Origin of the sequence: Methylobacterium sp. WCS2018Hpa-22, from assembly GCF_031843785.1 — a bacterium.
GTDB lineage: Bacteria > Pseudomonadota > Alphaproteobacteria > Rhizobiales > Beijerinckiaceae > Methylobacterium.
The window spans coordinates 1-82996 of record NZ_JAVTJA010000019.1; the positions used below are offsets into that span (position 1 = coordinate 1).

Here is an 82996-nt window from a genome sequence, read left to right on the forward strand (position 1 = left end):
CCTCTCCCGACCCTCGCTCACGCGAGGGCCACCCTCCCCCGCAGAGGGGGGAGGGTTTTGAGACGGCCAGATCAGCGCCGTGGTCTCGGCGAGATCACCCACATAATTGTGCGAGAGCGCGAACAGCACCGGGTCGACCCGCGCCTCCACCAATCCGCGGATCATCGCCGGCTTGGCCTCGCGGAAGCTGAGGTTGCCGGTCATGGCGGCCAGCGCCCAGCCCCGCTCCGGGTCCGGCGCATGGGCGAAATAATCCTGCAGCAGGCGCAGCTTGGCGTTGCGGCGCGGCTCGTAGGCGAGGCGGTCGAGGAGATGGGCGAAGTCGTTCACGCGGCAGCCTCCTCGGCCGGCGCGGCGGTTTCGCCCTCGCCGTCATCGCCATAGCCCAGCATGTGAAGCGGCTTGGCCGCGATCCCTTGCGTCCCGCACCAATGCACCAGGGCGTCCTCCTGCCCGTGGGTCACCCAGACCTCGCCCGCCCCGGTCTCGCGGATCGTGCGGCACAGGTCCGGCCAGTCGGAATGGTCGGAGATGACGAGGGGGAGTTCGGCGCCCTTCTGCCGGGCGCGGGCGCGCACCCGCATCCAGCCCGAGGCGAAGGAGGTGACCGGATCGGGGAATTTGCGCGACCACACGTCCTGGATCGCCGAGGGCGGGCAGAGCACGATGGCGCCGTGGAGTTTTCCGCGCTCCGTCGCGACGACCTTCGGCGTCTCCCCGAGCGGGATGCCCTCGCGCTTGTAGAGCTCGGTCAATTTCTCCATGGCGCCGTGGAGATAGATCGGCTGGTCGTAGCCGGCCTCCCGCAACAGGGCCATGACCCGCTGCGCCTTGCCGAGCGCGTAGGCGCCGACGATATGGGCGCGCTCGGGGAACAGCGCGACGGAATCGAGGAGCTTACGCACCTCGCCCGCCGTGTCCGGCATCCGGAAGACCGGCAGGCCGAAGGTCGCCTCGGTGATGAAGACATCGCAGGGCACCACCTCGAAGGGCAGGCAGGTCGGGTCGTAGGCGCGCTTGTAATCGCCCGAGACCACCACCCGCACGCCCTGCGCTTGGATGGAGATCTGGGCCGAGCCGAGGACATGGCCGGCAGGCGCGAAACGCACCGTCACGTCGCCGATGCGGATGTCCTCGCCGAGCACCGCCTCCTGGCGCGCCTCGCAGAAATCCTCGCCGTAGCGCACGGCCATGATCCGCAGGGTCTGGCCCGTGGCCAGCACCTTGCCGTGGCCGGACCGGGCATGGTCGGCATGGCCGTGGGTGATGAGAGCGCGCGGCACCGGCCAGGTCGGGTCCACGTGGAACCCGCCCAGCGGACAATACAGCCCCTCGCGGGTCAGGGTCAGGAGGTCGCTCGCACTCAGGCTCATGCGGGATGCCGAACTGCGAAGGGCCGAACATGGGGATGGCGGATCATGCGACGTGATATAGGGCGCTCGCATGAACCCGCGAGCGCAGACGTCACTTCAGAACAGTTCGGGCGATCTCCTCGCCGACCGGCGCTACGCCTATGCGGAGGCCTGTCTCTCCGAGGGCGATGCGGAGGGCGCGGCCGAGATGGCCGAGCAGGCCCTGGAGATCGCGCCGCGTTACGCGGCGGCGTGGTTCCTGCTCGGACGGGCGCGAGAGGCCCGCCACCTCGCCACGGCGGATGTCGCCCACCACCATGCCGCGCTCAGGGCCTATGGCAACGCCCTCGATCTCGACCCGCATGACGAACTCGGGGCCCGCCTGCGCCTCGTCCAGATCGGCGAGGGCGCGGCTTTGGGGGCGATCTCGCCGGCCTATATCCGCGCCCTGTTCGACGGCTACGCCCCGCGATTCGAGCGTCACCTCGTGGGCGAGTTGCAATATCGCGGGCCGGAACTGCTGGTGAGGGCCCTCGACGGGCTGGACAGCGCGCGGGCGGATTTCGGCGACGTGATCGACCTCGGCTGCGGCACCGGCCTGGTGGGCGAGGCTTTGAATGGGCGCACGCGAACCCTGATGGGAATCGACATCTCCCCCGGCATGCTCACCGAAGCCGCCCGGCGGCGGCGCTACGACAGGCTCATCGAGGGCGATCTCGTCCCCATTCTCCGAGGCGGGACGCGGGACAGCGCCGATCTCGTCATCGCGGCGGACGTCTTCATCTATGTCGGCGGCCTTTCCCCGGTCATGGCCGAGACCGCCCGCATTCTCAGGCCCACGGGCCTCGTGGCCTTCACGGTGCAGTGGAACCCCGATGGCGGCCTCGTTCTCGGTGCCGATGCGCGCTACGCCCATGGCGAGCGCTACCTGCGCCGGCTGGCCGACGAAGCCGGTCTGGACATGCTCGGTCTCGAACCCGCCGTGATCCGCCGCGAGCGCGGGAGCGAGGTGCCGGCGCGCATCGTCCTGTTGCGCAAACCCGGCCCTCCGGCGCCTTAATCCCAATTGTGCGCGATTGAGTTGAACCGAAGCGGGCCGGCATGTGTTGCACGGCACGACACTCCCCCATTCATCCGCACCAACGCGGCGCAGGCGGTTTATCCGTCGCGTCCGATCGATAAGGTCCGGCCTTCTCCCGACGCTTACCGTTCTCTTCCAGGAGCCTGTTCAGACGCATGGCCGATAAGACCGACAAGTCGTTTCCCGCGAGCCCGAGCACGCGCATTCCCTTCGCACTCGCCCTCTCGGCACTGGCCGGATGCGCCGATTCCATCGGCTTCCTCGAATTTTCACAGCTCTTCATGTCGTTCATGAGCGGCAACACCACCCGCTTCGGCGTCTCGGTGAGCAAGTTCGATTGGGAGAGCACGGCCCGCGTCAGCTCGGTCATCGTCATGTTCTGCTTCGGCGCCTTCATCGGCACGCTGATCGCGGCTTGGGTCGGGCGCTGGCGGCTCTCGGTGATGCTGCTGCTCCAGGCGGTGCTCCTCGCCATCGGCCTCGTCATGCCCTACGGCACCTTCTCCTGGCCGCTGCACGTCTATCCCATCGTGATCGCGCTCGGCCTCCAGAACGCCACGCTGCAGGACGAGGCCGGGCGCAGCCTCGCCCTCACCTATGTCACGGGCGCGGTGGTCCGCTTCGGGACCGGGCTCGCCAACCTGCTGATGGGCAAGGTCGCACCGTCGTTCTGGATCCAGGCGCCGCTCTGGGGAGCCCTGAGCACCGGGGCGGTGATCGGCGGCTTCCTCCAGACCCGTTTCGGCGAGGACGCCTTCCTGTTCCCGGCGGCCCTCGCGGCGCTCCTCGCCCTGATCGCCATCGCCCTCACCGTCCTGAAGCCCGGCAGCGCCTATGTCACGGGCGCGGAAGAATACCATCCGCCGGATGCAAGGGGACCGGTGAAGTAAGCGCGTGTTTCATCGGATCTCCGGGCGGATCTTCATGCCGGGGCCGATCGTCTGCCGAAGTCGATCACCCCAGCAGACCACCGCAGGGTGAGGTAAAGCCTTGGAGAAACACCTCAAATAGGCCCTGCGACCGGCGGATGATGAATGGAGCTCGTCCCCGTCCGCCGAACGCGTCGAGAACGACCATCGGTCGGGATCGGCGCCATTTGGCGATGAGTTCAATCGCCTCCGCCGTCGCTGCGCAGGCGCTTGGTAGCGCCGCGCCGGGACTTCTCGTCGAGGCGGCGCTTCTTCGAGGCGAGGGTCGGGCGTGTCGCCCGGCGCGGCGTCGGCGGCACCGCCGCCTCGGCGACGAGGGCGGCGAGGCGCTCGCGCGCATCGGCCCGGTTGCGGTCCTGCGTCCGGAACTGCTGGGCCATGATGACGATGACCCCGTCCTGGGTCAGCCGCCGCCCGGCGAGGCGCATCAGGCGCACCGCCACGGCGTCGGGCAGGGAGTGCGAGCGCCGCGCATCGAAGCGGAGCTGCACCGCCGTGGAGAGCTTGTTGACGTTCTGCCCGCCCGGCCCCGAGGCGCGCACGAAAGTCTCTTCGAGTTCGGCCTCGTCGATGGCGAGATGCGGGGTGCATTGCAGGGCCATCGCCACCATATTCCTCGTATGCCGGAGCCGCTCAGGCGGCCTCGGACGGCGCCTTCGCCTTCACCGCGAGGGCGTGGAGCCCGCGCTTGAACGCCTCGTCGAGAACACCGTTCACGATCCGGTGGCGCTCGACCCGGCTCTTCCCCTCGAATGCGGCGGAGACGATCTCGACACGGAAATGCGTCTCGCCCTCGGGCCGTGCGCCCGAATGGCCCGCATGCAGATGGGATTCGTCCACGACCACCAGGGTTTGCGGCGCCAGTTGCGCGTCGAGCGCTCCGGTGATCCAATCCTTGAGCGTGCCGGCCATCGTGTCCTCGTCTTTCCGTCGCTTCGTTCCTAGCCTGTAGGCGCCCGGAGGCTTCGGGGTCGTCAACCCCCGATCTCCGCATGCGTCATCAGGCCCGCCGCCCTTGTGTCTCGGACCCGCCCTCTCATAATCGCCCCACCATGGATCTCAACTCGCGTCTGTTCGACAGCATCCGCATCAAGCGCAAACCCTCCTGCGACGAGCCCAAGGCTGCGTCCCAGACGGGCTGCGAGACCCCCGGCTGCACCAATGCCGGGCTCTACCGCGCTCCCAAGGGTCGCAAGGCGGAAGGCCAGTACTGGCGCTTCTGCATCGACCACGTGCGCGCCTACAACGCCACCTACAACTACTTCGACGGCATGAACGACGCCGCCGTCCAGGCCTACCAGAAGGACGCCGTGATCGGGCACCGCCCGACCTGGGCGATGGGCGTGAACCCGGCGACGCGGGCGGCCGGGGCGAAACCGGGCGACCCGAAGCGCGACTGGGCCTATGTCGACCCGCTCGACATCCTGCGCAGCGAAGGTGTCGGCGAGACCTCGCGCCGGGCCAAGCCCGAGCCGAGCCGGCCGCGCCTCACGGTGGCCGCCCTGAAGGCCCTCGACGTGCTCGGCCTCGACGAGAACGCCGACACGGCCGCCATCAAGGCGCAGTACAAGGTGCTGGTGAAGCGCTTCCACCCCGACGCCAATGGCGGCGACCGCTCGTTCGAGGAGCGGCTGCGCGACATCATCCGCGCCCACGACACCCTGCGTGCCGCCGGCCTGTGCTGAGCCGGGTGCCGCGAACCGGCACGAACGATGCACGTTTTTGCAAATGACGTGCGGTGGGAGGCGGCAAACCGCGCGGGAGGCCCTATATCGAGTTCTCGCACCCCTTGGCGTCCGCCGACGCAGCCCCTTAAAGGTGGTATTCCACGTCTCGCCCCGTGCGGGACCCGGCAATGCCCACCGAGATAGATCCGCGAGCCCGGCCCATGCCGGCGCCCGCCCCGACGAGGTCCCGTATGCTTTCTGACGACACCCCCGCCTCGCTGCCCGACCGGATGGTCTCCGTCCGCGAGGCTTTCGGCATCGATCTCGACCTCAAGGTGCCGGCCTTCTCGCAGAGCGAGGAGCACGTTCCCGATCTCGACCCGGATTACATCTTCGATCGCGAGACCACCCTGGCGATCCTGGCGGGCTTCGCCCGCAACCGGCGCGTGATGGTCACCGGCTATCACGGCACCGGCAAGTCGACCCATATCGAGCAGGTCGCCGCCCGCCTGAACTGGCCCTGCATCCGGATCAACCTCGACAGCCACGTCTCCCGCATCGATCTCGTCGGCAAGGACGCGATCGTGCTGAAGGACGGCAAGCAGATCACCGCCTTCCAGGACGGGATCCTGCCCTGGGCGCTGCAGAACAACGTCGCCCTCGTCTTCGACGAATACGATGCCGGCCGCCCGGACGTGATGTTCGTGATCCAGCGCGTGCTCGAAGTCTCGGGCCGCCTGACGCTGCTCGACCAGAAGCGGGTGATCCGCCCCCACCCGGCCTTCCGGCTGTTCGCCACCGCCAACACGGTGGGGCTGGGCGACACGTCCGGCCTCTATCACGGCACCCAGCAGATCAACCAGGGCCAGATGGACCGCTGGTCGATCGTGACGACGCTGAACTACCTCGCCCATGACCGCGAGGTGGACATCGTCCTGTCGAAGGCGCTGCATTACCAGCGCGACGGCGGCCGCGACATCGTCAGCCGCATGGTCCGCGTCGCCGACCTGACCCGCAACGCCTTCATGAACGGCGATCTCTCCACCGTCATGAGCCCGCGCACGGTGATCACCTGGGCCGAGAACGCCGACATCTTCCAGGATATCGGCTTCGCCTTCCGGGTGACCTTCCTCAACAAGTGCGACGAGCTCGAACGCACCCTGGTGGCGGAATTCTACCAGCGCGCCTTCGGCAAGGAGCTGCCCGAGAGCGCGATGAACGTGGCGCTGAGCTGAGGATCGACGCGGAGGACGCGATGGCCGAACCGGCCTTGAAGGGTGAGACACGGGAATCGTCACCGTCCGAGCGCGCACCGAATCGTGCGCGCTACGAGGATGATTTCTATTCGTGGCTGATCCAGCAAGCCGATCTCCTGCGCGCCCGTCGCTTCGAGGAGCTCGATCTCGAGCACATGGCCGAGGAACTCGAGGATTTGTCGAAGAGCGAGTTCGCCAAGCTTCAGAGCACTCTGCGCGTCCTCGTCATGCACATGCTGAAATGGGACCAGCAGCCGGAGCACCGCACGCCGAGCTGGATCTTCTCGATCCGTGAGCAACGGCGGCGCTATGGGCGGATCTTGTCCAGCAATCCCGGGCTGAAGCCTCGCATCGACGAGGCGCTGAGCGACGCCTACCCGGACGCACGCGATTGGGCCGCCGACGAGACCCATCTGCCGCCGGATGAGTTTCCCGCGGAATGCCCCTACGGCTGGGACGACATCCTGGACCGCCCCTTCGATTTCGACTCGGTGAAGAAGTAGCGATCGTGGCCATCTCGAACCGCAAAGCCGGCGAACGCCGGGAGCCCATCGCCGAACCGCTGAAGCGTTCGGTGGCCGGATGCCTGCGCGCCATCGCCAAGCGCTCCGAGATCGAGGTGGTCTATGCCAGCGACCGGCCGGCGCTCACCGGCGACAAGGCGCGCCTGCCCGAGCCGCCGCGCAAGCTGACGCCGGAGGATGTGGCGATCCTGCGCGGCAACGCCGATTCCATGGCGCTGCGCCTCGGCTGCCACGATGTGGCGGTCCATCGCCGCCTCGCCCCCGAGAATGCCGGTGCGCGCGCCGTGTTCGATGCCGTCGAGCAGGCCCGCGTGGAGGCCATCGGCTCGCGCCGGATGGCAGGCGTGGCCTCGAACCTCACGGCCATGCTGGAGGACCGCTACCATCGCGGCGGCAAGTACGAGGACATCACCGACCGGGCCGATGCCCCGATGGAGGATGCCGTCGCCCTGATGGTGCGCGAACGCCTGACCGGGGAAGCCCCGCCCAAGGCCGCGCGCAAGATCGTCGACCTCTGGCGCTCCCATATCGAGGAGAAGGCCGGCCCTAGCCTCGACGGCCTCATCGGCAATCTCGAGAACCAGCGCTCCTTCGCCCGCTCGGTGCGCGAGTTGTTGTCCTCCCTCGACATGGCGGACGAGACGCCGCTCGACCCGGAGGACGACGACAGCGAGGACGACAACGAAGGGCAGGACGACGAGCAGACCCCGAGCGAGGGCGAAGCCGAGGAGCAGTCCCAGGGCGACAAGTCCGAGATGGAGACCTCCGAGGAAGCCTCGGACGAGCTGCAGGACGGCGCCACGGAAGCCGCCGACGCTCCGTCTGGCGAATTGCCGGACGAGTCCGAGAACGCCGAATCTGAGGAGGCCTCCGAGGCCAAGCGTCCGCCTAACAACCGGCCCGTCGAGCCGCGCGGCCCCGAATACAAGGTGTTCAACCCGCGCTTCGACGAGATGATCGACGCCGAGGATCTGTGCGACGCCGAAGAGCTCGCGCGCCTGCGCACCTATCTCGACAAGCAGCTCGCCCATCTCCAGGGCGTGGTCGGGCGCCTCGCCAACCGGCTGCAGCGCCGGCTTCTGGCCCAGCAGAACCGGGCCTGGGAATTCGACCTCGAAGAAGGCCAGCTCGATCCGGCCCGCCTCGTGCGGGTGATGACGGACCCGTTCCAGCCGCTCTCGTTCAAGCGCGAGAAGGACACGAATTTTCGCGATACCGTCGTCACGCTGCTGCTCGACAATTCGGGCTCCATGCGCGGCCGGCCGATCACGGTGGCGGCCACCTGCGCCGACATCCTGGCACGGACCCTGGAGCGCTGCGGCGTCAAGGTCGAGATCCTCGGCTTCACCACCCGCGCCTGGAAGGGCGGCCAATCTCGCGAGGCGTGGCTGGCGGCGGGCAAGCCCAACGGTCCCGGCCGTCTGAACGACCTGCGCCACATCATCTACAAGAGCGCCGACGCTCCCTGGCGCCGGGCGCGCAAGAACCTCGGGCTGATGATGCGCGAGGGTCTGCTGAAGGAGAATATCGACGGCGAGGCCCTGGATTGGGCGCACAAGCGCCTGCTCGCCCGGCCCGAACAGCGCAAGATCCTGATGGTGATCTCGGACGGCGCGCCGGTCGACGATTCCACCCTCTCGGTCAATCCGGGCAATTATCTCGAGCGCCACTTGCGCTGGATGATCGAGGATATCGAGACCCGCTCACCGGTCGAACTCCTCGCCATCGGCATCGGCCACGACGTGACCCGCTACTACCGCCGCGCCGTCACCATCATCGACGCCGAGGAGCTCGGCGGCGCGATGACGGAGAAGCTGGCGGAGCTGTTCGAGGAAGATGCGGGTGGTGCCGTGCCCGTGCGCAGGGCTGCGGGCGGGCGGCGTTAGGCGTCAGGCTTTGGTGGATGAAGCGCATGGCATGGGCTTGGTTCTAGACCCAACTTGGTCGCTTAGACTGCTACTCGCACCGCTCAAAATCAGACGTAGCTTCTGTTTAGCAAACGGCAGGAACGGCCGATAGCTGAGCGAGAGCAGAAATCAGGCTTGAATGTCTCGTAGTAGGCGCATTATGCTATTTTTCTGACTTCACAGAGATAATGTCAGCCTGGGTAAGTGCCAGAACCGACAAGTCGTTTCCCGATGCGACAGCAGCGGCGTGACAAAGACCAGTCATCTCTCTGTAATGACGCAGAATCACATTTTGTACATCTGCTTCCACGCTCTTAAGGACAATCGGCCTGACGTAACGGTACAAGCCAGCATCACTGTCAACGGGTCGGACAAACCCCATGCGCTCGATGAAGCGATCACCATAAGGTCGCCGGTGCATGAATTCGTTCCGCAAGTCTGTGACCTCAGCCATCCAGCCTGCCGCTTCAAATTTAAGAGAACTATTCAGTTTTTGTCGAAAGTACCCTTTCGCTTGAAACAGTTGGAGAATGTTGTCGCCGGCAAAATCCTCCGGCCGTACTGCTTCTATAAGCCGTGCGAAGGAATCGACTTTATGCGGATCCTTACTGATTCTGAGCGCGCAAAACGCCGCAAGATAGTCCCGGGCTGCACCAAGGTGCATAAAGAAGGAATGGACGTGGGCGAACAGCGTCTGATCCAAGGTAGATGACGAGCGCTTTCCGTCTAGGCTGTCAGACGCCATGTGATTTACCAACTGCTCGTGATAAAACTCGGCAATCTGCTCCACGCTAATGTCCATGCTGCGAAGGCTCAAGCTAATGGAGCGTGCAAGGCGTTCAGCCTCAGTGCGGTTATCGAAGTGAGCAGCGATCTGTTCAGTGGTCGGTTGAACCATCTCTGCAAGGCCTGCTGCCCTCGGAGCCCGTGAGAGGTTGCCCGCCAAATTACTCCAGAGATTGGCCGGACCCTGCAGATGGTTTGTCTGGCCGGGGATGTAGGGGCACCAACTGGAATGGTAATTTCCCTTCAACCAACCAATTCGATTAAATGCGACAAACGTGAAGTCGTACTGGTTAGAAAACGCCTGCAACTGCGTATTTTGCATGAAGCCCTTTGCGCATGGATGTCCGTTGTCCAAGACCGGCTCGATGAGCCATGCATTATCGCTAGATTCAGCAGCGCGCATGCCGCCCGAGTAAATTTGGAAGAAAGCTTCGCCATCGGACTGGCGCAGCAATCGTCTCGTCTGGTGCTGGCACACAAGAACTTTTGATCGGCCGACAGCTTCGGTGCTCATTATTCCGCCCGCTCCACACGCTATCACTATTAATGTCACTCGCGATGAACGCAAATTGCTAAAAAATCTACGACGACCTAAATCTAGGGGTAAATCTGTATGACGACAGTATGCTTCATGTAGCAAAGACATCAAATGTCTGAGGCAGATCGCCCACTACCACACCAACCGCCCCTCCAACCGCCCCAGCATCCGGCCGAACACGGCCGGATCGTCGAGGGCACGGGCGAGGACGAGGCCGCCCTGGATCGTCAGGACGGCGTCCTCGGCGAGGGAGTCCGCCTCGGCACCCGGGCGCCCGGCGCGGATCAGCGCCTGCGCCAGAGCCTCGCGCCAATCCCGGAAGTAGCCGGCGATCCGGTCCGCGAATCCGTCGCGTCTCTCGGTGAGGGCGAAGGCGCCCACGAGGCAAGCCCTTCGGCCGGAGCGGAAATAGGCGTCCGTCTCCGACAGCATGAGCCGGATCGCCGCCCGTGGATCGGGATCGTCGCGCAGGGGCGCGTAGACCTTCTCCTCGAACCAGGCGCCGATGGCGTCGAGGACGGCTTCAGCCATCTCGGCCTTGCCGCCGGGAAAGGCGTGATAGAGGCTGCCCTTGCCGAGCCCGGTTCGCGCTCCGATGAGGGCGAGGCTCGCACCCTCGTAGCCGTATTCGCGAAAGACCTCGGCGATGGCGGGCAGCGCGTCCTCCCGCGCCCCCGGCTTCTTCGTCATGGTCCGGTCAGAGCCCGAGATCGGTGAGTCCGGGATGGTCGTCGGGGCGCGGCGCGGCGCGGTCCCAGTGGAACTTGCGCTCCGATTCGGAGATCGCGAGGTCGTTGATGCTGGCATGGCGCAGCCGCATCAGGCCGTTGGCGTCGAACTCCCAGTTCTCGTTGCCATAGGCGCGGAACCAGTCGCCGGCCACATCGTGAAACTCGTAGGCGAAGCGCACGGCGATCCGGTCCTCGGTGAAGGCCCAGATTTCCTTGATGAGACGGTATTCGTGCTCCTTCGCCCATTTGCGGGTGAGGAACTCGACGATGGCCGCACGGCCTGAGAAGAATTCCGAGCGGTTCCGCCAGCGGCTGTCCGCCGTGTAGGCCAGCGAGACTTTTTCAGGGTTGCAGCCGTTCCAGCCGTTCTCGGCGGCGCGGACCTTCTGGATCGCGGTCTCGCGGGTGAAGGGGGGCAGCGGTGGGCGGGATTCGGACATCGGCTCGGGCTCCTGCGCTTGTCTGTACCGATCGGTACAAACAGCGGGCGTGCCGGTCAAGGCGTCGAACCGTTCAGGTGTGACCGAGGATCGCGAGCCACGCCACGGTGGTCGCGACCGCGAGCAGGGTCGAGAGCATGACGGCAGCGGCGATCAACCCGGTCTCGGCCTTGTAGCGGACGGCCAGCAGGTAGGAGTTGATGCCCACGGGCATCGCCGCGAACAGGGTGGCGACCCCGGCATAGGCGGGCGGCATGGTGAAGACGTGGAAGGCCAGCACCCAGACCGCCAGCGGATGCAGGACGAGCTTCAGGGTCGTCACCACCATGGCGCCGGGCAGGTCGTGCAGCACCCGGTAGCGCACGAGGCCGGCGCCGAGCGCGATCAGCGCGCAGGTGGAGGCAGTGCCGGCCAGCGCATCCACCAGCGACTTGACCATGCCGCCGGGGGCGAGGCCGAACGACTTGAGGCCCAAGCCGATCATCAACGACAGGAAGATCGGGTTGCGGAACAGGACGAGGACGAGCCCCTTCAGCCGCTTGAGGATCGATTGCTGTCCGTCCGATTCGATGAGGAAGGTGGCGCAGCCCATCATCAGAGGCAGGTGGACGGCGAGCAGCATGAAGAGCGGAAACGCGCCCTCATCGCCATAGGCTTGCAGGATCATCGGCACGCCGATGAAGATCGTGTTCGATTGGCTGGCCGCGAATCCGTGCAGGATCGCGCCCGTCCGGCCGACGCCTTCTCGCCGCAGGCCGATCAGCGAGCCGACGAGCCAGGACAGGCCGGCGCCGCCGAAATAGCTGAACCAGTACGCCCAGGTGACCTCGCCGGTGAGACCCGGCCGCGTCAGCGTCGCGATGATGAGCGCCGGCACCGCGATGGCGAAGACGTATTCGGATAGCCCATCGCTGACCTTCTCCGACAGGAACCCGGCGAGCGCCGCGACCCAGCCGATGAGGATCAGCCCGAAGATCGGGGCGATGAGCGACAGCACGGTCATCGGGAAGAGCCGGATAGTGGGTCAGTCGGAATCAACGCGAACGGCCGCCGCATGCACAAAGCATGCGGCGGCCGTTCGAGATTAAAATGAGACGTCGAGCGTGATCGAAGCGGGCTCTCGCCGACGCTTCGATATCGCAGCCTCAGGCGGCGGCCGGGGTCTCGACTTCGGCGAGCTTCTTGTGCAGCTCGCGCTTGATCAGACGGGCCGTCTGCGACAGCTCGATCTCGCGAGCCTTGATGAGGAAGGCATCGAGGCCACCGCGATGCTCGACCGAGCGCAGGGCGTGAGCCGTGACGCGCAGGCGAACCCGACGCTTCAGGGCGTCGGACTGCAGGGTGACCTGGCACAGGTTCGGCAGGAACCGGCACTTGGTCTTACGGTTCGAGTGGCTCACGAGGTGGCCGGTCTGCACGGCTTTGCCCGTGAGTTCGCAACGGCGCGACATTGTTCTAAATCCCGTCTCGTTCCGCGTCTGATCGGGCGATGGCGGAAGACCGGTCGCAACGCGCCACGGGCCTCACGCACGCCAAACTCCGATCGAGCGGCGTCTCATTGAAGGCGCGAGCCTATAGGTGACGGGCGGGGCATCCGTCAAGGGCGGCGCTGCGTTTTGCCCATCGGAATAACCACGCTCCGGGGCCGGTGCAGCGCCATCCAGGCGCCCCGCGCCGCGGCATCCATACGATGTATTAACCACGAACGGGGACGATGACGGAACGATGCCGCCCGGTCTCTCCTGCCGCGCGGCTCCAAGCCTTGGAACATCAGAGCCTCACGCCATGTGCGCCATGCGCCTCCTCCGCGCCAGCCTCCTCGCCGCCCTCGGCGTGATTCCCGCCTCCGAGGGATTCGCGCGGCCGAAGGCCACCTCTGCCAAAACTGCGGCACCGGCGACGGTGACGGTGGATTACGGCATCGCGCTGGCCGGCATCCCCATCGGCACCGCGCAGGTCTCGGGCCTGTTCGAGACCACGCGCTACCGCATGGACGTGTCGGCCCGCCTCACCGGCCTCGTCGGCGCGGTGACCGGCGGCATGGGCTCGGCCCGGGCCAACGGCCTCATCGCCGAGGGGCCGCAGCCGAACACCTTCGCCATCTCCACCAAGACCTCGAATTCCGGCATCGCCGTTAGGATGGCGCTGGCGCGCGGCAACGTCACCCAATCCGAGGTGACGCCGCCCCTGATCGACATGGGCGACCGCGTACCGGTGACCCCGGCCAACAAGCGCGGCATCGTCGATCCGGCCAGCGCCCTGATGATGCCGGCGGTGAGCCGCGGCGAGCTCACCGACCAGGCCAATTGCAACCGCACCATCCCGATCTTCGACGGCGCCACGCGCTTCAACGTGGTGCTGAGCTACGGCGAGACGCGCAACGTCGAGAAGCCCGGCTATTCCGGGCCGGTCCTCGTCTGCAACGCCCGCTATCAGGCCATTGCCGGGCATCGCCCCGACCGGCCGGGCGTGAAGTTCATGGAGGACAACCGCGACATGTCGGTATGGCTGGCGCCGGTCGAGGGCACCCGCGTGCTGCTGCCGGTGCGCATCGCCGTGCGGACGACGCTCGGCACCAACATCATCGAGGCGACCCGGTGGAGCCGTGGCGGGGCGCCGAGCCAGGTGGCGCAGGCGGCTTCGGTCGATCCATGACGGCGAATCGGGCCTGAACCATGGACCAGGCCATCGACATTCCGGTCTCGCGCCCTCGCTCGGTGGGCATGTTCGTCATCGCCCTGTGTTTCACGGTCGGCTGTGCCTCGATCCTCTACGCCCGGCCCGGAATCCATGGGCACGCTTTCGAGCCCGGCAGCTTTCACACATTCCTGATCTGGTTCGGATTGTTCTTCTTCGGCGTCGCCAGCGTCGTCAGCGCCCCCCGGATGTTCCGTTCGGGCACGCTGGTTTCCGTCGGGCGGCAGGGGATCTTCGACCGCCGCCTGTCGAGCGGCTGGATTCCCTGGGACGCGGTCGAGGACCTCAAACCGATCATGCGGGGACGCCAGCGCTATTTCGTGCTTCGCGTCGATCCCGAACGCTCGGGCGAATTGCCGATCTTCAAAGGGCGGCGCAGGATGGCCCCCTTCACCGGGCTCGGCGCCTATGGCTATGCCATCGGCGGCGCCGATCTCCAGGGCGGGTTCGCGGCCCTTGGCGACGCCCTGTCCGGCACTGCCCTCTGGCGGGCCCCCTCGGGTACCGGGACTCGCTGATGTCGCCTCTGCCCCGCTCTCTTCGCTTCCTCGCCCTCGCGGGCTGCCTCGTCGCGGGGGCGGGCCATGCCGGTCCCGGCCCTGCGGGCGAGCTCAGCTCGGATATCTCGCCCTGCGGGGGCGACGCCTATTCCTCGGCGGAGGTGATCGAGGGCCGCTCGCCACGGCGCGGCCCCCTCGTGGCGATGCCGGACACGCTCTGCGCCGATCTCGCGCCGCAGCAGCCGGCGAACCCGGTGGAGATCTATGTCGATCCTTATGGGTACCGGGGCGGTGGCTATCGCGGGGGTGACGCCCCATATGGCGGTGAGACGCAGCGTGGGGTCCGACCGTCCGGACGGCCCCTGCGCAGCGGCGACTGACCCGAGGCGGCCATCTCGACGGGCCGTCATGAGACCCTGCCGCCGGCCGATTTCGCCGAAGGGACCCGTCCCGCACACATGACGCGCCGCTCCCTCCCCCCGCAGGCCCGCTCACGCGGCGTCACGGCGGTGCTCGGGCCGACCAATACCGGCAAGACCCATCTCGCCATCGAGCGGATGCTCGCGCATCCGACGGGGATGATCGGGCTGCCCCTGCGCCTGCTGGCGCGGGAGGTCTACCTGCGCGTCGTCGCGCGGGTGGGGGTCGAGCAGGTCGCCCTCGTCACCGGCGAGGAGAAGATCAAGCCGGACCGGCCGCGCTACTGGATCTCGACCATCGAGGCGATGCCGCGCGACCTCGACGTCGCCTTCGTGGCCATCGACGAGATCCAGCTCGCCGCCGACATGGACCGCGGCTACGTCTTCACCGACCGCCTGCTGCACCAGCGCGGGCGCGAGGAGACGCTGCTGATCGGCTCCTCCACCATGCTGCCCCTGGTGCAGTCGCTGATTCCCGGTGTGCACACCACCACCCGCCCGCGCCTGTCGAAGCTCACCTTCGCGGGCGAGAAGAAGCTCGGGCGCCTGCCCCGGCGCACGGCCATCGTCGCCTTCTCGGCGGAGGAGGTCTACGCCATCGCCGAGCTGATCCGGCGCCAGCGCGGCGGGGCCGCCGTGGTGCTCGGTGCGCTGTCTCCGCGCACCCGCAACGCACAGGTGGAGCTCTACCAATCGGGCGACGTCGACTACCTCATCGCCACCGACGCGGTGGGGATGGGCCTCAACCTCGATGTGGACCACGTCGCCTTCGCGGCGAACTGGAAATACGACGGCACGCGCTTCCGCAGGCTGACGCCCCCGGAGATGGGGCAGATCGCGGGGCGGGCCGGACGCCACCTCTCGGACGGCACCTTCGGCTCCACGGGGCGCTGCGCCCCGTTCGAGCCCGAGATGATCGAGGCCCTGGAGAACCACGATTTCGAGCCGGTGCGCGTGCTGCAATGGCGCAACCCCGATCTCGACTTCTCCTCGCTGAAGGCCCTTCAGGAGAGCCTGGACGAGCATCCGAACGAGAAGGGACTGACCCGCGCGCCCATGGGCGAGGACCAGTCCGCCCTCGAAATCCTGATGCGCGAGGACGACATCCGCGACATCGCCACCAATCCGACGGTGGTGCGACGCCTGTGGGACACCTGCGGCGTGCCCGATTACCGCAAGGTCCACCCCCAGACCCATGCGGATCTCGTCGCCCAGCTGTTCCGATTCCTCATGCGGGGCATGGCCGGGCGCATCCCCAACGACTGGTTCGCCAAGCACGTGGCGATGATCGACCGCACCGACGGCGACATCGACGCCCTGTCCCAGCGCATCGCCCAAGGGCGAACCTGGACCTTCGTCGCGAACCGTCCTGACTGGCTGATTGATCCGGTGCATTGGCAGGGCGAGACGCGTCGGGTAGAGGACAGGCTGTCTGACGCCCTGCACGAGCGCCTTGCGAGCCGTTTCGTCGATCGGCGCACTAGCGTCCTGATGCGGCGCCTGAGAGAGAATACGATGTTGGAAGCTGAGATCACCGCCGGCGGGGACGTTACCGTCGAGGGCCAGCATGTCGGCCATCTGCACGGGTTTCAGTTCGTTGCCGACCCGGGCGCGGAAGGCCACGAGGCCAAGACCCTGCGCAGCGCCGCCGAAAAGGCGCTGGGCGGCGAGATCGAGGCGCGCGCCGAGCGCTTCTCGGCCGCGGCGGATTCGTCCCTGGTCCTGTCCCATGACGGCATCATCCGCTGGACCGGAGACCCGGTCGCCAAGCTGACGCCGGGCGACAAGCTGTTCGAGCCGCATGTGCGGCTGCTCGCCGACGAGCAGCTGACCGGCCCGGCCCGCGACAAGGTCGAGACCCGGCTGGTCGCCTGGCTGAAGGCCTATGTGGTCCGGCTCCTCGGTCCGCTGATCGAGATCGAGACCGCCGCCGACCTCGTCGGCCTGTCGAAGGGCATCGGCTATCAGGTCGTGGAATCCCTCGGCGTGCTGGAGCGCGCCAAGGTGATGCACGAGATGCGCACCCTTGATCAGGAAGGGCGCGGGGCGCTGCGCCGTCACGGGGTCCGCTTCGGCGCCTATCACATCTTCCTGCCGGCCCTGCTGAAGCCGGCACCCCGGACCCTCGCCGCCCAGCTCTGGGCGCTGAAGAACGGCGGCCTCGACCAGCGCGGCCTCGACGAGATCGCGCATCTGGCCGGCTCCGGCCGGACCTCGATCAAGGTCGATCCCGAGATCGCCAAGGGTCTCTACCGCGCCGCCGGCTTCCGGGTCTGTGGCGAGCGCGCCGTGCGCGTCGACATCCTGGAGCGTCTGGCCGACCTGATCCGCCCGGCCGTCACCTACCGCCCCGGCACCACGCCGGGCGAGGCGCCCGCCGGCACCGCCGATGGCGACGCCTTCGTCGCCACCGTGGGCATGACCTCGCTGGTCGGCTGTTCGGGCGAGGATTTCGGCTCGATCCTGAAATCCCTCGGCTATGCACCTGAAACCCGCCCCGGCCCGGCGATCACCGTGCCGCTTCTTCCGGCCGCGTCGACCCGCCCCATCGCACCCGCAGCCGCATCGACCGACGACGCGGTGACGGCGTCCGAGGAGGCCGGACCCGCGACCGAAGACGAGGCCAAGCCGGACGCCGAGACGCCTTCGGAAGGCGAGACGGCTTCTCAAGACGGGACGACCACCGAAGACGAGACCTCGCCCGACACGGCCGAGCCCGTGGCGGAAGGCGTGCCCGACCCCGAGACGGTGTCCTCCGAGGCCGCACCCGCGGAGGACGAGCCGGCACCGGCAGCCGAAGCTCCGGTCGATGCCGCAGAGGAACCCGAGGCGGCCCCCGTCCCCGCGGCGGAATCCGCAGCCCTCGCCGGCATCGAGCCGGAAACGGCCGAGACGGCCTCTCCTGATGCGGCCGAGGGCGAAACGCCCGTGGAATCCGCCCCGGCCGAGCCGGTGATGGTCGAGGTCTGGCGCCTGCAGCGGCATCAGCGCAGCTCCGCTCCGCGGCAGAACCGCCCGCGCGGCGGTCGCGATAACGCTCAGGCGGGCGATCGTGGTCCCGGCGAAGGCCGCCAGGACCGTCGCCCCGCTCATGCCGGCGGCCCGGACGGCGCCCAGCGCAACCGTGGCGGCCAGGGCGAGCGTAGCGGGCAAGGCGAGAGGCAGGATGGTGGGCGTCGCGATGGCGGCCGGCCGGATGGCGGGCGTCCGCCGCGTCGCGAGCGTTTCGAGCCCGGCCGGGTCCGGCCCGAGCGTCGGGACGAGGGTCGTTCCGCCGCACCGCAGGAACAGCGTCCGCAGCGGCGCGAACGGGCTCCGGATCCGGATTCGCCCTTCGCCAAGCTGGCTGCCCTTAAGGCCCAGCTCGAAGCCGGCGACGGCGGCAAGCGCTGAACCGGGGATCTGAAGAGGGCGGATGAAGCCGGGGCGTCAGCGTCTCGACAAATGGCTCTGGTTCACCCGCTTCGCGCGGAGCCGCTCTCTTGCCGCCGCCTTGGTGGAGGACGGCTTCGTGCGGGTGAACGGGACGCGCATCGACAACCCGGCCAAGGGGATCGCCATCGGTGACGTGGTGACGGTCGCCGCCGCCCATGGGACTGCGGCGGTGAGGGTGATCGATCTCGGAGAGCGGCGCGGTCCCGCGCCGGAGGCGCAACGGCTCTATGCCGACCTGTCGGCGGGCCGGAACGCAGTGCCCGACGATCAGGACTGATCGTTGCCGCGAAGACCGAGTGGCGGGAGTGTGTCCCGGTAACATCGCCCGAGCGGCCATGATGCGGCCACTGCTTGTCAGCCCCGGTGGCAGGGGCTAGAGCCGTGCGGAAATAGTGAGGCCTCGCGCGACCCACTGGCGCGTTAACGAGGCCGTGCAAGGGCCGGGTCTAGGATCGCGCCCGAACGGGCCGAGGTGGTTGACCCGCCCGACCATGGATTGAGGCTGAAGGGCACATGACCTACGTCGTCACCGACAATTGCATCAAGTGCAAGTACATGGACTGCGTGGAAGTCTGCCCCGTGGATTGCTTCTACGAGGGCGAGAACATGCTCGTCATCCATCCCGACGAGTGCATCGATTGCGGCGTTTGCGAGCCGGAATGCCCCGCCGAGGCGATCAAGCCCGACACAGAGCCGAGCCTGGAGACCTGGCTGAAGCTCAATGCCGATTACGCGCGGAGCTGGCCCAACATCACGCAGAAGAAGGACGCGCCTTCGGATGCGAAGGACTGGGACGGCGTCAGCGGCAAGTTCGAGGCTCATTTCTCCGCCTCGCCGGGCAAGGGCGACTAGGCCGGCTCCCGGGCAGGTGATATCGAGCGAAGGCTCCACCCGGATGGTGTCTCGCAGGTTTTGGTCCGCGCGTTAGTGAATCGAACGCCTGCCCGTGATGATGCGTCCGGCCATGTCGGATTTCGGCGGATCGCATGCGCCTCATGACGTCGCAGGCGGTCGTGCAACCCACCGCCTGAGGCCGTTGCGATCGCGCTCTCCGCACGGGACCGGCTCCCTGAGGATATCCCTCCGGCAGATCGCGCACGCATGCCCTGCGTCGGCAATCCTTTGATTCGTTGCCCGGTTTGTGGTACATCAAGGGTCTGCCGTCGTTCGTGCCTGACGTGCTGCCTTTGGCCACCCAAGCGGTGGTTTCCAAACCTTTCGACAGAGTCGGCATCCCATTCCATTGGGACGCTACCTTTCCGAGACGAGGCGGCATGTGATCGACCGCTGGAGGCGTATGCGCTTCCCGCGGCACCGGTCGCATGGTGTGGATGATCGGCTAGCCTGGGACCCGCCCGGCCGATGCATGCTGCATCGATGGCCGGCGGACAAGAGGCTCAAGCCGGGTCACCCACCCCGGGAATGAAGGTTCGGCGCGATTCGACCCGCGCGATGTTCTGGAGGCGCTTCTCGCATGACCACAGCCAAGAAGACGACGGCAGGCCGCCAAGGCTTCAAGACCGGCGAAGCGGTGGTGTACCCAGCTCATGGCGTCGGCCGCATCACTGCGATCGAAGAGCAGGAAATCGCCGGCTACAAGCTCGAGCTTTTCGTCGTCTCTTTCGAGAAGGACAAGATGGTCCTGCGCGTTCCGACCGCGAAGGCCAACAGCGTCGGCATGCGTAAGCTCGCTGAGCCCGAGCTTGTCAAGAAGGCTCTCGACGTTCTGACCGGCCGCGCCCGGATCAAGCGCACCATGTGGTCGCGCCGCGCCCAGGAATACGAGGCCAAGATCAATTCCGGCGACCTGCTGTCGGTGACCGAAGTGGTCCGCGACCTCTACCGGTCGGAGGCTCAGCCGGAACAATCCTACAGCGAGCGCCAGCTCTACGAGGCCGCCCTCGACCGCGTGTTGCGCGAGATCTCGTCGGTGAACCGCATCACCGAGACCGAGGCACTCAAGCTGATCGAGCAGAGCCTCGCCAAGTCGCCCCGCCGCGCCAAGGGCGAGGCGGAAGCCGAGGGCGATGCCGAGACGGATGGCGACAGCGACGAGATCCGGGAAGAGGCCGCCTGAGCGGCCCGCCGATCCCAGACGGATCCGTTCGACGATCGGGCCCGGCGCACCAGCGCCGGGCCTTTTTCTTTATCGGCACTGCGTCGGCCGGCTGCTCCGATGCGCCGCAGGGGCACGCCCCCCCTGTCAGCCCCGGCCTGCGGAACTATCCACGCAACGGCTCCGTTGTTCGGTGCCTGGGCGATGCCCCCGGGCTGGTGCCCTCGCTTTCTGGACCATTGGGGTCGATCGACCCCGAACGTCCGTCGCGGCGCGCACACGCAACGGACGAAAGGCGGAGGCGGGAATGGCGGATATCGCGGGGATACGGCGACAGTTCATTCGTACGGCCATGGAGGCGCCCTTCCTGGCGCGGGACGAGGAACGCGGTCTCGCCGTCCGCTGGAAGGATGAGCGCGACGAACACGCTCTCCATCGCCTGATTTCGGCGCATATGCGTCTCGTCATCGCGATCGCGGGGCGGTTCCGGCATTACGGTCTACCCATGGCTGACCTCGTCCAGGAAGGGCATGTCGGCCTCATGGAAGCGGCGGCCCGGTTCGAGCCGGAGCGCGAGGTCCGTTTCTCCACCTATGCGACTTGGTGGATCAGAGCCTCGATCCAGGATTACATCCTTCGCAACTGGTCCATCGTCCGTGGCGGCACGAGTTCCGCCCAGAAGGCGCTATTCTTCAATTTGCGCCGCCTGCGCGCCCGGTTGATGCAATCCACCGAGGAGCATGTTGGCGACGAGATCCATCGCCGCATCGCCACGGCCATCGGCGTCTCCCGCGAGGACGTGGCGCTGATGGACGCGCGACTGTCCGGGCCGGACATGTCCCTGAACGCTCCGGTGGGCGAGGAAAGCGAAGCCTCATCCGAACGGATGGACTTTCTGGTGGACGGTTCCGACCTTCCCGACGAGACGGTCTCCGCCTCGGTGGATGGCGAGCGCAGGCTCACCTGGCTCAACGAGGCGCTCACCGTCCTGTCCGAGCGCGAGTTGCGGATCCTCCGCGAGCGCCGGCTGACGGAAGACCAGGCCACCCTGGAGGCCCTCGGCCGCCGGCTCGGGATTTCGAAGGAGCGCGTGCGCCAGATCGAGAACCGCGCCCTGGAGAAGCTGCGCCGTGCCCTGGCGGAGCGTTTTCCACAGAGTGCCGGTAACGTGTATGTCTGACCGGATGTCGCTTGCCGCCTGACCCAGTGCGCTGCACATTAACGCTTCGGCATCCCGTCTGTGGGAAGCCGGAGCGTGATGGCATGTGGACGGGCAGGTCGGCAGAGATGGACGTCGCGACACAGAGGCCTCTCCTCACCCTCGCGATGATTCTCGCCTTGAGCGTCGCGCTCGTCGGAATCATCGCCGTCAGGCACAGCCTGTCCTGGCTGGCCGCCGCCGGGACATTCTACGGCATCGTCGCTCTCTGTCAGATCGCCTATCTCACCCTCGTCGTCGCCTTCACGCGGGATGGAGCGTCCGAACGACCTATGCCGGGCGCGTCCAGGCCGCCCTCGATCCGATAGCCCCACGATGGCATCGGGAACGATGACATCGGGCGGCACGGCATCGAGCCGCTAAAGTGGCCGTCAACTTTCACCACACGCGTTCGGGGAACCGGGCATCGGATCGAGCCCGCTCCGACGAGTCTGTCACGGTCTGGGATGTCGATCTGACCCTCTCGGACGAGCATCGCGCGCGCTGCCGGGATCTCCTCTCCGATGACGAGAAGGCTCGCGCGGACCGATTCGTGCGCGATGTGGATCGATGGCGCTTCGAGGCCAGCCATGCGGCCCTGCGCCTCACCCTCGGCCATCGTCTCGGAGCGGACCCGCGCGGCATCGTCTTCAGCGTGGAGCCGTCGGGAAAGCCGTATCTGGCGGGGGCGGCAGCCGGAGCATGCCGTTTCAGCCTGTCGCATTCCGGCAGCCGCGCCCTGATCGGCCTTTCCTCCTCCGCCGAGATCGGCGTCGACGTGGAAGAGGTGCGCCCGATGCCCGATCTCCTTCGCATTGCCCGCGCCCATTTCGCCGGATGCGAGATCGCAGCCCTGGAAGCGCTGGAGCCGGTCGAGCTGACGGCGGCGTTCTTCGCCTGCTGGACGCGCAAGGAGGCCGTGGCGAAAGCGACCGGCCAGGGCCTCTCTCTGCGCCTCGACAGCTTCGCCGTCTCCGTCACGCCGGACGCGGCGGAGCTGCTGGCCATGCCGGGCGGGACGAAGGAGTGGAGCCTGCACGCACTCCCCGCCGCGCTGGGCTATTCCGCGGCCCTCGCCATCCGGGCGGCGGATATCGGTTGCCTGTACCAGGCCCTCCCGCCCGACTGGCCCACCGGGCGGGCAGCCATATGGCAACAAGGTCGATGATGACGCTTGCGGCTCCGCGTCGGCCTCGCTATACGTCCGCTCGCCGGTGGTGACGCCGGCCGTCGGAGTGTAGCGCAGTCTGGTAGCGCACCACGTTCGGGACGTGGGGGTCGCAGGTTCAAATCCTGCCACTCCGACCAAATTTCCCGAGAGCTTGCAGTCTCTTACTGCTCCCCCAAAATCCAAGCCTTACATGGACCGCTTCGCGGACCGAATGATCCGCGTCGGGTTCCGCGTGACGTTGTCCGCCTTCGGATGCCGCGTGCCCGCGAGCCTGCTCGATGGTCGGAGACGCCTCTTGGAAACCCGTATTCGGTGACTGGCCCAGATCGCCCCGGTGATTCAGGTATGGGGCGAGGCGTGGCGGGCGGGATCTCACCAGCCATAACGTGCTTTCCACCCTCGAGTCGTCGTCGATCGTCTGGGCCATTCGGGGGCGAGCGACGCGCCGGGATGAGCCTCGCTTCCAACGCTAGGCAAAGAGACCCGTCGACGGCGGCCCCGCCCTCGACGCCTTCGCCGGCTGCGCCCTCCACCCTGATCCTGAACATGTCCACGTGGAGAAGGACGAGATCGAGCGCGAGCTTCGACCGTTGCTGCATCGCTCCATGGTCAGGAAACAGCAGCCAGGACCGATACTTGGATAGCCCAACAAGGGACTCTCGGGCCTGAGTCTAGAGGAGCTTCAGGACAAGCAGAGGCAACTCAATGTTAAGGGCATCTGCGCTATGTCCCAGACGAGACACAGACCGGTCGAGACGTGTCTGTCGTTCGTATAAGCGAGATAGCGCCTTGAAACGTCGGGATTTCCTCATCGGGGCGTCCGCCCTTGGCTTGGCCTCCTCGTCTGTCGCGAAGGCCGCCGTATCGCCGCTTCAGGCGCCAGTGGCGGCGCCCGCGGGAGCCCGGATCGCGCGGGTCGCCATACATCCGGCGATCGGCTTTTCCCGGGTCGGCAATTCCGACGCCTGGTTTCCCGCACCCGAGGTGCCGGGCCTCCTCGACGAGCCGGAGGGCGGCTTCAAGGATTCCGAAGGCCGCATCAAGAAGCAGGTTCAGCGGTTCCGCCTCTATGGCTACGACGAGGAAGGCCACGTGGTGCGCGAACTCGACGCGTCGAAGGGCGTCCGCTGGAGCGTCCACGTGGCCAACACCAAGGCGGCCTGGTACGGGTTCATCAACGCGCTCGATCAGGGGCCGGCGGCGCCCGGCATTCCCGGCACCCAGCGCAACCCCCTGGTCCTGGCCGACCGGCGCGACGATCTCCTGGTGATCGACCCCGGCATCGTCGAGATCGGCGGCATCTCCGCCAATGCGGCGGGCAAGGATCCGGCCTGCCGCATGCAGGGTCGGTTCTGGAACACCCTCGATGTCGATCTCGGCCACCTGCGCACCGACGACAACGGCCGCCTGCTGGTCTTTGCCGCCAACGGCATCTCGCGCACGGCCCTGCCGCAGAACCCGGTGCGCGACTTCACCAACAACGACGGCTGGCACGACGATTGGTGCGACGGCTGGGTACAGGCCAGGGTCGAAATCGACGGCGCCTCCGTGCCATGCGAACCGGCCTGGATCGTCTGCTGCGGTCCGAAATTCGCGCCCCAGCTCGAACCCATCGTCACGCTCTATGACGCCGCCCGCGAAGCGATGGTCGAGCTCGGCCATCTGAAGGCCCCCTCCGATACCGTCTCGTTCCGGCGCGACGTGCTGCCGATCCTGCGCCGGGCCGGCACCATGCAATGGGTGGCCACCTCCTCGTTCCTCGGCGCGGCCTGGAACCAGATCGGCGATCTCTCCAGTCCGGCGCTCATCGCCAAGCTGGCGCGTCCCCATGAAGAGGGCCGCGCGATGCGGCAGAACGTTCTCCAGGCCTTCCGCCGTCCGGGCGGCGAGGACCAGCGGGCCGCCGCCATGCCGATCATGCTGGGCGACGGGGTGAATTATCCGGAGAGCCAGCGCACCTGGCTCACCCTCACGCCGACCCAGTACCGTCAGCTCGAACTCTGGGCGGATGGACAATTCGCCGACGATTACGAAGACGCCGCCGCCGATTCCGTCACGCGCCTCGACGACCTGCCGCTCGCCCTCCGGCCTGAGGCCCTCACCCGCGCCGCGCTCGATGCCTGCTCGGGCGGAGCCTTCCACCCCGGGGTCGAGATCACGTGGCCGATCCGTCATGCCGCCCTCTATCGCGGCCGTGACGAGACGAAGCTGCCCTTCCGCATCAAGATCTCGGATCGACCGGGCCTGATCCAGGATCTCGGCCTGCAGCTCAATGCCACCAACGTGTTCGCGGGCAATCCCGCCAAGCCGCGCGAAGGGGCTCCCATCGGCCCGCAGGCCCCCGGCGACCTGACCCGCTGGATGGGTGTGCCGTGGCAGGGCGACGCTTTCAGCTGTCAGGCGGTCCTGACAGCCTCGGGCTTCCCCACCCCGGTCTGGTGGCCCGCGCTGCTGCCCGTGGATGTCCTGCCGGAGACTTTCTACGAGCACGTCATGCGCACCGATCTCAGCGACGAGGAGCGTTTGCGCTTCTACCATGCGCGGGTGCCTTGGGCGCGGGGCGCGGCCGGTATCGGCCTTCACGTGGAGGCGGGCTACACCGATGGCCTGCGCCGCATGATCGAGCTGTGGACCCGCATGGGTGTCCTCGTCCGCCGCCCCGGCCCCAAGGGCCTGACCGGCGTGCCGGAGGTGATCTACGTGGAGACCCAGCGCGGCTCCATGGACATCGCAGCCCCGTTCCCCCGCCGCTGAGCGCGAGGCGCGTGGACCGTATCGTGGTCGTCGGGGCGGGAGTCGCCGGCCTGTCCGCAGTCCGGCGTCTCGTCCTCGCCGGACATTCTCCCGTCCTCGTCGCGCCGGATCGCGTCGTGCCCAGCCGGGGGGAAACGCTCTCCGCCACGGCAGCTTCGTTTCTGGACGGGCTCGGCTGGTCCGCCCTGATCGACGGCGACACCGCCATGGCCAGTCAAGGGCGCTTCTCGATTTGGGGTGACAGCGCCCTGCGCAGGGCGGCCGGGCACGAGCACGGCGCCCATATCGACCGCTCCCTGCTCGAAGGACGGATGGCGGCGTCTCTGGCTGAGCGCGGGATCGAGCGCCTGGCGGACGCCGTGGTCGGCCTGGAGCATCTTCCGCACAGCGTCCGCATCGGCTTGGCCGACGGGCGATGGCTGGATGCGGCGGCGATGATCGATGCGAGCGGCCGGGCCGCGCTCTCGGGTGGACCTACCGCCCACCGGCGGCGCCTGGACCGGCTCGTCTGCGCCTATCAGGTGCACGACGTGCCCGATGATGCCGAGCTTGCCGCCGCGACCCTGGTGGAGGCGGTGGAGCTCGGCTGGTGGTACATGGCACCGATGCCGGGCCGGCGCATGATGATCGGCCTGTTCACCGATTCCGATCTTTTGCCCGCGGGGGCGGCGAAGGATGGCAAGCTCTGGGCGGATGCGGCCAGGGAAACCATCGCCATCGCCGCCCGTCTGGAGAGCCTGGACCTCGACACCGCCTGTGCCTCGCTGTCTCCCCAAGTTGCACCGGCAGCCTCAATCGTGTCGACCCACCTGGTCGAGGGGCGTGTCCTGCGCTCGGGCGATGCGGCGGCCTCCCTCGATCCGCTCGGGGCGAACGGTCTCGCGACGGCGCTCTGGAGCGGCATCCAGGCCGCGGACGCCGCGCTGGCCCTCATCGCCGACGATCCGGCTCCGGCACTCGCCTACGAGCGCGCCTTTCTCGAAGGCATCGCGCATCACCTCTCCGGGCAGCGGACCCTCTACGCCGCCGAGCGACGCTTTACCGACGCTCCCTTCTGGTCCCGCCGGCATGCTTTCCCCTGAATCCGAGGATGATTCCATGAGACCCGGTTTTCGCTCCCTGCTCACCGCGCTTCTCGCGGTGCTCGTCCCTGTCGCGGCTTGCGCCGACGAGACACGCCGCGTCGAGATCCTCGCTCCGAACGCAGAGACGATCACCCCCAGCGGCACCTGGAGCATCGGCGCACGGGCGGGAGATTTCGTGTTCATCGGCGGGATGCGCGGTGTCGACCGGACCACCGGCGAACTCATCGAGGGCGAGGAGGCCCGCATCCGCCGCATGTTCGACAACATGCTCGCCGCCGCCGCGGTGGCGGGTGCAACGAAGTCCGATGCCGTTCGCCTGACGGTGTTCGTCACCGACGTCGCCCGGCTGCGTCCGATCGTCAACAAAGTACAGAAAGACATCTGGGGCGACGGCCCATATCCACCCCGCACCGTGCTCGAGGTTCCCCGCCTCGACCAGAACGACATCGCCGAGATCGACGGCACCTTCTACCGACCCATCGTCAAATGAGGACATTCCGGCGGTGGCCGTAAGGCGCGGCCGACCCTTTCGATCAAGCTCATGAGAACGCTGGAGCTGCGCCCGATCTCATCGACATCGTCATCGATGCCGGCGGCACCCAGACGGGCGGCGACGGCAATGACACGCTGCGAGGCGGCATCGGTGGGGATACCCTCAATGGGGGGGCCAGAAACGACACCATGATCGCTGGCCGCGGCGTGGTCCAAGACTTTGATATTGCCGAAGGCGATAGACTTGACTTCAGTGTGATAGATGCGGAGCTCAATGTTGTAGGCAACCAGAGCTTTGAATTTATTGGAACCAACACCTTCTCGGGCGAGGCCGGCGAACTGCGCTTCAGGTTCGGCGGCGGAAACACTTTGGTCCAGGGTGACACCAACGGCGATGGAGGGGCGGACTTCGCCGTCCTCCTCAAGGGCCATCATGTCCTCGACAGCGGATCCTTCATCGTCTGACGGTCCGAGCCTCCGAGAATGACCAGGGAAGGGCGAGGGGCCGGTGGCTCCCCGTCCTTTTTCAACGATCTCGGAGCGTCATCACGCTCCAGAGAACAGGTGTACGATTACAATCGTCGCCGGCATCGATGTCGATCATGAGATGTTCCTGCTTCATGCTCCCGAGACACAGCGATGTCGGATCCCGGTAATCTTTGGCATTCTGCGCTTGACGCTGGTATACCAGAGGGCACATGGTGTGAGTGCTCCTCGTGAGGAGCCTTCCTATGAGCAAAACTTTACCCGCCCGGCGTGAGCCGAGGCGGGTTTTTTCGTCGCTCCGCAACCCGCGACGCGCTCGGCCGTTGGCGAACCGGGAAAGGGCGCTGCCTGCGCACGGTGCCGTCGTCACCGGCGAGGAGGCGGGAAACCGGCCTCCGCGCCCCCTCCTCTCTCCCTGGAAGCGAGGCGTGCCGTGAACGACAACGAACATGCCGTCTACGCCATCGCCCCTGAACTCGGCGGCTGGACGGTCTACGACACGAAGACCCTGGAGCCCGCCATGGTGGACGGCATTCGACAGGTCGGATTGTGCCGTGATGCCGCTCACGCCCTCGCCGGCAGCCTGAACGCCATGGAACGGACGGTGCCCGGATCGTCGATCCCCCTTCCCGATGAAGAACCATAGGGTTTCCGAACCCGGGCTCTCGAGGGCATGGCCCACACGTGGCTTGCCGTTTTGGAACCCGAGGCGATCACGGGCCCAAACAAGCTTCGACCATGTGCAGGCCGAGCGCCATGCGGCTTTTCTTGTCTCCGTTTCCGTCATGAAGCGTCATCGAGGCGGCGATCCCGACAAGTCGACGCAGTCTATTCCACCCGAATTCCTAGGGCCGCGTCACAGAGACAGAGCGAGCATTGCCGAACCCGGAGGATATCGCGGACGTTAGGCAACGACATCGGAATAGGATCCGCGAATGGGACAATGCTGGCCGAACCGTATCTGGATCGTTCGCCACGGTGAGAGCGCCGGCAACGTCGCGAGCGAGGCCGCGCATGGGGCCAATCGTGCGCGGATCGATATCGCCGAGCGCGACGTCGACGTCCCCTTGAGCCAACGGGGCGAGGAACAGGCCGACGCGCTGGGCCGATGGTTCGCGACGTTCCCCCCAGATGAGCGGCCGGAGACGGTGCTGACCTCGCCCTATAGGCGGGCGCGGCAGACCGCTTCCCGCATCCGCGCCGCAAGCGGCTTGGCGCATGAGACGCCGGAGGATCTCGTCGATGAGCGGCTCCGCGAGAAGGAGCTCGGCATCCTCGACCGCCTGACCCGCTCGGGCGTCGAACAGCTGCATCCCGAACAGGCCGAGATGCGCCGGCGCCTGGGTAAATTCTATCACCGGCCACCGTCCGGCGAGAGCTGGTGCGACGTCATCCTGCGCCTCAGGAGCGCGCTCGACACGGTGTCCCTGCATCACGGCGAGAAGCGCGTCCTCATCGTCGCGCATCAGGTCGTGGTTCTATGCCTGCGCTATCTGCTGGAGGAGATGACCGAGGCGGAGATCCTTGCCATCGATGCCGCTGGCGACGTCGTGAACTGCTCCGTCACGGAATACAGCTTCCAGCCTGAGGAGAAGACGACGGGTAAGCTGAGGCTGGAACGCTACAATTTCGTGGCGCCCCTGTTCGAGGCGGGCGCACCCGTCACCTCCGAACCCGACGCGAACGTGGCGGCCCGGTGATGGAAACGCAGAGCCTCACCCTCGCCCGGCTCCGGACGCTTCGGCTTCCCATCCCCCATGAGGGCAGCAAGGACGAACGCGGCAGCGCCTTCGTCCTCGGCGGATCCACGGAAGTGCCCGGGGCCGCCCTCCTGGCAGGGGTCGCGGCTCTCAGGGCCGGCGCGGGCAAGCTGAAGATCGCCACCGTCCGCAGCGTGGCCATCCCCCTGGCCCTCGCGATTCCCGAAGCCATGGTCGTCGGCCTGCCGGAAACGCCATCGGGCGGCGTCGAGGCCCAGGGCGCCCTCGATCGGCTGCTGGCGGTGACGAAGGGCTGCGATGCCATCCTGATCGGACCCGGCATGGTCGAGGATGAGGCAACGACCGCTCTGACGATGGCTTTGCTTAAGCAGCACTCGTCCGCCGCCTTCATCCTCGATGCCGCTGCCCTCTGTGGGCTCGGTGCCCACGCGGCCGACATCCGCGCTTTCGGAAGCCGGGCCGTCATCACGCCCCATGCCGGTGAGATGGCTCAGTTGCTGGATCGCAGCCGTGAAGAGATCGAGGCCGATCCGTTGCGGGCGGCCATCGACGCAGCGGCTTCGCTGCAGGTCGTCGTGGTGATGAAGGGCGCCAAGACCTGGATCGTGGATCCGCAGGGCGCGCACTGGTTCTACGAGGGCGGCGGCATCGGCTTGGCGACGTCCGGTTCCGGCGATGCCCTGGCGGGCCTCGTGGTCGGGCTCCTCGCCCGAGGGGCCGCTCCCCTCACCGCGGCCCTCTGGGGGGTGTATCTGCATGGCGAAGCGGGACATCGCCTCGCCGCCGATATCGGCCCGCTGGGTTTCCTCGCGCGGGAGATCTCCGGCCTCGCCCCCGGACTGCTTCAGGAGGCAACGGCCGATTCTGCCACGGCGCCTTGAAGCCAACCACCGGCGTGGCTCGACCGGGCGTCGGCGGGGGAGCCAGGCTGGCGGCGAAAGGTTCCCCGCACGGCAGCGCTCTTCATAGTTTTCCCCGAAATCCCGACGTTTCTTTTTTGGGACCCGCAAGGCAACGCGAGCGTTCATAGGAGACGGACAGCGCTGCGACGCGTCGGTATCAAATAAGACATTCGACAAAGTGGGATAGTATCTATGGCTGCCAAGCAGAAAACCTTGCACGATGCGTTCCATGAGACTCTCAAGGACGTCTATTACGCTGAGAGACAATCCGTTCGCGCTCTGAAGAAGTCGGCCAAGGCCGCCGAGCACGACGAGTTGCGTCAGGCGTTCGAGACCCATGCCGAGGAAAGCGCCGTGCAGGTCGAGCGCCTCCAGCAGGTGTTCGAGATCATCGGCAAGTCCGCGCGCTCGAAGACCTGCGAGGCGATGCAGGGCCTGACCGCCGAGATGGAAGAGGATCTCGAGGATTTCGGCGGCAGCCCGGCGGCCGATGCGGTCCTGATCGGCTGCGCCCAGGCCGTCGAGCACTACGAGATCGCGCGCTACGGCACCCTGAAGACCTGGGCGAGCCAGCTCGGCTACGAGGATGCCGCCAAGCTCCTCGACGAGACCCTTCAGGAAGAGAAGAAGACCGACGAGCTCCTGACGCAGATCGCACAGAGCATCAATGTCGAAGGGTCGGAGGAAGCGCCGGCCGAGGACGAGGCGGCCCCCCGGAAGAAGAGCGCCAAGGCCAAGGCCGAATAAGGAGTTCCGATCATGGTCGATCCCAGCAAGATCCAGGACCATATGCCGGTCATCGGTTCGGATGGCGGGCATGTGGGCACGGTGGATCATCTCGATGGGCAGCGCATCAAGCTCACCCGGACCGATCCCGAGGCCAAGGGTCAGCACCACTTCATCCATGTCGACTCCATCGACACGGTGGAGGACGGCACGGTGAAGCTGAATAGAACCACCGCCCAAGCCAAGGACGAATGGGGCACGGCGGAATAAGGCCGGGTCTCCGACAGACGTTCGAAGGGGTTGCCATCACGGCAGCCCCTTTTCGTTACAGGCGGGGAAAACGCCGCACCGGCCGGTAGCACTCATCCTCCACCGAGGATCGCGACTGCCGCTCCGGGCGGCGACCGGCTCTCGCAACGGGACGCCGGCGGCAGCGAAGCATCGGTGACGGAGCGAACGAAACGGCACCGATCGCCGGATCGATCTTACGGCTCTCCGGCGGTCCGTACGAACCACGCAGCGAGGGGGATGTGGCGTCGGAGCAGAGGAAAGGCCGGCGCGCGCCTCCTGTACGGCCCGACTGAACAAGCAAGGTCAGCCTGCCGATCCCCCCTCCCTGATCGAGACTCCACGATGAGGGGAAAAGTCGATCCATGCCGTGCAATGGCGAGTTCACGGCATCACTCCCCGGATGGGGCGCGCAACCGGACTGGATGTTTTTGGTAGGAACGCTCCTCGAGCATTGTACCACCCTACTGCAAAGGTCGGGATGGTGGAAAAATATTCTCTCGCCCCGAGCAGTTCGGTGGGCCGTGGGCTGTTGAGCTATAGATTTATTTGCCAAATTTAGAACATACTTGTCCTAACATCAGGTTACAGCAAATGCGTTCGCCCTTCGCAAACTTTGCTGAGCGATATCCAAGATATCACATTACGCCGAAACGCTCCCCGTCGACGAAGGCGGATCTCGGCAAACAAAGACCTTCGCTATGACGACGATTCAGATCCGCGCCCGCCCTAACGGGGCTGAGAGCAGCTCAAATGGATAGGACTCGACAAGACCCAGCACGTGAGCCAAAACGATGATGCAAATGATGCTTCAAAGGTTATTATTCTAATGGTGAAAATAGTTGCTGAAACCAACCGACACGTGGGGCTTGAAATCGGTGCCAATTTAACATCAATATTAGAAGAATTAAGGCTTTACCAGAACAGATATAATGCAAATAAGTCAAGCGCATCATCGAAATACTCGACGCGCTGGAAAAAATGGCAGCGCGATCTACATAGATAGAAATGCATTTACGGAGCCATACTCCACAATTGGAGATGGCAACAGAATTTTTAGCGTTGGCTCTTTTTCTTCGATCATGTCTCCATTCGAGCATGGATCCAAATTTGGTCGATACTGCTCCGTTGCAAAAGGGGTTACGACAGGAGGATTTCGACATCCTATCGATGCCGTTTCAATGTCTTCTGCTGTATTTAATGCCAATCGGGAATTTGTCTCAGCTTACGTCAAGGACAGTGAGCAAGAAAGCAGCGGGAAAAAACCTTTCGCATTCAATGCCGTCCCATTCCCCCAAAAGAAACCGGGAGTAGATGTTGGGCACGATGTTTGGATTGGGTCAGGAGTTTCGATAAACCGGGGCATCAAAATTGGTGATGGTGCAGTCGTTGCAGCCAATTCAGTGGTTACAAAAGATGTTGCCCCATACAGCATTGTTGGCGGCAATCCTGCGAAGCACATTAAATTTCGCTTCGAACAAGAAATATGCGAAGGCCTGCAGAGAATTCGCTGGTGGGAGTTTGAATTGAGCGACTTGCATGAACTCCCCTTGTCAGATCCCTATAAATTTATCGAGCAATTTGAAAAGAATAAAAACAATATTAGCCCATACAAACCACTGAAATCGAAATTCTGGGATCTAATAAAACAACACTCCGATCGGTCCTAGCAGGGCTGTAAAACCCTTGAAACATATCGGGAAAGCGATGGGACCCGATGCCGGCAGGTGCCGCCCTTCTGTGGCGGCACCAAGTTTGGATACAGAAAGTGTCGATGCAGCCGCTACCGGCATGAGCTCCTTCGACATCCTGTCCGAGCCATAGCCGGATCAGGGTATCGCGCCAACGAAGACATGCCGGTGCGTCATCCCGCCTTGAACCTCGACGACGCTGGCCAGGGCGTAGGGCCCGCGTCCGCCCGCACATGGCATATGGTTCGAGCAGACTGCGGAAACGTATCCAGCCTTCCGGCTGGGCCATCGGCCAGGGCGGAGATCCGCGCGTCCCGGCTCTCGTCAACGTGTCGGCGTCGAACGCCATTTCTCGCCGCACGGTTACAGATCACCGATCGATGGTCCGCCCGTCTACTTTCCCGCCACTCGCGGCCATCGAAAGGCCGACGAGCGCTTCGTCCACCAGGCTCGGTTCTGGCACCAGATCGCGACGCCGCCGCATTGAGTGCGCCGATGCCCCGCATGCTGGTGGGAGGCCAGGCGATCCTACGGCTTGACCGCAGCCTTCTTCGACGGCTCCGCCGGTTTGATGCTGCCTGTCTCCGATACCCGATCCCGAGCCTGCTCGACGCGCTTCCTGGAAGCGGCAGCTGCGCGCTGAGAGCTGGCAAGCTGGCCTTTGGCTGCGTCGCGAGCCGACACAGCTTGGCTGAGTTCCTCTCGAGCAGAGGCGAGCTTACCTTGCCATTCACGCAAGAGTTCGCCGTTTGCCTGCTCCAGCTCTTTTTGCCGGTCGACCAACCCGTTTCGTTCTGTCTGCAAGAGGCTGACCTGATTCGTCAGATCGCGGTTGAGCGAAGCTTTGTTCGCGAATGCACCCCATCCTGCCAGAGCGTAAACTCCCAGGATCAGATTGAGCGCGACAGTACGTGTCGGCGTCCAAGCAAAAAGCAGCTGGAGTTTCCAGCGTAGCAGATCGAGCAGTCGAGGCATGTGCCGTCTGTCTCCCATCTCAACTGGGCGGACCCCAATGGTCCGAACGGCTGATCGATTGAGTAAGAGAGAATGCCCGCTCAGCGTTAATGCTTGCTTACGAAGGGCACCGGTCAGTCGCTCGTGGATCTACGACGAGGTCGCCGTCGATGAACGCCACGCTGAAAGCGGTTGAAGGTCCCGATTGGCCGAATCGGGTTGGGGCGAAATCACTCACGCTTGCCGTCATGGTATCGGCGGGGCAGGCGAGTGCCGTTCCGCTGCTGTCGTGGAGCTTGGTCCGGATCAAATACGCCTGGCCGCCGTTTGATGGAGAGAGGAGCCGTGCCATGACCCTTTCCCCATTCAGAAAACTCGACCTCGTCCGACTGCCTGACGGCCGGGTCGGAGCCATCGTTGGCGTCTGGAACCTCGGCGAAGCCTACGAGGTCGATGTGGGCGGAGTTTGCGAGACGTGGTCGACCGACGACCTTACGCCGACGGCCTGACCCTCGACGGCTGGCACATCCGCAAACGCGGTGCCTCCGTACCGAGGCACAGGTGGATTTTTCGTGCCGAGACGCCAGCGTCGGCGCCGATCATACTGTCCGAGAATCATTCCGCCGTTGAAGCTCTTCCGGGACAGCGTGAGCATGATTCTGGCGGGTTATGAGTTCGTCGACACCGACGGGTCGGTAGCCCCATGCATCGACGCCGACATCGCATGAGAAGCGGGTGTCGGGCAGTGAACCATGTGTGTGGCCATACAGGTGCCGCGTCCCGCGCCACAGGCCGGGCCAGGCGCGATGCGCGTAATGTGCGAGAAACAGCCGCCATTCAGTGCCATCGGCATCGCTTACAGTGATCCGCGCAGTTTCCTGCGGCGGTTTCACCCACGGCAATTCAAGAACCCGATTGGTGTCGTGATTGCCGCGGATCAGCCGCTTTCGGCCTCTCAGGGCCTCGAAGATCTCCGCGCAGCGCCCCCGGCTCGCTCCGGCAGCGAAATCGCCGAGATGCCAGACGTCGTCGTCCGCGCCGACAACGTCGTTCCAACCCTCGATCAGAGCCGCATCGTGATCATCGAGTGATCCGAACGCCCCTCCACGCTGACGCAGGATGTGAGCATCCCCGAAATGGGTGTCTGAGGTGAAGAAGGTAGCCATACGGATCCGACGGCGCCGCATGCTTCAGGCAGCGACCTGCCATTCAAACTCATCCGACTCAGCTTGGATCGACCCGACTCGAAAAATTGTAGGGTGGTGCGAACTCCCGCGCTCACGCGTTCCCGTTCGCTCAACACCAGCTTCGAGACATAAGGAGGGTCGCTGCAACGAACCGGTAGCCATGTGGTTGCCAGGGCTTTTCAGGAAACCAGCAACCAGCAGCTACGTCATTGAAATATTTGGTGGGTGCACAAGGGTTCGAACCTTGGACCCGCTGATTAAGAGTCAGCTGCTCTACCAACTGAGCTATGCACCCATTGCCTTGCGGCAATCGCGGCGGCCACCAAAACCCGCTGCGACGAGGGGGCTGATAGCAAAGGCCCCGGAGGGTGTCCACCCCCGGGGCTTCATTTTCCCGGCTAAACCGATGCGGCGTGCTGGGCGTGGAGGCGGACCGCCGTCGCCGAGAGCTTGTTCAAGGCCGAGAGATAGGCGCGGGCCGAAGCCACGAGCGTATCGGGATCGGCGCCCCGCGCCGTCACGCTGCGGTCGCCGGCCTTGAGGCGGACGGAGACCTCGGCCTGGGCGTCGGTGCCCTCGGTCACGGCGTCGACCTTGTAGAGTTCGAGCTGCGCCTCATGCGGGACCAGGGCCTGGATCGCGTTGAACACCGCGTCCACAGGGCCATTGCCGTCGGCCTCCTCGGTGACGATGCGGTCGTCGATGGCGAGCTTCATCGTCGCGCGCTGGGGGCCTCGCGTCCCGGCGATGACCGAGAGCGAGACCAGGCGGATGCGGTCATGGGCCGTGGCGAGGTTCTGATCGACCAGGGCCTCGATATCCTCGTCGTAGACGTGCTTCTTGCGGTCGGCGAGCGCCTTGAACCGGTCGAACACGTCCTGCAGCTGATTGTCGGCGAGATGCAGGCCGAGCTCCTCGAGCTTCGAGCGGAAGGCCGCGCGGCCCGAATGCTTGCCCATCACCAGCGACGTCTTGGCGACGCCGACGGAGGCCGGGGTCATGATCTCGTAGGTCTCGGTATGCTTGAGCATGCCATCCTGGTGGATGCCGCTTTCATGCGCGAAGGCGTTCCGGCCGACGATGGCCTTGTTGTACTGCACGGGGAAGTTCGTCGCGTGGGAGACGAGCTTCGAGGCGCGGGTGAGCATCGTGGTCTCGATGCCGGTCTCGTAGGGCATCACGTCGCCACGGGTGCGGATCGCCATGACGATCTCCTCGAGCGCGGCGTTGCCCGCGCGCTCGCCGATCCCGTTCACCGTGCACTCCACCTGCCGGGCGCCGCCCTCGACACCGGCCAGCGAATTGGCGATGGCCAGACCGAGATCGTCGTGGCAATGGACCGAGAAGATCGCCTTGTCGGCATTCGGCACCCGCTCGCGCACCTGGCGGAACATGCTGCGGTACTCGTCCGGCGTCGCGTAGCCCACGGTGTCGGGCAGGTTGATCGTGGTCGCGCCCGAGCGGATCGCCGCCTCGACGCAGCGGCACAGGTAGTCGATCGGCGTACGCGTCGCGTCCATGGCCGACCATTCCACGTCCTCGACGAGGTCGCGGGCCTGCGCCACGGTCTTGAGGATGATCTCGATCACCTCGTCCTGGGATTTGCGCATCTGGTGGGCGAGGTGGATCGGCGAGGTCGAGACGAAGGTATGGATGCGGCCGCGCCGGGCGAGGCGGACGGCTTCGCCGGCCCGCGCGATATCGGCGGGAATGGCGCGGGCGAGGCCGGCGATGGTGGCGCGCTTCGCGCGGCGGGCGATCTCGGAGACGGCCTCGAAATCGCCGATCGAGGCGATGGGGAAGCCGGCCTCGATGATGTCGACCCCCATCGCGTCGAGGAGTTCGGCGACGGCGAGCTTCTCGTCCAGGGTCATGGTGGCGCCGGGGCATTGCTCGCCGTCGCGCAGGGTGGTGTCGAAGATGAGGACCCTGTCCTTCGGAGAGGCCGCGGGTGGGGCGATGATGTCGGTCATGGCGTGTCGTCCTGTCGGAGGCGCGGTCGCTTCGGGACGCGGCGCCTTTTAAACCCATCGATCGGCTCGACCGGACTTTTCGGAGTCACGGCCGCGAAACGATCCCCTGAGTGCCCAGGCGCAGGCGCCCGGCCGGCCCTCAGGGGCGGATAAGGAGGAGAAGGCCGGTGGAAAGAGCACCAGGGCGCGCAGAACCGCGCGCGGCCGTGAAGGCAGCGTCGGCGATGTCCTGCGTGGAGCCGGCGGTGGCCAAGGCTCGTCTCTCCCGAATGGCGTGACAGGCGCGCGAAGCACGCGGTCAGGCGGCTACGTAAACCCCAGCGCTTCCGTTGACAAGGATCGCACTGCGAGAGACCCGGTTGATATCAAATCTTCGTGGGCGTCACCCCGGGCCATTGCCCCGGTCCGGTTCGCGACCAGCCTTACCCCAATCCGCTCGCTGCTCTTTGCACGGCGGCAAGGCACGGACCCATCCGTGCTTATAAATCAACCGGAAGGAAACCCCTCTCTCATGTCGCGCACCTTCATGCGTCGCCTCGCTCTGCCGGGCCTGGTCCTCATCGCCGGCACCGCTCCGGGCTTCGCCATCGACCTCACCAAGAGCATCGACATCGCGGCTCCGCCGGCCAAGGTCTGGTCGACGATCGGCGATTTCTGCGGCATCGGCACCTGGCACCCGGCCATCGCCAAATGCGAGCCCTCCTCCAAGGGAAGCACGATGCTGCGCACCCTCAGCCTCAAGGGTGGCGGCGCCATCGTCGAATCGCAGACGGCACGCGACGACACGGCGATGCGCTACACCTACGCCATCGTCGAGAGCCCGCTGCCGGTCTCCGATTACTCCTCCACCCTCGCGGTGAGCCCGAAAGGGTCCGGCTCGACGGTGACGTGGACGGGAACCTTCAAGGCGAAGGGCGTCCCGGATACGGTCGCGGCCGATGCCATCACGGGAATCTACGAATCCGGTCTCGCGGCGATCGCCGAGAAGGCAAAATGACCCGCCGACACAAGATTGGAATATGACGACATGGGATCGTCGCCGGAGCCCAGGCCCGGCGATTGACCAGCGGGTTGCGTGAGGGCAAGAACTTGCCCGAAGAGCGAGATTCCGGCGCAGCTGCCACGCTGCGCCGGCCCGTCGCGCCGGAACGTGAAGGAATAGCTCCGTGACCGAGAACCTGGTGCTACCACGACGCGCCGGCCTGACGCTGGTCACCTGCCTTGCCGCTGCGCTCGGCGCCTGCAGTGCATCCGGTCCTTCCCCCAAAGCGGCGGTGGCGCCCATTGCCGCCACGGTCGCTACCGCCCCCGCCCTGGCCCCCTCGCCGACGGGCTCGGGCTGCGGTCCCAGCATCGCCCGCACCCAGGCCGTGGTCGACAGCGATGTCGCGACCGGCAACCTCAACCCGCCGGTGGGCGCGCGCTTCTCGGCCGACCTCGCGCGCGCTTCCGAGGCCTGCAATGCCGGGCGGGACCGTGAGGCCATCGGACTGCTTGCCGCCGCCAAGGCGCGTTACGGCTACCCGTAGACCGAAGCGGGTCGTCGTTCGTTGCGCTTCGCCCTTCGGATGCGCATGTCCTGATCTGACGTCACCGCTGGCCGCGGGGCGCCCGGACCTCATCACGAAGGCGTGACGGCGCCCCACCGGAAAATGGCGCGGCGCGATGGGAGACGTGCTCAGGACATGCGCCGGAGCCGCTCTATCCAGCAGAATACTGCTGGAAATACCTGCCTTTCCCGGCGATCACTTGCAAGCTCTCGTCCGGCGACTTGAAAGCAACACGGGCCACATCCCTGCTGCGCCGCCATAAAAGGGCCGGGAAATGACCTACTGTCAGGGACGACGAATTTTGGTGACAGGCCCCGCGACGCATGAGCTCAGCGCCCAACAACATCACGCGCTTGCCGACCGCGAACGTGACCGCGATCGAGACTAGAGACGCGCTGGCCAAGGAGGAGCGGGCCCGGGCCAACGAACTGGCGGTGAACGACGACCGCGAGATGCTCCCCCAGCGGGACGACGAAGCGCGGCGGGAACTGGCGCTCGAGGGCGCGGATGACGAGACGTTTTCCCTCGTTCCCATGCCACAGCCCGATCACAACTGGAGCTATATGCTGATCAGCTTCGGCATCGTCGTGCTCCTGCCCCTATGCCTGCTCGGAATGTATTTCCTGTTCCTCGCCACGCCGCAATACTTTGCCGAGTTCCGGTTTTCGGTGACCGAGGTGACCCCCTCGGCCGGCCCTCTCGGCGGAGGGGCGAGCGGGGGTACGACTGCATCGGCAGTCGCCAGCGCCATGGGAGGTCACGGCGCTGCAGTCGGCGGCGGCAGCGCGCAGAACTTCGTCGTGATCGACTATCTCAAGAGCCGTCAGGTCGTCGACGAACTGTCACAGACCGTCGATGTCCGCGAGATCTACAGCCGCCCCGAGATCGATTGGCCGAATCGGTTCGACAGAAGCCGGTCGACAGAGCACTTGGTGCGATACTGGAACAAGATGGTCTGGGCGAATTACGATCCGCTCACCGGGCTCGCCTCCGTCGAGATCAAGGCGTTCCGTCCCGACGATGCCCTGACCATCGCCAATCAGCTCGTCACCTTGTCTGAGACCCTCGTCAACAAGATCGCCAAGCGCGCCGAGGAAGATGCCGTCAAGTTCGCCGAGCAGGAGGTCGTCCGTGCCAAGGCCAGCCTCGACAAGGCCCGTGCCGCCATGGCCGAGTTCCGCGAGAAGGAGGGTGTGATCGATCCGATACCCAGCGTCGTCTCGGGCAACACCCAGCTCATCGGCACCCTGCGCGGATCGGTGTCACAGCTCGAGGCGGATTACGACACGATCCGCAGACAGAATCTCAGCGAGACGGCCCCCTCGGTCCTGGCTCTCAAGTCCCGCGTCCAGGCGGCGCGCGAGCAGCTGGCCTCCGTCGAGCGCGAAGTCTCCGGCAGCCGCTCCGGCCGCAATGTCCTGGCGGGCGTCGTCGCCCGGTTCGAGTCACTCGATATGGATCGGCAATATGCGCAGGCGATCCTGCTCACGTCGTTGCAATCCCTCGACCGTGCACGGGCCAACGCGGCGGCCCAGCATCTTTATCTCACGCCTTACGTTCGCCCAGCACTACCCGAAAGTGCAGGCGGCCCGCGCGTCCTCCTGTCGATGATGCTCGGAGGCTTCGTGCTCGCATCGATCTGGTTCATCGGCCTGCTCAGCGTGCGCTCGCTCTTGAACAGTCGCGCCTGAGCGAATCCAACCTTCGGCATCGGACAAGATTTCTGGCTCATGACGAGGCGACACCTGGCACGAGGCAACACTTGGCACGAGGCGCGTGAGGGGCGGTCTCACGACCGGCCCTCGCCTAATCTGGCATCCTTGGACCTCGACTAAAACGATGGCAAATTCTTCGATCGCGCTTCCGACCGCCTCTTCGAAGCCAAGAGTACGACCATGGCTGACGATCGTGGTCGCGTTGATTGTCCGTGATTTCGGACTCCGCTTCCGCAATTACCACCCAGCCATCGGCATCCTGCTCTTCATCGAACCGATCATCGTCATCGCGACCATGTCTGGATTGAAGATCTTTCTCTTTGGAAAGGAGCCGCCTTTCGGACCGTCAGTTCTTCTCTTTATGGGAACCGGCATACTTCCATTCTATATCTTTCGGCGTTGTGCCACCGGTGTTCGCGGCCTCAAGTCGCGAGCATTAGAGTATTACTTGGTTAAACCATTTGATTTTCTTTTGTCTCGCTTCTTAATTAGCATTATACAAAATATAATTCTCATGATCATCTTTTTTTCTGCGCTTTATATCTACGGAATCCGGGAGGCTGCGCCCGTGTTACCTGATATGTGCCTCATCAGCCTCTTTGCTATTGCTTGTTTCTCTATAGGAATATCACTCATCAATACGAGCATCCAGTCGTACTTCCCTGGATGGGCGCAAGTTTACGGATTCTTGAGCAGACCAGTCATGATGTTCAGTGGGGCGTTCAGGACCGTTGATCTATCCCCTGAACCTCTTCGAACGGTTTATTCATGGAATCCGCTCTCGCACATGATTGAGCTGTTCCGGCTGGGATTCTATCCGAATTATCCTCACGCGAGCTTCGATGGAATTTATCTGACCAAATGGTGCGCAGGCGTCATTTTCGTCGGGATCCTGTTCTACAACAATAAAGCCAAAGACTGATTCGATTGGTCTTTGTCTACGGCATATCGAGCGCTAGGCTCACCTTCATCACAGTGCCGTCATCCTTGTCCGGATGGACCGAGAAGCCGAGGTTGCGGCATACGGCCAGCATGGGGCGGTTCTCCCGAAGGACCGTACCCTCGATGCGCTTCAGACCCTCCGCCCTCGCCCAGTCGATCATCAACTGCATCAGCGCGAAGCCGAGGCCGGTGCCCTTGCGATCGCTGCGGACCAGGATGGCGTACTCGCCGCTCTCATGGTTCGCATCCGCATGGAGACGGACCGCGCCGAGCATCGACGCGGTCTCCGCGTCGATGGCGACGAAGGCGATGGCGCGGGCATAGTCGAGCTGTGTCAGCCGGGCCAGGAAGGCATGGTTGAAGTCGCGCACGGGCATGAAGAAGCGCAGGCGCAGGTCCTCGGCGCTGACCTGCTCGAAGAAGCTCTTGAACAGCCCCTCATCTTCTGGCCGCACCGGGCGCACGGTGACCCGCTCGCCCTTCAACACGAGATTGCGCTCCCATTCCACCGGATAGGGGCGGATGGCAAAGCGTGGGTTCCGGGTTCCGCCGCGCCGCTCCGGGGCGGGGCCGATCATCACGCGGGCATCCAGGGCCAGCACGCCGTTGGCATCGGCGAGCAGAGGATTGATGTCGAGCTCGCGCACCTCCGGCAGGTCGGCCGAGAGTTGGGCGAGCTTGACCAGGACGAGGCCGAGCGCCCTCCGGTCCACTGCGGGCACGTCGCGATAGGCGGCAAGCCGCCGCGCCACCCGCGTACGGTCGATGAGTTCGCTGGCGAGCCGGAGATCGAGGGGAGGCAGGCTGAGCGCCCGGTCGTCGATGACCTCCACGGCAACGCCGCCCCGCCCGAACACCACGACGGGGCCGAAGACGGGATCCTCGGCGAGGCCGGCGATGAGCTCGCGGCGCTTACCCTTGCGCACCATGGGCTGGACCGCGAACCCCATGATCCGCGCATCCGGCCGCTGCCGCCGGGCCCGGGTGAGGATGTCGGCGGCGGCGGTGCGCACATCCGCCTCGCTGGTGAGGTCCAGGCGCACCCCGCCGACATCGGATTTGTGGACGATGTCCGGTGAGACCACCTTCAGCGCCACCGCGCCGCCCTCGGCGATGATGGGCCAGGCAGCCGCCGCGGCGGCATCGACATCGGGAGCGAGCGTGAGCGGCACGCTGTCGATCCGGTAGGCGGCCAGGAGGCCCGCCACGGCGAGGGGATCGAGCCAGATCTCCCCCGCTTCGAGGGCGGTCGCCACGATGGCGCGGGCGGCCTCGACATCGGGCGAGAATTCCCGCGGCAGAGAATCCGGCGTGCGCATCAGGTCGTCCTGCGCCTCGCGGTAGCGGACCAGATGCATGAAGCCTTCCACGGCATCGGCATCGGTGGCGAAACGCGGGATGCCGGCGGCGGCGAGCACGGCCCCGGCCTCCCCATCGTCGCCCACCGTCACAGCGAAGACAGGCTTGCGCCGCCCGCCCTTGCGCCGGGCGGCACTGACCGTGTCGGCGATGGCCGAGGCGACACCGGCGCTGTCGGAGCGGGCCGTCGGCACGTGGATCGCCAGCACGGCGTCGTTGGCCGGGTCGGCGAGAAGGGGCCCAAGGGCGTCGGCATAGGCCTGCGCATCCGCCTCGACGCCGAGATCGGCGGGATTGCCGCCGAGCCCCGCCGCGGCCAGGGTGCCGCCCCGGTCCGCGAGCCTGTCGGCGGCGAGCGCGCCGATGCCCTCGCCATTCCCCAGGATGGCGAGGCGCTGGCCGGGGAAGGGGCGCTGCCGGCCCAGCGTCTCCACCGCCGAGAACATGGCGTCGAGCCCGTCGACGCTGAGCAGCCCCGCCCGCCGGAACGCCGCCTCGTAGACGGCATCCGGCCGGGCGAGGGCGCCGGTATGGGTCACCGTGTGGCGCAGGGGCGCCTCGTGGCGCCCCGTGCGCAGCACCAGGACGGGTTTGGCGCGCGCCGCCGCGCGGGCGGCCGACATGAACTTGCGCGCATTGGGAATCACGTTCAGCGACAGCAGGATCGCGCGGGTATGGATGTCCGCGGCGAAATGGTCGAGGCAATCGGCGATGTCGATGTCGCAGGCGGCGCCGAGGGACAGGATAGCCGAGAACCCGACATCACGATGCGCGGCCCAGGCCACGATGCCGGCGGCCACCGTGCCCGATTGCGAGATGAGGGCGAGATCGCCGGCTTTCGGCGCCGCCGCGAACAGACTGGCATCCAGTTGGGCACGCGGCACGATCAGCCCCATGCTGTTGGGGCCGAGGAGGCGCATGCCCCATTGCCTTGCACGGTTGCGCACCGCCTCGCAGAGGTCCTGCGACAGGCCGGACGTGAGAATGGCGGCCACGGCGACACCCCGCAGGCCCGCCTTCTCGACCCAGCCTTCCACCGACGCGGCCTCCGCGACGATCACGACGAGATCCGGCGTGTCATCCAGGTCGTCGAGGGTGGGAAGGCCCGCTTCGCCGACGAGATGAACCGGGCCGGCGAACCCGGCCTTCTCCAGATTGCCGACCACGGCTTGGCCGAGCGCGCCACGGCCGAGGCCGACGACCGCGATCGCCCGTGGCGCCAGCAACGCCTCGAAGCGATAGGTGCTCATGAACTGGCGTGACCTTCGATCAGGCCGGCGCGGCGGAATGCGACATCACGCCGACCGGCACGGTATAGGGCATGGGTCTCTCGCGACTCGGGGAACCACATGTCAGAACCAGAAGCTTACGAGATTTCCTGCGCCATCGTCGAGGCGATGCGGTCCCTGATCTCACTGGGACTGAGCCAGGGCACCGCCGGAAACGTCTCCGTACGCTATCGCGACGGCTTTCTCATGACGCCCTCCGGCATCCCGGCCGACGACCTGCGGCCGGAGGACATCGTGCCGATGACCATGGCGGGCGGTCATGACCATGCCCTCGCCCCCTCCTCCGAATGGCGCTTTCATCGCGATATCCTGCAGCGGCGACCCGAGATCGGCGCCGTCGTGCATGCCCATCCGACCTATTGCACCGCCTTTGCCATCTGCGGACAAGAGATTCCCGCCGTCCATTACATGATCGCGGCGGCGGGCGGCCCGACTATACGCTGCGCACCCTACGCGCCCTACGGTACGGAAGAGCTCTCTGTCGCGGCCGTCGCGGCCCTCGACAATCGCCTTGGTTGCCTGCTGGCCAACCATGGCATGATCGCCATCGGCAGCAACCTCACGAAAGCATTGTGGCTGGCGGTAGAGATGGAAGCACTATGCCGACAATATGCAGCCGCGCTGCAGGTGGGCAAACCAATCATACTGTCGGATGCCGAGATCGCCCGAACCGTCAGGCGGTTCGAAAGCTATGGGCCGCGAAGCCGGGACGTAGCGCCGTGAGAACATCCGACTCTGTCGGACGGAACGGGGTGCGATGATTACGTAGAACCGACTGCATCGCCCCTCATCTACGGCTTGAACGGTCTTTCGGCAGCAGATTCCCAGAAAAACTTTTCTTCTCCTGCGCAACGGGAGGCTGTTTCGACGGACGCTTAGACATTCTTACAAAGCGTGTAGTTTATTTCGGAAGCCTACATTCAAAGTTGCGAAACTGACCTAAAATAGCTCAGACCTGGGCAGCAAGGTTCCAATTCAACAATTAAATTGCCGCTTCCATGGTCGCCTGCAATTTTTTTCAGAGCTGAGGGGATAAAAAAAATCCTCCCCTTCCCGGTAACATCAGCCAATTCTGCGGTGCTTGAAGCTCCCCCAGCAGACCCGAAGCTTCATTCCAGTTTTCGTTAAGGACGTGGTCTTGCCGTAGCCTCTTGCGCTTTGTTAATGGCTGCCCTACGAACTGCCTAGTCAACTCATGTTGATGACAAGACCCTTCCGCCCGCATCGATCGGTGCCTTGGGCCGGTCTAAAACTGTCTTACTTCCGGGGGTGAGCGTGGAACTCGAGAACGACGTTGTAACGGATTACATTGAGCTTACCGCCGACATCGTCTCGGCATTCGTAAGCAACAATTCCGTGCCTGTTTCGGATATCGCAGCGCTGATCGCATCGATCCATGCGACCTTGAGCAACCTGACGACGGCCGCTTCGCCGGAGAAATTCGAGCCGCTGACGCCGGCCGTATCCATCAAGCGTTCGATCACGCCGGACTTCGTCATTTGCCTCGAAGACGGCAAGAAGTTCAAATCGCTGAAGCGTCACCTTCGGACCCGCTATTCCATGACGCCTGACGAGTATCGGGCGAAATGGAGCCTTCCGAGCGACTATCCGATGGTTGCCCCGAACTACGCAGCCGCACGGTCGGAACTGGCGAAGAACATGGGTCTGGGCCAGCAGCGCCGGAAGACCCGCGTAAAGCCCCCCGCCGCCGAAGCCCCGACCTCTCCCGCACCGCGCGGCCGTCGCCCCCGCGCGGCTCTGGCCTCCTAAAGCCTCTCCGCCGAAGCGGATGCCGCTTTGGCTAGAAAGAGCGTGACACAACGAAGGCCTGGAGCTGAAGCAGGATGAGACGACGCGGACAATCGCCTCGTCTAAAGCATGCACGGTCGGACGAACACGGAGAGCTGCATTCGATTTGACGCAGTCATGTCGGATGCAGCTCTACGCGTTTTTGATCTACCGTTTCAGGCGTGCGAACGCTTCATCGAGCTTCGTCGCGGAATCGGAGGCTCTCTCGTTTGAGAAGGCGAGTGGTACCCCGCTCTCTCACGCGCGGACGATAGGTGTGCCGCATCGATGGGGCCGCCGTGAGCGGATTACTCGTTCGGGACGCCAAACGGATGTGCTCGGCGCGGTCGGGGCCGGCACACGGCCCAATGGCATCCTCATCCACAAGAAAACTACACAGATATCATCGGTCGCGATCACGGAGCGACCGAGCATATCTCCGATGGAACGCGTGCGCTTTCCTGTCCCGAGACTCTTTGGGGCCAATCTGCATGCAAAATAATAAATAATCCCCCAGTTCTAACGGCAACATCATCCACCTTGTGCGTTTCCTCTGCAAATACGCTTCAACGTGAATGAATTCGAACCAATCCAGGGGGATGAATCCAATCATTTTTGCCTGATGTCGATTGACGACATCCGATTTCGTCTCGCGCCGCACGGCACTATCGGAGCAGGCGGTTTTTCTGGAGCGAGCCGGCGTTAGGCCCGTCGCAAGACCCTCCCGGCATTCTGCGAAAGAAGGCGCGGCCGATGGGGGCGCGTTGGCAGCGGGAAAGGGTGCGCATGTCCGGTCGATCGAGCCTTGTCGCGCGCCTGTTCTGGACCACCCTCCTGGGTGGGGGCCTAGCCTTCTGGTTCGGACTCCCCGCCCTGGCGGCGACCGGCCTCTGTCTCTGCCTGATCCTGCTGCATCGCCTCGACAGGCCCCGGCGCTTCAGGCGGACGGTGCGCCGGCTCGCGCGCGCCCATGCCGAGACCCTCGCCCTGCGCCGCCGCCAGGAATGTTTCGAGGACGCCTACGGCAACCGGATCGACGATGGCTGGCTGCGCGAGCGGGATTACTTCGCCGAGCGGACGATCCTGCCGCATCTCGATGCCAAGGGCTTCACCGACCTCGCCGATACCCGCTGGCCGATCGTCCTCGACATCATCGACGACGTTGCCCTGTCCGTCGCTCTGCCGGACGAGGACGAGGCCCCGGAAGACGGCATCGCCTACGAGCGCTTCTGCGCCGAGGCGCTGCGCGAGGCGGGATGGTCGGCGCGCCCGACGAAGGCCAGCGGCGACCAGGGAGCCGACGTGGTCGCCGAGCGCTCAGGCATCCGCCTCGTCCTCCAGTGCAAGCGCTACACCAAGCCCGTGGGCAACGCGGCGGTGCAGGAGGCCTCGGCGGCCGCACGCTACTGGCAGGCGGATATGGCGGCCGTCGTCTCCAATGCCGGCTTCACCCCCGCCGCGCGCAGGCTGTCGGGCGCCACCGGCGTTCTCCTCCTCCATCATGATGCCCTGCGCACGCTCGCGCCCATCCGCAGATCCCGGCGGCTCGACGCCGAGCCGGCCTGACGCACAAGTCTCACCCCTCTGCGCTACGATATTCCTACATGTCGCGGGCACCACGGGTCCCCTCTCCAGGAAAGAGAGGGCCATCGCATATGGTACCACGCCGTCATTCCGGGTCGCCAGAGGCGAGCCCGGACCCGGAGGGCCGCGCCAGAGGCGTGCAATCCAGATCCGCCGACGGTGCAACGTCCTGCACCACCTATGCTTCTGGATCCCGGGCTCCGCTGCGCGGCCCCGGGATGACGGGGGGCTGCGATTCGATTCTCAACGAGCAAATCGGCATATGCGATAGCCCTGCCTTTCAGGAGAGGGAGTTCCGCTGCGCCTCATGTCGAAGCCGCCTGTATAAAGGGAACAGCCGTCTAGCGGATGGGTGAATCCACGATCCCCTCCGCGAGAGGCAGCCAGGCCCGCCCGTCGCGGGCGAGCAGAGCATCCGCCCCCGCCGGTCCATCGCTGCCCGCCGCATAGGTCTCCACCGGGGCATCCCTCCAGGCCTGGATGAGGGGGTCGACGGCGGCCCAGCCCGCTTCGATGGCGTCGGCCCGCTGGAACAGGGTCGGGTCGCCGATCATGCAATCGTAGATCAGGGTCTCGTAGCCGACGCTCGGCGCTTCGGTGAAGAAATCGCCGAACCGCACGGAGGAGGTGACCGCGCCGAGATGCATGTCCGGCCCCGGCCGCTTGGTGTTCCACCGGGTGCTCAAGCCCTGGTCCGGGTCGATATGCACGCGCATGACGTTCGGTGCGAGATCGGTGCCGGCGAACAGGCCATGACTTGGCGGCTTGAAATGCACGGCGATCTCGGTGAGGCGCCCGGCCAGACGCTTGCCCGTGCGCAGGTAGAACGGCACGCCGGACCAGCGTGGGTTATCGATGGAGAGCTTCAGGGCCGCGTAGGTCTCGGTGCGGGAATCGGCTGAGACATCGGCCTCCTCGCGGTAGCCCCGCACGGCATGACCGTGCTCTTCGCCGGGCGCATACTGGCCGCGCACCGCCTGATCCGGCGTCACCGGCCGCACGGCTTCCTCGATCCGCGCCTTCTCGTTGCGGATCTCCTCAGCATCGAAACTGGCGGGCGGCTCCATCGCCACCATGGACAGAAGCTGGAAGAGGTGGTTCGGCACCATGTCGCGCAGCGCGCCGGTCGGCTCGTAGAAGCCGCCGCGCTGCTCGACGCCGATGGTCTCGGCGGCGGTGATCTGCACATGGTCGATGTGGTGGGCGTTCCAGATCGGCTCCAGCATGGCATTGGCGAAGCGCAGCGCCAGGATGCTCTGCACCGTCTCCTTGCCGAGGAAGTGATCGATGCGGAACACCTGACTCTCGTCGGCCTGGTTCAGGATGCGGGCGTTGAGGGCGCGCGCCGAGGCGAGATCGGTGCCGAAGGGCTTCTCGATCACCACGCGCCGGAAGGCGCCCTCCCCCTCCTTCAGCAGGCCCGCGGCACCGAGATGGTCCACCACCGGGCCGAAGAAGCGCGCGGACACGGCCAAGTAGAAGATCGCGTTGCCGCCGATGTCCTGGGCGAGCCGCCGATAGGTCTCCGCCGCCTCGAAATCCCCTTTCGTGAAGGTCAGGCGCTCCCGGATGAAGCCCCAATGGGCGGGATCGATGGAGTCCGGGTGGAATTCGGAGGTTCGGTCCTGGGTGAAGGACTGCATCGTCTGCGAGAGGTCGTCGCGCCAACCCTCGCTCGTCCGGTCGTTATGGTCGATACCGACGATCTTCAGCCCCTCGGAGAGCAGCCCGCCGGCGGCGAGATTGTAGAGGGCCGGCATCAGCAGGCGCTTCGTCAGGTCGCCGGCCGCCCCGAAGATCACCAGGGTGCAGGGCGGGGCGGTCTCGACCTCGGAACTGGCGAGCTTCTGCTTGCCGTCGCTCGCTGGGACGTCGGATCGGCTCATGGGACGGATACTCCGGGATGGATCGGCGACGCGGGTCAAACCGGATTTGCGCCGTGCCGTTCCGATCCATGGTGCATAGCAGCGATCACGCTGCCGTGGTGGCGGAACATGGCCCGCGCCCGGCGGCCGACATCGGACGCATCGCTTGCATCGAAAACGCCGGACCGATCGAAGCCTCCGTTAAGGGCTTGCGACCCCATAGAGAGGCCGAACGCCCGCCATGCCCGGCGGGACGCTCGCCGCGACGAAGCCGGATGCGAGGACCGATCGACCCATGGCCACCTTCAGGACCTCCACCGGGACCGTCGCGGTCGAGACCTGGGGATACGAACTGCAAGGACGCGATGGCGCGCCCCTCGACCGGGACCTGCTCGCCTCGGCGACCCATGACCTCCTCGTCATCGATTCCTCCCGCGACGGCACCAACGCCCTCCGGTTCTCGGCCGATGACATCACGCGCATGAAGGACGGGATGGGCGGACGTTCCGTGGTCGTCTCGTACATCTCCATCGGCGAGGCGTCCGACTTTCGCGATTACTGGCAGCCCGGCTGGACAGAGACGGGACTCGCGGAGGGCGGCCTCGGCGCGCGGGCGCCCGATTGGCTCGGGCCGCTCAATCCCGACTGGCCGGAATCGCGCAAGGTGCGCTTCTGGGACGAGGAGTAGCAGGACATCCTCTTCAACGACGCGCGGACGGGCGATGTCGACGCCATCGTCGCGGCGGGTTTCGACGCCGCCTATCTCGACATCGTCGACGGCTATTATTTCTGGGGCACGGAAGTCGCCGCCAAGGACCGGCAGGCCGGCGACCCCGTCTCGGTGAAGCAGGCCGCGCAGCGCATGGTCGATTTCGTCGTCGCGCTCACGGAACATGCCCGCGAGACCAACCCCGACTTCTTCGTCATCCCGCAGAACGGCGCCTGGATCCTCAACGATCTCGGCAACGACACCGCGCGCAGGGAAGCCTATCTCGACGTCATCGGCGGGATCGCGGTGGAAGACCTCTATTATCGCGGCGCCCGCGACGAGAACAATCCGCTCAGGCCCGATGCCGAGACGATCGAGATCCTGAAGCAGGATTTCCTCGGCAACGGAAAGCCGGTCTTCTCCGTCGATTACGTCAACGGCGCCGAGCGCGTGGCGGAGTTCGACGCCCTAGCCCTCGCCGACGGTTTCATCCCCTTCGCTGCGCCGACGCGCGGCCTCGACCGACTGGTCGGCACCCATGACGGCGACCCGGCCTACATCCTGCCGACGGGCAAGGCCGATATCCTGCGGGGCACCGTCCTCGCCGACCGGATCGACGGGAGGGCCGGCAACGACAGGATCGACGGGAGGGCGGGCGCCGACCGGCTCCTCGGCGGGGCGGGAAACGACACGCTGTTCGGGGGCGACGGCAACGACACGCTTTTCGGTGGCGCCGGGAAGGATCGCCTGAAGGGCGGGGCGGGCGACGACGTCTTCGTGTTCGCCACCGCCCTCGATGCCCGGAGGAACGTCGACCGGATCACCGACTTTTCGCGGGCCGACGACACCGTCAAGCTGGACGACGACGTCTTCCTCGGGCTTGCCACCGGGCGGCTCGCCAAGGGCGCCTTCGCCATCGGCACCCGAGCCTCGGATGCGGATGACCGCATCCTCTACGACACGGCGACGGGCGATCTCTTCTTCGACCGGGACGGTTCGGGGGCGACCTACAAACCCGTCCTGTTCGCGCATCTCACCAAGGAGACGGCCCTCGCCGCCTCCGATTTCCTCATCATCGGCTGATCCGCGCGGCGCCGCGCACCGTCACCGCCCGTGCAATCCCTCGCCATCCACCCGCAGCGGACGGCTTACTCGTCCGTGCGGACGGCTTGGCCCCGGTCGATCGGCAGGCGGTCGCCCTTGAGTTCGTCGGGCGTCGGAAGGCTGCGGACGTCCCAGCCGCCGCCCAGCGCCCGGATGAGGCTCACCGCCGTGGTGAAGCGGTTGAGCCGCACCTGCAGGGCGGTCACTTCGTTGTTCAGTTCCAACGCCTGGGCGGTGATGACCGTGGTGAAGTTCTGCGTGCCGGCGCGATACTCGTTGAGGGTGATCTCCACCGCCCGGCGGGCGGAGGCCACGGCCTCCTCCTGCGCCGCCTGCTGGCGGGCGAGGATGCGCACGCCGGCCAAGCCGTTCTCCACCTCGGCGAAGGCGGTGAGCACGGTCTGGCGGTAGGTCGCCACCGTGGCGTCGTAGGCGGCTCTCGCGATCTGCACGGCGGCGGTGCGGGCGCCGCCATCGAGCAAGGTTTCGCTGCCGGCCGCGGCCACCGACCAGACCTGGTTGGCCGCCGAGAAGACGCCGTTGCTGGTCAGCCCCGAGACGCCGCCCGAGCCCGAGAGGACCAGGGTCGGGTAGAAGGCCGCCACGGCGACGCCGATCTGCTCGCTCTGGGACTGCACGCTGCGCTCGGCCTGCGCGATGTCCGGGCGCCGCTCCAGCAGGGCGGAGGGAATGCCCACCGGAACCGCGGGCGGCGTCTTCGGCAGGCTCCCCTTCGGCAGGGACAATTCGGAGGGCGGCCGCCCGATCAGCGTCGCGATGGCGTGTTCGAAGGTCGCGCGCTGCAGGCCCACCGCGATGGCCTGGGCCTGGGTCGATTGCACCTGCGTCTGCGCCGTAATCACGTCGGAGCGGGCCGCCACGCCGGCATTGTACTGGTTCTCGGTGATGGCGAGGCTTTTCTTATAGGCCTCCACCGTCTCGTTCAGCAGGCGCTGCAGCGAATCCTGGTAGCGCAGGCTGAAATAGTTGGTGGCGACCTCGGACTGGATCGCCAGGCGCACCGCCGCCAGATCCGCCGCGCTCGCCTGGGCATTGGCGACCTCGCTCTCGATGTTGCGCCGGATGCGGCCGAACAGGTCGAGCTCCCACGAGGCCTGGGCCTGGAGCGAGACCGAGGTGCGCTCGGTGCCGAGCGTGCGCGAGCGCGTGATCGTCGGCGCGCCGATGACCGTGGGGTAGAGCGCCGAGCGCGCCTGGGCGACGAGGCCGCGCGCCTGGTCGTAGGAGGCCAGGGAGACGCGCAGGTTCTGGTTGTCCACGTCGACGAGGCGGATCAGCCGGTCGAGGGCGGGGTCGCGGAACACGCGCCACCAATCGCCGCGCTCGGCCCCGTCATTGGGCTGCACCGCGCGCCAGCCCTTCCGCGTGGCGACATGGGCCACGCTGTCCTCGCGCATTCCGCCCTGCTTGAACGCGAGAGGAGTCTCCACGGAGGGCCGGGAGTAATCGGGCCCGACCATACAGCCGGAAAGGGTTGCAGAGAGAGAGAGAAGGGCGAGGGGCAAGCACAACGTGCTCCCTCTCCTGGAAGGAGAGGGTTGGGGTGAGGTGTGTGACACCTCCGAAAAGGTCGCGCACCTCACCCTGTCCCTCTCCTTCCAGGAGAGGGAACCTGCGCCGTCGTCTGGAAGCGGTGCGCTTCCCCTCGAAAGGGAAGCCACGAGCCCGCGCAGGCGACCGTCCGTCAAACCGCCCACGCTCATTCGGCCGCGCCCGGAACCACGCCCAAGGCCGGGCGACGCCGGCGGAGGCGGTCGAGATAGAGGTAGACGACGGGTGTGGTGTAGAGGGTCAGGAGCTGGCTCACGATCAGGCCGCCGGCGATGGCGATGCCCAGGGGGCGGCGCATCTCCGACCCCTCGCCCCCGGCGAGGATGAGAGGCAGGGCGCCGAGCAGGGCCGCCAGCGTTGTCATCATGATCGGCCGGAAGCGCAAGAGGCAGGCCTCGAAGATCGCATCCTTCGGTGTGGCCCCGCGCGTGCGCTCGGCATCGAGCGCCACGTCGATCATCATGATCGCGTTCTTCTTCACGATCCCGATGAGCAGGAACACCGCGATGAGCGCGATGATGGTGAATTCCGTGCCGGAGACGAGGAGCGCCAGCAGCGCGCCGATGCCGGCCGAGGGCAGCGTCGAGAGGATCGTCACTGGATGGACGAAGCTCTCGTAGAGGATTCCCAGGATGGTGTAGACGGCCAGCAAAGCCGCCAGGATCAGCAGCGGCTGGCGCGAGGACGAGGCCTGGAAGGTCTTGGCCGCGCCCGCGAATTCTCCGTGGATCGTCGCCGGCAGGCGCAATTGCGCCTCGGCCTTCTCGATGGCGGCGGTGGCGTCCGACAGGCTCTTGCCCGGCGCCAGGTTGAACGAGAGCGTGGTCGCCACGAACAGGCCCTGGTGGCTCACCTGCACGGGCGCGTTCGCGGTCTCGACCCGGGCGAAGGCCGAGAGCGGGATCATCGTCTCCTTGGCGCTCGAAACGGGTGCGCTGGACGAGGCCCCCGCCCCGCCCGCGATGGCGTTGGAGGCGGCGTTGCGGGCGGAATCGGCGGCGATGGTGGAGGCCGTCGTCCCCGTCGTCGCGGCCCCCGCCACCGTCCCGGCCACCGCGTTGGTGATGGCCGAGCCGCGCGCCTTGCCGCCCGATGTCGAGACGAAGACGGTCTTCAGGGTCTCCGGGCTCTGCAGGTAGCGCGGCGCGATCTCCATGACGACATGGTACTGGTTGAGCGGATTGTAGATCGTCGAGACCTGCCGCTGGCCGAAGGCGTCGTAGAGCGTGTTGTCGATCTTGTCGGGCGTGATGCCGTAGCGGTAGGCCGTGGCCCGGTCGATGACGAGGCGGCTTTCCAGCCCGCCCTCCTGCTGGTCCGAGGTGACATCGGCGAAGACCGGGTTCTTCTGCAGCGCCTCCACGAGCCGGGGCGCCGCCGCATAGAGCTCGTCGGCCGTGTCACCCTGGAGGGTGTATTGGTACTGCGCGAAGCTCTGGCGCCCGCCCATGCGCAAGTCCTGGCGCGGGAACAGGAACAGCCGGGCACCGGCCACCTGGGCCAGCTTCGGGCGTAGGCGGGTCATCACCTCGGTGATCGAGGCGCGCTCGCCCCGCGGCTTGAGGCCGACGAAGACATTGGCCGAGTTGGTGGCGCGCCCGCCGGTGAAGCCGACGACGCTGTCCACCGCCGGGTCGGCCTGCACGATGGCGGTGGCCTGTTCCAGCTTCTGCTTCATCGCCTGGAACGAGATGCGCTGGTCGGCCTGGATGCCGCCCATCATCTGACCCGTATCCTGCTCGGGGAAGAATCCCTTGGGGACGATGATGTAGAGATAGACGTTGAGCCCGATCGTCGCGAACAGCGTGAGCAGCACCAGGCGGCGATGAGCGAGGGCGATCCGCAGGGTCCGCTCATAAGCGCGCAGCGTTCCCTCGAAGGCGCCTTCCAGCCCCCTGATCAGGAAGTTGGGGCGGCGCGGCGCCTCTCCCTCCGGCACGCTTTCGCGCTTGAGCAGCAGCGCGCACATCATCGGCGTGGTGGTGAGCGAGAGGACCAGCGAGATCAGGATCGCCAGGGACAGGGTGACGGCGAATTCCTCGAACAGCCGCCCGACGATGCCGCCCATCAGCAGGATCGGGATGAACACCGCGATCAACGACAGGGTCATGGAGATGACGGTGAAGCCGACCTCCTTCGACCCGGTGAGGGCGGCCTCCACCCTCGGCTTGCCGAGCTCGATATGGCGCTGGATGTTCTCCAGGACGACGATGGCGTCGTCCACCACGAAGCCCGTCGCGATGATGAGGGCCATCAGCGACAGGATGTCGAGGCTGTAATCCAGCAGGTACATGGCCGAGAAGGTGCCGATGATCGAGATCGGCACGGCCACGGCCGGGATCAGGGTCGCCCGGCCGGAGCGCAGGAAGGCGAAGACCACGCCGATGACGAGGACGACCGCGATGATCAGGGTCTCCTCGGTCTCGGCGAGGGAGGCGCGGATCGTGGCGCTGCGGTCGCCCGTGACGGTGAGGTCGATGTCTCCCGGCAGCGCGGCCTGGACCTGCGGCAGCGCCGCCTTCACCGCCTTGATGGTGTCGACCACGTTGGAGCCGGGCTGCTTGTAGATGAACAGGATCACGCCCGGCCGGCCGTTGACGAGGCCGAGGTTGCGCTTGTCCTCCACCGAATCCTCGACCTTGCCCACATCGGTGAGGCGCACGCCCGCCCCGTTGCGGTAGGCCACGACGATGTCGCGATAATCCGCCGCCGCCCGCCCCTGGTCGTTGGCGTAGAGCTGGTAATGGCGGGTGTCGGTCTCGATGGCGCCTTTCGGGGAATTGGCATTGGCGGAGGCGATCGCGGCGCGCACCCCTTCGAGTCCGATCCCGTAATTGTAGAGGGCGGTGGGATCGAGTTCGACCCGCACCGCCGGGAGCGACGAGCCGCCGATATCGACATTCCCCACCCCGGGGAGCTGGGACATCTTCTGCTGCACCACCGTGGCGGCGGAATCGTAGAGCTGGCCCGGCGACAGGGTGTTCGAGGTCAGGCCGAGGATCAGGATCGGCGCATCGGCCGGGTTGAACTTGCGATAGGTGGGGTTCGAGCGCAGGGCGGTGGGCAGGTCGGCCCGCGCGGCGTTGATCGCCGCCTGCACGTCGCGGGCGGCCCCGTCGATGTCGCGGTTGAGGTTGAACATCAGGACGATCCGCACCGTCCCGACGGAACTGGTGGAGGTCATCTCGCCCACATCGGCGATGATGCCGAGCCGTCGCTCCAGGGGCGCCGCCACCGTCGTCGCCATGGTCTCGGGCGAGGCCCCGGCCATCTGCGCCTGAACAAGGATGACGGGGAAATCGACCTGCGGCAGCGGCGCCACCGGCAGCTTGAAGAACGCGAAGATGCCCGCCAGCAGCACCCCGATGGTGAGCAGCGTCGTGGCGACCGGACGGCGGATGAACGGTTCGGAGACGTTCATGGGCGGGGAGCCGGGCGCATACTCCCTCCCCCCTCTGCGGGGGAGGGTGGCCCGGCCGTCAGGCCGGGTCGGGAGAGGGGAGCGACGCGGCCGGACGCGGCGCGAGCCAGCCGCGCCTCGACGGTCGCGCCGACCGTGTCGAGGACCGAGGCGAGATCGCTCAGGACACGGTCATTCGGGAAGCGCAGAATCTCGAATCCCTGCTCCCGCAGCCAGACATCGCGCGCGGCGTCGCGATCACTGCGTTCGGCCTCGTCATGCGGGGCTCCGTCGAGTTCGACGATCAGTCGGGCGGAGGCGCAGAGGAAATCGGCGATGTAGGGCGGCAGGGGAACCTGGCGTCTGAATTTGAGCCCACGGAAGCGGCTACCGCGCACCTGCTGCCAGAACGCATCCTCGGCAAGGGTACGGAGCCGACGTTGCTCGCGAGCAAACGCACGCAGATGTGGAGTGGGTCTGACGAGGGTCCGCCCATCGTCGCTCTGCGCGTCCGATCCGGAAACCGGGTTCCCCTCTCCCGACCCCCTTCGGGGGCCACCCTCCCCCGCAGAGGGGGGAGGGAGAGTGACGGCAAGGTCCCGGATCACGGCGTCACCCCCGCCGCCTTCGCACCGCCACCGCGCTTGAACCGGCGCTCCAGCCGGTCGAAGGCGAGGTAGATCACCGGGGTGGTGAACAGGGTCAGCACCTGGGAAACGATGAGGCCGCCGGCGATGACGATGCCGAGCGGCTGGCGCAGTTCGGAACCGACGCCGGTGCCGAGAATGAGCGGCACCGCCGCGAACAGGGCGGCCAGCGTCGTCATCAGGATCGGGCGGAAACGCAGCAGGCAGGCCTCGTAGATCGCGTCGCGCGGGGCCATGCCCTCCTCGCGCTCGGCCTGGAGCGCGAAGTCGATCATCATGATCGCGTTCTTCTTCACGATGCCGATGAGCAGCACGATGCCGATGACGCCGATGATGTCCAGCGGCATGCCGAAGAGCATCAGCCCGACGAGGGCGCCGATCCCCGCCGAGGGCAGGGTCGAGAGGATCGTGATCGGATGGACGAAGCTCTCGTAGAGCACGCCGAGCACGATGTAGACGGTGACGATGGCGGCGATCACCAGGAAGAGCTGGTTCGAGAGCGCCGATTGGAAGGCGAAGACCGAGCCCTGCGGCACCACGCGGAAGCTCGGCGGCAGGTCGATCTCCTTCCGCGCCGCCTCGATCGTCTGCACCGCATCGCCCAGCGCCGCGCCTTCGGCGAGGTTGAACGAGACGGTGGTGGCCGGGAACTGCCCGAGATGGCTGATGAGAAGCGGCGCCCGGCGCTCGCTGATCCGCGCCACCGCCGAAAGCGGCACCTGGCCCGAGGCCGCCGTGGAGGAGGGCAGGAAGATGCCGTTGAGGCTGTCGAGAGTCTTGTGCAGGTCCGGGTCGGCCTCGAGGATCACCCGGTACTGGTTCGACTGGGTGAAGATCGTCGAGACGATGCGCTGGCCGAAGGCGTCGTAGAGCGCGTTGTCCACGGTGGCGGGGGTGATGCCGTAGCGGCCCGCGGTGGGCCGGTCGATGGTGATGTAGGCCGCCAACCCGTTGCCCTGGAGGTCGCTCGCCACGTCCGACAGCAGCGGCGAGCGCTGCAGCGCCTGGACGAAGCGCGGCACCCAGGTCTCGAATTCCGAGAGGTTCGGGTTCTCCAGGATCACCTGGTACTGCGTCGCGCTCACCGCCGTATCGATGGTGAGGTCCTGCACCGGCTGCATGTAGAGCCGGATTCCCGCGACCCCGCGCGTCGCCTCGGTGAGGCGGCGGATGATGGCGCTTGCTTCGGTGGCGCGGCCCTCATGCGGCTTCAGGTTGATGAGGAACCGTCCGGAATTCAGCGTGACGTTCTGCCCGTCGACGCCGATGAAGGAGGACAGGCTCGCCACATCGGGGTCCTGCAGGACGATCCGGGCGAGTTGCTGCTGGCGGTCGGCCATCTCGGCATAGGAGACGGTCTGGTCGGCCTGGGTCACGCCCTGGATGACGCCGGTATCCTGGACCGGGAAGAACCCCTTGGGGATGACCACGAACAGGTAGGCGGTGAGCGCGATGGTGCCGAGGGTGACCACCAGGGTCAGGCCCTGGTGGTTGAGCACGACGCGCAGCATCCGCCCGTAGACGGCGATCACGCCGTCCATCACCCGGCGGCCGGCCCGTGCGATGGCGCCCTCGCGGCGCTCCGCCTCCGGGGCGTGCTTGAGCAGGCGGGCGCACAGCATCGGCACGAGAGTGAGCGAGACCACCGCCGAGATCACGATGGTGGCGGCGAGGGTGATGGCGAATTCGTGGAACAGGCGCCCCACCACGTCGCCCATGAACAGGAGCGGGATCAGCACCGCGATGAGCGAGACGGTGAGGGAGATGATGGTGAAGCCGATCTCGCGGCTGCCCTTCAGGGCCGCCTCCATCGGCGAATCGCCCTCCTCCACGTGGCGGGCGATGTTCTCGATGACCACGATGGCGTCGTCCACGACGAAGCCGGTGGCGATGGTCAGCGCCATCAGCGACAGGTTGTCGAGGGAGAACCCGTAGAGATCCATGATCGAGAGCGCGCCGATGAGCGAGAGCGGCACCGACAGGCTCGGGATCAGCGTCGCGGACAGGCTGCGCAAAAACAGGAAGATCACCAGCACCACGAGGCCGATGGCGAGCGCCAGTTCCACCTGCACGTCGTGGACCGAGGCGCGGATGGTGGTGGTGCGGTCGGTGAGCGGCGTCACCGTGATCGCGGCGGGCAGCGTCCCCTGCAGCTGGGGCAGCAGCGCCTTGATCTTGTCGACGGTGGCGATGACGTTCGCGCCGGGCTGGCGCTGGATGTTGAGGATGACGGCGGGCGTCTCGTCCATCCAGGCGCCGAGCTTGGTATTCTCCGGGCCGTTGACCACGTCGGCGACGTCCGAGAGCCGCACCGCCGAGCCGTTCTTGTAGGCGATGATCGCCTGCTCGTAGGCCTTCGGATCGCGGATCTGATCGTTGGCATTGATGGCGTAGGATTGGGTCGGCCCGTCGATCGTGCCCTTCGGCGTGTTGACGTTGAGATTGGTGATGGTGGTGCGAAGGTCGTCGATGTTGAGGCCGTAGGCCGCCAGCGCCCGGGAGTTGAAGCGCACACGCACGGCGGGGCGCTGGCCGCCGCCCATGCTGACGAGGCCGACGCCGGAGACCTGGCTGATCTTCTGGGCGAGCCGCGTCTCGGCCAGATCCCGCACCTCGGTGAGCGGCATCGTCGTCGAGGTGAGAGCCAGGGTCAGGATCGGCGCGTCGGCCGGGTTGACCTTGGCGTAGATGGGTGGCGCCGGCAGGTCGGAGGGCAGCAGGTTGCCCGCCGCATTGATGGCCGCCTGGACCTGCTGCTCCGCGATGTCGAGGCCGAGATCCAGGCTGAACTGAAGCGTGATCACCGACGCGCCCGCAGAACTCTGCGAGGTCATCTGGTTGAGGTTGGCGAGCTGGCCGAACTGTCGCTCAAGCGGCGCCGTCACCGCCGAGGTCATCACCTCCGGGCTCGCGCCGGGATAGAAGGTCTGCACCTGGATCGTCGGGTACTCCACCGACGGCAGGGCCGAGACCGGCAGGTTCAGGTACGACACCATGCCGACCAGCAGGATCGCCAGCATGAACAGCGTGGTGGCGACGGGACGCAGGATGAAGATGCGGGACGGGTTCATGGGGTAAAGGCCATGACGGGCGCGCCGCCCCTCCCCTCCCCCCGCTGCGGGGGAGGGTGGCCCACGAAGTGGGTCGGGAGAGGGGAGCGCCCTATGCGGAGAGGTCGTCCCCTCTCCCGCCTGCTCCGCAGGCACCCTCCCCCGCAGAGGGGGGAGGGAGAAACGGCGTCGAGAGTGACCATCACGGCTGCGCCGCCGGCCGCTCTCTGCGGCGCTCGCGCTTCTGCGGCGGGTTTTCGGGAGGCGTCCCGGCGGCGGGCGTCGATGTCGTGGCCGGGGCGTCGGTTGCAGGTGCGGCTTGGCCAGGCGCCGCAGGTTCGCCGGGTGCCGCCGGCTGGCCCTTGCCACCCTCGGTGACGCGGACCTTGGCGCCGTCGCGCAGGCGGTCGGTCCCATCGACCACCACCCGGTCGCCGACCGCCAGCCCCTTGGTGACGGCACTGCGCGTGCCATCGGCCTCGCCGACGGTGATCGGCCGGACCACGACCTTGTCGTCGCTGTCGAGCAGGTAGACATAGGCGCCGGGCGTGCCGCGCAGGATCGCGGCGGTGGGGACGATGGGCGTATCCCGCACCGTGTCCACGGTGAGCTTGGCGTTCACGAACTGGTTCGGGAACAGGCTCTCGTCCTTGTTGTCGAACAGCGCGCGCAGCTTCACCGTGCCGGTGGTGGTGTCGATCTGGTTGTCCACCGTGTCGAGGGTGCCGGTGGCGAGCACGTTGGCATCGCCCCGGTCATAGGCGGTCACCGTGAGCTTCGCCCCCAAGCGCAGGCGGCGCATGACGCGCGCCACGTCGTCCTCGGGCAGGGTAAAGACCACCGAGATCGGATGCAGCTGCGTCACCACCACGATGTTGGTGGAGGCGGCGGTGACGTAATTGCCCTGGTCGATCTGGCGCAGGCCGACGCGGCCCTCCACGGGCGAGACGATGCGCGTATAGGCGATGTTGAGCTTCTGCTGGTCGACCTGGGCCTGATCGATGGCGACCGTGCCCTCGTTCTGCTTCACCAGGGCCGCTTGCGTGTCCACGTTCTGCTTCGAGATCGAATCCTGCAGGCTGAGGCGCTGGAAACGGGCGAGGTCGAGCTTCGAATTCTGCAGCAGCGCCTGATCGCGGGCGAGCTGTCCCTGGTACTGGGCGAGCTGGGCCTCGTAGATGCGCGGATCGATCTGGGCGAGGAAATCACCCTTCTTCACGGTCTGCCCCTCGCGGAAGCCGATCTCCGTGAGATAGCCGCTGATCTGTGACTGGATCGTCACGGTGGCGAGCGGCGTCACCGTGCCGAGGCCCGACAGCACCACCGGGATCTCGCCGGTGGAGACCGTGGCGACCCCGACCGCCTGTGGCATGTCGCCCGGACGTCCACGGGCGCCCTTGCCGCGGGCGGGCGCGCCGTCGGCCGTGCTCTCCGTCTTGGGGGCGAGCTTGGGCGCGAGATAGAATCGGTAGCCGGCCGCTCCCGCCCCCGCGAGGAGGAGGAGCAGGATCAACCATGTTCCCACACGGCTTCGCCGGCGCGTCGGCGCCGGGGTGTCCGGTCTGAATTCCCGGGCCGTTTCGGTCCGGATGGGCGATTGTTCGTTCATGCCTCGACAATCCAGCCGATCGCTCCCGAACGGCACCGCGCAGTCTGGACGAAATGGCGACGTGAGTCCCGAGGGAACAGGGGGCGCGACCACCGCGCAGCGGGGCGACGATCCGGGACAGTGCCGGGAGCCGCGCTGGGTTGCCGGTGGGTCTTACCCGTCGATCGATCGCTCAGCATCGCGGCCGGACATGCCGGATTATTGCGACGCCAGTGCGGCGCGGAAGTTTCCGGGTTGTTTCCGACGTTCCGGCGGCGGATCGGCGGAAGCCTTCAGGGGAGTGGCTTCGACGGGTAGGCCTCGACCACCGCGTGGTAGGCCGCGTCCGGCGGCGTCACCGGCATGGCGAGGCGCAATCCCGCTCCCGCCAGGGCGATGAGGAAGGCAAGGGCGCAGCAGGCGCGGGTACTCAACGCGGTCGTCCTCGTGATCCGATACGAGGTCGCTACCCCGGAGGACCATCGAAGCACAAGCGGAACGCGGAAAAAGCCGCCGCCCCGAGCCGGAGCGACGACTTCAATCCTTGGGGGGATCGGCTTCTTGGGAAGGACCGGAGCGGTACGTCGCCCAACCGAAACGAGGGGGCGGTGTTCCTGTTGAGCGGCGACCGCTCCGGCCATGGCCAGAACCTACGTTACGCCTGATGAATGTCAACAATCGTCAGGCGCGGTCCGGGATTACGGGCGGAGGGGCGTGCGATCGCGCACGTTCCCAAAAGCACGATTTCCGGCCCGAAACGCCCATGCTACCGAGGGAGGCGGACGACGTCAGCTTCAGTTTATCGCCCACGAGCGTTTCCCGGATGAACCCTGTTTTCGCCGATCTCCCCAATACCGTGTTCGACGTGATGTCGGTGCTGGCGCGCGAGCTCGGGGCGATCAATCTCGGACAGGGTTTCCCGGACGATCCCGGGCCGGCGGATGTGCGCGAGAAGGCCGCCGATGCCCTGCGCGACGGCTACAACCAATACCCGCCGATGATGGGTTTGCCGGTGCTTCGCCGCGCCATCGCCGCCCATTACGAGCGCCATCAGGCACTCGCTCTCGATCCCGACACCGAGGTGATGGTGACGTCGGGTGCCACCGAGGCCCTGGCCGCGAGCCTGCTCGCCCTGGTCTCGCCCGGCGACGAGGTCGTGCTGTTCGAGCCGATGTACGACGCCTACCTGCCGATCATCCGGCAGGCCGGCGGCATCCCGCGCTTCGTCACCCTGCGGCCCCCGCATTTCCGCCTCGACGAAGAGGCGCTGGAGCAGGCCTTCTCGGAGCGCACCCGCGTCGTCGTTCTCAACAACCCGCTGAACCCGACCGCGACGATGTTCGGGGAACAGGATCTCGCGTTGCTGGCGAGGTTCTGCGAGCGATTTGACGTGACCGCCATCTGCGACGAGGTGTGGGAGCACGTGACCTTCGATGGACGGCCCCATCGCCCGCTGATCGGGTTCGACGGCATGCGGGACCGAACCGTGAAGATCGGCTCGGCCGGCAAGATCTTCAGCCTGACCGGCTGGAAGGTCGGGTTCGTCATGGCGGCACCGCCCCTGCTCAAGGTGGTCTCGAAGGCGCACCAGTTCCTCACCTTCACCACACCGCCGAACCTGCAGGAGGCGGTGGCCTACGGGCTTTCCAAGGACGAGGCCTATTTCCTCGAGATGCGCGCCCGGTTCGCCCGCTCGCGCGACCGGCTGAGCGCCGGACTCACAGGCCTCGGCTTCTCCGTGCTGCCGTCGCAGGCGACCTACTTCCTCACCATCGACATCGGCGAGCTGGGCCCGCGCCTCGGCTGCGCGGACGACGTCGCCTTCTGCCAGCATCTCGTGCGGGAGCACGGGGTGGCGGCGATTCCCATCAGCGCCTTCTATGCGCAGGGGGCCGTGCGCAACCTCGTCAGGCTGTGTTTCGCCAAGCAGGATGCGACCCTCGACGCGGCCCTGGAGCGGCTCTCCGGCCTGATGCGGGGGCGGGCCGCGTGAGGCCGAAAGGTCTCGGGCTTCCGCCGCTTGCGGACGGCGCCGGGCAGGGCCACATCCTGCATCATGACCACGACGCGCATCCCCCGGAGCCCCGCCATGGCCTTCAACGACGCCGTCTTCGCCACTCGCGAATTGCCCAACGGCGCCTTCGGCCGGCGCGATGGGACCGCCACACGCTTCCGCGCCGAGCCCGACAGCCGGGAGGCCGCGCTGCTGCGGCTGGAGCAGTTCGCCCACATCATGGATTCGGCGTTCGTGATCCCCGGCATCAACCGGCGGGTCGGGCTGGACGCCGTCGTCGGCCTCGTTCCGATCATCGGCGATGCGGCGGGCATGCTGCTCGCCTCCTACATCGTCTACGAGGCACGTCGCCTCGGCGCGCCGAAATGGCTGCTCGCCCGCATGGCCATGAACGTGGCCTTCGACGGGGTGATCGGTGCCGTCCCACTGGCCGGCGACATCTTCGATGCCGCGTTCAAGGCCAATCGTCGCAACGTGCGCCTGCTGCGCCGCCACCTCGAGAAGACCGGCGGCCTGCGCCCCAACGAGATCGAGGGAACGGCCGTCCGTCTCGACGGCTGACGCACAATCCAATAGGGGCGGTCTCATGAACGAGATCGCCCGCCCCGCGGAAGCCGTCCCCGTTGCCGCCCCGCCTCCCCTCGTGCCGACGGCACGGGGGCTGTCGCCGCTGAACCGGCGGCGGCTCTCGAATTTCCGGCGCAACCGGCTCGGCTTCTGGTCCTTCGTGATCTTCGTCGGCCTGTTCAGCCTGAGCCTGTTCGCCGAATTCATCGCCAACGACCGGCCCCTGGTGGTCTCGTACAAGGGCGAGATCCTGTTTCCCGTCCTCATCGACTATCCGGACGAGAAGTTCGGCGGGTTCTATGCGCGGCCGAACTACCGCTCGGCGGAGACCCGCAAGGAGATCGCCGATCACGGCTGGGCGGTCTGGCCGCCGATCCCCTATTCCTACGACACGATCATCGACGGGCTGCCGACCCCCTCGCCCTCGCCGCCCACCTGGATGCTCACGGACGAGCAATGTCAGGCGGCGGCGAAGCAGAACGGCGCGGAGACCACGGGCCGGGAGGGGTGCAAGGGCCTGGAGATGCACTGGCTCGGCACCGACAACACCACCCGCGACGTGCTGGCCCGCGTCATCTACGGATTTCGCATCTCGGTGCTGTTCGGGCTGATCCTGGCCATCGTCTCCTCGGTGATCGGCGTGATCGCCGGGGCGGTGCAGGGCTATTTCGGCGGCTGGGTCGATCTGACCCTGCAACGCTTCATCGAGGTCTGGAGCGGCATCCCGACCCTCTATCTCATCATCATCATCTCGGCCTTCATCGCGCCGGGCTTCTTCGTGCTGCTGGGCATCCTGCTGCTGTTCTCCTGGGTGGCCCTGGTCGGCGTGGTGCGGGCCGAGTTCCTGCGGGCGCGCAATTTCGAATATGTCCGCGCCGCCCGTGCGCTCGGCCTCTCCAACATCCGCATCATGAGCCGGCATCTCCTGCCCAACGCCATGGTGGCGACGCTGACCTTCATGCCGTTCATCCTCAACGGCTCGATCGGCACGCTGACCTCCCTCGACTTCCTCGGCTTCGGCCTGCCTCCCGGCTCGGCCTCCCTCGGTGAGTTGCTGGCGCAGGGCAAGGACAACATCCAGGCCCCCTGGCTCGGGCTGACCGGCTTCTTCGTGGTGGCGGTGATGCTGAGCCTGCTCATCTTCGCCGGCGAAGCCGTCCGTGACGCTTTCGACCCCCGCAAGACGTTCAAGTAACAACCGCGTTCAAGTAACAACCACGTCCCAGTAAAAACCGCCTGTCGCGCGAGACCCGCCGAGATGGGTCTCGCGTTTTTAATCCGCCCCGCGCGCCTCCACCGCAGGTTCCGATGGAATCCGATTGGAGCGTCATGCGTTGTCAGGGGGCGGCATCCTCGATCCGGCCGCGAGATTTAACCCTCCTGGATCCGGAGATACGATGTCCGACGCCTCGCATACGACGCCGTCCCGCCGCCTCTTCATGGCCGGCAGCCTCGCCGGAATCGGCGGTGTGCTGGCTTCCGAGCGCGCCGCCTCGCAGGCGATCCCCACCACCCCCACCGGCCGGCCCGAGCCCAAGCTCGACCAGCCCCCGCCCCTGCCGCGCGACAAGCATCTCGGCTGGGCCGTGGTCGGCCTCGGCGATTTCACCCAGGCCCAGGTTCTGCCCGCTCTGGAACGGGCCCGCCGCTCGAAGACCGTGGCCCTCGTCTCGGGCAATCCCGACAAGGCCAAAGCCGTCGCGGCCCGCTACGGAGTCGAGGCCGGGGGGATCTACGATTACGGCACGATGGGAAAGATGGCCGACAACAAAGACATTGCGGCCGTCTACATCGTGACGCCGAACTCCACCCATGCCGACCTGACCATCAAGGCGCTGGAGGCGGGCAAGCACGTTCTCTGCGAAAAGCCGATGGCCACCAACTCCGCCGATTGCCAGCGGATGATCGACGCCGCCAAGGCCGCCGACCGCCGCCTGATGATCGCCTACCGGGTCCATTGGGAGCCGCATAACCTGCGCGCCAAGGCGATGATGGACAAGGGCGAGTTCGGCGACGTCCGCTTCGCCTCCTCCGACCACCACCGCCCCCTGGAGCCGTCGCGGCCGCGCGACCAGTGGCGCATGTTGAAGGCCGTGGCCGGCGGCGGATCGCTCGTGGATATCGGCATCTACGGCCTCAACGGCCTGCAATGGTTCTTCGGCGAGAGCCCGTCCTCGGTCTCGGCCTCGATGCACTCGCCGGAAGGCGATCCGCGTTTCGGGCAGGTCGAGGACGTGTTCACGGCGCAGCTGGTCTTTCCCTCGGGCCGGCGCGCCACGGTGTCGTCGGGCTACAGCTCCGACAAGAAGCGGATCGACATCTGGGGCGACAAGGGCGTGGCGACCCTCGATCCCGGCACCGCCTACCAGGGCAACCGGCTCGTCGTCAGCGACGCCAAGCGGGCCGACGAAGTGCTGACGGCCGAAGGCGATGCCGTGCAATTCACCGGCGAGATCGACCACCTCTCGCAGATCATCGCCGAGGGCGGAGAGCTGCGGACGCCGGGCGAGATGGGCCTGCGCGACGTCCGCCTGATCGAGGCGCTCTACCGGGCGGCGGAGACGCGCCAATGGGTCGATCTCAACCCCGACATGACGATGCGGTCGGGCACGCGCTGAGGATGGATCGGGAGCGGCCCGCAACGGCGTCGCTCCCATACGACATGCTGACGGTGAACAATCGGTCTTGCGTATGGGTCGTGGTGATTCCGGCGAAGAGCGTACAGGGACGAATCGCGGGTTATGGACGCCTATGTCATCATGCTCGGGGGCTTTGGCGCCCTCGTGCTCCTCACCGCCTGGCTGCCGATGGTTCTTCGGCAGCTGCCGCTGTCGCTGCCGATCTGCTGCGTCGCGATCGGGGCCGGCCTCTCGCTGATCCCCGGAATCGCCGACTTCTCCCCCCGGCCCCAGCAGCATCTGCGCCTGATCGAGAAGGTCAGTGAATTCGTCGTCATCATCTCGCTGATGGGGGCCGGGCTGAAGCTCGACCGCAGGGTCGGCTGGAAAAGCTGGATGGTGACATGGCGCCTCCTCGCCTTCGCCATGCCGCTGACGATCCTGATCCTCGGGTTCCTGGCCTCGCATCTCCTCGCCCTTGGCCTCGCCTCGTCCCTCCTGATCGCCGCCGCCCTCGCGCCGACCGATCCGGTCCTCGCCTCCGAGGTCCAGGTCGGCCCGCCGTCACAGGGCGTCGAGGACGATATGCGGTTCGGCCTCACCTCGGAGGCCGGGCTCAATGACGGGCTCGCCTTCCCCTTCGTCCACCTCGCCATCGCCCTCGTGGCCGCGAACGGCCTGAGCGCCGCCGGGTGGACCGAATGGGTCGGCGTCTCGCTGGTGTGGAAGATCCTGGCCGGCGTCGCGCTGGGTGCCGCGATCGGACGGGGCTTCGGCTGGCTGACCTTCCACCTGCCGAACCGGGCACGGCTCTCGCGGACGGGCGACGGTTTCGTCGCTCTCGGCATCACCTGCCTGACCTATGCGGCCGTGGAGGCCGTGCATGGCTACGGCTTCATCGGCGTCTTCGTCGCGGCGCTGGCCATGCGCTGGTCCGACCACGGCCACGATTACCATCACGCGCTGCACGGGTCGGCCGAAGCGTTCGAGCGCCTGACGATGATGATTCTTCTCGTCGGCTTCGGACTCGCCATCGGCGGCGGACTCCTGCGCGACCTCACCTGGGCCGGCGTCGCCTTCGCGCTTCTGGTCATCTTCGTGGTCCGGCCGCTCTGCGGCTGGATCAGCCTCCTCGGGCACGATCAGCCCGCCGCCGAACGCGCGGTGATCAGCATCTTCGGGATCAGGGGGCTCGGCACGATCTATTATCTCGCCTACGCCTCCGGCCATGCGGCCTTCGAGGGGGCGAGCCTGCTCTGGAGCACGGCGGGATTGACCATCCTGCTCTCCATCGTCCTGCACGGGGTAAGCGTCTCGCCGATCCTCGGCTTTCTCGACCGCCGCAGCGGGCGCGATACCGAGAGCGCCCAGATGGACCTGCCGCTGGGCTCCTCCCCGGCCGAATGAGGCCTCTCGGCAGAGCGAAATCAGCGCCCGTATTGAATGGCCACCGGCGGAAATTTCCCTCCGTGCTCGAAAATAAAACCCAAGTTTTTCATGGCATTTGCTAAATCCCGCCATTGAGAGTACATAACAGAGATCGAAGCGTGATCAGATTTTCATCTGTGTGAGCCAAAGAGCTTTCGCAGAGTGGAAGTCGGGTGCGAATCGAGACAACGGAGAAGGCCGTACATCTTCGTGCGGACCTCCGAACTATGATGCCCGCAAGGGCGAAGGATTATGATGGCTGTCGGTACTGTTAAGTGGTTCAACGAGCAAAAGGGCTTCGGCTTCATCCAGCCGGATAACGGCGGCAACGATGTGTTCGTGCACATCTCCGCTGTCGAGCGCGCAGGAATGCGTGGTCTCGCCGAAGGCCAGAAGGTCTCCTACGAAATGGAAACCGACAAGCGCAGCGGCAAGCAGTCCGCCGGCAATCTCCAGGCCGCCTGAACCATATCGCATATGGGCCATGTGAGGCTCCTACGAGAGCCTGACATTGGACAAGGAGCCGCTCTCCATTGGAGAGCGGCTTCCTGCGTTTTTATCCATCTCCCGACCGGTTCGGTTCGGAGCCTCGTCCACTGTCCCGCGGTCGTTCCCGGCCGCTTCCCAGACCAGGATTCTGTGTGAGCCAATTCAACGAAAACTCCATGACCGACCGCCTCAAGGCTTCGCAAGAAGCCCGTCAGGCCGCCCTGGCGCGTTTCCGCGACCGGCCGGCCGCTGACGATCCGACGGTTCTCGCCCGCAAGGCCGAGCGTGAGGCCATTGCCCGTGAGCGCGAGATCCGCGTCGCCGCCCGTGAGGCCGAGCGCGCCGCCGCCGCCGCCCAGGCCGTCGCCGAGGCCGAGGCCGAGCGTGAGCGCCAGGCCATCGAAGCGGCCCGCGTCGCCGAAGAGAAGATCGCCCTCGCCGCCGCCGCTCGCATCGAGCAGAAGCAGCAGCGCGATGCCCGCTACGCCGCCCGCAAGGCGAAGGCGCGCAAGTAAGGCATTCGCCTCCGAAGTCTCCGGCCTCGCGGCGGATTCCGCCCTGCGAGAGCCGATGTTTCGGAACGAACTACCGGACGGCTTTACCGAACATGGCGTTCGATGATGGCGCTGTCCGGCTTCGATGTCGTGGCCGCTCCGGCATGATCGGGGCAGCGACGGTCAATGGGTTGGCTCGGTCCTTCGTGTGGGTTCGAGCGCAGGGTGGCATCTCCGGACGGGGTTGCCGCCCATCTCGTCCTTTTCCGCAAGGCTGGCCGATGTTCGGTCCTGTGCCTTCCGGCAAGGCGACGCGCGACCACGAATACCCGTCCGAGGACGCAGAACCGTTTGCGTCCGCTCAGAAAGGCATATCTCATGGCCCATAAATTCAAGCTCGGGCAGCGCGTGCGCCGCGAGCGCATCGGCTATGCCGATCTCAAGGCCGATCCGACCGACGTGTTCGAGATCGTCCGCCTCGTTCCCGAGGACCAGACCGGCGAGCCGTTCTACCGGATCAAGGCCGGCGGAGCCGAGCGCGCCGTTCGCGAAGGCGAGATCACCCTCGCCTCGTGACGGCCGTCGCCGCTCCGGCCAACAGCTGGAGACAATCGGAAAAAGGCCCCGCATCCTTCGATGCGGGGCCTTTTTTCCATGTCTCGATGGGGAGACGGTGAAGATTAGTGGCCGCCCTCGGTGGCATTGCGGGTCGCCTCGTAGAGGAACCATGTCCGCTCTTCGGACTGGTTGATCCACTCTTCCAGCAGGCTGGTGGTGGAGACGTCCTTGGCCTCGTCCGTCACCTCGTGGAGCTCACGCATGTTGGCGGTGAGAGTCTTGTTGTCGTCGCGCAGCTCGGCCAGCATTTCGAGGGGGCTGACATACTCGGCGTCGTTGTCCTCGACGCGGGACAGCCGCGAGGCCTGACCCAGCGACCGCAGGGTCGTGCCGCCGATCTTGCGGGCGCGCTCGCCGACATCGTCGATGATGGCGAAGATCTGCTGCGACTGCTCGTCGAGCATCAGGTGATAGTCGCGAAAGTTCGGGCCGCTCACGTGCCAGTGGAAGTTCTTCGTCTTCACGTACAAGGCGAAGAGGTCCGACAGCAGCACGGTCAGGCCCTCGGCGATCTTCTTCGTCGCCTCGGGGGCGAGATCGGTCGGGGTGTTCAGGCGATCCCCATCGACGCGCGTGCGCCCGCTCAAACTCTTTGCCATGACGTCATAACTCCGGTTGAATTCCGATCGTGGGCGGCGCTCAGCGCACACCCTGTGACGGGAAGAAGCCAGAGAGGCGAGGGAAGTTCCGATTCCCGAGCCCGGCACGGTGACGCTCGCGCTGTCGTGACACTCACACGGCCCCGAATGCCGGCGCCGCGGTGGAATCCGGCGGGCCATGCCCGCCGGGGCCAAGCGACCTCAGGTCAGCACGACGACCCGCGTGCCGATCTCGACGCGGCCGTAGAGGTCGATCACGTCCTGGTTGATCATGCGGATGCAGCCGGACGAGACGCTGAGACCGATGGATTCCGGCTCCAGGGTGCCGTGGATCCGGTAGAGCGTGTCCTTGTTGTCCTGCCAGAGGTAATGCGCCCGCGCTCCGAGCGGGTTGCGGGAGCCGCCGGGCACGCCGAGGCCGCTCTGGAGCTGGGTCACCGAGCGGGCGAGCTTGGGCGTCCGCGCGATCATCTCCTTGGGCGGATACCAATCCGGCCACATCTGCTTGGAATTCACCGTCGAGACACCGGACCAGGAGAAGCCCTGCTTGCCGACGCCCACGCCGTAGCGTCGCGCCCGCCCGTTGGGCTGAACCAGGGTGAGGTGGTGCGCGCGCGGATCGACCACGATGGTGCCCGGAGGCTCCGCGCCCGTATAGGCGATCTCCTGGCGCAGGAAGTTCGGGTTCGCCTTGCGCCAGTTGAAGGCATGGACCGGGAAAGGCTCGTCGGTGATCGCCGCATAGGCCCGGGCGTAGTCGATCGGCCCATTATCCACCGGACGCGAGACGGGGTTGCCCTGGTTCGCCGGCGGCTGCTCGGCACGGCGGCGGGCGTTCGGATCGGCATAGGGATCCGAATCGGGGTCGTCCTCGAAACGCGGTGCGGTGGCGCGCTCGCGATAGGGCTCGTAGCGACCGCCACGGCGGCGATAGAGCCGTCCGGCCTCGTCCCGGTAGAGACGGTCGTCGTCATAGGGGCCGTATCCGTCGTCGGATTCGATGGCGAGGCGGCCACGGACCTGGGCCAGAGCGGCGAGCGGTGAACCGGCCAGGACCAGGGTCGCGCCGGCGCCGCTCAGCAGGGTCCGCCGGCTGAAGGGAAGAGTGGGACGCTCGATGAGGGGGCGTTCGGACATGAGGTACTCAAAGATGGGCCGCTCGCCAGGGCGCGAGGACTAAAGCCAAGATTGGGCGGTGACTTAGCAAGACCAGGGGCCGCCGTCACGCCGGGCCGTCGCTCATCAGCATTGCGGTACGATCGGACCGGCGGCACGGTCCGGGAAGGGAGAATCCACCGACCTTTCATCATGCCGCAAGAATATGCGGGAGATGTCCGATTTCATCGATCCTTGCGATTGCAAAAATATCCGTCCGCATCGACATAAGGCGCTGCATTTCAACACCATCACATCTTTGGAAGACGGACGAATCCTGTGCCGATCTCTTCTTTCGCACGCCTCGGCGCGTCGGTCCTGACGCTCGCCCTCGGGCTGACACTCGCGGGGGAGAGCCCCGCTTTCGCGGGTCCGAAGCCCGCCCTCTCGTCGCCGGCGGCCAAGGCCGTCGACTCCGCCAAAGCCAGAGCCTCCCGGACGAAAACCGCCAAAAGGTCGCGGACGGTCAAGGCCAACACGGTGAAGACGAAGTCTGCGCCCGTCGCCACCGGATCCCTCGCCAAGGAGGCCGCCGAGACCAGCTCGACGGAAGCGCCCGGCGTCACCTGGACATCGGCCGAGCCGGACGAACTCCGCTGCGGTCGCAGCCGCCGCAAGCTGTGGCAGGCGGGCGAAGGCTGGGTGGTCAAGAACGTGACGGTCTGCCGTTAAGCGTCTTTGCGACAAGCCGAGGCGGGCCGCCGGGTAGGACCGGTGGCGGCGGCGCGCTACAAGCCTCCTCGCCGCACAGACGATGTCCGGGCGAGTTGGAGGCGAAGACGTGATCCGCGTGCTGCATACGGGCGACTGGCATATCGGGCAGTCACTGCGCGGCTATTCGCGCACCCACGAGCATGCGAGGGCGCTGGCCCATCTCGAAGCCATCGTCGTCGGCCACGAGGTCGACGCCCTCGTGGTGGCGGGCGACGTCTACGACAGCCAGAACCCGTCGGGCGAGGCGCAGGCTTTGCTCTACGAGGTGCTGGTGCGCCTGCACCGGGCGCGCCCTTCCATGACCATCGTCCTCACCGCCGGCAATCACGACGCGGCCGGGCGTCTCGAAGCGCCGAGCCCGATCCTCGAGGCCATCAGGGTTCGGGTCATCGGCAATGTCCGCCGCCGCGACGGCGCCCTGTCCATCGAGCGTCATCTCGTGCCGATCCTCAGGAACGGCCATGTGGCGGCGCAGATCCTGGCCGTGTCCTATCCCACCGCCGCCTGCCTGCCGCCCCTACGCCGGGAGGAGGGCTCCCCCATCGTCCGGGCCGTGCGGGCCCTCTACGCCCAGGTGATGGAGGCGGCGACGCCGCATCTCTCCGGCCTGCCGCTTCTCCTCACCGGGCATCTGCACGTGGCCGGGGGAACCGAATCGGAGGGGGCCGAGCGCCGCATCCTGGTGGGGGGCGAACATGCCGTGCCGCCCGACGTGTTCCCGGGGGAGGCCGATTACGTGGCGCTGGGCCATCTCCACAAGGCCCAGACCATCGGTGGCGGAATGGTGCGGTATTCCGGCTCGCTGATCCCGCTCTCGGCCACCGAGCAGCCCTACGCGCATGGGGTGAGCCTCGTCACCCTCGGCGATGGACCGGCCCGGGTGGAACACATCCCGATCCCGCGCCCGGTTCCGTTCCTGCGCCTGCCGCCGCGCGGCGACATGCGGCTCTCCGAACTCGGCGACCATCTCAAGGCGCTGGGCCTCGACCCGGCCCTGCCGATGGAGGAGCGGCCCTATATCCAGGTCCGCCTCGCCCGCGAGGGGCTGGGGCCGGGCCACCGGGCGGAGGTGGACCGGGTCGCCGAAGGCTTCCCCGTCCGCATCGTCGATACCCGCGTGACGGCGGCGGCCGATCCGGTCGCGGAGGCCGTCGACGCGGCGCCGCTGGTGCGCCTGTCCGAGCGCGACCCGGAAGACCTCTTCCGCCTCGCCTTCGCGCGCGTGCGGGGCACCCCGCCGGAGCCGGCGCATCTAGAGGTGTTCCACCGGGTCCGGGCCGAGGCCGAGGCCTGAAACCGTCAGCAATTTGATCGGATTGATCGGCGAATGCCCATGGCAAGGTCGATCATCCAAGCCGAGCGCCTCAGGATGAGGTGAAGCCTTGGACAAACACCTTAAACAGGCTCTCGGGGGGTCGGTCCCGACGAACCGGTCCTTGTCACGCCGCCGTTACCCTGTACATATTATAATTCGATTGTGCGCCATCGAGTTTTGCCGGCCCATGCCGATGCGAGCCGGGCGACGGGGGAAACAGCGCCATGAAATCTACGATCGTCGCCACCGGCTGCGCCATGGCGCTCGCCCTCGCCTCTCCGGTTCAAGCCGAGGAGGCGGATGCCGCCGCCATCGTCAACGGCCAGTTCGTGGCCGGCGGCAACAAACCCGGGGTGCGGGCCAGCGGCGCCAAGGGCGTCTGCCTCACCGGGCAGTTCACGCCCTCGGCCGAGGCGGCGGGGCTGTCGAAGGCACCGCATTTCGCCAAGCCCGTGCCGGTGACGGCGCGCTTCTCCATGGGCGGCAGCAATCCGAACGTGTCGGACAAGGCCAAGCCGGTGACGCGGGGCTTCGCCATGCGCCTGCGCGACCCGGCGGGCGACCTCGTCCTCGTCATCATTTCCGCGCCGGTCTTCTCGGCGCGCACGCCGCAGCAGCTGTTCGATTTCGTCTCGGTCCGCGCGCCCGGCCCCGACGGCAAACCCGATGCCGAGAAGGTCAAGGCTTTCGCCGCCGCCAATCCGGAGACCACGAAACAGGCGGCCTGGCTCAATGCGCGCCCGGTTCCGGCGAGCTATGCCGGCGTCGATTACTGGGGCGTCCATGCCTATACGCTGACGAACGCCAAGGGCGAGGCGCAGGTGGTGAAGCTGAAGACCGTCGCGGATGCGGGACAGCTCGGCCTGAGCGAGGACGACCTCAAGGCCAAGCCCGACAGCTTCTATGCCGATGAGTTGAAGGACCGCCTCGCCAAGGGGCCGGCCACCTTCTCCCTGGTGGCGATCCACGGCGAGGCCGGCGACCCCACCGCCGACCCGACCGCTCTGTGGCCCGAGGACAGCCGCAAGAGCACGACGCTCGGCACACTCGCGATCACGGCTCTCGAGCCCGCCGCCACCTGTGACGCGGCCACGTTCGATCCGGTGGTGGACCTCCCCGCCGGCATCGCCGGCCCGGCCGACGACCCGATGTTCGCGATCCGCTCGCCGGCCTATGCGGTGTCGCTGTCGCGCCGCGCCCAATAGAGAGACGCTCGACCCGCCTGCCCGGTCGCGAAGGGATCACGCGACCGGGCAGGCCGGAGGACGGTGCGGGCGTCAGAAGATGAAGCTGCCTTCCGTCACGGAATCGGCCGTGATGCCGAGCAGGATGATCTTGTTCGAGGCTCCGGTGTCACCCGTGAAGGTGATGATCGTGTTAGCCTCGCCGTGGAACGATCCGATCTTCACGTCATCTATGCTGCCCGTGATGACACCGATGTGGAGCACATCCTCGGTCACATCGAACTTGCGGATGACATCGCGGCCATCGCCCGAGACGAACTCGAAGGTGTCGGCACCCGCGCCGCCGAAGAGGGAATCGCCGCCCTTGCCGCCGGTGATGTCGTCGCTGCCCTTTCCAGCCACGATGCGGTCGGCGCCGTCCGTGCCGGTGATCGTGGAGCCGCCAACGGCCAGGCTCTGCGAATAGATCTTCGCACCGATATCGACGCCCGTCATGCTGAGGGCCGCCCCATCGCGGACATAGACCTTCTCGATGCTGGCCAAGCCGGTGAACGAAGCGTCGGTCAGGGCGACGGCACTGCCTTTGTTTACGAAGAGCAGGTCCGTCCCCTCGCCACCATCCACCATCACGGGCGAACTGCTGATGACGAGGCGATCGTTGCCATCCCGACCGTACAATTCGTCGGAACCGCCATTGCCGTTCAGCGTATTGGCGCCGACGGTTCCGTAAAGGACATCGTCGGACGCACTGCCGAGGATGTTCTCGAACTCCTCATATCCATCAATCAGCGCGCCAGGGCCGAAATCGAGCGTCCTAGCTTCCGCATTGATGAATTGTTGATGCCCAGACGTAGAATCATTAGGATCGAAGTCCCAATTCTACGTATAGTGAAATTTAGCCATCTCAATATCCAAAGAACAGATTCGATCTGAAATTTTATAGATTGATATGATTTGCATAATTTATAATACAGTTATAGCTCGGTCCGGATTTCTCTGGATAAACCGCTCCCGAGCGAGAAGCCGGTCTCCCGCGGGCGGGTGAAGAACGCCACCCTCGCGTCGGGCCGCACAGAAGGGAGACGAGGGTTCGGGTGCCGAATTCACCCCTACCCGGAGGCGATCATGTCCTTGATCCGGCCGGCCAGTGCTTCCATCACGAAGGGCTTGGTCAGCACCTGCATGCCGGGCTCGAGATGCCCGTTGCCGACCACGGCGTTCTCGGCATAGCCGGTGATGAACAGGATCTTGAGGTCGGGCCGCGCCACCCGAGCCGCGTCGGCCATCTGGCGGCCGTTCATGCCGCCGGGCAGGCCGACATCGGTGACGAGGAGGTCGATGCGCACGTCCGATTGCAGCACCTTGAGCCCGGAGGCGCCGTCGGCCGCCTCGATGGCGGTGTAGCCGAGCTCTTCGAGGACCTCGGTCACGAGCATGCGCACGGTGGGCTCGTCGTCGACGATGAGCACGGTCTCGCCCCGTTGCGCGCGCGGCGCGGCGGCGAAGGCGCCGGCCTCGTCCACCTCGGAGGCTTCGCCGTAATGGCGCGGCAGGTAGAGGCACATGGTCGTGCCCTCGCCGAGTTCGGAATAGATCCGCACCTCGCCGCCCGATTGCCGCACGAAGCCGTAGATCATCGACAGGCCGAGGCCGGTGCCCTCGCCCAGCGGCTTCGTCGTGAAGAACGGATCGAAGGCGCGGGCGATCACCTCCGGCGTCATGCCGGTGCCGTTGTCGCTGACGCAGAGGGAGAGATACTGGCCCGGTTCGAGGTTGCGTTCGCGGGCGGCATGCCCGTCGAGCCATTTGTTGGCGGTCTCGATGGTGAGGCGGCCGCCATCCGGCATGGCGTCGCGCGCGTTGATGCAGAGGTTCAGCAGCGCGTTCTCGAGCTGGTTGGGGTCTACCAAAGCCGGCCACAGGCCCGCTGCGCCGACCACCTCGATCGTCACCGCCGGCCCGACCGTGCGGCGGATTAGTTCCTCCATCCCCGAGACCAGGGCGTTCACGTTGGTGGGCTTCGGGTCCAGCGTCTGGCGCCGCGAGAAGGCGAGCAGCCGATGGGTCAGGGCCGCCGCCCGGCGCGAGGCGCCCTGCGCCGCGTTGATGTAGCGGTCGAGTTCGGTCAGGCGCCCCTGCGCCATCCGGGTCTGCAGCAATTCGAGACTGCCCGAAATGCCGGTGAGCAGGTTGTTGAAGTCGTGGGCGATGCCGCCGGTGAGCTGGCCCACCGCCTCCATCTTCTGCGATTGACGCAGGGCTTCCTGGGTCTGGGCGAGAGCGGCCTCGCGGGCCTTCTCCTCGGTGATGTCGCGGGCCACCGCGTAGAAGACGTCGCCCACCGGCGCGCTGACCCAATCGAACCAGCGATACTCGCCGGCCGCCGTGCGGATCTGGTTCTGGTGCCGCATGGTGCGGCCCTGGCGCATCGCCTCGACGACACCGGCGCTGACATCGAGGAAATCCGGGTGGATGATCTGCCAGAACGGCATCGCCAGCAGGGTCGCCTCGTCGTAGCCGAGCATCTTGCTCCAGGCCGGGTTCACGCTGAGGAACTGGCCGCCCAGGGTGCCCGACATCAGCAGGTCGGGGATCAGCGTCCAGATCCGCACGCGTTCCTGGATGCGCTCGGCGATCTCGCGTTCGAGCTCCGCCCGCGAGCGGGCCAGCACGTCGCGCGCCTCGACGATGTCCTGGATCTCGGTGCAGGTGCCGAACCAGCGCACAATCCGGCCGCCTGTGTCGCGCACGGGCTGCGCCCGCCCCAGCACCCAGCGGTACTGGCCCGACCGGTGCCGCAGGCGATACTCGATATGGTAGGGCTCGCCCGTCTCCAGGCTATGGCGCCACACCGTCCAGGCCTTGTCCCGGTCGTCGGGGTGGAAGAGGCCGTTCCAGCCCGCGCCGTCGGTGGAACCCGCCGGGACGCCGGTGTAGTCGTACCAGCGTTGATTGAAGTAATCGTGGTGCCCGTCCGGCAGGGTCGACCACACCATATGGTCGATGGAATCGGCGATGGCCTGGAAACGCCCTTCGCTCTGGCGCAGGCGCTCCTCCGCCTCCCGGCGCTCGTCGATGTCGATGACCGAGCCGACATAGCCGAGGAATTCGCCCTCCGTGCCGAAGCGCGGGGTCGCCGCATCGATGGCCCAGCGATAGGTGCCGTCGGCCCGGCGCAGGCGATACTCGACCCGGAAGGGCTCGTGCGAAGCATTGGCGGACAGGAAGGTGTCCGCCGCCAGCCCCTCGTCGTCGGGATGCGTCGCCCTGGTCCAGCCGAGGCCGAGGGCCTCCGCCTCGGTCTGCCCGGTGAACTCGTACCAGCGCCGGTTGAGGTAGATGCAGGACCCGTCGGGAATCGTGACCCACATCATCACGGGAGCGTGGTCCGCCATGTTGCGGAACCGCGCCTCGCTCTCCGTCAGCGCTTCGGCCTGCGCCCTGCGCTGGGTCTCGTCCCGGGCGATCCGAAGGAAGCCGGGCGAGCGACCCTGCAGGTCCGGCGGCAGCCGGTGGAGGGAGCCGGCGAGGAACACGCGCGTCCCGTCCGAACGCTGGTGCCAGCGCTCGGCATCGGCGCGGCCGGTCTCGACAGCCCTGGAGATCTCCCCGGCATCGATCCCCTTCGCCCGGTCCTCCTGCGTGAAGATCATCGAACCGTGACGGCCGAGCGCATCGGCGACGCTCCAGCCGAGAACCTCGACGGCGCCGGCCGACCAGCTCGTGATGACGCCCTGCGGGTTCATGGTGAAGACGACGTGGTCGCGCGCGCCCTCCATCACGAGGCGCAGGCGCTCCTCACGTTCGCGCAGGGCCTCTTCGGACGCTCTGCGCTCGCTGATGTCGCGGTAGAAGACAGAGAGGCCGCTTCCCGACGGGTAGACCCGCACCTCGATCCAGATGTCCTGCTGCGTCGAAGTATGGCGGTAGGTGAGTTCGGCCGAGGCCCGCTCGGCCATGGCGCGGCGGTAGAGCGGCCAGGTCGGCATCCGCTCGGCATCCGGCCACACGTCGAGGAGGTGACGGCCGAGGATCGCCTCGGAGGGGCGCCCGTCGAGGCGCAGGCCCTCGGCGTTGATGCGGCGGACACGGAAATCGCGGTCGAGCAGGAGGAAGCCCTCGCCCATCCCGTCGAGGACGCCCCGCACCTCGGCCTCGCTCTCGCGCAGCCGGGTCTCGGCGCCGACCCGGCCGGTCGTCTCGGTGCAGGCGCAGAAGAAACCCGCGACGGAGCCGTCCTCTTCCCGCACCGGCGTGTAGGAGAAGGCGAAATGCGTCTCCTCCGGGAAGCCGTTGCGTTCCATGACGAAGGAGACATCGTCCATCTGGATGGAGAGTCCCGCATAGGCATCGGCGACGATGGGTGCGAGGTCGCTCCAGATCTCCGACCAGACCTCCGCGATGGGACGCCCCATCGCGTCCGGGTGCTTGTGGCCGAGCAGCAGCGCATAGGCGTCGTTGTAGAGGACGATCCGCGACGGCCCCCAGGTGATGAACATGGGCTGGCGCGAGGCGACCATCATCGCCGTCAGCGTGCGGAGGGAAACAGGCCAGGACTCGAAGGGTCCGAGGGGCGTCGCAGACCAATCCGCGGCCTCGATCAGCGCGCCGCACTCGCCGCCGTTCACGAGGACACTCACTGCCACCCTTCCTTCGTCGCCATGCTCGATGCAGGATGGCCCGATGCGGGATCGGATCGCGCGCCCGCACAGAATCGATGCCTCTGCCAACGGCCAAGGTCGATCCGCCGTTCCCCGCCGGAGCCCGTGCCAAGGGGGCCTTCACCGGGGGGAAGGTCTCGCATCGTCATCGCGGCCCGATGACACGAGCCGGTGTCCAATGTCAAAGTCGCGGCGCCTGCCGGTCAGTATCTCCGTTTGAAAGGTCGTCCTGAAAGATCGCCCCCAGGCTCCCGTTCCGATTCCTGGTGGTGGAAATCCGACGCTTGGTACCTATCGCTCAACGTCCGAGACGGGTGGATTTTTGCCAGTCTGCTTTTGGGCGAGGAACGCCCTTGGCGGGCATCATCCAAAGCTTCGTCGGACTCCCACTTGAAAGCTTAGATCAATGAGCGGGAGACGCCGGCACCGATCTGAGGAGCCGACCCCGATGAGGTCCTCACGTCTCGCCCAGCTACGTCCAGACGTTCTGCACCGTCCCCTGTCCGCCGATCCGCTAGGGCTCGCGCCGCTTGCTACACCACGCCTGAGGTGAGGTGCCGTGACAAGACGGCCAAATGCTTGTGAGGGCTCGAGAGCGGAGAACCCATCCCGGCCGGCGGCGACCCGTTCCTGTGAGGCGCGTGCAACGTGCTGGCAGACCACCCACGGCGATATGTTGCGTAGGTGGCCCAGAGCCCTGAGTATCAAGAAGCCCTGGCCGAACGCAAAGTGTCCGGCCAGGGCGTGTCACGGGCTTACGCCACCAGGAAGTCGGCGTGGGTCAGCATGACCTTGGTGTCGATGACGGCGAACTGGATGGCCGTCTTGGCCGTGCCGCTTCCATCGGCGTCGTAGGAGAGCGCACCGGTGTCGTGGTTGTAGAGGATGCGGTCGTTGGAATCGACCACGGCGCCGGTATTGCCGAGATCCTTGAAGGCGCTCGACGCGAGGCCACCCGCCGAGAGGGCGGTGAACACGTCCCGCGCCAACTGGATCGTGTCATCCGCCGCCGCGAAATCGGTGAGGCGGTCGATGTTGCTTGAACCTAAGGCCGTCGAGAACACGAAGGTGTCGTTGCCGGCGCGGCCATAGAGTAGATCAGCGCCAGCGCCACCGTCGAGGGTGTTGGCACCCGCATTGCCCACCAGGGTGTTGGCAAGTTCGTTGCCACTGAGATTGATCGCGGTGGTGCCGGCCGCACTCGTCGTGTCGAGCCGCTCGATCTCCTGACCGGCTCCGAGCGCGTAGCTGATGTTCGTCAACACCCGGTCGGTGCCGCCATCCGCCACCTCGAACACGCGGTCGCCCGCAGTGTCGACGAGGTAGGTGTCGTTGCCGGCGCGGCCATAGAGCAGGTCAGCGCCAGCGCCACCGTCGAGGGTGTTGGCACCCGCATTGCCCACCAGGGTGTTGGCAAGTTCGTTGCCACTGAGCTTGATCGCGGTGGTGCCGGCCTCACTCGTCGTGCCGAGCCGCTCGATCTCCTGACCGGCTCCGAGCACGTAGCTGATGCTCGTCAACACCCGGTCGGTGCCGCCATCCGCCACCTCGAACACGCGGTCGCCCGCAGTGTCGACGAGGTAGGTGTCGTTGCCGGCGCGGCCATAGAGCAGGTCAGCGCCAGCGCCACCGTCGAGGGTGTTGGCACCCGCATTGCCCACCAGGGTGTTGGCAAGTTCGTTGCCGCTGAGCTTGATCGCGGTGGTGCCGGCCGCACTCGTCGTGTCGAGCCGCTCGATCTCCTGACCGGCTCCGAGCGCGTAGCTGATGCTCGTCAGCACCCGGTCGGTACCCCCACCCGCCACCTCGAACACGCGGTCGTCGGCAGTGTCGACATAGTAGATATCGTTGCCGCCGAGCCCCTGAAGCGTGTCGGCTCCAGCCTTGCCGTCGAGGATGTTGGCGCCGCCATTGCCCAGGATCGTGTTGGCCAGCGCGTTACCGGTGCCGTTGATGGCGGCGGTGCCGGTGAGTGTCAGGTTCTCGACATTGGCCGCTAACGTGACGCTGACGGACGAGCGGACAGTGTCTGTGCCGGCATTGGCCGCCTCGACGACGACATCCCCGGCGTTGTCGACCACGTAGGTGTCGTTGCCGACGCCGCCCACCATCCGGTCCGCGCCCCTACCGCCGTTGACGATGTCGTTGCCGGCCAAACCGAGGATGACGTTTTTCCCTTCGTCACCCGTGAGCCGATCGCTGAACTCGCTGCCTTCGAGGTTCTCGATGTTCAGGAGGCGGTCCTTTTCCGCCGGGATCGTTGTTATGATGGGAGGGGGGGTGATGATGACTCCCCCCTCGGAGGGGAAAGGGTCTGGTTGAAAGACGATCGTCTTTTCTGGGACGACCGCCTGCCAGTCCTGCTCATCGAGGGACACGATCACGCCGGCCTTCGCCGATTTGTAGCTCGCGATGTCGACGCCGTCGCCGCCGTCCATACGGTCGTCGCCGACGCCGCCGTCGAGCCGGTCGTTGCCCGTGCCGCCGATCAGGATGTCGTCGCCGCCGTTGCCGTGAAGGGTATCGTTGCCGTCGCCCTCTGCGCTGTAGACGATCCCGCCGCCGCCGCCCCGGAGCGTGTCGCCGCCTTGGCCGCCGAAGAGGGTGTCGTTGCCTTTCAGGCCCTCAAGCGTGTGAGGGGCGAGCAACTTCTCACCCCATTTGGTGGTGATCACATCAAGGCTCGAATCAGCCCGAAGATTGGTGTCGTCGTTGTTCGTACCCTTGATATGCTGACCTTGCGTCAAGCTCAGCAGGGCAGCGGCAGCTTTTTCAAGCTTTTCAATGCCTCTTGCTTCTCTGAAATAATTGTTGAAGGTATCTTCTTCTAATTTATTGAAATCAGTCAAAAAGTTCGGTTTTGTTGTTTGCTCTACAGGTGCTCGCCTTATGTATAGATCCTTGATGGCGCTATAATCAGTCACTTCTCTTAGGGATTGAGATCCATTGGCGTAAATGAGGGTTGTCGCATCGAGCATCTGCTGTACCGATGCAGTCCCCTTATCCCCTGCGAATATTTCGGCCTGAAAAATCGATCCGGACGCCGGCTCGTAGGAAACCCTGATCCATACTTGCGTGAAACCACCGGATTGCCTCTCATACACATCGAGCTTCGCCGGCATATTGTTCTGAGCGGACTCTTCGAACTTTTCGATACCCGTGGACAGCGATTCAATTGCCGTCTGCAATGTCTCTTTATATTGTGCGCTGGACGTTGCCCCATCGCCGATCTCGCGAATGACGGCAATTCGAGTGGTAATTGCGGATAACAGCGCCGGAACGGCAATGGCGGCATCGGCATTGCTATCCAAAAGATAGTTCTTTGCCCGTGTGACCGCAGATGTCGAGAGTCTTTCCGCCTCAAACAGGTAGCTGTTTGCCAGTTCAGGATCGCTTGTTGTTAGGTACTGATGGACGTAAGTTTTAGCATCGCTTACGTCGGACTTGATATTTGATAGAATATTTCGATCGATATCGTTCCTAATTTCATCGACTGCCGCAAGTACCTTTTTGTTCAGCTCGACGATCTGATCGAGCTGCTCGCTCATTTCATCCAGGCGTTCCACGGTCGGATCCGTGTCTGCACCACCGAAGAGCTGGGTCAATTCTTTAGGGAGTTCGACACCAGGAATCAGCGAGACCAAGTTGACGGCTAGATTTGCAACGTTCAAGGCCGCGTCGAAATATTCGAACTTCAGCCCTTTGCTTACCGAGTTAGCCATTGTATTTCCCCCCTCTTAATTAAATATTTCGAGAGGCATTAGCACGATGCGCGACAGACGCATATGAAGGGATTCTACTGTTGCGCTCGGAAGTCTTGGCGTAGCGTCTCATCGCATCGTTTGTGGCGCGATGTCACACTCCAGCCTCCCTTAGGATTGGTGGAGCCATGTTCCTATGTCGGCTTTCGAGCCCGACAAAAACTGCTTCTCACGGTGGTGTTGGGGCGGGACCTGTCTGTCCGTTCTACGGCTGGCTTGGGTGGAGGCTGTGTGAAAAGAGGACGCCAAGCTGGGGCTGTCCGGCCGCTTG

Annotated in this window: 70 protein-coding genes, 2 tRNA genes and 2 pseudogenes; 48 read left to right on the plus strand and 26 right to left on the minus strand. The window is 66.1% G+C overall.

Going from position 1 to position 82996, the window contains the following annotated elements; all coding sequences use genetic code 11:
- Positions 1-330, minus strand: a pseudogene (locus RQI43_RS20925) (ATP-dependent DNA ligase); the annotation flags it as partial.
- Positions 327-1373 carry a ligase-associated DNA damage response exonuclease gene (locus RQI43_RS20930; protein ID WP_311276473.1) on the minus strand — a complete coding sequence of 349 codons (1047 nt, stop codon included), beginning with the start codon at positions 1371-1373 and terminating at the stop codon, positions 327-329. The pseudogene RQI43_RS20925 and the gene RQI43_RS20930, both read right to left, overlap by 4 nt.
- A 70-nt stretch (positions 1374-1443) precedes the next feature.
- Here RQI43_RS20930 and RQI43_RS20935 point away from each other — a divergent pair, with 70 nt between their 5' ends.
- Together RQI43_RS20935 and RQI43_RS20940 are read left to right on the plus strand one after the other, a co-directional pair.
- Entirely contained in the window at positions 1444-2412 is a 969-nt protein-coding gene (locus RQI43_RS20935; protein ID WP_311276474.1) for a methyltransferase domain-containing protein, read from the plus strand.
- Between the two features lie 176 nt (positions 2413-2588).
- Entirely contained in the window at positions 2589-3323 is a 735-nt protein-coding gene (locus tag RQI43_RS20940) for a YoaK family protein (protein WP_056422475.1), read from the plus strand.
- Between the two features lie 218 nt (positions 3324-3541).
- On the opposite strand, the gene arfB is transcribed toward RQI43_RS20940, so the two are convergent.
- Positions 3542-3964, minus strand: coding sequence for an alternative ribosome rescue aminoacyl-tRNA hydrolase ArfB (arfB, locus tag RQI43_RS20945; protein WP_200919010.1), 423 nt, complete (start codon positions 3962-3964; stop codon positions 3542-3544).
- Between the two features lie 31 nt (positions 3965-3995).
- Positions 3996-4274, minus strand: coding sequence for a BolA family transcriptional regulator (locus RQI43_RS20950; RefSeq protein WP_056422480.1), 279 nt, complete (start codon positions 4272-4274; stop codon positions 3996-3998).
- Positions 4275-4414: 140 nt separating this feature from the next.
- Between RQI43_RS20950 and RQI43_RS20955 the strand changes: the two genes are divergently transcribed.
- The 4 genes from RQI43_RS20955 (at position 4415) to cobT (ending at position 8695) form a co-directional block, all read left to right on the plus strand.
- A complete protein-coding gene (locus RQI43_RS20955; RefSeq protein ID WP_056422483.1) occupies positions 4415-5047 on the plus strand; it encodes a J domain-containing protein in 633 nt (210 codons plus the stop codon).
- A 233-nt stretch (positions 5048-5280) separates the two neighbouring features.
- Positions 5281-6264, plus strand: coding sequence for a cobaltochelatase subunit CobS (cobS, locus tag RQI43_RS20960; RefSeq protein ID WP_056422487.1), 984 nt, complete (start codon positions 5281-5283; stop codon positions 6262-6264).
- A 20-nt stretch (positions 6265-6284) separates the two neighbouring features.
- Entirely contained in the window at positions 6285-6788 is a 504-nt protein-coding gene (locus RQI43_RS20965) for a DUF29 domain-containing protein (protein ID WP_056422490.1), read from the plus strand.
- A 5-nt stretch (positions 6789-6793) separates the two neighbouring features.
- Positions 6794-8695, plus strand: a complete 1902-nt coding sequence (cobT, locus tag RQI43_RS20970; RefSeq protein ID WP_311276475.1) for a cobaltochelatase subunit CobT — start codon at positions 6794-6796, stop codon at positions 8693-8695.
- A gap of 184 nt (positions 8696-8879) precedes the next feature.
- Here cobT and RQI43_RS20975 read toward each other — a convergent pair whose 3' ends face one another.
- The 5 genes from RQI43_RS20975 to rpmB form a co-directional block, all read right to left on the minus strand.
- Positions 8880-10016: a hypothetical protein gene (locus RQI43_RS20975; protein WP_311276476.1), complete on the minus strand. Its 1137-nt coding sequence runs from the start codon at positions 10014-10016 to the stop codon at positions 8880-8882.
- Positions 10017-10172: 156 nt separating this feature from the next.
- The gene (locus tag RQI43_RS20980) at positions 10173-10730 is read right to left on the minus strand and encodes a TetR/AcrR family transcriptional regulator (RefSeq protein WP_311276477.1); all 558 of its coding nucleotides are present in this window, start codon (positions 10728-10730) and stop codon (positions 10173-10175) included.
- A 7-nt stretch (positions 10731-10737) separates the two neighbouring features.
- On the minus strand, positions 10738-11211 hold the full coding sequence (locus tag RQI43_RS20985; protein WP_056454649.1) for a nuclear transport factor 2 family protein: 474 nt from the start codon (positions 11209-11211) through the stop codon (positions 10738-10740).
- A gap of 73 nt (positions 11212-11284) precedes the next feature.
- Positions 11285-12214 carry an AEC family transporter gene (locus tag RQI43_RS20990; RefSeq protein WP_056422503.1) on the minus strand — a complete coding sequence of 310 codons (930 nt, stop codon included), beginning with the start codon at positions 12212-12214 and terminating at the stop codon, positions 11285-11287.
- Positions 12215-12356: 142 nt separating this feature from the next.
- Positions 12357-12662, minus strand: coding sequence for a 50S ribosomal protein L28 (rpmB, locus tag RQI43_RS20995; RefSeq protein ID WP_018046086.1), 306 nt, complete (start codon positions 12660-12662; stop codon positions 12357-12359).
- A 334-nt stretch (positions 12663-12996) separates the two neighbouring features.
- Between rpmB and RQI43_RS21000 the strand changes: the two genes are divergently transcribed.
- The 21 genes and pseudogenes from RQI43_RS21000 to RQI43_RS24600 all read left to right on the plus strand — a co-directional run.
- The gene (locus RQI43_RS21000; RefSeq protein WP_207412163.1) at positions 12997-13866 is read left to right on the plus strand and encodes a DUF3108 domain-containing protein; all 870 of its coding nucleotides are present in this window, start codon (positions 12997-12999) and stop codon (positions 13864-13866) included.
- A gap of 20 nt (positions 13867-13886) precedes the next feature.
- Complete coding sequence (locus RQI43_RS21005; RefSeq protein WP_311276478.1) at positions 13887-14426, plus strand: hypothetical protein; 540 nt, start codon at positions 13887-13889, stop codon at positions 14424-14426.
- The gene (locus tag RQI43_RS21010; RefSeq protein ID WP_311276479.1) at positions 14426-14788 is read left to right on the plus strand and encodes a hypothetical protein; all 363 of its coding nucleotides are present in this window, start codon (positions 14426-14428) and stop codon (positions 14786-14788) included. The genes RQI43_RS21005 and RQI43_RS21010 overlap by 1 nt, the downstream gene beginning before the upstream one ends.
- A gap of 78 nt (positions 14789-14866) precedes the next feature.
- A complete protein-coding gene (locus RQI43_RS21015; protein ID WP_311276480.1) occupies positions 14867-18220 on the plus strand; it encodes a helicase-related protein in 3354 nt (1117 codons plus the stop codon).
- A 22-nt stretch (positions 18221-18242) separates the two neighbouring features.
- The gene (locus RQI43_RS21020) at positions 18243-18539 is read left to right on the plus strand and encodes an RNA-binding S4 domain-containing protein (RefSeq protein ID WP_056422519.1); all 297 of its coding nucleotides are present in this window, start codon (positions 18243-18245) and stop codon (positions 18537-18539) included.
- 236 nt (positions 18540-18775) lie between these two features.
- The gene (gene fdxA / locus RQI43_RS21025) at positions 18776-19114 is read left to right on the plus strand and encodes a ferredoxin FdxA (RefSeq protein ID WP_311276481.1); all 339 of its coding nucleotides are present in this window, start codon (positions 18776-18778) and stop codon (positions 19112-19114) included.
- Between the two features lie 622 nt (positions 19115-19736).
- The gene (locus RQI43_RS21030) at positions 19737-20339 is read left to right on the plus strand and encodes a CarD family transcriptional regulator (protein WP_056422526.1); all 603 of its coding nucleotides are present in this window, start codon (positions 19737-19739) and stop codon (positions 20337-20339) included.
- 286 nt (positions 20340-20625) lie between these two features.
- The gene (locus RQI43_RS21035; protein WP_056422529.1) at positions 20626-21498 is read left to right on the plus strand and encodes an RNA polymerase factor sigma-32; all 873 of its coding nucleotides are present in this window, start codon (positions 20626-20628) and stop codon (positions 21496-21498) included.
- 107 nt (positions 21499-21605) lie between these two features.
- On the plus strand, positions 21606-21845 hold the full coding sequence (locus RQI43_RS21040) for a hypothetical protein (protein WP_311276482.1): 240 nt from the start codon (positions 21606-21608) through the stop codon (positions 21843-21845).
- A gap of 56 nt (positions 21846-21901) precedes the next feature.
- Positions 21902-22684: a 4'-phosphopantetheinyl transferase superfamily protein gene (locus RQI43_RS21045; protein WP_311276483.1), complete on the plus strand. Its 783-nt coding sequence runs from the start codon at positions 21902-21904 to the stop codon at positions 22682-22684.
- 63 nt (positions 22685-22747) lie between these two features.
- A tRNA-Pro gene (locus RQI43_RS21050) sits at positions 22748-22824 on the plus strand.
- A 652-nt stretch (positions 22825-23476) separates the two neighbouring features.
- Positions 23477-25441 (plus strand): CTQ-dependent glycine oxidase GoxA, encoded by a 1965-nt coding sequence (gene goxA, locus RQI43_RS21055; RefSeq protein WP_311276484.1) that lies wholly within the window; start codon positions 23477-23479, stop codon positions 25439-25441.
- 11 nt (positions 25442-25452) lie between these two features.
- Positions 25453-26523, plus strand: a complete 1071-nt coding sequence (locus RQI43_RS21060; RefSeq protein ID WP_311276485.1) for a tryptophan 7-halogenase — start codon at positions 25453-25455, stop codon at positions 26521-26523.
- Positions 26524-26539: 16 nt separating this feature from the next.
- On the plus strand, positions 26540-27016 hold the full coding sequence (locus RQI43_RS21065) for a RidA family protein (protein ID WP_311276486.1): 477 nt from the start codon (positions 26540-26542) through the stop codon (positions 27014-27016).
- A 149-nt stretch (positions 27017-27165) separates the two neighbouring features.
- Complete coding sequence (locus RQI43_RS21070) at positions 27166-27483, plus strand: hypothetical protein (protein WP_311276512.1); 318 nt, start codon at positions 27166-27168, stop codon at positions 27481-27483.
- A 454-nt stretch (positions 27484-27937) separates the two neighbouring features.
- Positions 27938-28150, plus strand: coding sequence for a hypothetical protein (locus RQI43_RS21075; RefSeq protein ID WP_056422550.1), 213 nt, complete (start codon positions 27938-27940; stop codon positions 28148-28150).
- A gap of 289 nt (positions 28151-28439) precedes the next feature.
- Positions 28440-29204 carry a histidine phosphatase family protein gene (locus tag RQI43_RS21080; protein WP_311276487.1) on the plus strand — a complete coding sequence of 255 codons (765 nt, stop codon included), beginning with the start codon at positions 28440-28442 and terminating at the stop codon, positions 29202-29204.
- A complete protein-coding gene (locus tag RQI43_RS21085; protein WP_311276488.1) occupies positions 29204-30106 on the plus strand; it encodes an NAD(P)H-hydrate dehydratase in 903 nt (300 codons plus the stop codon). The genes RQI43_RS21080 and RQI43_RS21085 overlap by 1 nt, the downstream gene beginning before the upstream one ends.
- Before the next feature lie 213 nt (positions 30107-30319).
- A complete protein-coding gene (locus RQI43_RS21090; protein ID WP_311276489.1) occupies positions 30320-30874 on the plus strand; it encodes a ferritin-like domain-containing protein in 555 nt (184 codons plus the stop codon).
- Positions 30875-30886: 12 nt separating this feature from the next.
- Complete coding sequence (locus tag RQI43_RS21095; protein WP_056422565.1) at positions 30887-31123, plus strand: DUF2171 domain-containing protein; 237 nt, start codon at positions 30887-30889, stop codon at positions 31121-31123.
- Between the two features lie 1337 nt (positions 31124-32460).
- Positions 32461-32617, plus strand: a pseudogene (locus RQI43_RS24600) (DapH/DapD/GlmU-related protein); the annotation flags it as partial.
- 743 nt (positions 32618-33360) lie between these two features.
- Here the strand turns inward: RQI43_RS24600 and RQI43_RS21105 are convergent.
- Positions 33361-33807 carry a hypothetical protein gene (locus RQI43_RS21105; RefSeq protein WP_311276491.1) on the minus strand — a complete coding sequence of 149 codons (447 nt, stop codon included), beginning with the start codon at positions 33805-33807 and terminating at the stop codon, positions 33361-33363.
- Between the two features lie 149 nt (positions 33808-33956).
- Between RQI43_RS21105 and RQI43_RS21110 the strand changes: the two genes are divergently transcribed.
- Complete coding sequence (locus tag RQI43_RS21110; RefSeq protein WP_311276492.1) at positions 33957-34295, plus strand: hypothetical protein; 339 nt, start codon at positions 33957-33959, stop codon at positions 34293-34295.
- A 90-nt stretch (positions 34296-34385) separates the two neighbouring features.
- Here RQI43_RS21110 and RQI43_RS21115 read toward each other — a convergent pair whose 3' ends face one another.
- The 3 genes from RQI43_RS21115 to RQI43_RS21125 all read right to left on the minus strand — a co-directional run bounded on the left by RQI43_RS21115 (position 34386) and on the right by RQI43_RS21125 (position 36946).
- Positions 34386-34952: a metallophosphoesterase gene (locus RQI43_RS21115; protein ID WP_311276493.1), complete on the minus strand. Its 567-nt coding sequence runs from the start codon at positions 34950-34952 to the stop codon at positions 34386-34388.
- A 240-nt stretch (positions 34953-35192) separates the two neighbouring features.
- Positions 35193-35268: transfer RNA gene (locus tag RQI43_RS21120), tRNA-Lys, on the minus strand.
- A 103-nt stretch (positions 35269-35371) separates the two neighbouring features.
- Complete coding sequence (locus RQI43_RS21125) at positions 35372-36946, minus strand: 2-isopropylmalate synthase (RefSeq protein ID WP_311276494.1); 1575 nt, start codon at positions 36944-36946, stop codon at positions 35372-35374.
- Between the two features lie 511 nt (positions 36947-37457).
- On the opposite strand from RQI43_RS21125, the gene RQI43_RS21130 reads away from it, so the two are divergent.
- From RQI43_RS21130 to RQI43_RS21145, 4 genes are all read left to right on the plus strand, one after another.
- The gene (locus RQI43_RS21130; protein WP_056422573.1) at positions 37458-37943 is read left to right on the plus strand and encodes an SRPBCC family protein; all 486 of its coding nucleotides are present in this window, start codon (positions 37458-37460) and stop codon (positions 37941-37943) included.
- A gap of 169 nt (positions 37944-38112) precedes the next feature.
- A complete protein-coding gene (locus tag RQI43_RS21135; RefSeq protein WP_311276495.1) occupies positions 38113-38475 on the plus strand; it encodes a hypothetical protein in 363 nt (120 codons plus the stop codon).
- 344 nt (positions 38476-38819) lie between these two features.
- Positions 38820-40187, plus strand: a complete 1368-nt coding sequence (locus tag RQI43_RS21140; protein WP_056422576.1) for a hypothetical protein — start codon at positions 38820-38822, stop codon at positions 40185-40187.
- A gap of 148 nt (positions 40188-40335) precedes the next feature.
- The gene (locus RQI43_RS21145; RefSeq protein WP_311276496.1) at positions 40336-41133 is read left to right on the plus strand and encodes an ABC transporter permease; all 798 of its coding nucleotides are present in this window, start codon (positions 40336-40338) and stop codon (positions 41131-41133) included.
- A gap of 16 nt (positions 41134-41149) precedes the next feature.
- On the opposite strand, the gene RQI43_RS21150 is transcribed toward RQI43_RS21145, so the two are convergent.
- Complete coding sequence (locus RQI43_RS21150; protein ID WP_311276497.1) at positions 41150-43762, minus strand: GNAT family N-acetyltransferase; 2613 nt, start codon at positions 43760-43762, stop codon at positions 41150-41152.
- Positions 43763-43861: 99 nt separating this feature from the next.
- Here RQI43_RS21150 and RQI43_RS21155 point away from each other — a divergent pair, with 99 nt between their 5' ends.
- From RQI43_RS21155 to RQI43_RS21165, 3 genes are all read left to right on the plus strand, one after another.
- A complete protein-coding gene (locus RQI43_RS21155) occupies positions 43862-44524 on the plus strand; it encodes a class II aldolase/adducin family protein (protein ID WP_311276498.1) in 663 nt (220 codons plus the stop codon).
- 552 nt (positions 44525-45076) lie between these two features.
- Positions 45077-45571, plus strand: coding sequence for a MucR family transcriptional regulator (locus tag RQI43_RS21160; RefSeq protein ID WP_311276499.1), 495 nt, complete (start codon positions 45077-45079; stop codon positions 45569-45571).
- Positions 45572-46375: 804 nt separating this feature from the next.
- Positions 46376-47155, plus strand: a complete 780-nt coding sequence (locus tag RQI43_RS21165; protein WP_207411049.1) for a restriction endonuclease — start codon at positions 46376-46378, stop codon at positions 47153-47155.
- Between the two features lie 359 nt (positions 47156-47514).
- Here RQI43_RS21165 and zwf read toward each other — a convergent pair whose 3' ends face one another.
- The gene (gene zwf, locus RQI43_RS21170) at positions 47515-49059 is read right to left on the minus strand and encodes a glucose-6-phosphate dehydrogenase (protein WP_082470602.1); all 1545 of its coding nucleotides are present in this window, start codon (positions 49057-49059) and stop codon (positions 47515-47517) included.
- Positions 49060-49333: 274 nt separating this feature from the next.
- On the opposite strand from zwf, the gene RQI43_RS21175 reads away from it, so the two are divergent.
- Positions 49334-49726, plus strand: coding sequence for a hypothetical protein (locus RQI43_RS21175; protein WP_156467631.1), 393 nt, complete (start codon positions 49334-49336; stop codon positions 49724-49726).
- Positions 49727-49771: 45 nt separating this feature from the next.
- Complete coding sequence (locus tag RQI43_RS21180) at positions 49772-50830, plus strand: endo alpha-1,4 polygalactosaminidase (protein WP_311276513.1); 1059 nt, start codon at positions 49772-49774, stop codon at positions 50828-50830.
- A gap of 65 nt (positions 50831-50895) precedes the next feature.
- On the opposite strand, the gene RQI43_RS21185 is transcribed toward RQI43_RS21180, so the two are convergent.
- The 6 genes from RQI43_RS21185 to RQI43_RS21210 form a co-directional block, all read right to left on the minus strand.
- Positions 50896-52383, minus strand: a complete 1488-nt coding sequence (locus tag RQI43_RS21185; RefSeq protein WP_311276500.1) for an efflux transporter outer membrane subunit — start codon at positions 52381-52383, stop codon at positions 50896-50898.
- A gap of 188 nt (positions 52384-52571) precedes the next feature.
- Positions 52572-55844 carry an efflux RND transporter permease subunit gene (locus RQI43_RS21190; RefSeq protein ID WP_311276501.1) on the minus strand — a complete coding sequence of 1091 codons (3273 nt, stop codon included), beginning with the start codon at positions 55842-55844 and terminating at the stop codon, positions 52572-52574.
- On the minus strand, positions 55841-56287 hold the full coding sequence (locus RQI43_RS21195; RefSeq protein ID WP_082470632.1) for an endonuclease domain-containing protein: 447 nt from the start codon (positions 56285-56287) through the stop codon (positions 55841-55843). The genes RQI43_RS21190 and RQI43_RS21195 overlap by 4 nt, the downstream gene beginning before the upstream one ends.
- Positions 56288-56427: 140 nt before the next feature.
- Positions 56428-59541 carry an MdtB/MuxB family multidrug efflux RND transporter permease subunit gene (locus RQI43_RS21200; RefSeq protein ID WP_311276502.1) on the minus strand — a complete coding sequence of 1038 codons (3114 nt, stop codon included), beginning with the start codon at positions 59539-59541 and terminating at the stop codon, positions 56428-56430.
- 181 nt (positions 59542-59722) lie between these two features.
- On the minus strand, positions 59723-61129 hold the full coding sequence (locus RQI43_RS21205; RefSeq protein WP_311276503.1) for an MdtA/MuxA family multidrug efflux RND transporter periplasmic adaptor subunit: 1407 nt from the start codon (positions 61127-61129) through the stop codon (positions 59723-59725).
- 272 nt (positions 61130-61401) lie between these two features.
- The gene (locus RQI43_RS21210; protein ID WP_200919012.1) at positions 61402-61542 is read right to left on the minus strand and encodes a hypothetical protein; all 141 of its coding nucleotides are present in this window, start codon (positions 61540-61542) and stop codon (positions 61402-61404) included.
- Positions 61543-61931: 389 nt separating this feature from the next.
- On the opposite strand from RQI43_RS21210, the gene RQI43_RS21215 reads away from it, so the two are divergent.
- The 8 genes from RQI43_RS21215 to RQI43_RS21250 all read left to right on the plus strand — a co-directional run bounded on the left by RQI43_RS21215 (position 61932) and on the right by RQI43_RS21250 (position 69294).
- Entirely contained in the window at positions 61932-63101 is a 1170-nt protein-coding gene (locus RQI43_RS21215) for an aminotransferase (RefSeq protein ID WP_311276504.1), read from the plus strand.
- Positions 63102-63197: 96 nt separating this feature from the next.
- On the plus strand, positions 63198-63683 hold the full coding sequence (locus tag RQI43_RS21220) for a DUF4112 domain-containing protein (RefSeq protein WP_056422622.1): 486 nt from the start codon (positions 63198-63200) through the stop codon (positions 63681-63683).
- Positions 63684-63708: 25 nt separating this feature from the next.
- Positions 63709-64884: an ABC transporter permease gene (locus tag RQI43_RS21225; RefSeq protein ID WP_207411057.1), complete on the plus strand. Its 1176-nt coding sequence runs from the start codon at positions 63709-63711 to the stop codon at positions 64882-64884.
- A 202-nt stretch (positions 64885-65086) separates the two neighbouring features.
- Entirely contained in the window at positions 65087-66307 is a 1221-nt protein-coding gene (locus RQI43_RS21230; RefSeq protein ID WP_311276505.1) for a Gfo/Idh/MocA family oxidoreductase, read from the plus strand.
- A gap of 123 nt (positions 66308-66430) precedes the next feature.
- Entirely contained in the window at positions 66431-67714 is a 1284-nt protein-coding gene (locus tag RQI43_RS21235; RefSeq protein WP_207411058.1) for a sodium:proton antiporter, read from the plus strand.
- Positions 67715-67990: 276 nt separating this feature from the next.
- Complete coding sequence (locus tag RQI43_RS21240; RefSeq protein WP_056423281.1) at positions 67991-68200, plus strand: cold-shock protein; 210 nt, start codon at positions 67991-67993, stop codon at positions 68198-68200.
- Positions 68201-68376: 176 nt separating this feature from the next.
- A complete protein-coding gene (locus RQI43_RS21245; protein ID WP_280136526.1) occupies positions 68377-68739 on the plus strand; it encodes a DUF6481 family protein in 363 nt (120 codons plus the stop codon).
- A gap of 357 nt (positions 68740-69096) precedes the next feature.
- A complete protein-coding gene (locus tag RQI43_RS21250; protein ID WP_311276506.1) occupies positions 69097-69294 on the plus strand; it encodes a hypothetical protein in 198 nt (65 codons plus the stop codon).
- Positions 69295-69398: 104 nt separating this feature from the next.
- Here RQI43_RS21250 and RQI43_RS21255 read toward each other — a convergent pair whose 3' ends face one another.
- Both RQI43_RS21255 and RQI43_RS21260 read right to left on the minus strand, forming a co-directional pair.
- Complete coding sequence (locus RQI43_RS21255) at positions 69399-69935, minus strand: Dps family protein (protein WP_056422641.1); 537 nt, start codon at positions 69933-69935, stop codon at positions 69399-69401.
- A 201-nt stretch (positions 69936-70136) separates the two neighbouring features.
- On the minus strand, positions 70137-71072 hold the full coding sequence (locus RQI43_RS21260) for a L,D-transpeptidase (protein ID WP_056422644.1): 936 nt from the start codon (positions 71070-71072) through the stop codon (positions 70137-70139).
- 297 nt (positions 71073-71369) lie between these two features.
- Between RQI43_RS21260 and RQI43_RS21265 the strand changes: the two genes are divergently transcribed.
- The 3 genes from RQI43_RS21265 to RQI43_RS21275 all read left to right on the plus strand — a co-directional run bounded on the left by RQI43_RS21265 (position 71370) and on the right by RQI43_RS21275 (position 74324).
- A complete protein-coding gene (locus RQI43_RS21265) occupies positions 71370-71762 on the plus strand; it encodes a hypothetical protein (RefSeq protein WP_311276507.1) in 393 nt (130 codons plus the stop codon).
- Between the two features lie 109 nt (positions 71763-71871).
- Positions 71872-73098 (plus strand): exonuclease SbcCD subunit D, encoded by a 1227-nt coding sequence (locus tag RQI43_RS21270; protein ID WP_311276508.1) that lies wholly within the window; start codon positions 71872-71874, stop codon positions 73096-73098.
- Positions 73099-73343: 245 nt separating this feature from the next.
- A complete protein-coding gene (locus tag RQI43_RS21275) occupies positions 73344-74324 on the plus strand; it encodes a catalase family peroxidase (protein ID WP_311276509.1) in 981 nt (326 codons plus the stop codon).
- 72 nt (positions 74325-74396) lie between these two features.
- Here the strand turns inward: RQI43_RS21275 and RQI43_RS21280 are convergent, their stop codons facing one another.
- The 3 genes from RQI43_RS21280 to RQI43_RS21290 all read right to left on the minus strand — a co-directional run bounded on the left by RQI43_RS21280 (position 74397) and on the right by RQI43_RS21290 (position 82686).
- Positions 74397-75134 (minus strand): calcium-binding protein, encoded by a 738-nt coding sequence (locus RQI43_RS21280; RefSeq protein ID WP_311276514.1) that lies wholly within the window; start codon positions 75132-75134, stop codon positions 74397-74399.
- Positions 75135-75412: 278 nt separating this feature from the next.
- The gene (locus RQI43_RS21285; RefSeq protein ID WP_311276510.1) at positions 75413-78943 is read right to left on the minus strand and encodes a PAS domain S-box protein; all 3531 of its coding nucleotides are present in this window, start codon (positions 78941-78943) and stop codon (positions 75413-75415) included.
- Between the two features lie 776 nt (positions 78944-79719).
- On the minus strand, positions 79720-82686 hold the full coding sequence (locus RQI43_RS21290; RefSeq protein WP_311276511.1) for a hypothetical protein: 2967 nt from the start codon (positions 82684-82686) through the stop codon (positions 79720-79722).
- Positions 82687-82996: the final 310 nt, after the last annotated feature.

What these genes read in the sequence shown, in the direction of transcription:
- RQI43_RS20930 (WP_311276473.1), bottom strand. Translation starts at nt 1,373, where the DNA reads ATGAGCCTGAGTGCGAGCGACCTCCTGACCCTGACCCGCGAGGGGCTG.
- RQI43_RS20935 (WP_311276474.1), top strand. Translation starts at nt 1,444, where the DNA reads ATGAACCCGCGAGCGCAGACGTCACTTCAGAACAGTTCGGGCGATCTC.
- RQI43_RS20940 (WP_056422475.1), top strand. Translation starts at nt 2,589, where the DNA reads ATGGCCGATAAGACCGACAAGTCGTTTCCCGCGAGCCCGAGCACGCGC.
- arfB (WP_200919010.1), bottom strand. Translation starts at nt 3,964, where the DNA reads ATGGCCCTGCAATGCACCCCGCATCTCGCCATCGACGAGGCCGAACTC.
- RQI43_RS20950 (WP_056422480.1), bottom strand. Translation starts at nt 4,274, where the DNA reads ATGGCCGGCACGCTCAAGGATTGGATCACCGGAGCGCTCGACGCGCAA.
- RQI43_RS20955 (WP_056422483.1), top strand. Translation starts at nt 4,415, where the DNA reads ATGGATCTCAACTCGCGTCTGTTCGACAGCATCCGCATCAAGCGCAAA.
- cobS (WP_056422487.1), top strand. Translation starts at nt 5,281, where the DNA reads ATGCTTTCTGACGACACCCCCGCCTCGCTGCCCGACCGGATGGTCTCC.
- RQI43_RS20965 (WP_056422490.1), top strand. Translation starts at nt 6,285, where the DNA reads ATGGCCGAACCGGCCTTGAAGGGTGAGACACGGGAATCGTCACCGTCC.
- RQI43_RS20975 (WP_311276476.1), bottom strand. Translation starts at nt 10,016, where the DNA reads ATGAGCACCGAAGCTGTCGGCCGATCAAAAGTTCTTGTGTGCCAGCAC.
- RQI43_RS20980 (WP_311276477.1), bottom strand. Translation starts at nt 10,730, where the DNA reads ATGACGAAGAAGCCGGGGGCGCGGGAGGACGCGCTGCCCGCCATCGCC.
- RQI43_RS20985 (WP_056454649.1), bottom strand. Translation starts at nt 11,211, where the DNA reads ATGTCCGAATCCCGCCCACCGCTGCCCCCCTTCACCCGCGAGACCGCG.
- RQI43_RS20990 (WP_056422503.1), bottom strand. Translation starts at nt 12,214, where the DNA reads ATGACCGTGCTGTCGCTCATCGCCCCGATCTTCGGGCTGATCCTCATC.
- rpmB (WP_018046086.1), bottom strand. Translation starts at nt 12,662, where the DNA reads ATGTCGCGCCGTTGCGAACTCACGGGCAAAGCCGTGCAGACCGGCCAC.
- RQI43_RS21000 (WP_207412163.1), top strand. Translation starts at nt 12,997, where the DNA reads ATGTGCGCCATGCGCCTCCTCCGCGCCAGCCTCCTCGCCGCCCTCGGC.
- RQI43_RS21005 (WP_311276478.1), top strand. Translation starts at nt 13,887, where the DNA reads ATGGACCAGGCCATCGACATTCCGGTCTCGCGCCCTCGCTCGGTGGGC.
- RQI43_RS21010 (WP_311276479.1), top strand. Translation starts at nt 14,426, where the DNA reads ATGTCGCCTCTGCCCCGCTCTCTTCGCTTCCTCGCCCTCGCGGGCTGC.
- RQI43_RS21015 (WP_311276480.1), top strand. Translation starts at nt 14,867, where the DNA reads ATGACGCGCCGCTCCCTCCCCCCGCAGGCCCGCTCACGCGGCGTCACG.
- RQI43_RS21020 (WP_056422519.1), top strand. Translation starts at nt 18,243, where the DNA reads ATGAAGCCGGGGCGTCAGCGTCTCGACAAATGGCTCTGGTTCACCCGC.
- fdxA (WP_311276481.1), top strand. Translation starts at nt 18,776, where the DNA reads ATGACCTACGTCGTCACCGACAATTGCATCAAGTGCAAGTACATGGAC.
- RQI43_RS21030 (WP_056422526.1), top strand. Translation starts at nt 19,737, where the DNA reads ATGACCACAGCCAAGAAGACGACGGCAGGCCGCCAAGGCTTCAAGACC.
- RQI43_RS21035 (WP_056422529.1), top strand. Translation starts at nt 20,626, where the DNA reads ATGGCGGATATCGCGGGGATACGGCGACAGTTCATTCGTACGGCCATG.
- RQI43_RS21040 (WP_311276482.1), top strand. Translation starts at nt 21,606, where the DNA reads ATGGACGTCGCGACACAGAGGCCTCTCCTCACCCTCGCGATGATTCTC.
- RQI43_RS21065 (WP_311276486.1), top strand. Translation starts at nt 26,540, where the DNA reads ATGAGACCCGGTTTTCGCTCCCTGCTCACCGCGCTTCTCGCGGTGCTC.
- RQI43_RS21080 (WP_311276487.1), top strand. Translation starts at nt 28,440, where the DNA reads ATGGGACAATGCTGGCCGAACCGTATCTGGATCGTTCGCCACGGTGAG.
- RQI43_RS21085 (WP_311276488.1), top strand. Translation starts at nt 29,204, where the DNA reads ATGGAAACGCAGAGCCTCACCCTCGCCCGGCTCCGGACGCTTCGGCTT.
- RQI43_RS21090 (WP_311276489.1), top strand. Translation starts at nt 30,320, where the DNA reads ATGGCTGCCAAGCAGAAAACCTTGCACGATGCGTTCCATGAGACTCTC.
- RQI43_RS21095 (WP_056422565.1), top strand. Translation starts at nt 30,887, where the DNA reads ATGGTCGATCCCAGCAAGATCCAGGACCATATGCCGGTCATCGGTTCG.
- RQI43_RS21105 (WP_311276491.1), bottom strand. Translation starts at nt 33,807, where the DNA reads ATGCCTCGACTGCTCGATCTGCTACGCTGGAAACTCCAGCTGCTTTTT.
- RQI43_RS21110 (WP_311276492.1), top strand. Translation starts at nt 33,957, where the DNA reads ATGAACGCCACGCTGAAAGCGGTTGAAGGTCCCGATTGGCCGAATCGG.
- RQI43_RS21115 (WP_311276493.1), bottom strand. Translation starts at nt 34,952, where the DNA reads ATGGCTACCTTCTTCACCTCAGACACCCATTTCGGGGATGCTCACATC.
- RQI43_RS21125 (WP_311276494.1), bottom strand. Translation starts at nt 36,946, where the DNA reads ATGACCGACATCATCGCCCCACCCGCGGCCTCTCCGAAGGACAGGGTC.
- RQI43_RS21130 (WP_056422573.1), top strand. Translation starts at nt 37,458, where the DNA reads ATGTCGCGCACCTTCATGCGTCGCCTCGCTCTGCCGGGCCTGGTCCTC.
- RQI43_RS21140 (WP_056422576.1), top strand. Translation starts at nt 38,820, where the DNA reads ATGAGCTCAGCGCCCAACAACATCACGCGCTTGCCGACCGCGAACGTG.
- RQI43_RS21145 (WP_311276496.1), top strand. Translation starts at nt 40,336, where the DNA reads ATGGCAAATTCTTCGATCGCGCTTCCGACCGCCTCTTCGAAGCCAAGA.
- RQI43_RS21150 (WP_311276497.1), bottom strand. Translation starts at nt 43,762, where the DNA reads ATGAGCACCTATCGCTTCGAGGCGTTGCTGGCGCCACGGGCGATCGCG.
- RQI43_RS21155 (WP_311276498.1), top strand. Translation starts at nt 43,862, where the DNA reads ATGTCAGAACCAGAAGCTTACGAGATTTCCTGCGCCATCGTCGAGGCG.
- RQI43_RS21165 (WP_207411049.1), top strand. Translation starts at nt 46,376, where the DNA reads ATGTCCGGTCGATCGAGCCTTGTCGCGCGCCTGTTCTGGACCACCCTC.
- zwf (WP_082470602.1), bottom strand. Translation starts at nt 49,059, where the DNA reads ATGAGCCGATCCGACGTCCCAGCGAGCGACGGCAAGCAGAAGCTCGCC.
- RQI43_RS21175 (WP_156467631.1), top strand. Translation starts at nt 49,334, where the DNA reads ATGGCCACCTTCAGGACCTCCACCGGGACCGTCGCGGTCGAGACCTGG.
- RQI43_RS21190 (WP_311276501.1), bottom strand. Translation starts at nt 55,844, where the DNA reads ATGAACGTCTCCGAACCGTTCATCCGCCGTCCGGTCGCCACGACGCTG.
- RQI43_RS21200 (WP_311276502.1), bottom strand. Translation starts at nt 59,541, where the DNA reads ATGAACCCGTCCCGCATCTTCATCCTGCGTCCCGTCGCCACCACGCTG.
- RQI43_RS21205 (WP_311276503.1), bottom strand. Translation starts at nt 61,129, where the DNA reads ATGAACGAACAATCGCCCATCCGGACCGAAACGGCCCGGGAATTCAGA.
- RQI43_RS21215 (WP_311276504.1), top strand. Translation starts at nt 61,932, where the DNA reads ATGAACCCTGTTTTCGCCGATCTCCCCAATACCGTGTTCGACGTGATG.
- RQI43_RS21220 (WP_056422622.1), top strand. Translation starts at nt 63,198, where the DNA reads ATGGCCTTCAACGACGCCGTCTTCGCCACTCGCGAATTGCCCAACGGC.
- RQI43_RS21225 (WP_207411057.1), top strand. Translation starts at nt 63,709, where the DNA reads ATGAACGAGATCGCCCGCCCCGCGGAAGCCGTCCCCGTTGCCGCCCCG.
- RQI43_RS21230 (WP_311276505.1), top strand. Translation starts at nt 65,087, where the DNA reads ATGTCCGACGCCTCGCATACGACGCCGTCCCGCCGCCTCTTCATGGCC.
- RQI43_RS21235 (WP_207411058.1), top strand. Translation starts at nt 66,431, where the DNA reads ATGGACGCCTATGTCATCATGCTCGGGGGCTTTGGCGCCCTCGTGCTC.
- RQI43_RS21240 (WP_056423281.1), top strand. Translation starts at nt 67,991, where the DNA reads ATGGCTGTCGGTACTGTTAAGTGGTTCAACGAGCAAAAGGGCTTCGGC.
- RQI43_RS21250 (WP_311276506.1), top strand. Translation starts at nt 69,097, where the DNA reads ATGGCCCATAAATTCAAGCTCGGGCAGCGCGTGCGCCGCGAGCGCATC.
- RQI43_RS21255 (WP_056422641.1), bottom strand. Translation starts at nt 69,935, where the DNA reads ATGGCAAAGAGTTTGAGCGGGCGCACGCGCGTCGATGGGGATCGCCTG.
- RQI43_RS21260 (WP_056422644.1), bottom strand. Translation starts at nt 71,072, where the DNA reads ATGTCCGAACGCCCCCTCATCGAGCGTCCCACTCTTCCCTTCAGCCGG.
- RQI43_RS21275 (WP_311276509.1), top strand. Translation starts at nt 73,344, where the DNA reads ATGAAATCTACGATCGTCGCCACCGGCTGCGCCATGGCGCTCGCCCTC.
- RQI43_RS21290 (WP_311276511.1), bottom strand. Translation starts at nt 82,686, where the DNA reads ATGGCTAACTCGGTAAGCAAAGGGCTGAAGTTCGAATATTTCGACGCG.